105 protein-coding genes and 3 pseudogenes (2 of these 108 only partly in view) are annotated in these 111691 nt (G+C 63.8%); 33 read left to right on the top strand and 75 right to left on the bottom strand.

Annotated elements, in window-relative coordinates:
• From glgX to CRO75_RS11810, 8 genes are all read right to left on the bottom strand, one after another.
• Positions 1-969: the 5' end (the start) of a glycogen debranching protein GlgX gene (gene glgX / locus CRO75_RS11850; RefSeq protein ID WP_097135457.1), read on the bottom strand. Its footprint begins 1200 nt before the window's first position; the window shows 969 of its 2169 coding nt (coding positions 1-969); it begins with the start codon at positions 967-969; its stop codon lies off the left edge, out of view.
• A gap of 113 nt (positions 970-1082) precedes the next feature.
• Positions 1083-1439, bottom strand: coding sequence for a DUF2934 domain-containing protein (locus tag CRO75_RS11845; protein WP_097135454.1), 357 nt, complete (start codon positions 1437-1439; stop codon positions 1083-1085).
• Between the two features lie 21 nt (positions 1440-1460).
• Positions 1461-4253: a malto-oligosyltrehalose synthase gene (locus tag CRO75_RS11840; protein WP_097135452.1), complete on the bottom strand. Its 2793-nt coding sequence runs from the start codon at positions 4251-4253 to the stop codon at positions 1461-1463.
• The gene (gene malQ / locus CRO75_RS11835; protein ID WP_097135450.1) at positions 4250-6343 is read right to left on the bottom strand and encodes a 4-alpha-glucanotransferase; all 2094 of its coding nucleotides are present in this window, start codon (positions 6341-6343) and stop codon (positions 4250-4252) included. Before malQ ends, CRO75_RS11840 begins: the two co-directional genes overlap by 4 nt.
• A complete protein-coding gene (treZ, locus tag CRO75_RS11830; protein ID WP_097135448.1) occupies positions 6340-8136 on the bottom strand; it encodes a malto-oligosyltrehalose trehalohydrolase in 1797 nt (598 codons plus the stop codon). The genes malQ and treZ overlap by 4 nt, the downstream gene beginning before the upstream one ends.
• 13 nt (positions 8137-8149) lie before the next feature.
• Positions 8150-9718 (bottom strand): glycogen synthase GlgA, encoded by a 1569-nt coding sequence (gene glgA / locus CRO75_RS11825; RefSeq protein WP_085530958.1) that lies wholly within the window; start codon positions 9716-9718, stop codon positions 8150-8152.
• A 486-nt stretch (positions 9719-10204) separates the two neighbouring features.
• A complete protein-coding gene (locus CRO75_RS11820; RefSeq protein ID WP_097135447.1) occupies positions 10205-11158 on the bottom strand; it encodes a D-2-hydroxyacid dehydrogenase family protein in 954 nt (317 codons plus the stop codon).
• A gap of 419 nt (positions 11159-11577) precedes the next feature.
• Positions 11578-12783, bottom strand: a complete 1206-nt coding sequence (locus CRO75_RS11810; RefSeq protein WP_097135443.1) for a hypothetical protein — start codon at positions 12781-12783, stop codon at positions 11578-11580.
• A gap of 35 nt (positions 12784-12818) precedes the next feature.
• On the opposite strand from CRO75_RS11810, the gene CRO75_RS11805 reads away from it, so the two are divergent.
• Positions 12819-13031, top strand: coding sequence for a hypothetical protein (locus CRO75_RS11805; protein WP_097135441.1), 213 nt, complete (start codon positions 12819-12821; stop codon positions 13029-13031).
• 100 nt (positions 13032-13131) lie between these two features.
• Here CRO75_RS11805 and CRO75_RS11800 read toward each other — a convergent pair whose 3' ends face one another.
• The 10 genes and pseudogenes from CRO75_RS11800 to CRO75_RS11755 all read right to left on the bottom strand — a co-directional run bounded on the left by CRO75_RS11800 (position 13132) and on the right by CRO75_RS11755 (position 21120).
• Complete coding sequence (locus CRO75_RS11800) at positions 13132-13470, bottom strand: hypothetical protein (protein ID WP_097135439.1); 339 nt, start codon at positions 13468-13470, stop codon at positions 13132-13134.
• Positions 13471-13594: 124 nt separating this feature from the next.
• Positions 13595-13843: a bacteriocin immunity protein gene (locus CRO75_RS11795; protein WP_097135437.1), complete on the bottom strand. Its 249-nt coding sequence runs from the start codon at positions 13841-13843 to the stop codon at positions 13595-13597.
• Positions 13840-15153: an S-type pyocin domain-containing protein gene (locus CRO75_RS11790; protein WP_097135434.1), complete on the bottom strand. Its 1314-nt coding sequence runs from the start codon at positions 15151-15153 to the stop codon at positions 13840-13842. Before CRO75_RS11790 ends, CRO75_RS11795 begins: the two co-directional genes overlap by 4 nt.
• Positions 15154-15345: 192 nt before the next feature.
• Positions 15346-15783 (bottom strand): YqaA family protein, encoded by a 438-nt coding sequence (locus tag CRO75_RS11785; RefSeq protein WP_097135432.1) that lies wholly within the window; start codon positions 15781-15783, stop codon positions 15346-15348.
• On the bottom strand, positions 15780-16229 hold the full coding sequence (locus CRO75_RS11780; RefSeq protein WP_009043709.1) for a DUF411 domain-containing protein: 450 nt from the start codon (positions 16227-16229) through the stop codon (positions 15780-15782). The genes CRO75_RS11785 and CRO75_RS11780 overlap by 4 nt, the downstream gene beginning before the upstream one ends.
• A gap of 200 nt (positions 16230-16429) precedes the next feature.
• The gene (gene copD / locus CRO75_RS11775) at positions 16430-17344 is read right to left on the bottom strand and encodes a copper homeostasis membrane protein CopD (protein WP_097135430.1); all 915 of its coding nucleotides are present in this window, start codon (positions 17342-17344) and stop codon (positions 16430-16432) included.
• A 3-nt stretch (positions 17345-17347) separates the two neighbouring features.
• Positions 17348-17731, bottom strand: a complete 384-nt coding sequence (gene copC / locus CRO75_RS11770) for a copper homeostasis periplasmic binding protein CopC (RefSeq protein ID WP_097135429.1) — start codon at positions 17729-17731, stop codon at positions 17348-17350.
• Between the two features lie 57 nt (positions 17732-17788).
• Complete coding sequence (locus CRO75_RS11765) at positions 17789-18718, bottom strand: copper resistance protein B (protein ID WP_097135427.1); 930 nt, start codon at positions 18716-18718, stop codon at positions 17789-17791.
• The gene (locus CRO75_RS11760; protein WP_097135425.1) at positions 18715-20541 is read right to left on the bottom strand and encodes a copper resistance system multicopper oxidase; all 1827 of its coding nucleotides are present in this window, start codon (positions 20539-20541) and stop codon (positions 18715-18717) included. The genes CRO75_RS11765 and CRO75_RS11760 overlap by 4 nt, the downstream gene beginning before the upstream one ends.
• A gap of 122 nt (positions 20542-20663) precedes the next feature.
• Positions 20664-21120 (bottom strand): annotated as a pseudogene (locus CRO75_RS11755) (SRPBCC family protein).
• Positions 21121-21649: 529 nt separating this feature from the next.
• On the opposite strand from CRO75_RS11755, the gene CRO75_RS11750 reads away from it, so the two are divergent.
• Positions 21650-22180, top strand: a complete 531-nt coding sequence (locus tag CRO75_RS11750; protein ID WP_009043715.1) for a hypothetical protein — start codon at positions 21650-21652, stop codon at positions 22178-22180.
• A gap of 61 nt (positions 22181-22241) precedes the next feature.
• Here CRO75_RS11750 and CRO75_RS11745 read toward each other — a convergent pair whose 3' ends face one another.
• On the bottom strand, positions 22242-23237 hold the full coding sequence (locus CRO75_RS11745; RefSeq protein ID WP_097135424.1) for an aldo/keto reductase: 996 nt from the start codon (positions 23235-23237) through the stop codon (positions 22242-22244).
• Positions 23238-23356: 119 nt separating this feature from the next.
• On the opposite strand from CRO75_RS11745, the gene CRO75_RS11740 reads away from it, so the two are divergent.
• Positions 23357-24274, top strand: a complete 918-nt coding sequence (locus CRO75_RS11740; protein WP_097135421.1) for a LysR family transcriptional regulator — start codon at positions 23357-23359, stop codon at positions 24272-24274.
• A gap of 92 nt (positions 24275-24366) precedes the next feature.
• Here CRO75_RS11740 and CRO75_RS33525 read toward each other — a convergent pair whose 3' ends face one another.
• Positions 24367-24498 (bottom strand): hypothetical protein, encoded by a 132-nt coding sequence (locus tag CRO75_RS33525; protein WP_007928589.1) that lies wholly within the window; start codon positions 24496-24498, stop codon positions 24367-24369.
• 196 nt (positions 24499-24694) lie between these two features.
• Between CRO75_RS33525 and CRO75_RS11735 the strand changes: the two genes are divergently transcribed.
• Complete coding sequence (locus CRO75_RS11735) at positions 24695-24883, top strand: hypothetical protein (protein WP_007928588.1); 189 nt, start codon at positions 24695-24697, stop codon at positions 24881-24883.
• Positions 24884-24902: 19 nt separating this feature from the next.
• On the opposite strand, the gene CRO75_RS11730 is transcribed toward CRO75_RS11735, so the two are convergent.
• On the bottom strand, positions 24903-25283 hold the full coding sequence (locus CRO75_RS11730; protein ID WP_097135419.1) for a fe2+ zn2+ uptake regulation protein: 381 nt from the start codon (positions 25281-25283) through the stop codon (positions 24903-24905).
• Between the two features lie 307 nt (positions 25284-25590).
• On the opposite strand from CRO75_RS11730, the gene CRO75_RS11725 reads away from it, so the two are divergent.
• Complete coding sequence (locus tag CRO75_RS11725; protein ID WP_097135417.1) at positions 25591-27939, top strand: acylase; 2349 nt, start codon at positions 25591-25593, stop codon at positions 27937-27939.
• Positions 27940-27991: 52 nt separating this feature from the next.
• On the opposite strand, the gene CRO75_RS11720 is transcribed toward CRO75_RS11725, so the two are convergent.
• Positions 27992-28993 carry a FecR family protein gene (locus CRO75_RS11720; protein WP_097135415.1) on the bottom strand — a complete coding sequence of 334 codons (1002 nt, stop codon included), beginning with the start codon at positions 28991-28993 and terminating at the stop codon, positions 27992-27994.
• A 390-nt stretch (positions 28994-29383) separates the two neighbouring features.
• On the opposite strand from CRO75_RS11720, the gene CRO75_RS11715 reads away from it, so the two are divergent.
• On the top strand, positions 29384-30421 hold the full coding sequence (locus CRO75_RS11715; protein ID WP_097135414.1) for an Ldh family oxidoreductase: 1038 nt from the start codon (positions 29384-29386) through the stop codon (positions 30419-30421).
• 96 nt (positions 30422-30517) lie between these two features.
• On the opposite strand, the gene CRO75_RS11710 is transcribed toward CRO75_RS11715, so the two are convergent.
• Positions 30518-30838 carry a DUF883 family protein gene (locus CRO75_RS11710; RefSeq protein ID WP_009043722.1) on the bottom strand — a complete coding sequence of 107 codons (321 nt, stop codon included), beginning with the start codon at positions 30836-30838 and terminating at the stop codon, positions 30518-30520.
• Between the two features lie 155 nt (positions 30839-30993).
• Between CRO75_RS11710 and CRO75_RS11705 the strand changes: the two genes are divergently transcribed.
• Positions 30994-31248, top strand: coding sequence for a hypothetical protein (locus tag CRO75_RS11705; protein ID WP_007928582.1), 255 nt, complete (start codon positions 30994-30996; stop codon positions 31246-31248).
• On the opposite strand, the gene CRO75_RS11700 is transcribed toward CRO75_RS11705, so the two are convergent.
• Positions 31220-32155 carry a LysR family transcriptional regulator gene (locus CRO75_RS11700; protein WP_097135413.1) on the bottom strand — a complete coding sequence of 312 codons (936 nt, stop codon included), beginning with the start codon at positions 32153-32155 and terminating at the stop codon, positions 31220-31222. The genes CRO75_RS11705 and CRO75_RS11700 overlap by 29 nt on opposite strands.
• A gap of 85 nt (positions 32156-32240) precedes the next feature.
• Between CRO75_RS11700 and CRO75_RS11695 the strand changes: the two genes are divergently transcribed.
• Positions 32241-33161, top strand: coding sequence for a carbon-nitrogen hydrolase family protein (locus tag CRO75_RS11695; protein ID WP_009043724.1), 921 nt, complete (start codon positions 32241-32243; stop codon positions 33159-33161).
• Here CRO75_RS11695 and CRO75_RS11690 read toward each other — a convergent pair.
• Together CRO75_RS11690 and CRO75_RS11685 are read right to left on the bottom strand one after the other, a co-directional pair.
• Positions 33154-33699, bottom strand: a complete 546-nt coding sequence (locus CRO75_RS11690) for a GNAT family N-acetyltransferase (protein WP_097135411.1) — start codon at positions 33697-33699, stop codon at positions 33154-33156. The genes CRO75_RS11695 and CRO75_RS11690 overlap by 8 nt on opposite strands.
• A gap of 41 nt (positions 33700-33740) precedes the next feature.
• Positions 33741-34637, bottom strand: a complete 897-nt coding sequence (locus tag CRO75_RS11685) for a LysR family transcriptional regulator (protein WP_097135409.1) — start codon at positions 34635-34637, stop codon at positions 33741-33743.
• Positions 34638-34750: 113 nt separating this feature from the next.
• Between CRO75_RS11685 and CRO75_RS11680 the strand changes: the two genes are divergently transcribed.
• The gene (locus CRO75_RS11680; RefSeq protein WP_097135407.1) at positions 34751-36274 is read left to right on the top strand and encodes an MFS transporter; all 1524 of its coding nucleotides are present in this window, start codon (positions 34751-34753) and stop codon (positions 36272-36274) included.
• A gap of 6 nt (positions 36275-36280) precedes the next feature.
• Here CRO75_RS11680 and CRO75_RS11675 read toward each other — a convergent pair whose 3' ends face one another.
• Both CRO75_RS11675 and CRO75_RS11670 read right to left on the bottom strand, forming a co-directional pair.
• The gene (locus CRO75_RS11675; RefSeq protein WP_097135405.1) at positions 36281-37534 is read right to left on the bottom strand and encodes a ferredoxin reductase family protein; all 1254 of its coding nucleotides are present in this window, start codon (positions 37532-37534) and stop codon (positions 36281-36283) included.
• 140 nt (positions 37535-37674) lie between these two features.
• Positions 37675-38562, bottom strand: a complete 888-nt coding sequence (locus tag CRO75_RS11670; protein WP_097135403.1) for a LysR family transcriptional regulator — start codon at positions 38560-38562, stop codon at positions 37675-37677.
• A gap of 225 nt (positions 38563-38787) precedes the next feature.
• Here CRO75_RS11670 and glsB point away from each other — a divergent pair, with 225 nt between their 5' ends.
• The gene (gene glsB, locus CRO75_RS11665; protein WP_007928538.1) at positions 38788-39696 is read left to right on the top strand and encodes a glutaminase B; all 909 of its coding nucleotides are present in this window, start codon (positions 38788-38790) and stop codon (positions 39694-39696) included.
• 373 nt (positions 39697-40069) lie between these two features.
• Here the strand turns inward: glsB and CRO75_RS11660 are convergent, their stop codons facing one another.
• Positions 40070-40543: an LEA type 2 family protein gene (locus CRO75_RS11660; RefSeq protein ID WP_097135401.1), complete on the bottom strand. Its 474-nt coding sequence runs from the start codon at positions 40541-40543 to the stop codon at positions 40070-40072.
• Positions 40544-40772: 229 nt separating this feature from the next.
• Positions 40773-42212, bottom strand: a complete 1440-nt coding sequence (locus CRO75_RS11655; protein ID WP_009043732.1) for a nucleobase:cation symporter-2 family protein — start codon at positions 42210-42212, stop codon at positions 40773-40775.
• A gap of 290 nt (positions 42213-42502) precedes the next feature.
• Between CRO75_RS11655 and CRO75_RS11650 the strand changes: the two genes are divergently transcribed.
• From CRO75_RS11650 to chrA, 6 genes are all read left to right on the top strand, one after another.
• The gene (locus CRO75_RS11650) at positions 42503-43219 is read left to right on the top strand and encodes a YafY family protein (RefSeq protein WP_062825795.1); all 717 of its coding nucleotides are present in this window, start codon (positions 42503-42505) and stop codon (positions 43217-43219) included.
• A 54-nt stretch (positions 43220-43273) separates the two neighbouring features.
• Positions 43274-43615, top strand: a complete 342-nt coding sequence (locus CRO75_RS11645; RefSeq protein WP_009043734.1) for a nuclear transport factor 2 family protein — start codon at positions 43274-43276, stop codon at positions 43613-43615.
• Between the two features lie 243 nt (positions 43616-43858).
• Entirely contained in the window at positions 43859-44971 is a 1113-nt protein-coding gene (gene zapE, locus CRO75_RS11640) for a cell division protein ZapE (protein WP_097135399.1), read from the top strand.
• A 32-nt stretch (positions 44972-45003) separates the two neighbouring features.
• On the top strand, positions 45004-45609 hold the full coding sequence (locus tag CRO75_RS11635; RefSeq protein ID WP_097135397.1) for a DinB family protein: 606 nt from the start codon (positions 45004-45006) through the stop codon (positions 45607-45609).
• Positions 45610-45703: 94 nt separating this feature from the next.
• On the top strand, positions 45704-46195 hold the full coding sequence (locus tag CRO75_RS11630) for a GNAT family N-acetyltransferase (protein ID WP_009043737.1): 492 nt from the start codon (positions 45704-45706) through the stop codon (positions 46193-46195).
• 21 nt (positions 46196-46216) lie between these two features.
• Complete coding sequence (gene chrA / locus CRO75_RS11625; protein ID WP_097135394.1) at positions 46217-47419, top strand: chromate efflux transporter; 1203 nt, start codon at positions 46217-46219, stop codon at positions 47417-47419.
• Between the two features lie 11 nt (positions 47420-47430).
• Here chrA and CRO75_RS11620 read toward each other — a convergent pair whose 3' ends face one another.
• The 6 genes from CRO75_RS11620 to CRO75_RS32995 form a co-directional block, all read right to left on the bottom strand.
• Positions 47431-48849, bottom strand: coding sequence for a heavy metal sensor histidine kinase (locus CRO75_RS11620; protein ID WP_097135391.1), 1419 nt, complete (start codon positions 48847-48849; stop codon positions 47431-47433).
• Positions 48846-49520, bottom strand: coding sequence for a heavy metal response regulator transcription factor (locus tag CRO75_RS11615; RefSeq protein WP_097135389.1), 675 nt, complete (start codon positions 49518-49520; stop codon positions 48846-48848). Before CRO75_RS11615 ends, CRO75_RS11620 begins: the two co-directional genes overlap by 4 nt.
• Before the next feature lie 489 nt (positions 49521-50009).
• Positions 50010-50231 carry a hypothetical protein gene (locus tag CRO75_RS11610; protein WP_097135387.1) on the bottom strand — a complete coding sequence of 74 codons (222 nt, stop codon included), beginning with the start codon at positions 50229-50231 and terminating at the stop codon, positions 50010-50012.
• A gap of 185 nt (positions 50232-50416) precedes the next feature.
• The gene (locus CRO75_RS11605) at positions 50417-52663 is read right to left on the bottom strand and encodes a TonB-dependent siderophore receptor (RefSeq protein WP_097135385.1); all 2247 of its coding nucleotides are present in this window, start codon (positions 52661-52663) and stop codon (positions 50417-50419) included.
• A gap of 232 nt (positions 52664-52895) precedes the next feature.
• On the bottom strand, positions 52896-54638 hold the full coding sequence (locus tag CRO75_RS11600) for a phosphoethanolamine transferase CptA (RefSeq protein ID WP_097135384.1): 1743 nt from the start codon (positions 54636-54638) through the stop codon (positions 52896-52898).
• Positions 54639-54922: 284 nt separating this feature from the next.
• Positions 54923-55096 carry a DUF6026 family protein gene (locus tag CRO75_RS32995; protein WP_007922719.1) on the bottom strand — a complete coding sequence of 58 codons (174 nt, stop codon included), beginning with the start codon at positions 55094-55096 and terminating at the stop codon, positions 54923-54925.
• Between the two features lie 244 nt (positions 55097-55340).
• Between CRO75_RS32995 and gnd the strand changes: the two genes are divergently transcribed.
• The 3 genes from gnd to CRO75_RS11585 are packed head-to-tail and all read left to right on the top strand — an operon-like array spanning position 55341 to position 58689.
• On the top strand, positions 55341-56354 hold the full coding sequence (gnd, locus tag CRO75_RS11595; RefSeq protein WP_225970778.1) for a phosphogluconate dehydrogenase (NAD(+)-dependent, decarboxylating): 1014 nt from the start codon (positions 55341-55343) through the stop codon (positions 56352-56354).
• The gene (gene zwf, locus CRO75_RS11590) at positions 56351-57871 is read left to right on the top strand and encodes a glucose-6-phosphate dehydrogenase (RefSeq protein ID WP_097135382.1); all 1521 of its coding nucleotides are present in this window, start codon (positions 56351-56353) and stop codon (positions 57869-57871) included. Before gnd ends, zwf begins: the two co-directional genes overlap by 4 nt.
• Positions 57868-58689, top strand: a complete 822-nt coding sequence (locus CRO75_RS11585) for an HAD family hydrolase (RefSeq protein WP_097135380.1) — start codon at positions 57868-57870, stop codon at positions 58687-58689. The genes zwf and CRO75_RS11585 overlap by 4 nt, the downstream gene beginning before the upstream one ends.
• Positions 58690-58815: 126 nt before the next feature.
• Here CRO75_RS11585 and nhaB read toward each other — a convergent pair whose 3' ends face one another.
• The 16 genes from nhaB to paaF form a co-directional block, all read right to left on the bottom strand.
• Positions 58816-60318 (bottom strand): sodium/proton antiporter NhaB, encoded by a 1503-nt coding sequence (gene nhaB / locus CRO75_RS11580; RefSeq protein WP_097135379.1) that lies wholly within the window; start codon positions 60316-60318, stop codon positions 58816-58818.
• A 212-nt stretch (positions 60319-60530) separates the two neighbouring features.
• The gene (gene paaZ, locus CRO75_RS11575; RefSeq protein WP_097135377.1) at positions 60531-62585 is read right to left on the bottom strand and encodes a phenylacetic acid degradation bifunctional protein PaaZ; all 2055 of its coding nucleotides are present in this window, start codon (positions 62583-62585) and stop codon (positions 60531-60533) included.
• Between the two features lie 58 nt (positions 62586-62643).
• Positions 62644-63897, bottom strand: a complete 1254-nt coding sequence (locus CRO75_RS11570; protein ID WP_097135375.1) for an OprD family porin — start codon at positions 63895-63897, stop codon at positions 62644-62646.
• Positions 63898-63930: 33 nt separating this feature from the next.
• A complete protein-coding gene (locus tag CRO75_RS11565; RefSeq protein WP_097135373.1) occupies positions 63931-65577 on the bottom strand; it encodes a cation acetate symporter in 1647 nt (548 codons plus the stop codon).
• Positions 65574-65882: a DUF485 domain-containing protein gene (locus CRO75_RS11560; protein ID WP_009048869.1), complete on the bottom strand. Its 309-nt coding sequence runs from the start codon at positions 65880-65882 to the stop codon at positions 65574-65576. Before CRO75_RS11560 ends, CRO75_RS11565 begins: the two co-directional genes overlap by 4 nt.
• Before the next feature lie 172 nt (positions 65883-66054).
• Positions 66055-67131 (bottom strand): 1,2-phenylacetyl-CoA epoxidase subunit PaaE, encoded by a 1077-nt coding sequence (gene paaE / locus CRO75_RS11555; protein WP_097135371.1) that lies wholly within the window; start codon positions 67129-67131, stop codon positions 66055-66057.
• 24 nt (positions 67132-67155) lie between these two features.
• Positions 67156-67689, bottom strand: a complete 534-nt coding sequence (gene paaD, locus CRO75_RS11550; RefSeq protein WP_097135369.1) for a 1,2-phenylacetyl-CoA epoxidase subunit PaaD — start codon at positions 67687-67689, stop codon at positions 67156-67158.
• Positions 67676-68437, bottom strand: coding sequence for a 1,2-phenylacetyl-CoA epoxidase subunit PaaC (gene paaC, locus CRO75_RS11545; protein ID WP_097135367.1), 762 nt, complete (start codon positions 68435-68437; stop codon positions 67676-67678). The genes paaD and paaC overlap by 14 nt, the downstream gene beginning before the upstream one ends.
• A gap of 8 nt (positions 68438-68445) precedes the next feature.
• Positions 68446-68727, bottom strand: a complete 282-nt coding sequence (paaB, locus tag CRO75_RS11540) for a 1,2-phenylacetyl-CoA epoxidase subunit PaaB (RefSeq protein ID WP_007926505.1) — start codon at positions 68725-68727, stop codon at positions 68446-68448.
• Positions 68728-68790: 63 nt separating this feature from the next.
• Entirely contained in the window at positions 68791-69780 is a 990-nt protein-coding gene (gene paaA, locus CRO75_RS11535) for a 1,2-phenylacetyl-CoA epoxidase subunit PaaA (protein WP_007926503.1), read from the bottom strand.
• Between the two features lie 177 nt (positions 69781-69957).
• Positions 69958-71280, bottom strand: coding sequence for a phenylacetate--CoA ligase PaaK (gene paaK, locus CRO75_RS11530; RefSeq protein WP_097135365.1), 1323 nt, complete (start codon positions 71278-71280; stop codon positions 69958-69960).
• A 102-nt stretch (positions 71281-71382) separates the two neighbouring features.
• Complete coding sequence (gene pcaF, locus CRO75_RS11525; RefSeq protein ID WP_097135363.1) at positions 71383-72588, bottom strand: 3-oxoadipyl-CoA thiolase; 1206 nt, start codon at positions 72586-72588, stop codon at positions 71383-71385.
• A complete protein-coding gene (gene paaI / locus CRO75_RS11520) occupies positions 72581-73030 on the bottom strand; it encodes a hydroxyphenylacetyl-CoA thioesterase PaaI (RefSeq protein ID WP_023964863.1) in 450 nt (149 codons plus the stop codon). The genes pcaF and paaI overlap by 8 nt, the downstream gene beginning before the upstream one ends.
• Positions 73023-74540: a 3-hydroxyacyl-CoA dehydrogenase PaaH gene (gene paaH / locus CRO75_RS11515; RefSeq protein ID WP_097135361.1), complete on the bottom strand. Its 1518-nt coding sequence runs from the start codon at positions 74538-74540 to the stop codon at positions 73023-73025. The genes paaI and paaH overlap by 8 nt, the downstream gene beginning before the upstream one ends.
• Before the next feature lie 2 nt (positions 74541-74542).
• Positions 74543-75334 carry a 2-(1,2-epoxy-1,2-dihydrophenyl)acetyl-CoA isomerase PaaG gene (paaG, locus tag CRO75_RS11510; RefSeq protein WP_028682380.1) on the bottom strand — a complete coding sequence of 264 codons (792 nt, stop codon included), beginning with the start codon at positions 75332-75334 and terminating at the stop codon, positions 74543-74545.
• Between the two features lie 51 nt (positions 75335-75385).
• Positions 75386-76159 (bottom strand): 2,3-dehydroadipyl-CoA hydratase PaaF, encoded by a 774-nt coding sequence (gene paaF, locus CRO75_RS11505; protein WP_097135359.1) that lies wholly within the window; start codon positions 76157-76159, stop codon positions 75386-75388.
• 358 nt (positions 76160-76517) lie between these two features.
• Between paaF and paaY the strand changes: the two genes are divergently transcribed.
• Positions 76518-77114 carry a phenylacetic acid degradation protein PaaY gene (gene paaY / locus CRO75_RS11500; RefSeq protein WP_009043761.1) on the top strand — a complete coding sequence of 199 codons (597 nt, stop codon included), beginning with the start codon at positions 76518-76520 and terminating at the stop codon, positions 77112-77114.
• Between the two features lie 87 nt (positions 77115-77201).
• Positions 77202-78125 (top strand): phenylacetic acid degradation operon negative regulatory protein PaaX, encoded by a 924-nt coding sequence (gene paaX, locus CRO75_RS11495; protein ID WP_009043762.1) that lies wholly within the window; start codon positions 77202-77204, stop codon positions 78123-78125.
• A 273-nt stretch (positions 78126-78398) separates the two neighbouring features.
• Here the strand turns inward: paaX and CRO75_RS11490 are convergent, their stop codons facing one another.
• Entirely contained in the window at positions 78399-78665 is a 267-nt protein-coding gene (locus CRO75_RS11490) for a hypothetical protein (RefSeq protein WP_009043763.1), read from the bottom strand.
• Positions 78666-79016: 351 nt separating this feature from the next.
• Here CRO75_RS11490 and CRO75_RS11485 point away from each other — a divergent pair, with 351 nt between their 5' ends.
• The gene (locus CRO75_RS11485; protein ID WP_097135357.1) at positions 79017-80342 is read left to right on the top strand and encodes a sigma-54 dependent transcriptional regulator; all 1326 of its coding nucleotides are present in this window, start codon (positions 79017-79019) and stop codon (positions 80340-80342) included.
• Between the two features lie 61 nt (positions 80343-80403).
• Here CRO75_RS11485 and CRO75_RS11480 read toward each other — a convergent pair whose 3' ends face one another.
• From CRO75_RS11480 to CRO75_RS11440, 9 genes are all read right to left on the bottom strand, one after another.
• The gene (locus CRO75_RS11480) at positions 80404-81693 is read right to left on the bottom strand and encodes a transporter (protein ID WP_097135356.1); all 1290 of its coding nucleotides are present in this window, start codon (positions 81691-81693) and stop codon (positions 80404-80406) included.
• A 45-nt stretch (positions 81694-81738) separates the two neighbouring features.
• Entirely contained in the window at positions 81739-82485 is a 747-nt protein-coding gene (locus CRO75_RS11475) for a hypothetical protein (protein WP_177409742.1), read from the bottom strand.
• 43 nt (positions 82486-82528) lie between these two features.
• A complete protein-coding gene (locus CRO75_RS11470; protein ID WP_097135353.1) occupies positions 82529-83209 on the bottom strand; it encodes a C39 family peptidase in 681 nt (226 codons plus the stop codon).
• A gap of 63 nt (positions 83210-83272) precedes the next feature.
• On the bottom strand, positions 83273-84301 hold the full coding sequence (locus CRO75_RS11465) for a heme utilization protein (RefSeq protein ID WP_097135351.1): 1029 nt from the start codon (positions 84299-84301) through the stop codon (positions 83273-83275).
• A gap of 62 nt (positions 84302-84363) precedes the next feature.
• Positions 84364-84942: an adhesin gene (locus tag CRO75_RS11460; protein WP_097135349.1), complete on the bottom strand. Its 579-nt coding sequence runs from the start codon at positions 84940-84942 to the stop codon at positions 84364-84366.
• Position 84943: 1 nt separating this feature from the next.
• Positions 84944-85405, bottom strand: a complete 462-nt coding sequence (locus tag CRO75_RS11455) for a hypothetical protein (protein WP_097135347.1) — start codon at positions 85403-85405, stop codon at positions 84944-84946.
• A 351-nt stretch (positions 85406-85756) separates the two neighbouring features.
• Positions 85757-86281 (bottom strand): AAA family ATPase, encoded by a 525-nt coding sequence (locus tag CRO75_RS11450; RefSeq protein WP_097135345.1) that lies wholly within the window; start codon positions 86279-86281, stop codon positions 85757-85759.
• The gene (gene pnuC / locus CRO75_RS11445; protein WP_009043772.1) at positions 86278-86844 is read right to left on the bottom strand and encodes a nicotinamide riboside transporter PnuC; all 567 of its coding nucleotides are present in this window, start codon (positions 86842-86844) and stop codon (positions 86278-86280) included. The genes CRO75_RS11450 and pnuC overlap by 4 nt, the downstream gene beginning before the upstream one ends.
• A 108-nt stretch (positions 86845-86952) precedes the next feature.
• Positions 86953-88587: a methyl-accepting chemotaxis protein gene (locus CRO75_RS11440; RefSeq protein ID WP_097135343.1), complete on the bottom strand. Its 1635-nt coding sequence runs from the start codon at positions 88585-88587 to the stop codon at positions 86953-86955.
• 284 nt (positions 88588-88871) lie between these two features.
• Between CRO75_RS11440 and CRO75_RS11435 the strand changes: the two genes are divergently transcribed.
• Entirely contained in the window at positions 88872-89702 is an 831-nt protein-coding gene (locus CRO75_RS11435) for an undecaprenyl-diphosphate phosphatase (RefSeq protein WP_097135512.1), read from the top strand.
• Positions 89702-90127, top strand: coding sequence for a DUF1294 domain-containing protein (locus tag CRO75_RS11430; RefSeq protein WP_009048895.1), 426 nt, complete (start codon positions 89702-89704; stop codon positions 90125-90127). Before CRO75_RS11435 ends, CRO75_RS11430 begins: the two co-directional genes overlap by 1 nt.
• A gap of 154 nt (positions 90128-90281) precedes the next feature.
• Here CRO75_RS11430 and CRO75_RS11425 read toward each other — a convergent pair whose 3' ends face one another.
• Together CRO75_RS11425 and CRO75_RS11420 are read right to left on the bottom strand one after the other, a co-directional pair.
• Positions 90282-90626, bottom strand: a complete 345-nt coding sequence (locus tag CRO75_RS11425; protein ID WP_062825815.1) for an MmcQ/YjbR family DNA-binding protein — start codon at positions 90624-90626, stop codon at positions 90282-90284.
• A gap of 23 nt (positions 90627-90649) precedes the next feature.
• The gene (locus CRO75_RS11420; protein ID WP_097135342.1) at positions 90650-91558 is read right to left on the bottom strand and encodes a LysR substrate-binding domain-containing protein; all 909 of its coding nucleotides are present in this window, start codon (positions 91556-91558) and stop codon (positions 90650-90652) included.
• Between the two features lie 129 nt (positions 91559-91687).
• On the opposite strand from CRO75_RS11420, the gene CRO75_RS11415 reads away from it, so the two are divergent.
• The gene (locus CRO75_RS11415; protein ID WP_053261073.1) at positions 91688-92299 is read left to right on the top strand and encodes an FMN-dependent NADH-azoreductase; all 612 of its coding nucleotides are present in this window, start codon (positions 91688-91690) and stop codon (positions 92297-92299) included.
• Positions 92300-92540: 241 nt separating this feature from the next.
• Complete coding sequence (locus CRO75_RS11410) at positions 92541-93578, top strand: hypothetical protein (RefSeq protein ID WP_007926435.1); 1038 nt, start codon at positions 92541-92543, stop codon at positions 93576-93578.
• A 1-nt stretch (position 93579) separates the two neighbouring features.
• On the opposite strand, the gene CRO75_RS11405 is transcribed toward CRO75_RS11410, so the two are convergent.
• The 3 genes and pseudogenes from CRO75_RS11405 to CRO75_RS33200 form a co-directional block, all read right to left on the bottom strand.
• Positions 93580-94767 (bottom strand): MFS transporter, encoded by a 1188-nt coding sequence (locus tag CRO75_RS11405; protein ID WP_097135340.1) that lies wholly within the window; start codon positions 94765-94767, stop codon positions 93580-93582.
• A 203-nt stretch (positions 94768-94970) separates the two neighbouring features.
• Positions 94971-96557, bottom strand: a complete 1587-nt coding sequence (locus CRO75_RS11400; protein WP_009043780.1) for an ABC-F family ATPase — start codon at positions 96555-96557, stop codon at positions 94971-94973.
• A gap of 5 nt (positions 96558-96562) precedes the next feature.
• A pseudogene (locus CRO75_RS33200) lies at positions 96563-96779 on the bottom strand (integrase); the annotation flags it as partial.
• A gap of 312 nt (positions 96780-97091) precedes the next feature.
• Between CRO75_RS33200 and lpxO the strand changes: the two are divergent.
• Positions 97092-97991 (top strand): lipid A hydroxylase LpxO, encoded by a 900-nt coding sequence (gene lpxO / locus CRO75_RS11390; RefSeq protein WP_097135338.1) that lies wholly within the window; start codon positions 97092-97094, stop codon positions 97989-97991.
• 74 nt (positions 97992-98065) lie between these two features.
• On the opposite strand, the gene ligD is transcribed toward lpxO, so the two are convergent.
• Together ligD and CRO75_RS11380 are read right to left on the bottom strand one after the other, a co-directional pair.
• Entirely contained in the window at positions 98066-100597 is a 2532-nt protein-coding gene (gene ligD / locus CRO75_RS11385) for a DNA ligase D (RefSeq protein ID WP_097135336.1), read from the bottom strand.
• Positions 100598-100629: 32 nt separating this feature from the next.
• A complete protein-coding gene (locus CRO75_RS11380; RefSeq protein ID WP_097135334.1) occupies positions 100630-101493 on the bottom strand; it encodes a Ku protein in 864 nt (287 codons plus the stop codon).
• A 216-nt stretch (positions 101494-101709) separates the two neighbouring features.
• Here CRO75_RS11380 and CRO75_RS11375 point away from each other — a divergent pair, with 216 nt between their 5' ends.
• Both CRO75_RS11375 and CRO75_RS11370 read left to right on the top strand, forming a co-directional pair.
• The gene (locus CRO75_RS11375; protein ID WP_085530915.1) at positions 101710-102075 is read left to right on the top strand and encodes a hypothetical protein; all 366 of its coding nucleotides are present in this window, start codon (positions 101710-101712) and stop codon (positions 102073-102075) included.
• A 67-nt stretch (positions 102076-102142) separates the two neighbouring features.
• Positions 102143-103294, top strand: coding sequence for a PQQ-dependent sugar dehydrogenase (locus tag CRO75_RS11370; RefSeq protein ID WP_097135332.1), 1152 nt, complete (start codon positions 102143-102145; stop codon positions 103292-103294).
• 17 nt (positions 103295-103311) lie between these two features.
• On the opposite strand, the gene rimI is transcribed toward CRO75_RS11370, so the two are convergent.
• A complete protein-coding gene (rimI, locus tag CRO75_RS11365) occupies positions 103312-104418 on the bottom strand; it encodes a ribosomal protein S18-alanine N-acetyltransferase (RefSeq protein ID WP_097135330.1) in 1107 nt (368 codons plus the stop codon).
• 176 nt (positions 104419-104594) lie between these two features.
• On the opposite strand from rimI, the gene CRO75_RS11360 reads away from it, so the two are divergent.
• Both CRO75_RS11360 and CRO75_RS11355 read left to right on the top strand, forming a co-directional pair.
• Positions 104595-106097: a RimK family protein gene (locus tag CRO75_RS11360; protein WP_177409741.1), complete on the top strand. Its 1503-nt coding sequence runs from the start codon at positions 104595-104597 to the stop codon at positions 106095-106097.
• 7 nt (positions 106098-106104) lie between these two features.
• Positions 106105-107046 carry a magnesium transporter CorA family protein gene (locus tag CRO75_RS11355; protein ID WP_097135326.1) on the top strand — a complete coding sequence of 314 codons (942 nt, stop codon included), beginning with the start codon at positions 106105-106107 and terminating at the stop codon, positions 107044-107046.
• 4 nt (positions 107047-107050) lie between these two features.
• On the opposite strand, the gene map is transcribed toward CRO75_RS11355, so the two are convergent.
• Together map and CRO75_RS11345 are read right to left on the bottom strand one after the other, a co-directional pair.
• Complete coding sequence (gene map / locus CRO75_RS11350; protein ID WP_053261081.1) at positions 107051-107815, bottom strand: type I methionyl aminopeptidase; 765 nt, start codon at positions 107813-107815, stop codon at positions 107051-107053.
• The gene (locus CRO75_RS11345; RefSeq protein ID WP_007926402.1) at positions 107812-108015 is read right to left on the bottom strand and encodes a ParD-like family protein; all 204 of its coding nucleotides are present in this window, start codon (positions 108013-108015) and stop codon (positions 107812-107814) included. The genes map and CRO75_RS11345 overlap by 4 nt, the downstream gene beginning before the upstream one ends.
• Before the next feature lie 267 nt (positions 108016-108282).
• Here CRO75_RS11345 and ilvA point away from each other — a divergent pair.
• A pseudogene (gene ilvA, locus CRO75_RS11340) lies at positions 108283-109290 on the top strand (threonine ammonia-lyase, biosynthetic); the annotation flags it as partial.
• Positions 109291-109489: 199 nt separating this feature from the next.
• Here ilvA and eco read toward each other — a convergent pair.
• Positions 109490-109972, bottom strand: a complete 483-nt coding sequence (gene eco, locus CRO75_RS11335) for a serine protease inhibitor ecotin (RefSeq protein ID WP_009043791.1) — start codon at positions 109970-109972, stop codon at positions 109490-109492.
• Between the two features lie 472 nt (positions 109973-110444).
• On the opposite strand from eco, the gene CRO75_RS11330 reads away from it, so the two are divergent.
• A complete protein-coding gene (locus tag CRO75_RS11330) occupies positions 110445-110714 on the top strand; it encodes a DUF1652 domain-containing protein (protein WP_053261084.1) in 270 nt (89 codons plus the stop codon).
• A gap of 147 nt (positions 110715-110861) precedes the next feature.
• Here the strand turns inward: CRO75_RS11330 and CRO75_RS11325 are convergent, their stop codons facing one another.
• Both CRO75_RS11325 and CRO75_RS11320 read right to left on the bottom strand, forming a co-directional pair.
• Positions 110862-111122, bottom strand: a complete 261-nt coding sequence (locus tag CRO75_RS11325; protein WP_097135322.1) for a DUF2790 domain-containing protein — start codon at positions 111120-111122, stop codon at positions 110862-110864.
• A 284-nt stretch (positions 111123-111406) separates the two neighbouring features.
• A protein-coding gene (locus CRO75_RS11320; protein WP_239990573.1) for a DUF2235 domain-containing protein crosses the window boundary here: on the bottom strand, positions 111407-111691 show its 3' end. Its footprint extends 1368 nt past the window's final position; 285 of the gene's 1653 nt are visible here — the last part of the coding sequence; its start codon lies off the right edge, out of view; it ends in the stop codon at positions 111407-111409.

Below are 111691 nucleotides of genomic sequence, written 5' to 3'. Positions count from 1 at the left end.
GATATAGAAGCGTTTGTCGTCGGGCCTCAGGCGGTAGTAGGAGGCGTTGTCGATGCCGCGCATGGACAGGGTCGGGCCTTGTTCGTTGCCCTCGGCGGTGTGGTTGTAGACCACGTCGAGTATCACTTCGAGCCCGGCTTCGTGCAGGTGCGCCACCATCTCCTTGAATTCGGCGATCTTGCCGCTGGCCAGATAGCGCGGGTCGGGGGCGAAGAAGGCGATGCTGTTGTAGCCCCAATAATTGGTCATGCCCTTGTGCAACAGGTGCTGGTCGTTGACGAAGGCATGGATCGGCAACAGCTCCACCGACGACACCCCAAGCTTGCGAATGTGCTCCAACACGTCGTCGACCATCAGCCCGGCGAAGGTGCCGCGCACCGCCTCCGGCACCGAGGGATGACGCATGGTGAAGCCGCGCACGTGAGTCTCATAAATGATCGTTTTATCCCAGGGCACGCTGACCCGATGATCGTGGCCCCAAGTGTGGGCCGGGTCGATCACTTTGCATTTGGGCACGAAGGGCGCGCTGTCGCGCTCGTCGAAACTGAGGTCGGCGTCGGGGTGCCCGATGGTGTAGCCGAACAGCGCCTCGGACCATTTCAGCTGGCCCACCAGTTGCTTGGCATACGGGTCGATCAACAGTTTGTTGGGGTTGAAGCGATGACCGTTGGCCGGGTCGTAGGGGCCATGCACCCGATAGCCGTAGATCAGCCCGGGGTGGGCGTCGGGCAAGTAGCCGTGGAAGATCTCGTCGGTGTATTCCGGCAGTTCGATGCGCTCCAGCTCGACTTCGCCCGTGGCATCGAACAGGCACAGCTCGACCTTGGTGGCATTGGCCGAGAACAGGGCGAAGTTGACCCCCAGGCCGTCCCAGGTCGCGCCGAGCGGGAAGGGCAGGCCTTCGCGGATGCGCGAGGGCTCGGTGGCTTGCGGGGTTTTCGGCGTGGCGGCTGCTTTGGCGGTGGTCATGGGTGCTCCTGCGAATCAGATGGGCGAATGGGCTCCCTGTGGCGCTCGGGTGCGCCACGCACATGGGCAAGGTCGGCAGTGGAGGGTGGCGCGAACGCCTCGCGGCAGAGGCGTCAGCTGGCCGCTGGCTTGCGCGGTGCCCGCGGCTTTTTCGCCGCGCTGCTTTTGCTCCCGGGTGGCAATCCTTTTTCTGCGGGAGGCCGCTTTTCTCCAGGAGGCACCCTTTCTCCAGGAGGTACCAGGGGTGCTGCCGCCGCGGGTTTGGCGACGGCCTTGGGCTTTGCCGCGGGCTTGCCAGGCTTGGCGCTGGCGGCACGGGTCGCCCTGGGCGGCTTGCTCGGGGCCAGGGCCTCGGCTTCGGCCAGCTTGCGGGCCATTTCCCAATGCCGGTGTTCCTGGCCGTCGGGCCGGCCTTCCGATTCCCAGATTTGGTAGGCGAACTCACGAATGCGTTTGTCGTCGGTACTCATCGCAATGCTCCTGAACTGAACTCAAGTTTGGATGAAGAGGTTGACCGGGAAATCCCGCAATGCGCTGCTGATCATCAGATCCTTGTGGGGTGTGACTGCCCCCGTGGAAAAAAGTCCCTTCAGGTTTTGTCCTGGCGCGGCGAATGGCAGATGCACACGCGTATCGCCCCAATCCGGCGCGTCGACCCGGGGTTGCGCGCCGCTTTCCAGCAGCCCGGCGACCAGCCTGGGCACGATCACCACGGCGCGCTGGCCCTGGTGTTCGCGCATGAAGGCCAGCACCTTGTCGGCGTGTCGGCCCTGTACCGGCAGCGGCTGGTAAGTGCCCCGGCGAAACAGCTGCGGGTATTCGCCCCGGCGCGCCAGCGTGGCGGCGATCAGGGCCTGCTTGATGCGCCCGTCGCGCCAGTGGGCCAACAGTTCCATGGTTTCGCCGCAAGGGTCCAGAGCCTGCTGTCGGGCGGCGAAATCCACCGGGCGACGGTTGTCCGGGTCCACCAGGCTGAAGTCCCAGAACTCGTTGCCCTGATACAGGTCCGGCACGCCGGGCACGGTCATGCGCAGCAAGGATTGAGCCAGGCCGTTGAGGGCGCCAGCGGGCGCGATGACCTGGACGGCTGTGCCTATGGCGCTGCGCAACGGCAGGCCCTCGGGGCTGAGCAACAGGCGCTCGATGAAGTCGTGCACGGCACTTTCATAGGCCTCGTTGGCCGCCGCCCAGCTGCTGTGCAGCTTGGCTTCGCGCAGGGCTTTTTCCTGCCATTGCCAGAGGCGCTGCGCATAGTCTTGCAGGCCCTGGCGGTCGTCGCTGTGCAGTTCCAGTGGCCAGCTGCCGAGCAGGGCCTGATAGAGGATCAGTTCGTCGCCGGCAGCGGGCGCCTGGGGATCGCTGCGCAGGGCCTGGGCCAGGCCGCGCCAATGTTCCACCTGTTCGACGTACCAGGGGCTGAGTTCGCTGAGCACCGCCAGGCGCGCGCGGGCATCTTCGCCGCGCTTGTGGTCGTGGGTGGCGCTGGCCAGCAGGTTGTCGGGGAAAGCCTCCAGGCGTTCGCGGCAGGCGGCGTGGAAGTCTTCCACCGGAGCGCAGAACTGCTCGGTGGAAAAGCCGACGTCGTTGCGTGACAGCAGCACCGCCGAGCGATAGAGCGCGGTGTCTTCCACCGCCTTGGCCGCCGCCGGCGAGGTCAGTTGCTGGAAGCGCACGCAGGCATGCTTGAGCACCTTGCGCGGGCGCCCCGGTGGCAGCTGGCGCCAGCCGCGGCCGCCAAGCCACTGTTGCAGGTAGGCCAGCACCGGCCAGTCGGCTTCGCCCAGGGTGTCGCGGGCGCCTTGCAGGGCCTGCTGGAAAAACCCCTCGTCCGCCGCCGAGCGCCCGCAGGCGCCGATGTAGGTGCGGTACACCGGGAAGTGCACGATCAGTTCCTGCAAGGCACGGCGGATGGCGCCGAGGGTCAGGTCGCGGCTCATCACGTCGTTGCGCGCCACTTGCAGCAGGGCCTGGGCCACGCTTTCGAAGTCGCTGGCCAGCGAGCCGTTGAGCAATTGCTGGCGCGCCAGCCGGGCCTCTTCGAGAAAGGCCGCCGGGCGTTCGCTGTGCCGGCTCCAGAGTTCGGCCAGGGGGGCGGCGCCTTGCGGGTCGTGTTGCAGCAGCGACAGCTGGTTCATGAATTCATAGCCGGTGCTGCCGTCCACGCCCCAGTCGCGGCGCAGGGTTTCGCCAGCGCCGAGGATCTTCTCGACGTAGATCGGCAAGTGCTGGCCGGGGCGCAGGGCGTCGACCCGGCGCCGCAGTTTGCGGCAGTAGCCGCGGGGATCGGCCAGGCCGTCGATATGGTCGATGCGCAGCCCGTCCACCAGGCCGGCGGCGATCAACTGGAAGATTTTGCCGTGGGTGGCCTCGAACACCGCCGGGCGCTCGACCCGTAGCCCACCCAGTTCGTTGATGTCGAAGAAGCGCCGCCAGTTGATGTCGTCCGCCGCGGTGCGCCAGCTGGCCAGGCGGTAGCTCTGCTGCTCCAGCAGGGCGTGCAGGCGGGCGAAACCCTGCGGCTGGCGTGAATCGTAGCGCGCCAGGTGCTGCTCGATGGCCGCGCGGACCTGCGGTTCATGGGCGGCTTCCTGCAGTTGCTGTTGCAAGGGCCCGGCCTGGGTGTGGGCGTCGGGCTGGTAGCGCAGGGTGCTGAAGGCATCGGCCAGTGGCTTGAGGCGTTCGGCCGGCGCGGCGTCGGTCTCGCCCTGGAGCCGCAGCAGTTCGCCATAGTCGCTGGGGCAGATCGGGAAATGATGCTGGTAATGCTCGACATGAAACTCGCCCCGTTCGGCATCGAAGCACAGCCTCAGCGCGCCTTCCTGCAGGGCTACGCCGTAGTCGCTGCCGAGGAACGGCAGCAGCAACTGGCCTTCCATCAAGGGGTCGGGGGAGTGCCACTGGATATCGAAAAATTCGCCGTAGGGGCTCAGGCGCCCCCAGCGCAGCAGGTCCTGCCACCAGGGATTGTCCGCGCCGCCGACCGCCATGTGGTTGGAGACGATATCCAGCAGCAGGCCCATGTCGTGCTGGCGCAGGCTGCGGACCAGGCGCTCCAGGGCGGCCTCGCCACCCAGCTCGGGGTTGACCCGGGTCGGGTCGACCACGTCGTAGCCGTGCATCGAGCCGGCGCGGGCGCACAGCAGCGGCGACGCGTACAGGTGGCTGATGCCCAGGCGGGCGAAGTAGGGCACTAGCGGCACCGCGTCGTCGAGAGTGAAGCCGCGATGAAACTGCAGGCGCAGGGTCGCCCGCATGGGCGGGCTGTGGTGCGTGGAATCCTTCATCGGTCGCGCTCGTGGGCCTGTTGCCGGGCGCAGGCCAGCAGCTCCAGGCGGCGCGCGGCGTCCGGGTCGTCGAGCAAGGCTGCGCTGCTGCCGGCCAGGCGCCGACGCCAGTTGGGATGGCTGTCGAGGGTGCCGGGCAGGTTGGCCTGTTCGTCGATGCCCAGGGCGTCCTCCAGGGGCAGCAGCACCAGCGGTGCACGGGTATGGCCGAGGAAACGCACGCTGGCGTCCAGTACCTGGTCGGCTTCGTGGGTGGCTATGTGGGGAGCTTCGCGAAAGTTCTGCGGGTCGCGACTCAGGGCGTGGCGCAGGCCTTCACGTTCGCGCTGGCGATGTTCGCGCCAATGGGTTTCGCCGCTTTCGTCCACCAGGCCCAGGCGTGCGCTCCAGTCGATGTCGCGGCCTTGCCACCAGCCGTTGAGGGTCGGCAGGTCATGGGTGCTGGTGGTGGCCAGGGCGTTGTCCGGCCAGTCGAGGATCGGCCGGAAATGCGTGCCGTGCTCCTGCTCGAACAGCAGCACGCGCATGCCGAGCATGGCCCGCGCACTGAGTTTTTCCCGCAGGCCGTCGGGCACCGTGCCGAGGTCCTCGCCGAGGACGATCGCCTGGTGCCGGTGTGATTCCAGGGTCAGCAGGCGCAGCAGGTCGTCCACCGGGTAATACAGGTAGGCGCCGTCGCAGGGCGGGGCGCCGAGGGGGATCACCCACAGCCGCTGCAAACCCATCACATGGTCGATGCGCAGGCCGCCGGCATGGGCGAAGTTGGCCCGGAGCATTTCGATGAAAGCGTGGAAGCCGTTGCGCACCAGGCCTTCCGGGGAAAAGGCGGAGATGCCCCAACCCTGGCCCTGGCGATTGAGAATGTCCGGCGGCGCGCCGACGGTCAGCGCCGCCAGCAGTTCGTCCTGGCGGCTCCAGGCCTGGCTGCCGCCGCCGTCGGCGCCCACCGCCAGGTCGGCGATCAGGCCGATGCCCATGCCGCTGCTGCGGGCGGTGGCCTGCACGCGCTCCAGGCAACGGGCGATCAGCCATTGGCAGAAGGCATAAAAGCCGATATCGGCGGCGTGCTCCTCGGCGAACTGCGCCAGCGCCGGGCTGCGTGGGGTGCGCCAGGCGTCGGGCCATTCGCGCCAGTCGAGGCTTTCGCCACGGGCCGCGCGCTGGGCCTGGATGGCTTCGAAGCGGCAATGGTTTTCCAGGGCCTCGCCGCTGGCATGGCGGAAGCTGGCGAAGTCCTGGTGCAGCGGATGCTCGCCCTGGCAGAAGCCGTCATAAAGCGCGCGCAGGACTTTCTGCCGGGCCTGGGCCGCCACCGGCCAGTCGACCATCGGCTGTTGTTCCAGCTGTTGCAGTTGCGGCCCGAGGCCGCTGGCATCGATCGCGCTGCGCCAGGCCCGCTCGCCGAGAATGGTCCCGGGCGCGGCGTACAGGCTGTTGAGAAACAGCCGGCTGGACGGCGAATAGGGGCTGTAGCGGTCGGTGTCGCTGCTGAACATGGCGTGCAGCGGGCTGATGGCCACGGCCTCGGCGCCCCGTTCGCCAGCGACCCGGACCAGGTCTTCCAGCGCTTGGGTGTCGCCAAAACCACCGTCGCCGCTGCGGCGCAGGGAATACAGCTGCACGCTCAGGCCCCAGGCGCGGGGCGTGGCCTGGTCCACGGCGTCGGCGACGCTGTAGCAGCGCTCGGGCGCCACGGCCAGGGTGAAGTGCTGGCCGGCGATGCTCACCTCCTGGTAACCCACCGGCACCAGGCCCGGCAGCATGGAGTTGGCGTCCAGCCTGAGGTTGAGCACGCCGCCGTCTTCGAGGTGGATTTCGCAGGGCGTGTCCGGGGCGAAGTAATGCCCCAGGTCCAGGCCCAGGCCGGCGTCGGCGGTCAGCAGCGGCGGCAGTTGCCGGCTCTGCTGCACCTGTAGCAGCTGGCGCAGGCTGGCTTCGATCTGCCGGTCGTTGTCGGCCGGATGGCCGAGGCTGGCCAGCACGGCTCGCAATACCCGTGGCTCGACCCGTTGCGGGCGGCCGTTGGCGTCGATCCAGTCGACGGCCAGGCCGGCCCGGCTGGCGAGGATTTCCAGTTGCGCGTCGCTCATGGGTGTTCTCCGTCAAGGTCTGGCGTGGGGGCGACTGTGCCGAGGCTGACCAGCGCGCTATAGGGGGCGAGAGTGCCTTGGCGCAACCTCTCGAACGCCTGGGCCGGGTATTCGAACAGGCGCTGCGCCGCGCTTGGCGGCTGTTGCTCGACATTGTGCGGGCTCAGGTTGAGGTCGATGCGCAGTTCCTGGCCATTGCCCAGGCGCCAGCGGGCACAGAGCGCGCCTTCGGCCAGCACCTCGGCGCCCAGGGCTTCGGCGCCGGGCAGGTAGGGCACGATGTGCTCGCGGCGCAGTTGCAACAGTTGGCGATACAGCGCCAGGGTCTGCTCGCCCTGGGCCGGGTCCGCCTGCGGCCTCGACGCGAGGAAGGTGTCCGGCGCGTTCGGGTCGGGAATCTGCTCGCGTTTATGCGGATCGGCGAAGGCGCTGAAGGCGGCGAATTCGTCGCGCCGGCCTTCGCGCACCGCGTCCGCCAGTTCGCCGTGGTGGCTGGTGAAAAACAGGAAGGGCTGCGGCGCCGCCAGTTCGTCGCCCATGAACAGCAGCGGGATCATCGGCGACAGCAGCAACAGCACCGTGGCCGCCTGCAATGCCTGTGGCTCGGCCAGGCGCACCAGGCGCTCGCCGAAGGCGCGGTTGCCGATCTGGTCGTGGTTCTGCAAAAACAGCACGAAGGCGCTGGGCGGCAAATGGCTGCTGGGTTCGCCGCGAGGGGTGCCGTGGCGGGTGACGTGGCCCTGATAGACGAACCCCTGGCTCAGGCAGCGCGCCAGTTTCTCGGTGGGGCGCTCGGCGAAGTCGGCGTAGTAGGCGTCGGTCTCCCCGGTGAGCAGCACATGCAGGGCGTTGTGGCCATCGTCGTTCCACTGCGCGTCGAAGTGCTGCTCCAGCAGGCTGGCCTGGTTGTACTCGTTTTCCACGGTCAGCCAGACGTGCCGCGCCGGGTCGATCCGGCGGCGCACCCGATGTGCCAGCTCATGCAGGAAGTCCGGGTCGTCGATGGCATGCACGGCGTCCAGGCGCAGGCCGTCGAAGCGGTACTCCAGCAGCCACATCAGGGCATTGTCGATAAAGAAGTCGCGCACGGGCTGGCGGCGAAAGTCGATGGCCGCGCCCCAGGGCGTGTGCCGGTCTTCCCTGAAGAAGGCCTTGGCGTAGTGGTGCAGGTAATTGCCGTCGGGGCCGAAGTGGTTGTAGACCACGTCGAGTATCACCGCCATGCCCAGGCCGTGGGCGCTGTCGATGAGGTGCCTGAGGTCGTCGGGCGAACCGTAGGAGGCTTCCGGCGCATAAGGCAGGACGCCGTCGTAGCCCCAATTGCGATCGCCGGGAAACTCCGCCAGGGGCATCAGCTCGATGGCGGTGATGCCCAGCTCGGCCAGGCGCGGCAGGTGTTTTTCCACTGCGCGGTAACCGCCGAGCACGCCCACATGCAGCTCGTAGATCACCGCTTCGTGCCACGGCCGGCCTTGCCAGTGCGGGTGCCGCCAGCGATAGGCCCGGGGATCGACCACCAGGCTGGGGCCGTCGATGTCGCCGTCCTGGGCCCGGGATGCCGGGTCGGGGACGCGCAGGTCATCGTTGATCTTAAAGCGGTAGCGGGTGCCGGGCGGGCACTGGCCGATGACCATGAACCAGCCGTTGGCCTGGGGCTGCATGGGCAGCGACACGCCGTCTTCGAGTTCGACGCTGACGTGCTGTGCGTCCGGCGCCCAGAGGGCAAAGCGGGTGCGCTCGGTATCGAGCGCAGTAGCGCCGTGGGGCCAGGTTTCCAGAGTCCTTGACGGCATCCAGGGTGCCCTCTCAGGGTTTGGCCGATTTTCCCAAGGCCTTGGCCACCAGCTGTTCATAGAGTTCGGCGTAGGGTTCCACCGCCTTGCACCAGTTGAAGGGCGCGGCCATGGCCCGGCAGCGCATGGCGTTGAGCAACTGCGGATAGGCGAACACCTTGAAGGCGCGGCCCAGGGCCTCTTGGTAGCTGGCCACGGTGGATTCGTCGAACAGAAAACCGGTGACGCCGTTCTCGATGGTGTCGGCCAGGCCGCCGGTATTGCGCGCCACCGGCAGCGAACCGAAGCGCTGGGCGTACATCTGGCTCAGGCCACAGGGCTCGTAGCGCGAAGGCATCAGCAGGAAGTCGCTACCGGCGAACATGCGCCGGGCGTCGGTTTCGTTGAAACCGATGTTCACCCCGATGCGCCCGGGGAAACGCGCGGCCAGGGCGCGCATGGCCTGTTCTTCCTCCGGCTCGCCGCGGCCGATGATGGCGATCTGGCCGCCGGACTTGACGATGTACTCGGCCACGCCTTCGGTAAGGTCCAGGCCTTTCTGGTAGACCAGGCGCGAGACCACCGCGAACAGCGGGCCGCTGCTGGGGTCGAGGCCGAACATCCGCCGCACATGGGCGGCATTGGCGGCCTTGCCTTGCCAGTCGCCGATGGCGAAGGGGGTGGACAGGTGCGGGTCGGTGGCGGCGTCCCAGCTTTCGTCGATGCCGTTGGGGATGCCGCTGAGCTGGCCTTGCTGGGTCTTGCTGGCGAGGAAACCGTCAAGCCCGCAGCCGAAGGCCGGGGTGGTGATTTCCTGGGCATAGGTGGCGCTGACGGTGGTGATGTGGCTGGCGTAGGCCATGCCGGCCTTGAGGAACGACAGCTTGCCGTAGAACTCCATGCCTTCTTGTTGCAGGGCATGTTCGGGGATGCCCAGCTCCGGGCAGGAAGCCAGGCTGACCACGCCCTGGTACGCCAGGTTATGGATGGTGAACAGGGTCGGCGTGCGTTGCCCGCGCCAGTGCATATAGGCCGGCGCCAGCCCGGCGGGCCAGTCATGGGCGTGCACCAGGTCCGGGCACCAGTGGATCTGCGCCAGGTTGGCGGCGATGTCGGCGGCGGCCAGGCCCAGGCGGGCGAAGCGGATATGGTTGTCCGGCCAGTCGCGGCCGTTGTTGGCGCCGTAGGGCGAGCCTTCGCGCTCATAGAGCTCAGGGCAGATCAGCACATAGATCACCAGGCCGTCGGGCATGTCCATGCGCCCGATCTTGCAGGCTGGCAGGGCCGCGTGGCCGCCCAGCTCGCCAATGATATGAATCGGGTTTTCGCTGTGCATCACCTGCCGGTAGCCGGGGATCAGCAGGCGTACATCGTGCAAGTGCGCCATGGCGCGGGGCAGGGCGGCCGAGACGTCGCCCAGGCCGCCGGTCTTGACCAGGTCGGCGATTTCCGAAGTGACGAACAGGACCTTCTTGCGATTGGGGTTGTGGCGGATCAAGGGCAGTGACGTCTTGCCACCAGGGGCGAGAATCGATGTGGAGACCGTTTCACCGGCCAGCGGCAGAGGATGCTTTCCCTGGGTTTGCAATACGGCACTGGTCATCTGTTTCTCCCGTTTTATTGATCTGTTCCTGGCATCTGCCGGCGGTGTCAAAAGGCCAATCCGCTGGCCGGGCACAAAAACGTTGCGCATGCGAAAGCCGAACGCAGCCTCATGCGTCGACGCAAAGAGGGTGAAGGGGCCGTTGCAAGGATTGCACCAGTCGCGAAGGCCCTACCTTTAACCTGACCCAAGGCGTGAGCCAAAAGTTTCGACTTTATTTCCCTGGGAGTGACTGTCCGGTCACTTTTCGAATTCCAGTCTAGGACAGAAGTTAGAGCGCGGGCGTGACGATTAGGTTTTCTCGGGGCGAAGGTTGCGCTGCCCCGGAATAAAGCCGACGAAAGGCAGTCTCGCGCACCGGCCGGGGGCGAGGCCTTTTCGCCTTGGCGCGAAAACGGTGAGAGGCTGCAAGGGAGCGGTGCGGGGCGAATGCGCCGGCGCTCGATGATGGTGCAGGGCAGTGCTGGCGCAATGCCCTGGCGTGGTTCAGCCCAACTGGCGGATCGGCTGGCCGGCGGCCCAGGCCTGGATGTCTTCGATCATCTGGGCGAAGAACTGCCGGTAGTTCTGTTGGCTGACATAACCGACATGGGGCGTGGCCAGCACGTTGGGCAGGCGGCGAAACGGATGATCGAGGGGCAGCGGCTCCTGCTCGAACACATCCAGCGCCGCGCCGGCCAGGCGCCCGCGTTCGAGGGCGCTGATCAGCGCCGCTTCATCGACGATCGGCCCGCGGGCGGTGTTGACCAGCAGCGCCGAGGGCTTCATCCAGGCCAGCGCCTGGGCGTCCACCAGGCCGCGGCTGCGTTCGCTGAGCACCAGATGCACCGAGAGCACGTCGGCCTGTTCGAACAGCTGCTGCTTGTTCACGTAGGTCACGCCGGCCGCCGCGGCCCGTTCGGCGGTGAGGTTCTCGCTCCAGGCGATCACCCGCATGCCGAACACCTGGCCGAACTGCGCCACCCGCTGGCCGATGCTGCCCAGGCCGAGAATGCCCAGGGTCTTGCCGTGCAGGTCGCCGCCCAGTCCCTGTTGCCAGAGGCCGGCGCGCAGCGCGCTGGCTTCGCTGAGCAGGTTGCGGGTCTGGGCCATGATCAGCGCCCAGGTCAGCTCCGGCGCCGCGTGCTTGTAACTGTCGGTGCCGCACACCTGGATGCCCAGGCGGGTCGCGGCGGCCAGGTCGATGGCGGCATTGCGCATGCCGCCGGTTAGCAGCAGCTTGAGCCGCGGCAGGCTGCGCAGCAGGGCCGCGTCGAAACGGCTGCGCTCGCGCATCACGCAGATCACCTCGAACGGCGCCAGGCGCTCGCTCATGGCGGCGATGTCGCTGGGGTAGTCATGGATAAAGCTGACCTGGCCGATGCCCGCCAGCACCGACCAGTCGACGACGTCACGGGCGACGTCCTGCCAATCATCGATTACCGCGATCTGCACACTCATGAAGGCTCCGGGGAAAACGCATCAATGTACCCAAGACCATTAGTTATATCCGATTCTCAACAGGTAAACAGCTCAAGGGCAGCAGCTTAGAGCGTCAACAGTCTATGGTTCAGCCGTGGCTAGACGCAGACCTTAAGTACGAGTATTCAGACTTGATCTTCAAAGAATTGGGCGTGTCTGATTATAAACAGGAGCGAGGCTACCTCAAGAGAGTATCTACCAAAGGTTAAGGGGAGAGCGGATGAAGTCTGGAAGCACAATGCTCTTATGTAAAGACAGCAGCCAAGCAGAAGAGCTAAAATGTGATGGCTGAATTCTCTGGCAGGTACCATCCCTTCTGTGTTCAACTCGGACGATAATATCGAGTCAATAGCGACTTCTCCCATAGGGTAGTGAAGGGGGAATAGTCATGGGATGGTTCATTTGCTCGGTTGAGTTTCGGCTTTCAGAAATTCACTTTCAAAGAACATAAAGCCTTCTGTAGCTCTTGGAGAAAAAAGTACGCCTAAACGGTTCAATTTTTCGTTGTACCCAAGATCACGCACGCTCATGATGATTTCGATCTGCTCTCTGAACTTGGGTTCTAGCAGTGAAATCAAGTATGCAATAAAATCTTTGACCCTTGAGTGGTTTGATTCAATGTGCTCAAGCTTGACGCTCTCAATTCTTGTGCCAAGTGTGTTTTGCCACATGTCGCCGTACTCGTACATTATCGGCACTTTGCCGTAGAAGTACACCTCACCTGTCTTCAGTTTGTTGATATTAAAATTTCCATGCAGCAAATCATTTCTATCATTCATCAGTTGATAGAAATTTCGGCATGCAATGTGTGAATGGTCGACAGGCTGTTCAAAGCCTTGGCAGTTGGCATGTAGAAGTTGAAGGTGATTCGAAATTGTGTCCGAAACAAATTCTCTATACTTCGTCTCATCGTTTCTTAGTTCTTTCGTAGATAGTGTGAATATTAAGAGGTGGATAAAGGTTTCGGCCAGAACAGGAAGCATGCAACGCAATCCAAAAGCAAGTCCTGTGCCAAATGTGTACTTTTCTGCCATTGCAGAAAATCTCTGTTGGTAGGTTTGCATTTCCTCATGTGAGGTAGGGGTGTGCACTTTATCATCAGCAGGCGACAGGTTCAGTTCTCTCAATTTCTTGATTTGGATTTCAATGGTTGACTCTATGCTCTCAAAAGGGTTTACAAACTCAATCCACTTTTCAAGCTGAGTACGAATGGCCGTCATTCGCTTCCCGTAGTTCCTAAGGTCGCCTTTGATTTGTGCTATCAAGTTTGATTTGGTTATCTCCGGCCGCTCGAAGTTTCCTAGAAATTGAACCTCGGTGCGGTAGTTATGACCTTGAATCATGACCATTCCGTCATCATTCACTAAGGTCCACTCCCAGTGTATAAGATTGTCAGAGGAGTCATTCCTTAAGAAATTCATGAAGCCATTAGGAGGGCCGTACTTGGCATAGAGATAGCAATATATATCTACGGGTCTAATTTCATTTTTGAGTATCCAGCCCTTGAAACCTTTGGGTTGGCGCTTCTCAATCAAGATATTGGCTAATAGTTTAGGGTGAATTGCTTCTAATCTGAGGAAGTAATTCTGATCTTCATTGTCCATCATGATTTCCTTGTTGCTGTGATAGTTAAATTATCTTGGATCATGAGATTAGTGCTGGTGAAGTGCTAGCTGTTGATATTCTTGAAAAGATAACCCTTCAATTGGCTAGGAAGGAGGCTAAAGATCAGAGTGTTGAGCTGTCAGATGTAAAGGTGAAGACGCAGTATCTAACCATAACTGAGGGTGAAGCCTTCCTAAAGAAGTATGGGCCATCGGCATTCATCATTACTGGTAAGATACTCGAGTAATAGCAGCCAGCAAGACAGTCCATTACAAGCGTAGGCGCCAGTCTACCAATCCCGCCTCACCTGCAAGGTGATCCCTAGAGGGGCCAGTGCAGGTCGTACATTAGACGCAGGAAAATTGGATATACCAGTAGTTGGACTGTGCCCAATAGGTGCCACTCCCCGAAGTGAAGGCTGTCCCGCCTTCAGGGTTACTCCCTTCGCTCTCAATCCTATATCTTCCCTTACAGGCTGCATGCATCTGCTTGTAAGCATCTTCACGACGCATTTTGCGAACGGTGTCCGCACCATCATTGAGGTACTTGATCACTCCTAATCGTGTCCCTTCATTAACTGGTGCATACGCTGCCCCTGAGTCAGGCGAGGAAACCATCTGAGCGCCAGTGCAGCCGGCGATGCCCGCCAACATGATTCCGCCTAACATCATTTTCAACTCAGGCATCTGACATAACTCCTTTTGTCTAGGGACGAGAGCGAATCAACCGGTCAGTAACATCACGCTGCTCAATGAAAACGCGGGAGATGTGGCGTAGAGGTCGATTTCAGTGTGCATGCAGAGCTCTGAGTCAGTTCTTGAAGCCCGGCATTCCGTTATCTGCCCGCCATTTCTTAACCGTCTGGGTAATGCCCGCCGCTGAGTCATCCGCCCCGTCTTCCGGGTAGAAGATCAGATCGGAACCGGCAGGGTGCTCACTGACTTCTTCAAAGAGGTACACCAGTTCGTCCACTTCCGGTTCGGTGCCATCGTGGTCAATGATGCGCTGTAGCAGGGCTACGAATTCGCTTTCTGTGTACTCGCTGAATGCGCTTTTCATGATTTTTGCCGGTCTTCCTTGTGAATTTCAGCATGGCGTTTTGGAGTCGCAACGGAGAGGTTATCAACATCATAGACGGCGCCGCCATGTTGAATGTGTTCTATGTGGTGAAGCTCATAGCGACCATTCTTGCCATTGCGTTCCGCTTTGGGCACGAAAGGCGAATTACCCTTCGCTAACCAGCCTTGGTTGGTGGGTTTGAATTGAGCGAGTAGCTCAGGATCGTTACCTACGGCAGTCCAGAGGGCGGCCCTGAAATCATCGAAGCTTTTAAACTTTTGTCCGCGTAGCTGATCGGCAATCTGCGACGGTATCGGTGCACCGAGTCCTGCCCCAGCTCCGGCTAACCAGATGCCTGTCACGTCCTGCCCTTGTCCTGTGACAGTACCGGGCTTCTTGCGGACATTTATCACGATGTATAGCGGCTGGACTCCAGAGCCAATCGGGAAGACCAAAATGAAGTCTTTATACTCGGGCGGGTAGATCGGGTTGACGATGATGTTGTCCGCTCGCTCAGTGGGCGGATAAATCCAGATTTGTGGAGTCTGTGGTGCAGCTTCTAACGGCGGGATACCTGACGTGCTGGAGGGGTCAACAGCTGGCGTCCAGATCAGGGTCACCCCGTCTCCGAAGTCAGCCACCTGTTGCTGACCCTGAGCAACAAACTCGACTACAGGAATCATCTCCCAATCGGTGCGCTTCTCGGTGTTGTATCCGTAACCTTTCAGCGTACCGTCGGCCTGCTGTTCTACATGCAACCGGACACGTGTGCGGCCTACCTTGAGTACCTTGAGCTGTTCGGGTGTGTACAGACTGCTATCGCCCAAGCTCGATGGCCAGAGCAGTGCAACCATGCCCGCCAATGCACCAGTAACAACACTCGCCCCAGTGCCAACCCCTGTAGCAGCTCCAGCAGTAGCAACCGTTCCAGCAGTACATAGACCGCCACAGGACGCTCCGGCAGAGGCAAGAGCCTTTCCACCAAGCGCAAGTGTTCCTAGTGACGCCGGTATGCTTCCGCTGATCTTGCCGAGCTTGATATTCCCCGAAGCATCGGTTTCACGGCCACCCAACAAGGCGAATTCGCCGAACTCTTTGATGGCATCGGTGGGGATGACACGAGTTGCGTAATTGATAACCCCGTCAGGGAGCTTGCAGGGTTTGGTAAAGGTGCATCCGACAGTGTTGGGCTTTTCTTCTGCTTTTGGCGGTAGGTCTGGATATTCTGCCCAGCGTTGGGCGCCGATATCGACAGGTTCAACGCCCTTATTGCGATAACCCTTCGGGCCATTGGAGACGTAGCCGCTCATCCGTGTTCGCTTCCGCATTGTCCATAAAAAGCCTCCATGAGGAGACGAGTAATTTGCAGTTGGCTTCGGGACGTTACTGATAGAGGCGGTTTGTGATCTATAGGGAAAACCTGAAATAAGCAGAGGCCATCGCCAGGGCGAAACGTTCCCTTCGTGGTCATGCTTATGAGCCTGGAGGCGTGCCCCGTCAGCTCAACCGAACCAGCCGAGGGTCATCCAGGCCAGCACGCCATAGCGCGCACCCTTGGCCAGGGTGACGATCAGCAGGAAGCGTTTGAGCGGTTCGCCCATGATTCCGGCCACCAGGGTCAGCGGGTCGCCGATGATCGGCAGCCAGCTCAGCAGCAGGGACCAATGGCCGTAGCGCTGGTAATGGTTGCGGGCCCGTTGCAGATGGCGTGGGCCGACGGGGAACCAGCGGCGGTCCTTGTAGTGTTCCAGGCGCTGGCCCAGCCACCAGTTCACCAGGGACCCCAGGACATTGCCGAGGGTGGCCACGGCCAGCAGCAGCCAGACCGGGTGCTGGCCGTTGAGCAGCAGCCCCACCAGCACGGCCTCGGATTGCAGCGGCAGCAGGGTGGCGGCGCCGAAGGCCGCCAGGAACAGGCCGAGGCAGGCGGTGAAGATCAATGGGCCGGGTAGTCCGCGACCACCACGTCCTTGCCGTCCCTGGTCAGGCCGATGACCTGGTAGGCGTCGGCGGGCATGCCGTCCATTTCCATGCCGGGCGAGCCCATGGGCATGCCGGGGGCGGCGACGCCGAGCAGGTCATCGCGCTTGCTCAGGGCCAGCACCTGGTCCGCCGGTACATGGCCTTCGACGAATTTGCCGTTGATCACCGCGGTGTGGCAGGACGCCAGGCGCGGGGCCACGCCCAGGCGCTGCTTGACTTCGCTCATGTTGCTTTCGACGTGGTCGTTGACCTTGAAGCCGTTGGCTTGCAGGTGCTCGATCCATTTCTTGCAGCAACCGCAGTTGGCGTCGCGGTGCACATCGATCGGGATCAGGTCGGCGGCCTGGGCCAGGGAGCCGACGAGCAGGGCAGACAGGGCTGCCAGGCGCAGAGTGTTGTGCATAGGAAGTCTCTTGATCATCAGGGCGCCTCGGGGGCGCGGTGTTGGGCCGACAGGGTGGTGTATTTTGCTACTTTTCTCGAGCGCGGCGCTTGTGTTTCAACGTTATACCAAGTGCTGGCCATTCGGGTTGTCTGGTCCTGCGCGTTATCGTTCATCGCGGGCAAGCCTCGTTCCTACAGAAGCATGCCCGCGATAGGCGTTCATTCGGGAGCCGGGCTCAGGATGCCGAGCATGGCCACCAGGCCGACAATCAGCAGGGCCGCCGCCAGTTCCAGGAGCATGCTGCGACGCAAGGCAGGCAGGGCCGCTGCGGGTGAGCCATGGTGCAGCGCCAGTTCCAGCTGCGGGACCAGATGGAAGCGGTTCAACGCGGCGAACACCAGCATGCTGGCGAACACCGCCACCTTCAGGCTGAGGAGCAGGCCATAGGTGCTGGCGCTCAACGTTGCCGGGTCCGGGCCGACGATCAGCAGGTAGTTGAGCACGCCGCTGATGGTCAGGACGATCACGATCAGCGTGCCCAGGCTGGCAAACCCCTTCAGGGCATCGAGCAGGTGGCCTGCATGCGGTTCGTCTTCGCAGGCGTCACGACGCAGCAGCAGGGCGAAAGCCGCCAGTGCTCCCAACCAGGCGCCGGCACCCAGCAAATGCAGGATGTCGCTGCCCAGGTGCAGGTAATGCCGGCCACCTTCGCTCATCGCCCCGTGGCCGCCCCAGGCCAGGCTGGCCAGGGCTGCCGCCGTGCACAGAATCAGGCTGTAGAGGGTGAACCTCGGCCAGCCACCGCTGAACAGAAGCAGCACGCCCGCCAGCAGCAACGCCGCCAGGCGCAGCAGCCAGCTTTGGCCGACAGCGGTTTCCAGCATGAGCGCAGACAGCAGCGCCGGGTCCAGTTCGGCCAGGCTTGTCGCGCCACTCATCGACAGCGCCAGCTGCAGCAGCGCGGCGCCCGACAGCAGCGCGCCCAGCACCAGGGCGGTCGCCAGGGACCGGCGAAAACGCCATTGGCTCTGCGCGCCACGCAGCCCGTAAAGGCTGAACAGCGCCAGGCCGAACAGCAGCGTCAGGTCGAGGTACAGGGCAAAACGCAGGGCGACGTTGATGAGTTCGCCCATGGCTCAGTTGACTTCGAAGGTCAGGTTGCCGGTGATCGGATGGGTGTCGGCGGACACCGCCCGCCACTCGACTTTGTAGCTGCCCTTCGATAGCGGGGTGGTGGGGCTGATGATCATGCTTTTCGGATCGCTGCCGCCGGCCACGCTGGCCTTGACCGGCATCGGTGCGTGGCTCATCCCGGGCATGCCGGTCATCAGCAGCCGAGCCCCGGAAAACTTGGTGGTGAGGGGTTCCGAGAATTGCAGTTCGATCTTCGCCGGTGCCGCGCCCTTGGCGCCTTCGGCTGGGGTCGAGGCCAGCAGCTTGGGGTGCGCCTGGGCGACGCCGGCGAGGGTCAGGCCGGCACCGAAAGTGACGGCGATGGCGAGATGCTTGAGGTAGGACATGCAAGGCTCCAGGCGGCATTGGCCGCGTGATGTTTTTAGTTATCTATTGAAGGGAAGTCAGAACCACAGGCGCACACCGAGCACCAGGCGGGCTTCGCTGTTGTCTTCGCCTTCTTCTCGGGCGTAGTCCGCGGTCTTGCCGTAGCTGCGGCTCCAGGTCACGCCGACGTAGGGCGCGAACTGGCGGTGCAGCTCATAGCGCAGGCGCAGGCCGGCCTCCAGCGAGGAGAGCCCCGAGCCGATGCCCCGTTGCGGGTCGTTCTTGCCGTACAGGCTGACCTCCGCGTTGGGTTGCAGGATCAGGCGGTTGGTCAGCAGGATGTCGTATTCGGCCTGGAATTCCAGGGCGCTCTGGCCGCCTTCGCCGAGGTAGGCGGTGGCCTGGCTTTCGAAGTTGTACAGGGCCATGCCTTGCAGCCCGAGGGCGGCCCAGGTCTGCGGCGCGCCGGGCTTGAAGTCCTGGCGCACGCCACTGACCACATCCCACCAGGGGCCGATGGCATGGCCCCAGAGCGCTTCGACCTGGGCGTTTTCGGTCCGGCCGTTAGTGCGCTCGCCCTCGCTGCGCAGCCACAGCCGGTCGATGTCACCGCCGATCCAGCCGTTCATTTCCCAGGCCAGGGCACTGCCGTCATCGGCGTCCTGGTATTCCAGGCGATCGACCAGCCACAGCGAGTTGATGGCCTTGTCGTGCACGCCGTGGCCGGCCACCGGCGGGAAGGCGGCGCGGCGGTCGGCATCGGTGAGTACCGGGATCGGCGTGCGGCTTTGGCTGGGCGCCGCGGGTTCCATGGTCTGCAGCGGTTCGCCGTCCATGCCGGTCATCTGGCTGTGGTCCATGCCCGGCATCGGGTTGCCTTGCATGGAGGAGGCCGGCATGGACGAATGGTCCATGCTGGAGTGATCCATGCTTTCGGCGGCCTGCAGGGTGGCGGTGCCGAGGCCGAGCAGGGTGGCGAACAGGCTCAAGGCATTTTTCGGCATCATGCGGCGCTCCCGGCTTCGTCCACGCGTACTTCGCGAAACATGCCCATCTCCATGTGGAACAGCAGGTGGCAGTGATAGGCCCAGCGTCCCAGGGCATCGGCGGTCACTCGGTAGCTGCGCTTGCTGCCCGGTGGCATGTCGATCGTGTGCTTGCGCACCAGGAAGCGCCCCTGTTCGTCTTCCAGGTCGCTCCACATGCCGTGCAGGTGGATGGGGTGGGTCATCATGGTGTCGTTGACCAGGGTGATGCGTACCCGCTCGCCATAGGTCAGGCGCAGGGGCTCAGCGTCGCTGAACTTGATGCCGTCGAACGACCAGGCGAATTTCTCCATGTGCCCGGTCAGGTGCAGCTCGAGGGTGCGGCTCGGTTCGCGCCCGTCGGGGTCTTCGAAGGTGCTGCGCAGGTCGGCGTAGGTCAGTACCCGACGCCCGTTATTGCGCAGGCCGATGCCCGGGTCGGCGAGTTTCGGCGTCGGGCTCATGGTCTGCATGTCCACCAGCGGGTTGCCGTCTTCCGAGGCCGGGTGGCTTTGCATGGCGCCACCCATGGCGCCGTGGTCCATGCCCGACATGCCGGCCATGCCGCTGTGGTCCATGCCGGTCATGTTGCTGGAATCCATCCCCTGCATCTGGCTGTGGTCCATGCCCTGCATCTGGCCATGATCCATGCCGGGCATGGCACCCATGCCAGCCATGCTGCCATGGTCCATGCCCATGTCGGCCATGCTGATCAGCGGCCGCGGGTCGAGCGGCGGCACGGGCGCACTCAGCCCCGGGCGCTGGCTCAGGGTGCCGCGGGCGTAGCCGCTGCGGTCCATGGCCTGGGCGAACAGGGTGTAGGCTTCCTGCGAACCGGGCTCGACCAGCACGTCGTAGGTTTCCGCCACGGCGATGCGCAGTTCATCGACGCTGACCGGCTGCACATACTGGCCGTCGGCGGCGACCACGGTCATCTTCAGGCCGGGAATGCGCAGGTCGAAGTAGCTCATGGCCGAGCCGTTGATCAGGCGCAGGCGCAGCTTCTCGCCCGGTTTGAACAACCCGGTCCAGTTGCCGCCGGGGCTCTGGCCGTTGATCAGGTAGGTGTAGGTATAGCCGCTGACGTCCGCCAGGTCGGTGGGGGTCATTTTCATCTGCGCCCACATTTTGCGATCGGCGAGGGTGGCCGCCCAGCCGTCGCGGCTGACGTCCTCGATAAAGTCACCGACCGTGCGCTTGTGGAAGTTGTAGTAGCCGGGCTGCTTTTTCAGGATGTGCATCAGGCGCTCGGGCGCCTCGTCGCTCCAGTCGCTGAGCATCACCACGTAGTCGCGGTCGTACTGGAAGGGTTCCGGCTCGCGGGCCTCGATCACCAGTGGCCCGTAGACTCCGGCCTGTTCCTGCAAGCCCGAGTGGCTGTGGTACCAGTAGGTGCCGTTCTGCCGGACCTTGAAGCGGTATTCGTAGAGGCCGCCGGGGGCGATGCCGTGGAAGCTCAGGCCCGGCACGCCGTCCATGTTGGCCGGCAGGATCAGGCCGTGCCAGTGGATCGAGGTGTCCTCCTTGAGGCGGTTGCGCACCCGGATGGTCACGGTGTCGCCCTCGCGCCAGCGCAGCAGCGGGCCGGGCAGGCCGCCGTTGATGGTCATCGCGGTGCGCGACGTGCCGCTGTAGTTGACCTGGGATTCACCGATGAACAGGTCGAACTGCTGGCCGCTGAGGGCGGGCAGCTGACCGTCCTCGCTGCGTGCCCAGAGCGGCTGTTGCCATAGCCCGGTGCCGGCCAGTACGCCACCGGCGGCCAGGCCCTTGATAAAACTGCGTCGTGTGGGTTTCACATGCATGCCCCAAGGCTCCCTCGATCCTGCTGGTCAGGTATGAGGCGACCTTAAGCGGCGCGGCCTGTCAGAAAACTGAGGTGAAGATTACAGATTTGTCAGCCAGCGCCGCGCCACCCGTTGCCGGATCAGTGGGCGATCTTTTCCAGGTTGCGCTTGAGGTTGGCCATGGCCAGTTGGGACAAGTGCTCGATACGCGGGCGCAGGCTGAGCAGGTTGAGGTCGGAGCAGTAGTGCAGGGTGCGCTTGAACAGGGGTTCCGTCCCCGTATTTGCACAACTGATAGTGGATCGAGCCGTCTGCTGGCGCAGAGCTGAAGACGATCTTGAACTCCTTGGGAAATACCGCGACCAGTACCCGGCAGCTCATGTGGATCTGCAGGCCGAGCAGATCGATGGTTTTGCTGAAGCGATGCCCCGCCGGCAACGAGCCAGCCAGGCCGGTGTCGGCGCGCAGGGAAGCGGGATGCCACTCGTGCCAGCGATCCGGCTGAGTCACGTAGTAGTAGACGGTATCGATCGGCGCGTCGATGTAGAGCTCATGGAAGATGAGCTCGTCCAAAAGGTGCTGCTGACGTTGTTCCATGATGCACCTCCTTGCAGTAGGAGCATCAAATATAGTTGCCTGCGCGCCTGCCATGGAGGCGCGTAAATCGACCATTCAGCGGGCTTCGAGGTGGCTCATCAAGAGGGTGATGCACGGCTTTTCTCGTTGTAAGGGGAGGGCACCATGCACAGTTGGGGCGTCGCGCGGCAATGTCGTGGAAGATCCCCGCAAGATAGCGTCATAAATGCTTGGAAGATCATCTGATCGCAACTAACCATTCGGTACATTAATAGCTGTAAGTTGTCGCTTAGTTGTCACGGGTTGGATTGTTAAACAATTGTTTCAGCTAGAAAAACCGTGGCTTCCAGGCATTTGTATCGGAAATGTACAAAAATTGTAAAAAGCCGAAATATTTGTTGGAGAGGTGCTTTGGCGCGCCGATACTCACGGGCATCGTTTTCCCTCAATCAGGCTTTTCAGACGCTTATTAGTTGAATTTGCGCAACCCTCTAGTTGGCTGTGCAAGTGGATATAAGGCCATGGAAAAGCCCGTACACAGGAGTCTTTTATGACAATTGGATATGTCGGCGGCTGGACCAGCAAAGCCGGTCTGCTGGTGCAGGACACTGGCACCCGCGGCAAGCCGGTCAGCCAGAGCGTCAAGGTCAAGCAGATGCTCGCCCTGGTCGGCCAGAACCCGCTGGCGCTGAACGTGTTCAAGATGGACGAAATGAAGCTGCACAAGCAGATCAAGGGTTTCGATCCGGAGAATGTCAGCGCCAAGCAGCTGGGCAACATGAGCACCTTCCTCAAGCAGAAGGGGCTGATCAGCGACGTGACGGCGATGACCCTGCTCAACGCCGGCGACAAGTTCGACCGCTTCGGCGTGCAGGCCGACCCGGATGCCAAGTTCAATGCCCTGGAGTACTTCGCGATCCAGCTGGACAACATCCAGACCAACAACCTCAAGGGCAACAAGTACGCCAGCTACCTGATCCCCGAGTACAAGAAAGCCATCTACGTGCTGCAGAACCTGCAAAGCTACGGCAAGGGCAACGGCACCACGGTGACCGACAAGAATCACTCCGCCAAGGCGTGAGGCGACAAACAAAGGCCCTCGACCGATCAACCGGTCGAGGGCCTTTTTTGTGGCGGGCTGTTTACCGGTCGAGCAAGGCCATCACCGCTTGCGGGTAACGCTCGCCGGCGGTGGCGTCGGGGCTGAAGATCCGTTCCAGGGTCCGCAGTTCGTCGGCGCCGAGGCGGACCTGCAGCGCGGCGACATTCTCCTCCAGGTACTTGCGTTGCTTGGTGCCCGGGATCGGGATCAGGTAATCGCCCTGCGCCAGCACCCAGGCCAGGGCCAGTTGCCCGGCGGTGATGCCCTTGGCCGCCGCGAGTTGCTTGACCTGTTCCACCAGCAGCAGGTTCCTGGTGAAGTTCTCACCCTGGAAGCGCGGGCTGAAACGCCGGTAGTCGTCGGCGGCGAAATCCTCCGGGCTCTTCAGGGCGCCAGTGAGAAAACCTCGCCCCAGCGGGCTGTAGGGCACAAAGGCGATGCCCAGGCGTTGGCAGGCCGCCAGGCAGCCGTTGTCTTCCTGGTCGCGGCTCCACAACGAATATTCGCTTTGCAGGGCGCTGATCGGATGCACCTTGTGGGCCCGCTCCAGCGTTGCCGCCGAGGCTTCGCTGAGCCCCAGGTAGCGGACCTTGCCGGCCCGCACCAGCTCGGCCATGGCGCCGACGGTTTCCTCAATGGCCACGTCCGGGTCGATGCGATGCTGGTAATACAGGTCCAGGGTGTCCACGCCCAGGCGCTGCAAGGTGCCGTCGATCGCCTGGCGAATGTAGTCGGGGCGGCCGTTCACTCCGCGCGCCGCCGGGTCGCCGGGGTTGCGGACGATGCCGAACTTGCTGGCCAGGAATACCTGGTCGCGTTTGCCGCGGATCGCCTGGCCGATCAGGATTTCGTTGCTGTGGGGACCGTACATGTCGGCGGTGTCCAGCAGGTTGATCCCCAGTTCCAGGGCGCGATGCAAGGTGGCGGTGGCTTCCCGGGTATCGGTGCCGGTGGTATAGAAATCGGTCATGCCCATGCAGCCAAGGCCGATGGCTGACACTTGCGGTCCGTTCTTGCCCAATTGACGGGTTTGCATAGGAAAAGCTCCAGTGGATGGGGTGGCGGCCATTGTTCTTCTCGACAAAAACAAGATAAACCGGCTAAAAGCGCTATCACTATTCGTGATTTCTAAATAATCCGTGACAGGCCAAGCCAATGGACCGTTTTAATGCCATGCGTGTGTTCACCCGAATCGTCGACCTCGGCGGTTTCGCCAAGGCCGCCGACAGCCTGCAGATGCCCCGGGCCTCGGTGACGGTGCTGATCAAACAGCTGGAGGCGCATCTGGGCGTGCAGTTGCTGTTGCGCACCACCCGCCAGGTCACGCCGACCCTGGACGGCGCCGCCTATTACCAGCGCTGCGTGCGGCTGCTGGCGGACCTTGAGGAAACCGAGGCGGTGTTTTCCGTGGCGCGCCACAACCCGCGTGGCACCTTGCGCATCGACATGCCGGCGGGGATCGGGCGGCTGGTGGTGATCCCGGCGTTGCCGGCGTTCTCCGAGCGCTACCCGTTGATCGACCTGGAAATCGGCCTCAACGACCGGCCGGTGGACCTGATCCGCGAAGGGGTGGACTGCGTATTGCGCGGCGGCCTGTGCCTCGACGACTCGCTGGTGGCCCGGCCGTTGCTGGCGCTGGAGCAGGTGACGTGCGCCAGCCCCGCCTACCTGCGCCAGCGCGGTGTGCCGCAGAGCCTGGACGACCTGGCCGGGCATCAGATGATCGAGTATTTCTCCAGCGTCAGCGGCAAGCGTTATGGCCTGGAGTTCGAGGTGCAGGGCCAGGTGCTGTTGCCTGAGTTGCCCAAGCAGGTGTCGGTCAACAGCGCCGATGGCTACCTGGCCGCCTGCGAGGCCGGCTATGGGTTGGTGCAGACGCCTTACTATCACGTCGCCCAGCAGCTGGCCGAAGGTCGCCTGAGCGAAGTGCTCCGGCACATCCCGCCACCCAGGCTGCCGTTGAGCGCGCTGTACCCGCCTCACCGGCACCTGTCGACGCGGGTCCGGGTGTTCGTCGACTGGCTGGTGGAGCTGTTCGCCCAACCGGGGATTCACAACACCCGGCTGGTGTAGCTCGACAGTAAAGACAGACGCCCGCGGCGAGGCGGGCGTCGGGCAATTTCGTGGTGGGTTACAAGGGGGGAAATACAGGCGGACTGGATGACTTAGCGGTGGTAGTAGTAGCCGGGGCCGCCATCGTAATGGCGGTGATGCCAGCCGTCGTGAGGGAAGATGATGCAGCCGGACAGGGCCAGCATCGCCAGCAGGGGAATCAGCCGGGTGATTCGACGGAACATTGCGCAGTCCTCAAAGGGCTCTCGGGTTAAAACCGCCGCGATGCAGCGAAAACTCTTCGGCGGCTGTAACATGAGACCCCGTTCGCCCGCGTCCATCCCCGATTCTCGGTAGGCGTTTGGCATCTGTTTCGATACAGAGTCGATACATTTACACGCGGCATTTTCAGGCCGCACCTTACAGGTTCAGGAACCCGCAATGACCCAGAAGCAACGCTTGATCTATTCGATTGTGATTTCCCTGGTGGTACTGGGAATCATGCTTGGCCTTTCTTACCTGCAGAACGCCGGAATGATCACCGAGAAAATGTTCCAGTACATCGCCATTGGCGTGGCGGTGACCGTGGTCGTGATCAATGGCGTGATGCGGCGCAAGGTCAAGCCTTGAGAGACACCCCCCGGCGGCCTCAGTCGCGGCCGTCGAGTATGGCTTCAGCCTGTTGATGCAGGCTGAAGCTCTTGTCCGCATTGAGGGTGATCACGCCTTCGCTGCACAGCCGCTTCAACACCTCGCGCACGCTGAGGAACGACAGCGGGATATCCAGCTCCAGCAAATGACTGTGAATGCCTCGCACCCCCAGGGCGCGCTGGCTTTCGGCTGCCTGCAGCAAGGCATCGATGACTTTCAGGCGAATCAGGCTGGTGCGCAGGCCGAAGCTCTTGAGCAGGTGCCTGATGCGTTCGTTGCGGTTGCGCTCGGCTTGCTTGCCGAAGACACCGGCGCCGGCGTTCAGGGAGGACGCGGGTGATGCGGTGCGGCCATCCGTTGGCAGTTGCGGGTCGTACATGCAAAAACTCCTTTTCAGAGCCTGATCAGGAAAATGACGGGTGCTCTCACATAACTAGACGAACGAGCCGCGCAAATCATGAGGAATCAGTTGTAGAAAATTTGTGAGGGCTTTGTCGTCGCCAGGTTGGCCGGGCGATCGGCGCCTGGCGCGAGGGCGTTAAATTTTCCGTGGCGGTTTCGTCTGTAAGGGCAGGCGGGCTTTGGCTGATGCCGGGCGGTGCCGTCCTTTCCAGGCTGGAATCCGTGTCCTTGTGCCGCATCTCGCGCCAGCTCGGGTTCTGCGTTTTTTTCGATCAGGAGTCGGCGTGATTATTTCCAGGCAGTTGCCCAGGTTTTGCCTTGCGGGTTTGTTTCTCGGGTTGAGCCTTGCGGCTCAGGGACGCGAGGTCCAGGGCGGCGAGGCAAGCGCCGATATTCGCCGCACCGGTTTTGGCGTCCCGCATATTCGCGCCGCCGACGAGCGCGGGCTGGGTTACGGCATCGGCTATGCCTATGCCCAGGACAACTTGTGCTTGCTGGCCAACGAAGTGCTGACGGTCAATGGCGAGCGTTCGAAGTATTTCGGCCCGCAGCGGCAGACCGTCGAGCAACGGGAAACCCTCACCAGCGATTTGTTCTTCAACTGGCTGAACACGCCCCAGGCGGTGTTCGGCTTCTGGCAGGCGCAGACGCCGCAGGTGCGGCAACTGATCGAAGGGTATGTCGCCGGCTATAACCGCTCCCTGGCCGAGCGCCGGGCCCAGGGCCTGCCCGAGCAGTGCCAGGGTGACTGGGTACGGCCGTTGACCGCCCTGGACCTGGTCAAGCTGACTCGCCGGCTGTTGGTGGAGGGCGGCGTCGGCCAGTTCGCCGAAGCCCTGGTGGGCGCGACCCCGCCATCCGCCACGGCGCAACTGAAGCCATCGGTCCAGGCCTTCGCCCAGGCGGATGCCCGCGGCCAGCGGTTCGCCCTGGACCGCGGCAGCAACGCGGTGGCCGTGGGGCGCGAGCGCTCGCTCAATGGTCGCGGCATGTTGCTGGCCAACCCGCATTTTCCATGGGTGGGCGGCATGCGCTTCTACCAGATGCACCTGACCATTCCCGGCAAGCTGGACGTCATGGGCGCGGCGCTGCCCGGCTTGCCGATGATCAATATCGGCTTCAGCCAGCACCTGGCCTGGACCCACACGGTGGACACCTCCAAGCATTTCACCCTGTACCGCCTGCAACTGGACCCCAAGGACTCGACCCGCTACCTGCTCGACGGCAAGTCCCTGCCGCTGGAGAAACAAACGGTCAGCGTCAAGGTGCAGGGCGAGGACGGCCAGCTCACGACTGTCAGCCACAGTGTCTACAGCTCGCAATTCGGCCCGCTGGTGCAGTGGCCCGGCAAGCTGGACTGGGACAACCGTTTCGCCTACAGCCTGCGCGATGCCAACCTGGAAAACGACCGGGTGCTGCAACAGTGGTACGCGATGAACCAGGCCCGCAGCCTCAAGGAGTTGCAGGCGTCGGTGCATCAACTGCAGGGCATTCCCTGGGTCAATACCCTGGCGGTGGATGACCAGGGCCAGACGCTGTACATGAATCAATCAGTGGTGCCCAACGTCAGCGCGGAAAAACTCGCCCACTGCAGCGACCCGCGAATCGGCACCCAGCTGATCATTCTCGACGGTTCCCGCGCGGCCTGTGCCTGGGACATCGACCCGGCGGCCGCGCAAAAGGGCATCTACCCGGCCAGCCAGTTGCCGCAACTGTTGCGCAGCGATTACGTGCAGAACTCCAACGACTCGGCGTGGATGGTCAATCCGGCCGCGCCGTTGCAAGGCTTCTCGCCGCTGATCAGCCAGCAGGACCTGCCGCTGGGGCAGCGCGCGCGTTTTGCCCTGAATCGCCTGATCGGCACGGGCAAGGGCGAGCCGCTGAGCGCCGCCGACCTCAAACACATGGTGATGGACGACCAGGTGTACCAGGCCGGGCAGGTGATGCCGGACCTGCTGCAGTTCTGTGCCGGCGACCTGGGCAGCGATGCCCAGGCCCTGGCGCCGTTGTGTGCCAGCCTCAAGGCCTGGGACCGCAGCGCCAACCTGCAAAGCGGGTTGGGCCTGGTGCATTTCCAGAACGTCATGGAACAGCTGGAGGCGGTCGACGACCGCTGGCGCGTGGCCTTCGACGCGCGGGACCCGCAGCACACGCCGCGCGGCCTGGCGATCGACCGGCCGCCGGTGGCCAAGGCGCTGCGCGCGGCGATGCTGGCCTCGGTGCAACAGGTGGCCGAGTCGGGCCTGAAGGCCGACAGCCGTTGGGGCGATATCCAGGTGGTCAGCAGCGGCGGCCGGCAGACGCCGATTCATGGCGGCCCGGCCAGCCTGGGCGTGTACAACGCGATCCAGAGCATCCCCGCGGCCGACGGCAAGCGGGAGGTGGTCAGCGGTACCAGTTACCTGCAAGTGGTGACCTTCGACGAGCAGGGCCCGCATGCCCAGGGCCTGCTGGCGTTTTCCCTGTCCAGCGACCCGGCGTCGCCGCACTCGCGGGACCAGACCGAGGCGTTCTCGAAGAAGCAGTGGAGTGTGTTGCCGTTCACCGAGCAGCAGATCCAGGCGGACCCGCAGTATCGGTTGCAAGTGATTCACGAGGTGGACGATCGGTTGCGCAAGGTCGCGACCCAGTAAGCGTGTTCAATCTGCCGTCAAGCGCAGGCCGCACCCGCGAGGGTAGCGGCCTTCAGCTTTTTGGCGCGGTGCCTGGCAGCGAGTTGATGACCGGATTGCCGTCCTGGTTGCGGGTCAGGTACACCGGCAACACCTTGGGCAGCGTGGTCACCAGGCTCTTGACCGCGGTGACGTCGTAGATGCCGCCGACCCGAATGTTGCCCGTGGCGCTGTCGGCCAGCATCACCGGCTTGCTGAGGTAGCGGTTGATCAGCGGCAGCGCCTCGCCGAGCGCCAGGTTGTCCAGCACCAACTTGCCCTGGCGCCAGGCCAGTGAACTGTCGTTGGCAGCGGTCTGGCTGATCAGTGGCTGGTAATCGCCCTGGCGATAACGTGCCTGCATGCCCGGATCGAGAGGCAAGCCTGCGTCGGGGTGGCTGTTGTCGCTGTTCACCAGCACCGAACCTTCGAGCAGGGTGACCCGCACCTGATCCTCGTACATCCAGACATTGAACTCGGTACCGGTGACCCGCACCTGGCCGCTGGCCGCCTTGACCACGAACGGATGGGCGCTGTCGTGGCTGACCTTGAAGAAGGCTTCGCCTTTTTTCAGGGTGACCCGGCGCTGGTCCTTGTAGTTGCTGTAGGTCAGCTCGGTGCCCAGGTTGAGTTCGACCTGGCTGCCGTCGGCCAGGGTTACCTGGCGCATGCTGCCGTCGGCCTGGAAATGTTCGTAGGAGGAGGGCAGCCAGCCCAGGTTCCAGCCGCTGTAGGCGGCCAGGGGCAAGGCCAGGGCGCTGATCGCCGCGGCCATGCCGTAGGCGCGCCAGGGTTTGCGCGGCGCCGGCAAGGGCAGGACGGTGGTGGCTTGAGGGCGTGGCAGATGGTCGGCGACTTCCCAGATTTCCTGCATCGCTTCGTATTCGAAGGCATGCAGCGGGTGGGCATCGCGCCATTGCTCGAAGGCCTGGCGTTCGGCGGCCGTACAGTCCGCGGCATGCAGACGCATGCACCACTGCGCGGCGGCATCGGTGATGGCGTCGTATTCGGCTTCTGTGAGGTGCTGTTCGCTCATTGGCTCTTCCTGGTTTCGCGCATTCTACCCTTCGCAGCCAGGCTTGTAGAACCGCCGTCATGGCTAATGCATATCAAAGTGCGGGTTATTTTTGGAGCAAAGCCTCTGAAGCACAGGACTTTTGTCAGCAGTATCCACAGCGGGAGTGAAAAAATGATCAAGAATACCCTGGCCGCTGTCATCGCCACTGCCACCTTGCCGAGCTCCGGCGCGCGATCCTCGGCTGACGGCGTGTCGGTGGCGGCTCTGTCTCTTCCTGGCATCGCCTGTGCAAGGCCATGGCCGAGGTTGACAGGGCGCGCGCAAAGCGTTGTTTAATCGTCGGGCGCACCCACCTGGGTGCCTTCTCATGCGCTGTAGCCCATTCCAATAATTAATCCGGAGCTCCAGATGTCTGTATCGCCCCCGGTTGTTGCAACACCGCAGGAACACCTGTCGCTCGAAGCACTGGTGAAATTGCTGGAAACGATCTTCCTGCGCCATGGCACCAGCGCCGAAGTGGCGCGCAGCCTCGCGCAGAACTGTGCCGCTGCCGAGCGCGACGGCGCCCACAGCCATGGCGTGTTCCGTATTCCCGGTTATGTGTCGACTCTCGACAGCGGCTGGGTCAATGGCAAGGCTGTGCCGGTGGTCGAAGACGTGGCCCCGGCCTTTGTCCGGGTCGATGCCGGCAACGGTTTCGCCCAACCGGCGCTGGCGGCGGCGCGGGCGTTGCTGGTGGAGAAAGCGCGCAACGCCGGGATCGCCATTCTGGCCATCCGCAATTCCCATCACTTCGCCGCGCTGTGGCCGGACGTCGAGCCGTTCGCCGAGGAAGGGCTGGTCGCCCTGAGCGTGGTCAACAGCATGACCTGTGTGGTGCCCCACGGCGCCGATCGGCCGTTGTTCGGCACCAACCCGATTGCCTTTGCCGCGCCCCAGGCCGGGGGCGACCCCATTGTCTTCGACCTGGCCACCAGCGCCATTGCCCATGGCGACGTGCAGATCGCCGCGCGCAAGGGCGAACGCCTGCCACCGGGCATGGGCGTGGACGGCCTCGGCCAGCCCACCGACGATCCGAAAGCCATTCTCGAAGGCGGCGCGCTGCTGCCGTTCGGCGGGCACAAGGGTTCGGCGCTGTCGATGATGGTCGAACTGCTGGCGGCGGCGCTGACCGGTGGAAATTTCTCGTTCGAGTTCGACTGGTCCAACCACCCGGGCGCGAAGACGCCCTGGACCGGCCAGTTGCTGATCGTCATCGATCCGAGCAAGGGCGCCGGGCAGAATTTCGCCGAGCGCAGCCAGGAGCTGATTCGCCAGATGCATGGCGTGGGGCTCAAGCGCCTGCCGGGGGATCGCCGGCATCGCCAGCGGGAAAAGTCCCGGCAACAGGGGATTGCCCTGGACGCCGGAGAGCTCAAGCAGTTGCGGGAGCTGGCGGGGCTTTAAAACGCGCGTTCAACACGCAAGGACCAGGCAAGCATGCTGCAAGCCTGGTCCTTTTTTTAGCGGTCGCGGGTGGCGCTGGTCGTTACAGAAAACCGGTTACGAACGACGCCCCAGCAACAGGCCCACCACCAGGCCGACGCCGGCGGAGATGGCCACGGTCTGCCACGGATGGCCGCCGATGTACTGCTCGGTAGCGTCCACCACCGGCTTGCTGCGCTCACGCACGCTGGACACCGAGTCCAGTGCCTGCTTGAGCTTCAACCCGACCTGTTGACGCAGGTTCTCGCCTTCCTCACCCACCAGCGATGCGCTGCTTTTCAGGAGCTTTTCCGATTCCTCGATCAACGCTTGAAGCTCGCTGAATTCCTGGTCCTTGATTTGTTCGTCAGCCGCTTGCGCAGCAGTTTTACGAGCCATTGAGTTACTCCTTGCGGGTCAGTGATGCGATGAACAATGGAGTCGCGGGGCCGGCGAAAAGTTGCAGATATTTTCTCCACCGGCTCCATGCCGGCGGGAAAACCCCAGCCGTCACAGTGTAAGATGTCGGCTATTTTACGCAGCAGGAAATTCCCATGAGCTTCAATCTGGCCAACAAGACTCTCGCCGAGCGTGCAGAGATCGAAGATGAAAAGTCCCGTCTGTTCGAGCTGTGGCAGAGCAACCTGGGCAAGGCCAAGGGCGAAGCCGCACGGTTGTTCGGCGAGCGCGGCAAGCGCAAGGGCAAATGGGCCGAATGGGTGCGTGCCGAGCTCGACGGCATGTCGCCGCCGGAATACGCCAACATGGTGCGCAGTGAAGTCAATCGCCTGATGGCGGCGAACAAGTAAGCTCGAAGCTGGCGACTATCGCCTCGCGCACTTTCAGCACCACCGGATCGATCTGCGCGCTGGTGCGCCAGCCCAGCTCGATGGGGTAGCGCGGCAGGTCCAGCGGGCAGGGCAGCAGCGCCAGCCCGGTCAGTTCGGCGATGCTCCGCGCGGCGTGGGCCGGAATGGTCGCCACCGCCTGGCTGCCCTTGAGCAGATGGGGCAGCGCGGCGAAATGCGTGGTCGAGGCGCAGACCTGGCGACTCAGCCCCAGGGCCGCCAGGCCCTCGTCGGTAATCCCGATAAAGCCTTGCGACGACACCAGCACATGCTCGCGGGCGACGAATTCGTCGAGGTCGATGGCCTGCTGTCCCGGGCCCATGCTCGCCGGGTCCGCCAGGCACAGATAACTGCCTTCCCCCAATACCTGACGGCTGAGCATGCGTTCGGCGAAACCGCCGGCGCTGATGGCCAGGTCGATGCTGCGCTGCAACAGCGCTTCACCGACGATCTGGCTGTGGCTCTGGCGAAAGATCAGCCGCAGCTTCGGCGCCCGCCGGGCGACTTCCTCGATCAGGCGCCGGCCGTAGGCAATCTCGAAATCGTCCGACAGCCCGATCGCCACCGAGCGACCCTGATAATGGCTGGCATGGGGATCGACCATGGCCAGGCTCTGCCGGCATTTGTTCAGGGCCTCGCTGACCACCGGCTTGAGCTGGTTGGCCCGCAGGGTCGGCGCCAGGCCGCGCCCGGTGCGCACGAACAACTGATCGCCGTACAGCTCGCGCAGGCGCCGCAGCGCCGCGCTCATGGCCGACTGGGTGACGCCCAGGCGCAAGGCGGCGCGGCTGGCGCTGGATTCGTCATGCAGGGCTTCGAAGGCCTTGAGCAGGTTGAGATCGACCTGGGCGATATTCATCTGGTTCATATCATTCAGTATCAGGAGGGGCTTTCTGCATGATCGGCGAGGGCCGGACAATGGGCAACACTTCATCGCCACAGGAGTTTCCCCGATGTCCAAGTCCGTTGTCGCCGCGTTGCAGATCGGCTCCCTGCCAGGGGGCAAGGCCGATACCCTGGAGCAGATCCTGTCCTTTGAGGCCGCCATCATCGAGGCCGGCGCGCAGCTGGTGGTGATGCCCGAAGCTTTGCTCGGCGGCTACCCCAAGGGCGAGGGCTTCGGCACCCAGCTCGGCTATCGCCTGCCGGAAGGCCGTGAAGCCTTTGCCCGTTATTTCGCCAATGCGATCGATGTGCCGGGCGCGGAGACCGAGGCCCTGGCCGGCCTGGCGGCGCGCACCGGGGCCAACCTGGTGCTGGGGGTGATCGAGCGCGCTGGCAGCACCCTGTATTGCACAGCGCTGTATTTCGATCCGCAGCACGGCCTGGTGGGCAAGCACCGCAAGCTGATGCCCACTGGCACCGAGCGACTGATCTGGGGCAAGGGCGACGGTTCGACCCTGCCGGTATTCGACACCCAGGTCGGCCGGGTCGGCGCGGTGATCTGCTGGGAAAACATGATGCCGCTGCTGCGCACCGCGATGTACGCCAAGGGCGTGCAGGTCTGGTGCGCGCCGACCGTGGACGAGCGCGAGATGTGGCAGGTCAGCATGCGCCACATCGCCCATGAAGGCCGCTGCTTCGTGGTCAGCGCCTGCCAGGTGCAGGCGTCACCCCAGGCACTGGGGCTGGAGATCGCCAACTGGCCGGCCGAGCGCCCGCTGATTGCCGGCGGCAGCGTGATTGTCGGGCCGATGGGCGAGGTCCTGGCGGGGCCGCTGGTGGGACGCGCCGGCCTGCTGACGGCGCAGATCGATACTGACGAGCTGGTGCGGGCCCGCTACGACTACGACGTGGTCGGCCACTATGCCCGTCCGGATGTGTTCGAGCTGACGGTGGACGAGCGGGCCAAGGCCGGGGTGCGTTTCATTTGAGACGACGCCACTCTTCGCGGGTGATTTCCCAGATATCACGGGGCAATCGCCCGCAGACGAAGTCGTCTTCGTCGCTGCGGATCAGGCGCATGCCGGCGCGTTCGGAAATCCGCCGCGAGGCCAGGTTCGGCGCGGCCTTGGGCACCCGCATGACCTCACGCCCCAGCACCTCGAACCAGTACTCGGTGACCGCCGCGCTGGCCTCGCTCATATAGCCCTGGCCCTGCCACGCCGGAGCCAGCCAGAAGCCGCGGTTGTTGTCGGTCTGGTCCATCAGGCTGACATTGCCGATCAATTGTTCCGGTGCGCTTTTCAGGCGGATCGACCAGTGCCATTCCTCACCGCGCTCGATGGCCGGCAGCGCCAGATCGCGCAGATACGTCAGGGCACCATCGGCAGGATAGGGCCAGGGCACCCGCGCGTTGAGATATTGCACCACTTGCCAGTGCGCAAACTGCTGCTGGACGGCCTCGGCATCGGCCAGTTCCAGCGGACGCAGGATCAGGCGTTCGGTGTACAGGGTGGGTATCGGTTGCATGCTTGCGGCACATTCCTTGTGATTGGCCTTATAAGGGCGTTTCAGCGTCCGCCCAGCACCAGGCGTTCGCTGAGAAAGTCGACGAACACTCGCAGTTTCGGCAGCAGATGTCGACTGCCGGGCCAGAGTACCGAGAACTTGCCGCTGTCGATCTGATAGTCGTCCAGCACCGACACCAGCGAGCCGTCGGCCAGGGCGTCACGCACCACGAAGTCCGGAACGAAGGCGATGCCCAGGCCCTGGGTGGCGGCGTGGATCAGTGATTCCAGGTTGTTGCTGGTCAGGGCGCTGCGCAGCAGCAGCGGTGGGGCGTCGGCGGGCAGGCGCAGTTTCCATTCCTGCAATTGCACAGTGCCGGGAAACTTGTAGCGCAGGCAGGCATGTCGCTCCAGGTCCCGGGGGCACTCGGGCAGGCCATGGCGGGCGAAGTAGTGGGGGGCACTGACCAGCACGAAACGGAACGGCCCCAGGGTGCGCGATTTGAGCTGGGAGTCCGCCAGCTCGCCGCTGCGGATCACCGCGTCGACGCCTTCGGCGATCACGTCGATCAGCCGGTCGTTGAAGTCCAGGTCCAGTTCGATCTCCGGGTAGCGTTCGGCGAACTCCGGCAGGATTGGCAGCAGCATGCGATAGCCGATGGCGGGCAGGCTGACCCGCAGCTTGCCGCGGGGCTTGTCGCTGATACGCGCCAGCTCGGCTTCGGCGTCTTCCACCTCGCCGACGATGCGCTGGCAGCGCTCGAAGAACAGCGTGCCTTCGTCGGTCAGGCTGATGCGCCGGGTGCTGCGATTGAGCAGGCGCACGCCGAGCCGTTCTTCCAGGCGCGCCAGGCTTTTGCCCACCGCCGAAGCGGAGATGCCCAGGCGCTCCGCCGCGCCGACAAAACTACCGGCCTGCACCGTGCGCACAAAGGCCAGCATGCCACTGAGGTTGTCCATGGGGATCTCGATTAGAGCGTTAATATCCGTAAAGAACGGACTTTAGCCCTGTTTGTGGGCGATTGCGGCGAATCTACCATTGATCGCACCCTAACGTTCCCCCTGAGGTACCGATGAATTCGCCAACCGATGTGCCTGCTGCCTTAGATCACACTGTCGCCGGCGGTTCTTCCTACGCCGTGCTGGCCGCGGTGTGCCTGGCGGCGCTGATCCTGCCGCTGACCTTCGTCGGCGTGGCCGTGGCGACCCCGGCCATCGGCCGCGAGCTGGGCGGCGGCCCCCTGGCCCTGAGCTGGATCACCAATGCCTTCATGCTGAGTTTCGGCAGCGCGCTGATGGCTGCCGGCACCCTGGCCGACGAGTACGGGCGCAAGCGCGTGTTCAGCCTCGGTGTCGGCCTGTTCGCCCTGACCTCGCTGGCCCTGGCTTTTGCGCCTTCGGTGCTGTGGCTCGACCTGTTGCGGGCGGTGCAGGGGCTGGCCGGTGCGGCGGCGCTGGCGGGCGGCTCGGCTGCATTGGCCCAGGCGTTCGAGGGCCCGGCGCGGACTCGCGCCTTCAGCCTGCTGGGCACTACCTTCGGCGTCGGCCTGGCATTCGGGCCGATCCTCGCCGGGGTGCTGATCGAAGCCTACGGCTGGCGCTCGATCTTCGTCTCCGGGACCTTGATCGGCGGCCTGTCGCTGCTGTTCGGCGTGCCGCGCATGCCTGAGTCCCGCGACCCGGACGCGGCGGGGGTCGACTGGCCCGGCACCTTGAGTTTCACCGCGGCGCTGGTGGCGCTGACCTGGGGCATTTTGCAGGCGCCGCAAAGCGGCTGGGGCAGCCCGCTGGTCTGGGGTCTGCTGCTGGTGGCGCTGTTGGCGTTGCTGCTGTTTATCGTGATGGAGCTGCGGGTCAAGCGGCCGATGCTCGACCTGTCGCTGTTTCGTTACCCGCGCTTTGTCGGCGTGCAGCTGCTGCCGATCGCCACCTGCTATTGCTTCGTGGTGTTGCTGATCCTGCTGCCGATCCGCTTTATCGGCGTGGAAGGCTACAGCGAGATCGATGCCGGCTTGATGATGATCGCCCTGTCCGCGCCGATGGTGGTGGTGCCGTTGCTGGCCGCGTGGCTGACCCGCTGGTTCGGTGCCGGGACTCTGTCCAGCGTCGGCCTGGTGATTGCCGCGCTCGGGCTCTATCTGCTCAGCCGGATCGCCCCGGGGCAGGCACCGGCGGCCAATGTCTTGCCCATGCTGTTGATCGGCTTCGGTGCCGGTTTGCCCTGGGGCTTGATGGACGGACTGTCGGTCAGTGTGGTGCCCAAGGAACGGGCGGGGATGGCCACCGGCATCTTCAGCACCACCCGGGTGGCGGGCGAGGGCATTGCCCTGGCCCTGGTGGTGGCCCTGCTGGCCGGCTTGCTGCAACTGTCCATGGCCGCGGCGCTGCCGGAACATCCGCAGCTGTCGCTGGCCGCGCAGCAACTGGCCAGCGGCAACCTGCAGGCCAGCGCGGCCTTGTTGCCCGAGCTGGGCCGGGAGCTGCTGCTCGGGCTCTATGCCAAGGCCTTTACCTGGCTGCTGTATGCGCTGATCGCCATCACCCTGGTCGCGGCGCTGGTGGTGCGGCTGATGCTGCATGAGCCGCGCCGGACTTGAGGGCGTTCAACGAAACTCGAAGAACTCGTAGTGCAGGTTGCGCTCGGGAATCGCGTATTCGCGCATCAATGCCTTGACCCGCGCGAGCAAACCCTTGGGCCCGCAGAAACTGATCTGGATCTGTTGCGGATCGGTTTCGCTGGCCAGCCGTTGCAGGGTTTCGCCCAGGCGGTCGGCGCCGTCGGTGTGGCCGATGAAAGCCACCCCGCGCTGCTCGGCCAGGCCCTGCAGGGTTTCGAGGCTGGGGAAGGCCCGTGACGGGTTGCAGCAGTACACCAGGGTCGCCTGGTCGAAGCGCCCGGCGGCTGCATCCTGCAGCCACGAGATAAAGGGTGAGATGCCCACGCCACCGCCGATCCAGATTTCCCGGCCGGCATCGAGCCGGCGCTTGAAGCGGCCATAGGGCGCGTAGAGGTCGGCGAGCATGCCGACCTTGACCTGCTGGCGCAGCTTCTGGGTGTAGTCGCCCAGGGCGCGGATCACGAACTCGATGCGCCCGTCGCTGGCGTGGGCGCTGGCGATGGTGAAGGGGTGCGGTTCGCGCAGGCCTTTTTCACGCATGGCGAGAAAGGCGAACTGCCCGGCCTTGAAGGCGAAACCGCGGTGCAGCGGAGTCAGTTCCAGGTGCAGGGAGTTTTTCTCCAGGGTCACCGCGCTGACCCGGTATTCGCCGGCCTTGGCCAGCAACGGATAGAGCAGCAACTTGTACAGGGCGCCAAGCAGGCCCAGGCCGCAGAGCGCGGTGAGCCAGATACCCGAGGGGTTATCCAGGGCAATCGGCGACTTGAAGCTCAGCCAGTGCAGGATGACGATCACGAACAGCGGCCCGGACAGCTTGTGCCACCAGCGCCACTGGCCGTAGGGAATGTTGCGGTTCAGCGCCAGCAGCACGATCAGGCCGAGGGCGACGTAGCTCAGTTGGCGCACCATGCGCGTCCAGTACTTGGACAGCTCGATGATCGGCACGCTTTGCCAGAGATCCAGGTTGGCCTTGAACACCAGGTGATAGCTGGCGAAAACCAGCGCCCAGATGCCCAGCCACTTGTGGCTTTCATAGACCCGGTCGAGGCCGCCGAACAGCCGCTCGACCCAGCGCCAGCGGCTGGCCAGCAGGCAGGACAGGGCCATATAGGCCAGCGCCGTGGCGCCGAGGACCAGGCTCAGGGTAGCGGAGGTCAGCCAGGTATCGCTGGGGATTTCCAGCAGCACGGTGAGGGTGGTGATCAGCAGGACGCCGACCACCGAGTACCAGGTTCTCAAGGGGGACACCTCCAGAAAGATGGCGCCAGTGTCGGCGCATAGGATGGGTCGCGGGCTGCGGGCGGGTCAGGGCGCAGCCAGGTGAGGGCGCATTTTACTGGCGAAGCGGCAGTCCTGAGCTGATCTGCATCAGCGCCTGCTCAGTGCGGGTCGGGCAAGGGGTTTTCCACCAGCCAGGCCTGGGCGAAATCCAGGTAGGCGCGGACGATGTTCGAGGGCGGGCGCTGGTTCGGATACAGCAGGTGCAGCTGTTGTTCCGGCATCGGCAGGCGCGGCAGCAGGGCTTGCAGGCGACCGTCGCGCACGGCTTCGGCGGCGAGAAAGGCCGGCAGCTCGGTAACCACCTTGGCGGTCAGCGCCAGCTGGCGCAGGTGCAGGTAATCGTTGGCGGCGAACAGCGGGTCGGGGCTGTAGGACTGGTCGCCCAGTTGCCATTGTTCCCGAGCATCGGCCTGGCGCGACCAGACGGCACAGGGGAATCCGCGAAGGTCGGCGGGGGTTTGCGGGGTGCCGAGGCGCTCCAGCAGCAGCGGGCTGGCGACCAGCATATGCCGGTAGCTGCCGAGCAGGCGCGCCGGGCGCTCCTCGTCGAACAGCGGCCCGGCGCGCAAGGCGACGTCGATGCCGTCTTGCGCCAGGTCGCTTTCCCGCTCACTGGTATAGACCGCGACCTGGACCTCGGGATGGCGCCGCTGGAACTCGGCCAGCAGCTTCCACCAGCTCTCGAATGCCGCCGGCACCGACACACTCAGGCGGCCCTGCAAGTGCATTCGATCATTTCTGACAGCCTGTTCGCCCTCGGCCAGGGCTTCGATACCGCGGCTGGCGTGTTCATAGAGCTGGCTGCCGGCGGCGGTCAGCCGAGTGCCGCGGGTGGAGCGTTCCAGCAGTTGCACGTTGAGGCTGCGTTCCAGTTCACGAATGCCCCGGCGGATGGTGGCCAGCGGTAGTTGCAGCAGGTTGGCGGCGGACGAAATGCTGCCGCATTGGACCACGCTGACAAACATCCTGGCGGCGTTGAGATCCATGAGCGCTCCCTGTCGAATGTAGTGGAAAGCCTATCAGCTGCGGCTCTGCCCGATCAAAAATGCGCGGTCCGCGGGCGATTTTCATCGGCGGTTTTTCTCCCGCAGGGTGGGTGTTGGGAGGGGGTGTGCCAGGGATGGCCACGACAACTGTGTTCTCGACCCGGCGGCGTGCGTCTAGCAGCGGTAGCTTCGCGGCGGTGCGAGGCACGAAGTGCGAGTCTGAACATGCAAGCGTTGTTGAACGAGATCCTCGACGAGGTCCGTCCCTTGATTGGCCAGGGCAAAGTGGCCAGCTACATTCCGGCGCTGGCCGACGTGCCGGCCAACCAGCTGGGGATTGCCGTGTATGGCAACGATGGCCAGGTGTTCAGCGCCGGCGATGCCGATACGCCGTTCTCGGTGCAGAGCATTTCCAAGGTGTTCAGCCTGGTGCAGGCCATCGGCCATTCCGGCGAGGCGATCTGGCAGCGCCTGGGGCATGAGCCTTCCGGACAGCCTTTCAATTCCCTGGTGCAGCTGGAGTTCGAGCGTGGCCGTCCGCGCAACCCGTTCATCAACGCCGGGGCGCTGGTGATCTGCGATATCAACCAGTCGCGTTTCGCCGCGCCGGCGCTGTCCATGCGCGATTTCGTGCGGCGCCTGTCCGGCAACATGCAGGTGCTGGTGGACGGCCGCGTCGCCGATTCGGAGTACCAGCACCGCGCGCGCAATGCGGCGATGGCCTACCTGATGCAGTCCTTCGGCAACTTCCACAACGACGTCGAGGCGGTGCTGCGCAGCTACTTCAGCCACTGCGCGCTGCGCATGAGTTGCGTCGATCTGGCGCGGGCCTTCTGCTTCCTGGCCAACGACGGCTTCTGCAAGCACAGCGGCGAGCAGATCCTCACGGCGCGCCAGACCCAGCAGGTCAACTCGATCATGGCCACCAGCGGCCTGTACGACGAAGCCGGCAATTTCGCCTACCGCGTCGGCCTGCCGGGCAAGAGCGGCGTGGGCGGCGGCATCGTCGCGGTGGTGCCGGGGCAATTCACGGTGTGCGTGTGGTCGCCGGAATTGAACGCGGCGGGCAATTCCCTGGTGGGCATGGCAGCGTTGGAATTGCTGAGCCAGCGCATCGGTTGGTCGGTGTTCTAGGGGTGGCGGGACAAGGGCGGCCGGTTGCGGGTGCTGCGCACCCGATCGCAGGCTGCGCCAGCGGCTACAGGGGCGCGGTGTCTGTGTAGCCGCTGCCGAGCTTGCGAGGCTGCGCTCGGTTTGGGCGGCATTGCGACGTAGCGACCGCAAAGCCTGAGTCCGCGGTCTGTCTGGATAAACGCGTTGGCAGGCTTGGCGACGGCTGCGCCGCCGATCGCAGGCTGCGCCAGCGGCTACAGGGCTGCGGTGTCTGTGTAGCCGCTGCCGAGCCTGCGAGGCTGCGCTCGGTTTGGGCGGCATTCCGACACAGCAACCGCAAAGCCTGAGTCCGCGATTTGCCTGGATAAGCTATTTGCGAGCGCTACGCGTGCGATTACCAGGTGAAGTTGGCGGTCTTGGGCAGGCTCAGCTGGCCTTTTTCGACGAAACGCATCGTGCCGAACGGGCCGCCGGCGAGCTTGCCGCGCAGCACGTAGGGCAGGTCGTCGAGGCTTTGCGTCTGGCTCAGGCCCAGGGTCTGGCGCAGCACGGCGAAGGCCGAGACGCTGACCGGCACCACCAGCACGCCTTCGGAGAAACGCCCGATGCTGCCGCTCTGGTTGCTGACCCCGGAGGCCAGCGGCCGGCCGTTGACCTCCAGGTCCAGGGCCACGCCGTTGTAGTTGATCGCGGTTTCGTTGGGGTTTTGCAGGCGCAGCTTGACCGCGAAGCGCACTTCCAGGTCCTGGCTGGGCAGGGGTTCGATACCGACCACATTGATGTGCAACTGATCGCGCTGGGGAAACAGGGCGCAGGCGCTCAGGCTGAGCAACAGCAAGGAAAGGGTGAGGCCGAGGAATCTGCGCATTGGAAGCTCTCTGCAAGAAAGGAGGCAGTAGCGAATCTAACGCGACCAGGCCGCCGCCACAAACGTGGGATGTTTGGGGCTCCCTCTTCTGTAGGCGCCAGGCTTGCCGGCGATAAGGCCGGCAGGCCTGGCAATGTGCTTGAGGCCGGGCGTCTGATGGTGTCGCTACCGACGCCATCGCGAGCAATCGAGCGTCGACCGGCTGCTCCTACAGGAGGGACACGGTCGCTCAGGCGTTGGCCTTGGCGCTCACATCCGGGTCCTGCATGACCTTGAGGGTCGCCGCTTCCGGGTCGAACTCGTCTTCTTCCAGCTCGATGAACTCTTCCGGCAGGAAGATGTTCAGCAGGATCGCGCACATCGCGCCCACGGTGATCGGCGATTCGAAGATGTTGTGCAACGCCTTGGGCAGTTCGCGCAGGACTTCCGGTACCGCCGCCACGCCCAGGCCCATGCCCAGGGAGATCGCCACGATCAGCACGTTGCGTCGATGCAGCCCGGCCTCGGCGAGGATCTTGATCCCGGCCACGGCCACGGTGCCGAACATGATCAGGGTCGCGCCGCCCAGCACCGGCTTGGGCATCAGTTGCAGCACCGCGCCGATCACCGGGAACAGCCCCAGCAGCACCAGCAGGCCGGCGATGAAGTACGCCACGTAGCGGCTGGCCACGCCGGTCAGCTGAATCACCCCGTTGTTCTGGGCGAAGGTGACCATTGGCAGGCTATTGAACACCGCCGCCACCATCGAGTTGAAACCGTCGGCCAGCAGCCCGGACTTGATGCGCTTGATGTACAGCGGGCCCTTGACCGGCTGCTGGGAAATCATCGAGTTGGCGGTCAGGTCGCCGGCCGCTTCCAGGGGCGAGATCAGGAAGATCACCGCCAGCGGAATGAAGGCGATCAGGTCGAAGGAGAAACCGTACTTGAACGGCACCGGCACGCTGACCATCGGCACGTCCGGCATCGCCGCCATATCGACCCGGCCCAGCAGCCAGGCGACCACGAAGCCCAGGGTCAGGCCGATGACGATCGAGCCCAGGCGCAGCATCGGGTGACTGAAGCGGTTGAGCACGACAATGGTCAGCAGCACCAGGGCGGCCAGGCCCAGGTTGCTGGCGGCGCCCAGGTCCGGCGCGCCGAAGCCGCCGGCCATGTCGGTGACCGCCACCTTGATCAGCGACAGGCCCATCAGGGTGATGATGGTGCCGGTCACCACCGGGGTGATCAGCTTGCGCAGCTTGCCGATGAACTGGCTGAGGAACATCTCGATAAAGGCCGCGCAGAAGCAGATGCCGAAGATGGTCGAGAGGATGTCCTCATTGCTACCGCCACGGCCCTTGACCATCAGGCCGGCGCTGAGCAGCACGCTGATAAAGGAAAAGCTGGTGCCCTGCACGCACAGCAGCCCGGAGCCGATTGGTCCCAGGCGCCGGGCCTGGACGAAGGTACCCAGGCCCGAGACGAACAGCGCCATGCTGATCAGGTAGGGCGTTTCGTTCTGCAAGCCCAGCACGCCGCCGAAGATCAGGGTCGGGGAAATGATGCCGACAAAACTCGCCAGTACATGTTGCAGCGCGGCGAAGATCGCCGCGCTGAAATGCGGGCGGTCCTCCAGGCCATAGATCAGGTCGGACTTGTAGCGCGGCGTGGAGCGATCAGGTGCGGTCATGGGAAAAAGCCTGCCAATGACGTGTCGATAGGGCATGAAACACGTGGAGAAAAGGGGCGCGACGCGGGCTGTCGGAGGACGTAAGGCAAAATCTGCGGACCCGGTCAGAAAAATGGAGGCGCAGGATGCCAGAAAGGTGCCCGGGCCAGAAGGGCCAGCCGCACAATCCCCCAGACACACCGGTCCCTGTAGCCGCAGCCTGCGGCAGCGGCTACGGGGTTTACTACTGACAGATCCTGACAGGGGGCTCTGCTAAGCTGCGCCGATCTTTCCCTGTCGAGCCTGATGCCGTGTCGCGTACCACGCGTTTGTTGACTCTGTTGCAGGTGCTGCGCGGCAAGCGCTGCCCGGTGACCGCCGCGGCGCTGGCGGCGGAGCTTGCGGTGTCCGAGCGCACCCTGTACCGCGACATCGCCGAGCTGACGGCGCTGGGCGCGCCGATCCATGGCGAGGCCGGGATTGGCTATGTGCTGCGCAGCGGCCTGTTCCTGCCGCCGCTGATGCTCAACGCCGACGAGACCGAGGCCATCGTCCTTGGCCTGCGCTATGTCGACCAGCGTGGCGACGAAGTCCTCGGCAAGGCCGCCGCCGATGCCCTGGCAAAGATCGCCGCAGTGCTGGCGCCGGCGGCCCAGGAAGCCTTGCACAACCCAACCGTGCTGCCCGGCCCGCCGGCGTATCGCTACCCGGAAAACGTGGTGCCACTGAACGTGTTTCGCCAGGCGATCCGCGAGCAGGCCAAGCTGCACATCGATTACGCCGATGTGAACAAGACACCGAGCCAGCGCCTGATCTGGCCGCTGGCCCTGGGCTTTATGAACGAGGCGCGGGTGATCGTCGCCTGGTGTGAGCTGCGCGATGATTTCCGCACCTTTCGCACCGACCGCATCGCCGCCGCGAGCGAGCAGGGCCAGCGTTATCCGGGACGGCGCAGCGACCTGTTGCGCACCTGGCGCCAGCGCATGCAACTGGACGATGCCGGGCGTTTCACTCCTGACAAGAATTGACGCGACGGCGTTTTAGCATGGCTCCAGCAACGATAAACAAGGAGCCGCAGCACCATGTCCAGCACAGCCACTTCTCTCGCACCGGCCATCGCCGCCTACCTCGCGGCCACCAATGGTCGGGACAGTTCGGCGGTCGCCAGTTTCTTCGCCGAAGACGCCCAGGTGTTCGATGAGGGCCAGCACCAGGCCGGCACCCGGGCCATCGCCCAATGGATGGAAGACACCGCCCGCCGTTACCAGCCCCGGCTCGAGGTGCTCAAGGTCCAGCAGCGCACTGGCAAGGTGCTGGTGGACAACCTGATCTCCGGCAGCTTTCCCGGCAGCCCGTTGGAACTGCGCTACGTATTCCGGCTCGACGAGCAGGGCAAGATCGCCCGGCTGGATATCTCGTTGTAGCCGTCGCGCCCGCGCTCGCTGTAGCCGCTGGCGCAGCCTGCGATCGGCAACGCAGTTGCCGCAAAACCTGGGCACGCGGTGTATCAGGTAGAACGCGCGGCCCGGATTACGGCAACGGGGTTGCCGATCGCAGCCTCGCGCTGCTCGGCAGCGGCTACACAGGCGCCGTGTTTCCTGTAGCCGCAGCGGTGGCAAGATGAGGCATGGCATACTGCGCGGCCCCTTTGCGGATGCGTGGACCCCATGCCTTTCGATTCCCCCCTCAGCGCCTATCAGTACGCCCTTCAGGAGCGCGGTTTTGTCGCCGACGAGGCCCAGGAGCGGGCGATGCTGGCCCTGCAGCAGTGCCATGTCGCCCTGCATGAAGGGCGACGCTCGATCACCGGGGTCTATCTGTGGGGCCCCGTGGGGCGGGGCAAGACCTGGCTGATGGACCAGTTCTATCAAAGCCTCGAGGTGCCGGCGCGGCGTCAGCACTTCCACCATTTCATGGGCTGGGTCCATCAGCGCTCGTTCCAGCTGACCGGCACCGCCGACCCGCTGCAGGCCCTGGCCCGCGAGCTGAGCGAAGAGGTGCGGGTGCTGTGTTTCGACGAACTGTTCGTCAACGACATCGGCGACGCGATCATTCTCGGGCGCCTGTTCCAGGTGATGTTCGAGCAGGGCGTGGTGATGGTCTGCACCTCCAACCAGCCGCCGCGACAGCTGTATGCCGACGGCTTCAACCGCGAGCGTTTCCTGCCGGCGATCGCCGCGATCGAGGCGCATATGCAGGTGGTAGCGGTGGACGGCGCCCAGGACCATCGCCTGCACCCGGGGGCGGCCACCCAGCGTTATTGGGTCACCCCGGCCGGCCAGCCCAGCGCCCTGGGCCCGGCGTTCGAACAACTGGCGGCGGGGCAGGCGGTGTCCAGCGCGGTATTGTCGGTGGGCTATCGCGAGGTCCGGGTGATCAAGGCCAGCGAGCGGGTGCTCTGGTGCCGTTTCGCCGACCTGTGCGAGCAGCCGTTCGCCGCCATGGATTTCATGGCCCTGTGCGACCGCTTCAGCGCGATCCTGCTCAGCGACGTACCCGAGCTCAGCGCGCAACAGCGCCCGGGGCGGATTGCCCGGGGCACCGAGGACGGCGCCGAGCGGGTGGTGGCGGGCGATCGCGAGCTGCCGCAGCTGTCGGTGCACGATGACAGCGTGCGGCGTTTCATCGCCCTGGTGGACGAGTGCTACGACCGCAAGGTGCCGCTCTACCTCGAAGCGCGGGTGCCGATGGAGGCGTTGTACACCGAGGGCTACCTGGAGTTTCCATTCCGCCGTACCCTCAGTCGTCTGAAGGAGATGCAGCTGCAGCGTTTCGGCTGAGCACGCCTGATCATTACAAGGGAGAACTGACCGTGAACCAGCCCCTGTCCCATCATCTGCTGACCATGGCTTACCAGAACGCCTGGGCCAATCACCGCCTGGGCAAGGCCTGGGAAATACTCACTCCGAGCGAGCTGGCAGCGCCGCGGGTGAGCTTCTTCCCCAGGCTGAAAGCCACCCTCAACCACATCCTTACCTGCGACTGGTTCTACGTCGACGCGCTGGAGCGGGAGCTGCGCGGCGAGCTGCCACGGCCTGACTGTTATGTGTTTTTCGATGACGAAGAACCTTTCGACCAGGCCGCCGACCTGCGGCGCGAGCAGGCGCTGGTGGACCGCCGGCTGATCGCCTACTGCGAACAGCAACGGGACGTGGACCTTGCGCGCATCGTCACCATTGCCCGGGAGAAACCGCAGCGCGATACCCGGCTGCGCATGCTCTCGCACCTGTTCGAGCACCAGTTGCATCACCGTGGCCAGGTGCACGCCATGCTCAGCGGCACCCGGGTGGCGCCGCCGCAGCTGGACGAGTTCTTCTGCGCGGGCGAGGCGGCCCTGCGCGCCGAGGACTTTGCCGAGCTGGGCTGGAGCGAAGCACAGATCTGGGGCGCGGAGGTGGTCGAGGAAAAAGAACGGTAGCGCTTGACGCGCTAGCCGTTCGTTTGGTCATGTGCCGATGTTTACAATCGCTCTCCCGGGGACCCGCCCGGATCAATAACTGTTGAGGACAAACATGGACGTTGCAGACGTATTGGTACTCCAGGCCAGCTACACCAACCCGGTACACGCCGAGGCGATCGCCCTGGTGCTCAACCACTATGCCCAGGACCCGATGGGCGGCGGCCAGCCATTGGACGCCGATCTGTTGCGGCAATTGCCCGGCGAACTGGCCAAGCGCCCCCACGCGTTCAGTGTGCTGGCCTTTGTCGGTGGCGAACCGGCCGGCCTGGTGAATTGCTTCGAGGGCTTTTCCACCTTTGCCGGCCGGCCGCTGGTCAATGTGCACGATGTGTCGGTGATCGATAAATTCCGCGGCCTGGGCCTGAGCCAGAAGATGCTGCACAAGGTCGAGGAGATCGCCCGCCAGCGCGGCTGCTGCAAGATCACCCTGGAAGTGCTGGAGGGCAACGCGGTGGCCCAGGCGTCCTACCGCAAGTTCGGCTTCGACGACGCCAGGCTCGACCCGAGCCATGGCCGGATGCTGTTCTGGAACAAAACCCTGTAAGCCCCTGGAGCCCGCCGCCCGATGAACTCATCTCCCCTGGATGCCCCCGTGACCCGCCGTGACAGTGCCTGGACGGTGTTCCTGGTGTTCCTGCGGCTGGGCCTGAGTTCCTTCGGCGGGCCGGTGGCGCACCTGGGGTATTTCCGCACCGAATTCGTCCAGCGCCGCGCCTGGCTGAGCGAGGCGGCCTATGCCGAACTGATCGCCCTGTGCCAGTTCCTCCCGGGGCCGGCCAGCAGCCAGGTGGGCTTTGCCCTGGGCTGGTCGCGGGCGGGGCTGGCCGGCGCGCTGGGCGCCTGGCTGGGCTTTACCTTGCCTTCGGCGCTGATCCTGATTGCCCTGGCCATGGGCCTGAGCGGTAGCGGCACAGGGTTGCCCGGCGGGCTGGTGCATGGCCTGAAGATCGTCGCGGTGGCGGTGGTGGCCCAGGCCCTGTGGGGCATGGCCCGAGCCTTGTGCCGCGGGCCGCTGCGCATGCTGATCACGCTTGTCTCGGTGATCAGTGTGCTGCTCTGGCCGACCACCCTTGGCCAGGTCTGCGTGATGTTGCTGGCAGGGGTGGTCGGCGCGGGCCTGCTCCAGCCGACTTTCGACAACCGCGAGGACGGGCTGGCGATCGCGGTCGGCAAGCGCACGGGCTATCTGGCCCTGGTGCTCTTTGCCCTGTTACTGGCGGGCTTGCCACTGCTGGCCGGGCTCTGGCCCAGCCTGTCGCTGCTGCTGGCCGATGGTTTTTATCGCGCCGGTGCCCTGGTGTTCGGCGGCGGCCATGTGGTGCTGCCGTTGCTGCAGAGCGAGGTGGTCGCACCGGGCCTGCTGAGCAACGATCTGTTTCTCGCCGGTTATGCCGCCGCCCAGGCGGTGCCGGGGCCTTTGTTCTCTTTTTCGGCTTTTCTCGGCGCGGCCATCGACGGCTGGCGCGGCGCGCTGCTGTGCCTGACGATGATTTTCCTGCCGGCCATGCTGCTGATCGTTGGCGTCCTGCCGTTCTGGCAGAACCTGCGCCACCTGGGCCGGGTCCAGGCCGCGCTGGCCGGCGTCAATGCGGCGGTGGTCGGCCTGTTGGCGGCGGCGCTGTACGACCCGCTATGGACCAGCAGCATCCTCAAGCCGCTGGACCTGGGGTTGGCCCTGCTGGCCCTGGCCGCGCTGATGCGCTGGAAGCTGCCGCCCTGGCTGGTGGTGCTCGCCGGTGGCGCCGTCGGCCTGCTGCTGGAGGCCTGAGGCCAGCGTCGTCAGGTGCGCGGCGGGTGATTGAGCCGGGCAAACACCAGGCGGAACAGGGTGAAGCTGCCCGGCACGCTGCTGACCTCGGTCCGGCCCTGATGCAGGTTCATGATCGAGCGCACGATCGCCAAGCCCAATCCCGTACCGCCTTCGGCGCGCGAGCGGCTGCTGTCGACCCGATAGAAACGCTCGAACAAATGCGCCAGGTGCTGCTCCGGGATACCGGCGCCGGGGTTGCCCACCGACAGCGACACACTCGATTCATGCTCCTCCACCAGGATCGAAATACTCGACGCCCGCGGGCTGTGGCGGATGGCATTGGACAGCAGGTTGGAGATCGCCCGCTGGATCATCAGGCGGTCGCCGTACACCAGGCCATCGCCGGACAGGCTGATGCCCAGGTGTTTTTCCTCGGCGCTCAGGGCGAACAGTTCCATGACCCGCCGCGCTTCATCGCCCAGGGATATTGCTTCGAACGCCACCTGGGAGGCCGGGTGGCTGACCTGGGCGAGGAACAGCATGTCGCTGACGATCCGGGTCAGGCGTTCCAGCTCTTCGGTGCTCGACTCCAGCACCGCCTTGTACTCGTGGGGCGGGCGCTCCCGGGACAGGGTGACCTGGGCCTTGCCCATCAGGTTGGTGATGGGCGAGCGCAGCTCGTGGGCCAGGTCGTCGGAGAATTGCGAGAGCTGCTGCACGCCGCCGTCGAGCCGGTGCAGCATGAAATTGATGCTGTGGGCCAGCTCGGCCAGCTCCCTTGGCAGGTTGTCCGGCGACAGCCGGTGGGTCAGGTCCTGGGTGGTGACCTTGGCGGCCACCCGGCTGAATTGCTGCAACGGCGCCAGGCCACGCTGCACCACCCACCAGGCGCCGATGCCGATCAGCATCAGCAGCAGGGGCAGGGCGATCACCGTGGAGCGCAGGTAGGCGCTGAGCAGCGCCTGGTCGTTGGCCCGGTCCAGGGACAGCACCACCCGCACCTGTTCGCCATTGCGCAGGCTGACCAGGCTGGAGGTGCTGAGCAGCCGGTTGCCGGCGCTGTCGAGCCAGTCGAGGAATACCGGGCTTTCCGGCCGGGTCAGGGCTTCGGGCAGCGGGCCCAGGTTGCGGTTGCCGATGTTCAGCAGCGCTTCGGCCTGGGGATCGGCGGCGAAAATGCTCAGGTGCAGGTTGTCGTGGCCCATCACCAGGTCCAGCAGCGAATGCGGGCGGGCGGCGATATCGCCGGTCTTCAGGTCGCTGGTCAGGGTGTGGCGGATCTGTTCGAGTTTGCTGTCCAGGCTTTCCCGCGCCAGGCTGCCCAATTCGTGGCTGAGGGCCAGGTAGGCCAGGGTCGCGAGCAGCAGCACCAGGCCGGCACCCATCAGGCTGACGGTCAGGCCCAGGCGCATGGACAGGCTGCTGGCGGTGCGTTGCGCGGCTTTCATTGGCGCACTTCCAGGACATAACCGACGCCACGGATGGTGTGGATCAACTTGATCTCGCTGGCATCGTCGACCTTCGCCCGCAGGCGGCTGATGGAGACCTCCACCACATTGGTGTCGCAGTCGAAGTTCATGTCCCAGACCAGGGAGATGATCTGGGTACGGGTCAGCACCTCGCCCGATTGGCGCATCAGCACCTGCAACAGGGTGAACTCCTTGGTGGTCAGGTCGATGCGCCGCGAGCCGCGATAGGCCCGGTGCCGGCGTGGGTCGAGCTCCAGGTCGGCGACCCGCAGGGTGTCGCTCGCCGGCAGGTTCTCGCTGCGCCGCAGCAGGGTGCGCACCCGCGCCAGCAGCTCGGGAAACTCGAACGGCTTGACCAGGTAATCGTCGGCCCCCAGGTCCAGCCCCTTGACCTTGTCGGCCAGGCGCCCGCGCGCCGAGAGCATCATCACCCGGGCGTTGCTGTCCTTGCGCATGTCTTCCAGCACCTGCCAGCCGTCCTTTTCCGGCAGATTGACGTCCAGAATCACCAGTTCGTAGTTTTGCTGTTCGATCAGGTAAAGCCCGTCGACACCGGTGGCGGCGCGGTCGACTACATAACCGCTTTCGGTCAGGCCCTGATGCAGATAATCGGCAGTTTTACGCTCGTCTTCGACAACCAGAATGCGCATGGAAAAGTGACCTCTTGATCATTAATACGATTTCAATGGCGCTGGATATGAAGTTGTTGTTGGACCAGCCATAAAACCCGCGAAGTTGCGGCTGATAAATAGCCTCAGCCGTTTGGGTCGGGGGAATGCTCAAGCCTGAAGTGGCTTTAGGGTCAAGATTTAAAGTGCCTGATATCAATGGCTTGTGCCTGTTTTCGACAGCCGGTTAGCTGGCTGGTCCAACAGTCAGCCAAATGAAGTGATTCAAACCGGTCATGTGTTATTTACTGTTTCAATATATGTCGAAGTTTGCTGGAAACTTATATTAATACAGCGGGCAATGACGGTTGCTTAGATGGCGTAATTGTCATTTTGACGTCAGAAAGTTGATAGCCCATGGTCATGTCGCTGATATCGAAGGCAATAAAAAAGGCGCCCGTGAAAGGGCGCCGGAAGATCCTCTCTGGCAAGGGAGCATGATCGCCAGAGAGGAGTAGAGCTCGGGGTGTTTCAGGTGTCCGGTTGCGCGCTGGCGCGGGTCGGGTCCTCGGCGGGTGCCTGGGGTTTTTTTCCGTTCTCGGAGGACGCCTGTTCGTTATCGGTGCGGGGTATCTGCTGGCTGATGGGGAAGTTGTCCCAGTAGTGTTTCATGCGTTCAGCGCCGCCTTCGGCGAACGCTGCACCCGAGCTGGCAATCATCAGACCGGCGAGCAGGAGTGTGGAGGCTTTCATATGCGGTGTCCCATTGACGGTGATCGGTATCCGTTGCGTCCCTGTCACGAAGCAGTGAGGGAAGTCTGGCGTGATCTTATTAACTAGGGGTTAACAGGACGCTGAAGGCGGGATGACAATGCTGTCATCCCGAATGAGAGGCGCTGACGGTCTACAGATATGAGCCGTGTAGGAAGAAGGGCGGGTTACAGCTTCCAGTCCAGGCTCAGGGTCAGGGTGCGCGGTTCGCCCCAGTAGACACCGTTATAGAAGCCGACCCGTTCGTAGTACTTCTTGTCGAACAGGTTGGTGACGTTGAGCGAGGCCGACAGGTGCGGGTCGAACTCGTAGCGCGACATCAGCCCGGCCACGCTGTAGGCCTGCTGATGGATGCGGGTGTTTTCGGTGACGATACGCCCGTTGCCGTCGCGCCCCACCGGCCGCCGGCTGCTGCCGTAGATCTCGCTTTGCCAGTTCAGGCTGCCGCCGACGGTCAGCGCCCGCCACTGGCCCGGCAGGCGATAGGCCGTCGACAGGCGCAGCATGTTCATCGGTTCGCCGCCGTTGGCGCGCTGCTTTTCACCGTCCAGGGCGTGGGTGTAGGTGTAGCCGGCGGTGAGGTTCCAGCCCATGAGGATTTCGCCCGAGACCTCGGCCTCGAACCCTTGCACCTTGCCGCCTTTGCCGCCCGACTTGTAGAACTCCTCGCCGGTGACCGGGTCCGGCGGCACCGAGCTGTCCAGTTCGGCGACGTTGTCCTGCTTGCTCCAGAACACCGCGGTGGCCAGGTTCAGGCGCTCCTCCAGCAGGCTGCCCTTGAGCCCCAGCTCGTAGTTACTGCCGATTATCGGCTCAAGGTATTTGCGGCTGGCGTCGCGCTCGGTCTGGGGCTTGAAGATGTCGGTGTAGCTGACATACACCGTGTATTGCGGGGTGAGGTCGTACAGCAGGCCGGCGTAGGGCGTCCACATGTCGTTGTGCTGCTGGCGGGTGTCCTCGAGGCTGGTCAACTGGTTGTTGGCGTCGTAGCTGCGGGAGCGGCTATGGGCGCTCCAACTGCCGTAACGGCTGCCGAGCACCGCATGCAGGTCGTCGCTCAGGCTCAGGCGGGTGGCCAGGTAGCCGGCCTTTTGCCGGGTGCTGTCGCCGGAACCGGGCAGGTTGGTCACGGTGTCGGGAAACTTGGCGATGCCGCCCATGTATTTCCAATCGGCGATGCTGGTGTAGCCCGGCGGCGTCGGGCCGTCGACGGTGTGTGGCGACGACTCGCGGCGCTCGGCCTCGCCGTAGCCCAGCATCAGTTCATGTTCGCGGCCCATCAGGTTGTAGGGACCGGCCAGGTTGAAGTCGTACACGCGCATTTTCTGCGTGCCGATCATATGGCTGGTCCAGGCGGTCATGCCCGAGCGGTCGGCCTCCGGAAAACCGGCGCCGCCGTAATAGACCTTGCCGTCGCTGTCGCTGTCGCGGTGGGTGTAGGCGGCTTTCAGGTGCCAGTCGTGGCCCAGGCGCTGATCGAGGGTGGCGAAGGCGGTCTTGTCCCTGAGCGGCCAGGAGCTCCAGTGCGCCGCCATGTTGGTGGAGCGCGGCAGGTTGGCCTTGCCGCCCGCGGCGTTCCAGTAGGGCACGGTGCCCCAGGAGGTGCCCTGGACCTGTTTGTCCTGATAGTCGTAGCCCACCGCCAGGGTGGTGCTGTCGCTCAGGTCGGCCTCGAGAATGCCGTAGCCGACTTCCCGCTGCAGCTGGTAGTGGTCGCGAAACCACTGGCTGTCGCGATAGGCCAGCACCGTGCGCCCGCGCAGGCGACCGTCGAACCCCAGGGGGCCGCCGACGTCGACGTAGCTGTAGTCGTTGTCGTAGCTGCCGCCGCTGACACCGGCCTTGGCCGCCCACTCGTGGGTCGGCCGCTTGCGCACCATGTTGACGGTGGCCGAAGGGTCGCCGGCGCCGGTGGTCAGGCCGGTGGCGCCGCGGACCACCTCGATGCGGTCGTAGATGATGGTGTCCGCATCGGACTTCATGCGGTTGAAGGTATTGAGCATGCCATCGATCTGGAAGTTGTTGATGGAGTAGCCGCGGGAGGAATAGCTCACCCGGTCGGAGTCCAGGTGCTGGACCACCACCCCGGTGGTTTGCCCCAGCACCTCGGACAAGGTGTCGAGTTTGAAATCGTCCATCTGCTGGCGGGTCACCACCGACACCGATTGCGGGGTTTCCTTGATCGACAGGTTCAGGCGCGTGGCGGTGCTCATGCTGCCGGTGGTGTAGGACCCGGTATTTTCCGTGGTGGCGCCCAGGCCCTGGGCGGTAACGCTGGTGGCATCGAGCTCCAGGGTCCTGGCGCCGCGGTCGGGGTCCCGGGCGGGTTCGCTTTCGGCCAGCAGCTCGGGGCTCAGAACCGCGCCGCACAGGCCGAATGTCAAAGTCATGGAACGGGTGAATGGCGCGAGCATCGCTGCCGTCTCCTTGTCGTCGAGGGAAAAAATCCGTTTGCACTGAGACGAAAAGGCGGAAGGGTATTTAGCTTAAACGAGAATAATTATTATCTTCTGGATGCAAAAATGCCCCATGAAGGGGCATTGAGGGCCGGTATTACGGGGCTGCGTGAGCCCCGTAGGAAAAGGCTTATTCTGGCATCGCTTATTTCTGCACAACTTATTTTTGTACGACTTATTTCTGCACGACTTATTTCTGTACTACCGCGGTGGGTGGCGGTGCCTTGGGCTTCATCAGGCTGAAGTCGATCAGGGCTTTCTCGTTGCGTTCATAAGGGTTGCCGATCAGCAGCGGGCGCGGCTTGAAGCTGTCGCTGACCAGGCTCTTGCTGCGGTCCAGTTCGTCGGAACTCAGCCCGGCCATGTCGGCCCAGGTATGGATCAGGTGCGAGCTGCTGTAGGGGCGGCCGAGGTCGCCGGCGAAGTTCCAGTCATGGTCCTGCTTCCACTTCGGCGAAGCCCAGGCGATGAACGGAATGGTGTACATCGGCGCGGTCGGCTTGCCTTCGTTGCGGCCCAGGGTGTTGTGGCCGGCGGAATCGAACACGTCTTCGCCGTGGTCCGACAGGTACAGCAGGAAGCCGTTGGGGTCGGTCTTGGCGTAGTCCTTGATCAGGCTCGAAACCACGAAGTCGTTGTACAGCACGGCATTGTCGTAGCTGTTGTAGGTCGGCACCTGGTCGTCACGCACGCCGGCCGGCACGCCAGTGCGGTCGGTGAACTTGTCGTAGCTCGGCGGGTAGCGGTACTGGTAGCTCATGTGGGTGCCCAGCAAGTGGACCACGATGAACTTGCGCGGCGCGCCGTCGGCCAGGGCCTTGGAGAACGGCTCCAGCACGTCGCCGTCGTACTGGCGGGCGTTCTGGTTGCGGTTGTTGTTCAGGTAGACCTGCTCGTCCGCCTGCTCGGAGAAGGTGGTGAGCATGGTGTTGCGCTTGGTCATGGTCTGCTGGTTGGTGATCCAGTAGGTCTTGTAGCCGGCCTGCTTCATCACGCTGACCAGGGACGGGGTCTTGAGGTACAGGTCGGGGTTTTCTTCGTCGGCGAAGGTCAGCACCTGCTGCAAGGCTTCGATGGTGTAGGGGCGCGGGGTGATGACGTTGTCGAAGATCGCCAGCTGGTCCTTGAGCTTGTCCAGCTCCGGCGTGGTCTGGCGCGGGTAGCCGTAGAGGCTCATGCGTTGGCGGTTGGTCGACTCGCCGATCACCAGGACCAGGGTCGAAGGCTGGTTGGCCATGCTGTCCTTGAGGTTGTGCAGCGGCGGGATCTTGCTCACGTTGTCGAGCATGCCCTGCATGTTTTCCAGCTGCTCGCGGTAGCGCCGGTAGGCCACCACCATCTGCCACGGCACCGCGGGCTCGATGCGCGTCTCGAATTTCTCCAGGCCGCCGGCGAAGCTGCCGGTGCGCGCGGTCTGCTTGATCAGCGGGTAGCCGATGACGGCGATCAGGATGGCCATGGCCGCCACCAGCGCGCGACCGCGCGGCAGGTAGACCGGGCGCAGGCGGGTCCAGAGGAAGAGGGCGAAGGCGGTATGGGCGAGGAACGCCAGCACCATCCACCAGGCGAAGTACTGGGTCAGGTACTCACCGGCTTCGGAGGGGTTCGACTCGAACATGATGAAGATGACGCTCTGGGAGAACTCCTGCTGGTAAATGAAGAAGTAACCCAGGCTGGCCATGGAACAGGCCCAGAGCACGATGCCGATGACGGCGGCCATCGCTCGGGTGCGGGCCGGGAACAGCAGCATCGGCGCCAGCCAGATCGCGCTCATGATGAAGGCCTGGCGGAAACCGGCGAACCCAGAGGTGTCGGTCAGTTGGATCAGTAACTGGGTGATGCCGGAGAAGTACCAGAAGAACAGGAAGAGCCAGGCCAGGCCCGCCCAGTCAAACCCCTTCGCGGACGTCTTGTCGCGTTTAAACACTGCCATCGAGCGCTCCAGCTGCATTGAACATGACATTCGCCGGAAAGCTTCGACCACCTCGGCGAACGCGCGCCGCACCCGTGGGGGCGGCAATATTGCGCCGGAGTATCCATAAGCAGGTGTGAAAACTTTGTGAGTTGGTACCTGCGTGTCAGATAATGCCGTCGCCAGGAGGCGGGCAGGGTAAAAAGCGACGGGCAAAAAGAAGCCGGCGATCCATCGAGGACTCGGCCGGCTTCATTAATAACCTGTTGCAAGGACCGGCCACGGCGGGCGGGTTCCTCGGATTCTCAGGCGTGTAGCTGGGTGACGGCAGCCACCTGACCCTGGTTCTGCAATGCCAGGCGCAGTTGCGCCAGCTCTTGCTTCAACTGGTCGCGCTCGTTCTTCAGTTCGCGCAACTCGTCACGACGGATAGTGACGTAGAGGGTTTGTGCAGGTCGTGCCGGTAGTACTGTGCCCATTGCTCACCTCGCAAATGGCGTGCATCAACTGTGGTCCGGCCGCTCGAATTCCGGGGCCTGAAACACTATCGGCGGCAATTTTGATTTCTTTTGCCGGCAAAGGGAACTTTTTTATTTTCAGTGGTCGTTGTGCCTTCGAAGCGATTCGCGTCGTTATCCACTCACCGCTTGGGAAACACTGCTTTGGAAACTTAGTCCGGATGCTCTGGACTAACCCTCACGAGCCTCGTTGGGCTATAACCTTTTGACACAATTTAGTAGTAAGGAGCATCAGCACATGCAACTGGGGATTATCGGACTGGGCCGCATGGGCGGAAACATTGCGCGGCGCCTGATGCTCAATGGGCATGAAACCGTGGTCTATGACCGTAACAGCGCTTTTGTCAGCACCCTGAGTGGCGAAGGCGCCAAGGGCGTCGCCGACCTGCCGGCCCTGGTCGCCGGCCTGGAAAAGCCGCGCGCGGTCTGGGTCATGCTGCCGGCTGGCGCGCCCACCGAAGACACCATCGAAACCCTCAGCCAGTTGCTCGAACCGGGCGACGTGATCATCGATGGCGGCAACACCTACTATAAGGACGACATCCGTCGCGCCCAGGCGCTGGCAGAAAAAGGCCTGAACTACATCGACGTCGGCACCTCCGGCGGCGTCTGGGGCCTGGAGCGCGGCTACTGCATGATGATCGGCGGCGACGCCGAGGTGGTGCGCCGCCTGGACCCGTTGTTCGATGCGCTGGCACCGGGCATGGGCGACATCCCGCGGACCAAGGACCGGGTGGCTGAAGACGATCGCGCCGAGCGCGGTTACATCCACGCCGGCCCTGCCGGTGCCGGGCACTTCGTCAAGATGATCCACAACGGCATCGAGTACGGCATGATGCAGGCCTTCGCCGAAGGCTTCGACATCCTCAAGACCAAAGCCTCGCCAAGCCTGCCGCAAGACCAGCGCTTCGACCTCAATGTCGCCGATATCGCCGAAGTCTGGCGCCGTGGCAGCGTGGTCTCGTCCTGGTTGCTGGACCTGACCGCCGACGCCCTGGCCACCGATCCGCAACTCGACGGTTTCTCCGGCGAAGTGGCCGACAGCGGCGAAGGTCGCTGGACCATCGAAGCCGCCATCGAGCAGGCGGTGCCGGTCCCGGTGCTGTCGAGCTCGCTGTTCGCTCGTTTCCGCTCCCGCCAGCAGAGCACCTATGGCGACAAGATGCTGTCGGCCATGCGCTTCGGTTTCGGCGGCCACGTGGAGACTCCGAAAAAATGACCTCCTCGCGAAAGAAGTCCAAGGCTCAACCCGCTCCACCCACCACACTGTTTCTGTTCGGCGCCCATGGCGACCTGGTCAAGCGCCTGCTGATGCCGGCGCTGTACAACCTCAACCGTGACGGCTTGCTGGATGAGGGGTTGAAGATTGTCGGCGTCGATCACAACGCGATCAGCGATGTGGATTTCGCCAAGAAGCTCGAAGACTTCATTCGCACCGAGGCTGCCGGCAAGGTCGGCAACGGCGCGCAAGCGCTGGACCCGGCGCTCTGGGCCAAGCTGGCCAATGGCATCAGCTATGTCCAGGGCGACTTCCTGGACGACAGCACCTACGACGCGCTGGCGGCGAAAATCGCCGCCAGCGGCACCGGCAATGCGGTGTTCTACCTGGCCACCGCACCGCGCTTCTTCAGTGAAGTGGTGCAGCGCCTGGGTGCGTCGGGGTTGCTGGTCGAAGGGGACAACGCGTTTCGCCGGGTGGTGGTGGAGAAGCCGTTCGGCTCCGACCTGCACACCGCGCAAGCGCTGAACGAATGCCTGCTCAAGGTGATGAGCGAGAAGCAGATCTACCGGATCGACCATTACCTGGGCAAGGAGACGGTGCAGAACATTCTGGTCAGCCGTTTCTCCAACAGCCTGTTCGAGGCTTTCTGGAACAACCATTACATCGACCACGTGCAGATCACCGCGGCGGAAACCGTCGGGGTGGAAACCCGTGGCAGCTTTTATGAAAACACCGGCGCCCTGCGCGACATGGTGCCCAATCACCTGTTCCAGCTGCTGGCGATGGTCGCCATGGAACCGCCGGCGGCCTTCGGCGCCGACGCGGTGCGCGGCGAAAAGGCCAAGGTGGTGGGGGCGATTCGTCCCTGGAGCACCGAAGATGCGCTGGCCAACTCGGTGCGTGGCCAGTACGTGGCGGGCAAGGCGGGCGGCAAGCCGGTGGCCGGCTACCGCGAAGAGGCCAACGTGGCCCCGGACAGCAACACCGAAACCTACGTCGCCCTCAAGGTGATGATCGACAACTGGCGCTGGGTCGGCGTGCCGTTCTACCTGCGCACCGGCAAGCGCATGAGCGTGCGCGACACCGAGATCGCCATCTGCTTCAAGCCTGCGCCGTACGCGCAGTTCCGCGATACCGAGGTCGACCACTTGCAGCCGACCTATCTGCGCATCCAGATCCAGCCCAATGAAGGCATGTGGTTCGACCTGCTGGCGAAAAAGCCCGGGCCGACCCTGGAGATGGCCAATATCGAGCTGGGGTTCGCCTACAAGAACTTCTTCGAGATGCAGCCTTCCACCGGCTACGAGACGCTGATCTACGATTGCCTGACCGGCGACCAGACCCTGTTCCAGCGCGCCGACAACATCGAAAACGGCTGGCGCGCGGTGCAGCCGTTCCTCGATGCCTGGAAGGAAAAGGCCAAGGTGCATATCTACCGGGCCGGTGAAGACGGGCCGGCGGCCGGCGACGAGTTGCTGACCCGCGACGGTCGTGAATGGCACAGCCTCGGATGAGGGGAGAGGGGCAGCATCCCATCCAGTTCCTGCTCAGCGACATGGACGGCACCTTGCTGCTGCCCGATCACAGCCTGAGCCAGCGCACCATTGCCGCGGTGCGCGCGCTGCGCGAAGCCGGGGTGTTCTTCAGCCTCGCCACCGGGCGGCCGCCGCGGGCCATGTTGCAGCAGATCGAAGCCCTGGGCGTCGACCTGCCGACCGCGGCGTTCAATGGCGGCACCCTCGTCAATCCCGATGGCAGTTTCCTGGTGCGTCACCATGTGCCGGTAGCGGTCGCCAACACTGTCCTGGCGCTGCTGTCGCCGCAGCCGGAAGTGGAGATCTGGGTGTTTGCCGACGGTGAATGGCTGCTGCGCAATCCCCACGGGCCAATGGTGCCGCGCGAGCAGCATGGCCTGGGTTATCCGCCGGTGGTGGTGGAGAGCTTCGAGGACTACCTGCCGCGCATCGACAAGATAGTCGCCGCCAGTGCCGACACTGAACTGTTGGTGGAGCTGGAGGCGCGTTTGCTGGAGCAGGTCGGTGGGCAGGCGCAGGTCTCCCGTTCGCAGCCGGTGTACCTGGATGTGACGGCGCTGCAGGCCAACAAGGGGCAGGCGCTGGTTACCCTGGCGGAGTTTCTCGGGGTGCCGCTTGCGCGCACCGCGGCGCTGGGGGATGGCGGCAATGACCCGGCGATGTTCCAGCAGGCCGGGTTGTCGATTGCCATGGGCCAGGCCGAAGCGGCGGTGAAACGCCAGGCCGACCTGGTGACGGGCAGCAATGTCGCCGATGGCGCCGCCGAGGCGATCGAACGATTCATCCTGCCGCGCTAATGCAAAACCTGTAGCCGCTGCCGCAGGCTCGGGCCGCGTTCGGACGATAAGGCCGAAGGCCTTCAGCGATCTGGAGACCGCCGCGACCCTGCGGGTCGATCGCAGCCTACAGCAGCGGCTACATCCTTACAGCCAGTAACTCACCGCATACCAGCCCAGCACCCCCATCACCACGGTGTAGGGCAACGCCATCCACACCATGCGTCCATACGACAGGCGCACCAGCGGCGCGATCGCCGAGGTCAGCAGGAACAGGAACGCCGCCTGGCCGTTGGGCGTGGCCACGCTCGGCAGGTTGGTGCCGGTGTTGATCGCCACCGCCAGGGTTTCGAAGTGTTCGCGGCTCATCAGTCCGGAAGCGAAGGCCTGTTTCACTTCGGTGATGTAGATGGTGGCGACGAACACGTTATCGCTGATGGCCGACAACAGCCCGTTGGCGATAAACAGCATGCCCGGCTGCTGGCTCGCCGGCAGCGCCAGCACCCACTGGATCAGCGGGGTGAACAGCTGCTGGTCGTGAATCACCGCCACCACCGCGAAAAACACCACCAGCAGGGCGGTGAACGGCATCGCATCCTTGAACGCGCTGCCCAGGCGGTGCTCGTCGGTGATGCCGGTGAACGCGGTAATCAGCACGATCACCATCAGGCCGATCAGGCCGACCTCGGCGATGTGCAGGGCCAGCGCGGCAATCAGGATCAGCGCCGCCACACCCTGTACCAGCAGCGCCGCGCGTTGCCGGTCGGTGCGTTCGGCGTTGTCTTCGGCGGCGTAGTTGGCCAGCACCGCGCGCACGTTGTCCGGCAGCAGGGTGCCGTAGCCGAACCAGCGCAGTTTCTCCAGCAGCACGCAGGTCACCAGCCCGGCCACCAGCACCGGCAGGGACACCGGGGCGACCTTGAGGAAGAAGTCGGCGAAGTGCCAACCCATTTCGTGGCCGATCAGCAGGTTCTGCGGCTCGCCCACCAGGGTGCAGACACCACCCAGGGCGGTGCCCACCGCGCCATGCATCAGCAGGCTGCGCAGGAAGGCGCGGAATTGTTCGAGGTCCTGGTGATGCAGTTGCGGCAAGTGCTGGTCGTCGTTGAATTCGCTGTCCTGGCGCGGGTCGTTGCCGGACGCCACCCGGTGATACACCGAATAGAAGCCCACCGCGGCGCTGATGATCACCGCGGTTACCGTCAGGGCATCGAGAAACGCCGAGAGGAAGGCCGAAAGAAAGCAGAACAGCAGGCCCAGCAGCGCCTTGGAGCGCACCCCCAGCAACAGCCGGGAGAACAGGAACAGCAGCAGCTCCTTCATGAAATAGATGCCGGCCACCATGAACATCAGCAGCAGGATTACCGGGAAGTTGTGCACCAGTTCGTCGTACAGCGCCTGGGGCGTGGTCATGCCCAGCGCCACGGCTTCCAGCACCAGCAGGCCGCCGGGCATCAACGGGTAGCACTTGAGGGCCATGGCCAGGGCGAAGATGAACTCGGCCACCAGCATCCAGCCGGCCGCCACCGGGCCGAGCGTGAACAGCAGCAAGGGGTTGAGCAGCAGGAAGGCAAGGATGCTGGCTTTGTACCAGCGCGGTGAATGGCCGAGAAAGTTGTGGGCGAAAGCCTGGGCCAGTGAACCGGACATTGGCTGCTCCTTGTATTGAAGAAGCGCGCAACTTGCCGCAAGCACCGGTGAAGATCAAGAAACTCTGAAATCTTTTGCCACAAATACTGACCCGGGCTTTTGTAGGAGCCAGCTTGCTGGCGATGAGGCCCTTCGATGTCGTTCTGCAGGCCGTCATCGCGAGCAAGCTCGCTCCTACAAGTTTGAGGTGTGTCGGCGATCTGGGCGCGCGGTCAGTCCTCGCGTTTGACCACCAGGGTCAGGATGTCGTAGCTGGCCACCAGCTCGCCCAGCTGGTTGCTGACCTCCACGTCCCAGGCCACCACGCCCTGGGGGATGCCTTGCGGGCTTTGCTTGCCCTGGTCGATCTTGCGTTTGCAGGTGAGGCGCGCCTGGATGGTGTCGCCGATGCCCACCGGGTTGATGAAGCGCAGGGTGTCCAGGCCATAGTTGGCCAATACCGGGCCCGGCGCCGGGGAGACGAACAGCCCGGCCGCCGCCGACAGTACGAAGTAACCGTGGGCGATGCGCTTGCCGAACTGCGACTCCTTGGCCGCGATCTCGTCGAAGTGCATATAGAAGTGGTCGCCGGACAGGCAGCCGAAGTTCACCAAGTCGGCCTCGGTCACCGTGCGCCTGTGGGTCAGCAGCGACTCGCCGATCTGCAGGTCCTGGAAGAACCGGCGGAATGGATGCACCTCGGTCTCGATGACCTTGGCGCCGCGCACGTATTCGCCGGTGACCGCCGCCAGCATGCTCGGCGAGCCTTGCACTGCCGCCCGTTGCAGGTAGTGCTTCACTGCGCGCAGGCCACCGAGTTCTTCACCGCCGCCGGCGCGACCCGGGCCGCCGTGCTTGAGTTGCGGCAGCGGCGAGCCATGGCCGGTGGATTCGGCGGCGGATTCGCGGTCCAGCACCAACAAGCGCCCGTGCCAGGCCGCGGCCACCGGGATGGCCTTGGCGGCGATTTTTGGGTCGCGGGTCACCAGGCTGGCCACCAGGCTGCCTTTGCCTCGCGCGGCCAGGGCCAGGGCTTCGTCGAGGTCGTCATAGGCCATCAGCGTGCTGACCGGGCCGAAGGCCTCGATATCGTGGGCGCCGCCTTCGGCATGCGGGTCGCGGGCCTGCAGCAGGGTCGGGGCGAAGAACGCGCCCTGGCGGGTGTTTGCCCCGCGCGGCTCGAAGCCGTCGCGGGCGCCGAACAACAGGTCGCTGCTGTGCAACAGGCTCTCCAGGCGTTCGGCCACGTCCCGCTGCTGGTCGTGGGAGGCCAGCGCGCCCATGCGCACGCCTTCCACCGCCGGGTCGCCGACCACCACCCTGGCCAGCCTGTCGCGCAGGCGGCTGGCAACCGCGTCGATATGCCTGGCCGGCACGATGGCGCGGCGAATGGCGGTGCATTTCTGCCCGGCCTTGGTGGTCATTTCCCGGGCCACTTCCTTGATGAACAGCTCGAACTCTTCGTCGTCCGGGCTCACGTCCGGGGCGAGGATCGCGCAGTTCAGCGAGTCGGCCTCGGCATTGAACGGCACCGAATTGCGAATCAGCTGTGGGTTGGCGCGCAGCCTGGCCGCGGTATCGGCCGAGCCGGTGAAGGTCAGTACGTCCTGGCCTTGCAGGCGATCGAGCAGGTCGCCGGTGCCGCCAATTACCAGTTGCAGGCTGCCGGCGGGCAGCAGCCCCGATTCATCCATCAGGCGCACCACGGCTTCGGTCAGGTAGCTGGTGGCGGTGGCTGGCTTGACGATGCACGGCATGCCGGCGAGGAAGCTCGGAGCGAACTTTTCCAGCATGCCCCAGATCGGGAAGTTGAAGGCGTTGATATGCACCGCCAGGCCACCGCGGGGCACCAGGATATGGGTGCCGGCGAAGCTGCCGAGCTTGCTCAACGGCAGCGCCGGGCCTTCGTGGACGATATTGCCCGAGGGCAGCTCCCGCGAACCCAGGCTGGCATAGGTGAACAGGGTGCTGTTGCCGCCCTCGATGTCGATCCAGCTGTCGGCGCGGGTGGCGCCGCTGTGGTGGGAGATGGCGTACAGCTGTTCCTTGCGTTCGCTCAGGTACAGCGCCAGCGCCTTGAGCCGCTGGGCGCGCTGCTGGAAGTCCAGGGCCATGAGGGAGGCGATGCCCTGGCGCCGGCCATGGTCGAGCGCCTCGGCGAAATCCAGGCGCTCTTCGTGGGTGCGGGCCAGTTCGTGGCCGTCGATGGCGCTGCGCAGCACCTGGGCGCCGTGTTGGCCGATCCAGCGGCCGGCGATGAAGCTTTGCAGGGTAGGGGCGTGAGGCATCACGATTCCTCCGGATGATGAATGAGGCCGGTGCGGCCAGCGACCGCGCCGGCGGGGTTTACCAAAGAGCCAGGGTGTAGCCGAGGATCAGGCGGTTCTCGTCGAGGTCGGTGGTCAGGCCGTTGCCCGAACGAAAGGTCACGTTGCGCCAGCGGATGCTCAGGTCCTTCAGCGGTCCGCTCTGGATCACGTAGGTGATGTCGGTGTCGCGTTCGCTCTCGCGGCCGTTGTCGATGTTGCCCGCCTTGACGTGGCGGCCGTCGGTGTAGCGGGTCATGAAGGTCAGGCCGGGCAGGCCCATGGCGGCGAAGTCGTAGTCGTAGCGCAGCTGCCAGGAGTCTTCCTCGGCGCGGGTGTAGGTGTTGTAGGTCACCAGGTTGACCACGTAGGGATCGCCGCCGTTGAGGAAGGGGAAGGCACTGTCGCCGGACAGCTGCTGCCAGGTGGCGCTGATTTTGTGCGCGCCCTTGATCAGACTGAACATACTGTTGAAGTTGCGGTTGTCGATCCGCCCGGCGCGCTCGGCGCCGTCGCCACGGCTGTCGAAGTAGCGCAGGTCGCTGCGCAGGCTGAAGCCGCCGCCCAGAGGCTGGGTATGCAGCAGGCCGAGGTAGTGCTGGCGATAGATCTCTTCGAGCTTGCCGTAGTAGTAGCTGAGGCTCAGTTGCGGGCTGAAGGCGTAGCTGGCGCCGGCGAAGTCGAAATGATCGCTGCGGGCGGCGCCATAACCGATATCGTCGTTGCTCGAGGAATCCCGCAGGTTGGCTTCGGTCAGGCGCCCGGCATTTACCGTCAGGCCGCTGATTTCCTGGCTGGTCAGCAGGCCGCCCTGGAAGGTCGAGCCCAGCAGGCGGGTGTCGTTGTAAGTCGCCACGGGCAGCAGCGGTTGCAGGGTGCCGATCTTCAAGACGCTTTTCGACAGGCGCAGCTTGCCGGTCAGGCCCAGCTCGCTGAATTCGTCCGCAGGTGTGTGGCTGTTGGGGCCGAACGGCAGCAGGCCGGTGCCGCGGCGATCCGCGCTGGAGTCGAGCTTGAGCCCGAGCTCGCCAAGGGCATCCAGGCCGAACCCCAGGGTGCCCTCGGTGTAGCCGGACTCGATCCGCGCGGTGAAGCCCTGGGCCCATTCCTCGGCCTTGGACTGCGCGGCATTGGCCTGGCGAAAGTCACGGTTGATGTAGTGGTTGCGCATTTCGATCCGTGCCTTGCTGTCGCCGATGAAGTCGGCTTGTACGCTGCAGGTGAACAGGCCCAGGCCCAGCGAGGCCATGGCCGGCAGCAGGTGTTTCGGTGAGGCGATGGAAACGGGGTTCATTGTTGTTATTCCCTGTCATCGATCGGAACGGGTTCAGTGTTTGCTGGCGCCGGAAGCGCCAATGCCGGTCATCGAGCGGATGAACTGCGCGAGGTAGCGGCCACGCTCCAGTTCGGCCCGCGCCGAGGTGTCGGTCACCGAGAACAGCCAGGCGCTGAAGAACGCCAGGCTCATGGAGAACAGCGCCGGGTTGGAATAAGGGAACAGCGCCCGTTCGTGATGCAGCACGTTGACCCAGACCGCCGGGCTCAGCACCAGCAGCACGATCGCCGACACCAGCCCGGCCAGGCTGCCGGTCACGGCGCCGCGGGTGGTCAGGCCTTTCCAGAACATCGAAAGGAACAGCACCGGGAAATTCACCGAGGCGGCAATGGCTAGCACCAGCCCGGAGAGGAAGGCGATGTTTTGCGACTCGAACAGCAGGCCGAGGACGATCGCCAGCACGCCGATGCACAGGGTGGCGATGCGCGACACGCGCATTTCCTGCTGCTCGCTGGCCTGGCCCTTGCGCAGCACGCAGGCGTACAGGTCGTGGGACACCGCCGAGGCGCCGGACAGCGCCAGGCCGGCGACCACCGCGAGGATGGTGGCGAAGGCCACCGCCGAGATGAAGCCGAGGAACAGGTTGCCGCCCACTGCCTGGGCCAAGTGCACGGCGATCATGTTGCCGCCGCCGATGATCGCGCCGCTGGCGTCGCGGAACGAAGGATCGGTGCCGACCATGACGATCGCGCCGAAGCCGACCACGATCAGCAGCAGGTAGAAGTAGCCGATGAAACCGGTGGCGTAGAACACGCTCTTGCGCGCTTCCTTGGCGTCGCTGACGGTAAAGAAGCGCATCAGGATATGCGGCAGGCCGGCGGTGCCGAACATCATGCCCAGGCCCAGGGAAATGGCGTCGATAGGGTTCGAGAGCAGCCCGCCCGGGGCCATGATCGCGCTGCCCTTGGCGTGCACGGCGCTGGCCCCGGCGAACATCGCCTCGGTGCTGAAGCCGAAATGCCGGAGCACCATGAACGCCATGAAGCTGGTGCCGAACAACAGCATCACCGCCTTGATGATCTGCACCCAGGTGGTGGCGAGCATGCCGCCGAAGGTCACGTAGAACACCATCAGCACCCCGACCAGCATCACCGCGTAGAGGTAGCTGATGCCGAACAGCAACTCGATCAGCTTGCCGGCGCCGACCATCTGCGCCACCAGGTACATCAGGGCCACGGTCAGGGTGCCGAAGGCCGAGGTCAGGCGCACCGGGGTCTGTTCCAGGCGGTAGGACACCACGTCGGCGAAGGTGTACTTGCCCAGGTTGCGCAGGCGTTCGGCGATCAGGAACAGGATGATCGGCCAGCCGGCGAGCACGCCCAGGGCGTACAGCAGGCCGTCGTAGCCGTTGAGGAACATCATCGCCGAGATGCCCAGGAAGGACGCCGCGGAGATCATGTCGCCGGCGATCGCCAGGCCGTTCTGCAAGCCGCTCATGCCGCCGCCAGCGGTATAGAAGTCGCTGGCCGAGCGGGTGCGCAGGGCGGCCCAGCGGGTGACGCCGAGGGTGAACAGGACAAACACCAGGAACATGCCGATGGCGTTCCAGTTCAAGGGGCGCGCGCTGCCTTCGGCGGCCAGCGCCAGGTCGGTGGCGAACAGGCACGGCAGGGCGAACAATGCCAGCAAGCGCTTCATTGGGCGCACTCCTGCTTGAGCTTTTCGTTCAGCGGGTCGATCACGTTATTGGCGCGATAGACGTAAAAGCCGGTGAGGGCGAAGGCCAGCAGCACGATCGCCACGCCCACCAGCATGCCCACCGTGGTCACCCCGCCACTGAGCGAGCGCCCCAGGGTGCTGGGGGAAAACGCCACCAGCAGCACGAAGCCGTAGTAGATCACCAGCATGGCCAGGGTCAGGGACCAGTAGAGGTTCTGTTTGCGCCGCACCAGCTGGACGAAGTCGGGGTGCTGGCGGATCTGTTCGATGTCTTGCGGGGTCATGGGAGCGCTCTCTTGATGTTGTTTTTGTTTTGCTTGAAACGCGGTGAGTTTTTTCTGTAGCCGCTGCCGGAGGCTGCGATAAGGCCGAAGGCCTTCAGCGATCTCAAGTCCGTGCGCCCGCTTCGTCGGAGCGCCGCCCAAGTCGATCGCCGCCTGCGGCAGCGGCCACAGGTCAGAGCTGGTCGAAGTCCAACACCACCTTGTCGCTGACCGGGAACGACTGGCACGACAGGACGTACCCGGCCGCCACTTCGTAGTCCTCGAGGGCGTGGTTGCTGTCCATCTCCACTTCGCCTTCGATCACCTTGCACTTGCAGGTGGAGCACACCCCGGCGCGGCACGAATAGGGCAACTCGGCGCCCTGGGCATTGCCGGCATCGAGGATGCTCTGGCTGTTGCGCGGCAGGTCGAAGGCCAGGGCGCGACCGTCGCTGATCACGGTGATCTGGCTGACCGCCGCATCGAGCTGCCGGGCCGCTTCGCGCGCCTCGCGCTTGTGCGGGCTGCCCGCGGCGGCGAACAGCTCGAAGTGAATGCGCTCGGCGGCCATGCCGTGGGCTTTCAGGCTGTCGCGCACGGTTTCGGTCAGCGCCTGCGGGCCGCAGATGAAGGCGGCGTCCAGGGCCTTGACGTCGAGCCAGCGGGAGAACAGCCGGGCGCATTTGTCGGCGTCGATCCGGCCGTTATAGAGGTCGACGTCCTGCTGTTCGCGGCTGAACACGAAGATCAGGTTCAGGCGTTGCAGGTAGCGGCTCTTCAGGTCTTCCAGCTGTTCGCGAAACAGGGCGGCGGAGCTTGCGCGGTTGCCGTACAGCAGGGTGACGCGGCTGTGGGGCTCGGTTTCCAGGGTGCTCTTGATGATCGACAGGATCGGCGTGATGCCGCTGCCGGCCGCCACCGCCAGGTACTGGCCATGGCGCGCGGGATCGAGCTGGACATGGAAGTGCCCGGCGGGCGGCATCACGTCCAGGCAGTGCCCGGGCTTGAGCCGGTCATTGGCGAACGCCGAAAAACGCCCGCCGGCCACGCGCTTCACGGCAATGCGCAGCTCGCCGTCGTTGACCCCGGCGCAGATCGAATAGGAACGGCGCACTTCCTCGCCATCCAGCTGGGTGCGCATCACCAGGTGCTGGCCCTGGGTGAAATGAAAGCTGTCCTGCAGGTGCTGCGGAATCTCGAAGGCGATGGACACCGCGTCGCGGGTTTCGCTGCGCACATCCTTGATGGTCAGGCTGTGGAATTTGCTCATGGTTGTTCTCCCACTGACACGGCGTCAGATGCACTTGAAATAGTCGAACGGCTCCAGGCAGTCCCGGCAGCGATACAGCGCCTTGCAGGCGGTCGAGCCGAACTCGCTGAGTTGTTCGGTGTGGCTGCTGCCACATTGTGGGCAGCAGATGGCAGCGCTTTCGCCCAGCAGGCTGCGCTTGCTGCTACTGCCCACGGGCGGGGCGATGCCGTAGGCCCGCAGCCGTTCGCGGCCGCTGGTAGTGATCCAGTCGGTGCTCCAGGCCGGGGTCAGCCGGCGTTGCAGTCGGGGCTCGGAAAACCCGCCAAGTTCCAGGGCCGCGCGTATATCACCCTCGATCACCTCGGTGGCCGGGCAGCCGGAGTAGGTCGGAGTGACCACCACCTGCAGGTGGCCGTCGTGCCAGTCGAGGTCGCGGACGATGCCCAGCTCCACCACGCTGACCACCGGCACCTCCGGGTCCATGACCGCGCCGAGGATGTTCCAGGCCGCCTCCAGGTCGCCCGGTTGCAGGGCACGGGCGCCACGGTCGCTGGAAATCAGCTCACCAGGTCGCATCGGGGTACGCTCGTGGCAGCGCCTGCATTTCCGCCAGCAGAATGCCCAGGTGTTCGCTGTGCAGGCCGCGGCGGGCATCCAGGTAGAAATGGCTGGGGGCCGCTGGCAGGGGCAGGGTGGCGCTGGCGAAGATCCGCGCCACCGTGGCCTGCCAGGCGCTGGCGACCTGCGCGGGGTCGGCGATGATGCCGGCGCCGTGCAGGTGGTTTTCGCTGTCGTCGCCGCTGATCAGTTCGAGGGTGAAGCGCCAGAGCAGGGGGATCGCCTCCAGCATGCGCTGGTGGCTGTGCTCGGTGCCGTCGCCCAGGCGCTCGACCCATTCGCTGGAGCGGCGCAGGTGATAGGTGACTTCCTTCACTGCCTTGGCGGCGATCCCGGCGATGCGTTCGTCGCGGGACTGGGCCAGGCCCTTGAGCACTTCCAGGTGCCAGGCGTCGTAGAGAAACTGCTTGAGCAGGGTCACGGCGAAATCGCCGTTGGGCTGCTCCACCAGCAGCAGGTTGCGATAGGCCCGCTCGTCGCGGCGGAACGCCAGGTGGTCGGCGTCGCGGCCGTCATCCAGCAGTTCGGCGGCGTAGTCCAGCCAGTTGCGGGCCTGGCCCACCAGGTCGAGGCCGACGTTCATCAGCGCCAGTTCTTCTTCCAGGGCCGGTGCGCGGCCGCACCATTGGCACAGGCGCTGGCCCTGGACCAGGGCGCTGTCGCCCAGGCGCAGCAGGTACTGGATCAATTCGCTTCGCGTGTTCATGGTCGACCTCACATGTGCCCGACTTCGGCCGGCAGCTCATAGAAGCTGGCGTGGCGATAGACCTTGTCGTCCGCCGGGTCGAACAGCGGGTCCTTTTCATCCGGGGACGAGGCGACGATCAGCGCCGAGGGCACCACCCACAAGCTCACGCCTTCGCTGCGGCGGGTGTAGAGCTCGCGGGCGTTCTCGATGGCCATGGCGCTGTCGGCGGCATGCACGCTGCCGACGTGCTTGTGGTTGAGCCCGTGCTTGCTGCGCACGAAGACTTCGAAGAGGGTCCATTCGGACATATCGGTGACTCCACATCAGGGGGCTGAATTCATGTAGCCGCAGCCTTCGGCAGCGGCTACGGGTCAGGCGGCGTTTTTATTGGTTTTCTTGCGAGCGTGGGCGACCGCGGCTTCGCGGACCCAGGCGCCATCCTCGATGGCCTTGCGCCGGGTGGCGACGCGTTCCTGGTTGCACGGGCCGTTGCCCTTGAGCACCTCGTAGAATTCGTCCCACTGGATCTCGCCGAAGTCGTAGTGGCCGCGTTCGGCGTTCCACCTAAGGTCCGGGTCCGGGCAGGTGCAGCCGAGCAGCTCCAGCTGCGGGATGGTCTGGTCGATGAAGCGCTGGCGCAGTTCGTCGTTGCTCTGGCGCTTGATCTTCCAGGCCATGGACTGCGCGCTGTTGGGCGAGTGTTCGTCGCTGGGGCCGAACATCATCAGCGCCGGCCACCACAGGCGGTTGATGGCGTCCTGGACCATGTCCTTCTGCGCCTGGTTGCCCTCGCGCATCATGGTCAGGAGGATTTCGTAGCCCTGGCGCTGGTGGAAGCTCTCTTCCTTGCAGATGCGCACCATGGCCCGGGAGTAGGGGCCGTAGGAGGTGCGCTGCAGCACCACCTGGTTGACGATCGCCGCGCCGTCCACCAGCCAGCCCACCGCGCCCATGTCGGCCCAGTTCAGCGTCGGGTAGTTGAAGATGCTCGAGTATTTGGCGCGGCCGCTGTGCAGCTTGGCGATTTCCTCGTCGCGGTCGGCGCCCAGGGTTTCCATCGCGCTGTACAGGTACAGGCCGTGGCCGGCTTCGTCCTGGATCTTGGCCATCAGTTGCAGCTTGCGCTTGAGGGTCGGGGCGCGGGTCACCCAGTTGCCTTCGGGCAGCATGCCGACGATTTCCGAATGGGCGTGCTGGGAAATCTGCCGGATCAGGGTTTGCCGATAGGCATCCGGCATCCAGTTCTTGGCTTCGATCTTGATTTCCGAATCGATTTTGTCCTGGAAGGCGCGTTCCTGTTCGGACATCTCCGAACGGGGCTTGATGCTTTTGACTCCGGTCTCTACCAGCTGTGCGTACATGGTGCGTCTCCTGCCGTGAAGGATTGCCTGGGCATGGAGAACTTTATATGTGATACAAAAACAAATATCAAACACAAAATAACGTGTCGAATATGGTTTTGTATCGCTTTGCTCGTTGAAGGCTTTCCTTCGGGCAAAAAAAGCCCCGCCGAAGCGGGGCTTTAAGCTTGGAATGGCTTATTTCTGCCGGTTATCCATCACGTGGCTGGCCTTGCCCTCGGAGCGCTTGAGGGAAAAGGCCGGGCGCAAAACGATACGCGAGCTGATGCCGATGTAGGTCTTGATGTGCCGGCTCAATTCGTCGCAAATGGCTTTCTGCTGCTTGTCGCCCAGCTGTCGATGCTCGTTCTTGAGCTCCACATGCACCTCGACGCTGTCGAGGTTGCCGTTGCGGTACAGGTGGATCTCGTAGCATTCGCAGAGTTGCCGGACCTTGAGCACCTGCTCCTCGATCTGTGTGGGGAACACGTTGACCCCGCGAATGATCAGCATGTCGTCGCTGCGCCCGGTGATCTTGTCGATACGCCGCATGGGCCGCGCGGTGCCGGGCAGCAGGCGGGTCAGGTCGCGGGTGCGGTAGCGGATCATCGGCAGGGCTTCCTTGCTCAGCGAAGTGAACACCAGCTCGCCCATCTGGCCGTCCGGCAACACCTGGCCGGTCACCGGGTCGATGATCTCGGGGTAGAAGTGGTCCTCCCAGAGGGTCGGCCCGTCCTTGGTCTCGGCGCATTCCATGGCCACGCCGGGGCCCATGATTTCCGAGAGCCCGTAGATATCCAGCGCGGTGATGCCCAGGCGCTGTTCGATGGCGCTGCGCAGTTCGGCGGTCCAGGGTTCGGCGCCGAAGATCCCCAGGCGCAGGGCGAGCTTTTGCGGATCGATGCCCTGGCGCTCGATCTCGTCGGCGATGTTGAGCATGTAGGAGGGCGTGACCATGATGATGTCCGGCTGGAAGTCCTTGATCAGTTGCACCTGTTTTTCGGTCTGGCCACCGGACATCGGAATCACCGTGCAGCCCAGGCGCTCGGCGCCGTAGTGCGCCCCCAGGCCTCCGGTGAACAGGCCGTAGCCGTAGGACACATGGACCTTGTCGCCACGCCGGCCGCCGGCGGCGCGAATCGAGCGCGCGACCACCCTGGCCCAGGTGTCAATGTCGTTCTGGGTGTAGCCGACCACCGTCGGCTTGCCAGTGGTACCGCTGGAGGCGTGCAGACGCACCACGTCCTCGATCGGCACGGCGAACATGCCGTAGGGATAGTTGTCGCGCAGGTCGGACTTGCTGGTGAACGGGAACTGCGCCAGGTCCTCCAGGCTGCGCACATCGTCGGGGTGCACGCCCAGCGCGTCGAAGCGCTGACGGTACAGCGGCACATTCCGGTAGGCGTGGTTCAGGCTCCAGCGCAGGCGTTCCAGCTGATGCTGGCGCAACTGGTCGACGCTGGCGGTCTCCAGCGGGTCCAGCAGGGGATCAAGCACGGCTTTGGCAATTGGCATGTTCATGGCTTCACTCGAATTATTGTTGTGTCGAGCCGCCGGCGGGCGGCTCCTGAGTGCCTGCGCCAAGGATACCCGTGGGGGCTCCGGGCGCGGGTGTATCCGGTCTTAAAGTCGTTCGATGATCAGCGCGATGCCTTGGCCCACGCCGATGCACATGGTGCACAAGGCGTAGCGACCCTGGCGCTGCTCCAGCTCGTGCAGCGCGGTGGTCACCAGGCGCGCGCCGCTCATGCCCAGGGGATGGCCCGGGGCGATGGCGCCGCCGTTGGGGTTGACCCGCTCGTCGTCGTCCGCCAGGCCCAGCTCGCGCAGCACCGCCAGGCCCTGGGCGGCGAACGCCTCGTTGAGCTCGATCACGTCCATGTCCGCCAGGCTCAGCCGGGCCAGTTCCAGCACCTTGCGCGTGGCTGGCACCGGGCCGATGCCCATGATCCGTGGCTCGACCCCGGCGGTGGCCATGGCGACCACCCGACCACGAGCCTTGAGGTCGTAGCGTTGCGCGGTTACCGCGTCGGCCAGCAACAGGGCGCAGGCGCCGTCGTTGACCCCCGAGGCGTTGCCCGCGGTGACGCTGCCGCCCTGGCGGAACGGCGTGCCGAGCTTCTGCAGCTGTTCGAGGGTGGTGTCGCCCCTCGGGTGTTCGTCCTGCTCGACCAGGGTCGGCGGGCCTTTGCGTTGGGGAATGGGCACCGCGACTATTTCCCTGGCCAGGCGTCCGCTGGCTTGCGCCGCCGCGGCCCGCTGCTGGCTGCGCAGGGCGAAGGCGTCCTGGTCGGCGCGGGAAATGCCGAATTGCGCGGCGACGTTTTCCGCGGTTTCCGGCATCGAGTCGATGCCGAAGCCTTGTTCCATCAGCGGGTTGACGAAGCGCCAGCCGATGGTGCTGTCGAACAGCTCGGCCTGGCGCGAAAACGCGGTCTGCGCCTTGCCCATCACCAGCGGCGCGCGGGACATCGATTCGACGCCGCCGGCCAGCACCAGCCCGGCCTCGCCACAGCGCAGGGCGCGGGCGGCGGTGCCGATGGCGTCCAGGCCGGAGCCGCACAAGCGGTTGAGTGTGGTACCGGGGACCTCCACCGGCAGCCCGGCGAGCAGCGCCGACATGCGTGCCACGTTGCGGTTGTCTTCGCCGGCCTGGTTGGCGCAGCCGTAGATCACGTCGTCGACCCGACTCCAGTCGACCCCGGGGTTGCGCTGCATCAGGGCGCGCAACGGCACCGCGCCCAGGTCGTCGGCGCGCACGCTGCTCAGGGCGCCGCCGTAACGGCCGATGGGGGTGCGGACCGCATCGATGATCAGGGCGTCATTCATTGGGGTTCTCCTGCGCCAGCACCGGGCCGCGCACTTTGTAGGATTTGCCGTGGAACAGGGCGATCAGCACGCCATGCTGGTTTTCGATCCGCACGTCGTAGTTGCCGGTGCGGCCGCTGCGGCTTTGCTCGATGCAATCGGCGGTCAGGGTATCGCCCAGGCGGGCCGGGGCGATGTAGTCGATGCTGCAGCCGATGGCCACCGTGGCTTCGTCGTAGGTATTGCAGGCCAGGGCGAAGGCCGAGTCCGCCAGGGTGAACAGCAAGCCGCCGTGGCAAGTGCCGTGGCCTTGCAGCATGTCTTCGCGCACGCTCATGCCCAGCCGGGCGGCGCCGGGCGCCACCGACAGCAGGCGCATGCCTAGCGCCTGGCTGGCGTTGTCGCGTTTGAACAGGCTCTGGGCGCAGGCGCTGGCCAGGCTCATGGCAGGGTGATCAAGCATGCAGCGTCCTCCCTTCGGCAACCCGGCGGCGCAACAGCAGGGACGGTCGATAACGTTCCTCGCCGTAGGCGGCCTGCAGGTTTTGCAGGACCTCGAGCACCCATGGCAGGCCCAGGCGGTCGGCCCAGGCCAGGGGGCCTTCGGGGTAATTGACCCCGGCGCGCATCGCCAGGTCGATGTCCACCGCCGAGGCCACGCCTTGCAGCAAGGCGTCGGCGGCTTCGTTGGCGAGCATCGCCACGGTGCGCAGGACCAGCAGCCCCGGGGTGTCGCTGAGCTGGCTGACCTTGAACCCGACGCGTTGCAACAGTGTCACCGCCTGGTCGCGGGCCAGTGGGCTGGTGGTGATGGAGCAACTGATGGCCAGGCGACCAGCGCTGGCATAGTCATGGGCCAGGTCCAGCAGGATCAGGTTGTTCAAGCCTTGGTCGCGGGCGCGCTGGCTGGCCAGGCGCCCGTCGCTGACCGCCAGTACCGCGTCGCCGACCCGCAACAGCCCAGGGCCATCACGCTCGACCAGGCGCACGCCGGACTCGCGCAGGCGTTGCAGCAAACCTTGGGCAATCCCCAGGTCGCCCTCGACTACGCAGTGCTCGATGGGCTGATCGCTGTGCAGCTCGACAGGGGCCGGGCGCTCGGCGCCCTCGGCGTAGGTATAGAAACCCTGGCCGGTCTTGCGTCCGAAGCGCCCGGCATCCACCAGTTCCTGCTGAATCAGCGAGGGCTGAAAGCGCATGTCGCCGTAATAGGCCTCGAAGACCGAGCGGGTCACCGCGTAGTTGACGTCGTGCCCGATCAGGTCCGTCAGTTCGAAGGCGCCCATGGCAAAACCACCGGCCTCGCGCAGCAGGGCGTCGAGGGTGGCGCAGTCGCCGGCGCCTTCCTGCAGCAGGCGCAGGCTTTCGGCGTAGAACGGCCGGGCCACGCGGTTGACGATAAAGCCTGGGGTGGAGCGGGTGTGCACCGGCTGCTTGCCCCAGTTCGTGGCCGTGTCGTACAGGCACTGCGCCAGTTGCCGGTCGCTGGCCAGGCCCGAAACGACCTCGACCAGCGGCATGACCGGCGCCGGGTTGAAAAAGTGCAGGCCGAGCAAGCGTTCGGGGCGCCTCAGGCCGGCGGCGATGCGGGTGATCGACAGCGAAGAGGTGTTGCTGGCGAGGAGGCAGCTGTCGCGGCACAGGCTTTCCAGCTGGTGAAACAGCTCACGCTTGGCCTCGAGGTTCTCGGCGATGGCTTCGACGATCAGCTCGCTGTCGGCCAGTTGCTCGATGGCTTCGGCGGCCTGCAACCGGGCCATGGTTGCTCTGTGCGCCTGGGCATCGAGTTTGCCGTTGGCTACGCGCCTGGCGAGTTGCCGGTCGATGCCGGCGATGGCTTGCGCGGCGGCGCCCGGGCGGTTGTCCAGCAGCCAGACCGGGTGGCCGGCCTGGGCCGCGACCTGGGCGATGCCGGCGCCCATCGCGCCGGCGCCGATCACCGCGACACGGGCCTGGGGTGTCAGTGCGTTCATGTTCAACGTCCCTTGAAGGTCGGTGTGCGTTTGTCCATGAAGGCGCTCACTCCTTCGCGGTAGTCCTCGCTGCGTCCGGCCAGGCGTTGCAGGTCTTTTTCCAGTTCCAGCTGTTCGTCGAAGCTGTTGTTCAGGCTGGCGTTGAGGCTGCGCTTGATCAGCGCCAGGCCGTAGGTGGGCTGGGTGGCCAGGTGGCGCGCAAGCTTGAGGGCTTCGTCACGCAACTCGGCATCTTCGACGCAGCGATAGATCAGGCCCCATTGCTCGGCCTGTTCGGCCGTCAGGCGATTGCCCAGCAGGGCCAGGGCCTTGGCCCGCGCCATGCCGACCAGGCGCGGCAGGGTCCAGGTGCCGCCGGAGTCGGGGATCAGGCCGATCTTGCAGAACGCCTGGATAAAACTCGCCGAACGACCGGCCAGCACCAGGTCGCAGGCGAGGGGAATATTGGCCCCGGCCCCGGCGGCCACGCCGTTCACCGCGCAGATCACCGGCAGCGGCAGGTCGCGCAACTGGCGGATCAGCGGGTTGTAGAAACGTTCGATGGATTCGCCCAGGTCCGGCACCTCCGCGCCGGGGGCGACATTGCGGTCGCTCAGGTCCTGGCCGGCACAGAAGCCACGGCCTTCGCCGGTCAACAGCAGCACCCGGGCCTCGGGATTGGCGCGCACCTGCTTGAGTGCTTCGCGGACCTCGCCATGCATCTGCGCATTGAAGCTGTTGAGCTGTTCGGGGCGGTTCAGGCTGAGGAGGGCGACGCCTGCCTCGACGGAAAACAGGATGTGTTCGAAGTTCATGGTTCTGGCGCTCTCTGACAGGTCGTGTGAGTCGTTGGCCGCTACGGCGGCCTAGTGGCCGGTGAAGCGGGGCCGGCGTTTTTCCTGGAAGGCGCGGATGCCTTCTTCGCGGTCGCGAGTGCCGGCCAGCACCGTGAAGGCATGGCGCTCGAAGCGCAGGCCGCTGGCGAGGTCGGTGTCCAGCGCCTTGAGCAGCGCCTCCTTGGCCAGGCGCAGGGCCAGCGGCGCCTTGCCGGCGATCAGCCGCGCCAGCTGCAGGGCGCGCTCGACCGTGAATTCCGGTTGGGTGACCTCGCTGACCAGGCCGGCGCGCAAGGCATGGCGGGCATCGATCGACTCGCCGCCGAGGACCATCTGCATGGCCAGGGATTTGCCGACCGCCCGCAGCAGGCGCTGGGTGCCGCCGGCGCCGGGCATGATCCCGAGGTTGATTTCCGGCTGGCCAAAACGCGCGTCCTCGCCGGCGATCAGGATGTCGGCGTGCATGGCCAGCTCGCAGCCGCCGCCGAGGGCAAAGCCGTTGACCGCGGCGATCAGCGGTTTGCTGAAGGCGGTGATCTGCTGCCAGGAAGCCTGGCGCGGGTCATTGAGGATGCCGGTGAGGTCGCGCTCGGCCATTTCATTGATGTCGGCACCGGCGGCGAATGCCTTGCGGCTGCCGGTCAGCACCACGACCCGGGTCTCGCTGTCGGCCTGGGCGGCGTCCAGGGCGGCTGCCAGTTCGCCGAGCAATTCGCTGGTCAGGGCATTCAGGGCGGCGGGGCGTTGCAGGGTAATCAGTCGAACGCCGCCATCGAGGCTTTCGACAGCAAGGGTTTGAGGCATGGCGGATGCCCTCACGGTGCACGCTCGGCGCAGGGCCGGGTCATTGTTGGATCGGCTGGGGAGCCGGTTTTCGCCGAGTATATCGCCAATACGATACATAAATGCAATGTAAAAATGTAATTAGTGTGTCTTTAAATTTGAGCTTTTAATCGGTTGCTCCAGGACGGAGAGGGTCGATCAAATCGTGATTTTCTAGATTTTACTAGGGCTTATGGCCTTTGCCTGGCGGCTTTCGCTGAGCAGAGACGCGATACTGTTTTTCCGCTTTTTCGTTTAAGCTTGATGTGATACAAAATAAATACTGATCGGCATCACTTTGCGCACTATGTCGACTTGCCACCTAGCCAAGGAGTACCTCATGACCTGCTACAGCCTCGACGGCCTGACCCCGGTGGTCCATCCCAGTGCTTATGTTCATCCGTCCGCCGTGCTGATCGGCGACGTGATAGTCGGTGCCCACTGCTACATCGGCCCGCTGGCCAGCCTGCGCGGCGATTTCGGACGGATCGTGCTGGAGGAGGGGGCCAACCTGCAGGACACCTGTGTGATGCACGGCTTTCCCGAGAGCGACACGGTGGTCGAGCGCAACGGCCATATCGGCCATGGCGCGGTGCTGCACGGCTGCCGGATCGGCGCCGATGCGCTGGTGGGGATGAACGCGGTGGTGATGGACAACGCCCGGATCGCGCCACGCTGCTTCGTGTCCGCGGCGGCCTTCGTCAAGGCTGGCTTCGAGTGTGCGGAGCAGTCGCTGGTCATGGGCGCCCCGGCCAGTGTCAAACGCCGCCTCAGCGATGAAGAGCTGCACTGGAAGCAGGCCGGCACCCGTGAATATCAACAGCTGGCCAGGCGCTGCCTGGAGCAGATGCAGGTCTGTGAGCCGCTCGCGGAACCCGAAGCCAATCGCCCGCGCATCACCGACAGTGGCCTGCGTCCGAAAAATGCCGGCCAGTGAACAACCAGGGCACAGTGGGTCGCGCGCTCCAGGCCACTCCAAGCCGGTGAAACCCGGTATATTTCTTCCTTTTTGTCCGGTACGCCCATGTCGTCCCTAGCACCGTTGAATCATCTTGTGACCCGTTTCCAGGAGCAGACGCCGATTCGCGCCAGCTCCCTGATCATTACCCTGTACGGCGATGCCATCGAACCCCACGGCGGTACGGTATGGCTGGGCAGCCTGATCCAGTTGCTCGAACCCATCGGCATCAACGAACGACTGATCCGCACCTCGATCTTTCGCCTGACCAAGGAAGGCTGGCTGACCGCCGAGAAGGTCGGGCGTCGCAGCTATTACAGCCTGACCGGTACCGGCCGCCGGCGTTTCGACAAGGCCTTCAAGCGGGTCTACAACGCCAGCGTGCCAGCCTGGGATGGTTCCTGGTGCCTGGTGATGCTGTCGCAGCTTGGCCAGGACAAGCGCAAGCAGGTGCGCGAAGAGCTGGAATGGCAAGGTTTTGGCGCGATTTCGCCGGTGCTGCTGGCCTGTCCGCGCAGCGATCGGGCGGACATCAATGCGACCCTGGTGGACCTTGGCGCCCAGGAAGACACCATAGTGTTCGAGACCACCGCCCAGGATGTGCTGGCCTCCAAGGCGCTGCGCCTGCAGGTGCGCGAAAGCTGGAACATCGATGAGCTGGCGGCTCACTACAGCGAGTTCATCCAGCTGTTCCGGCCGTTGTGGCAAGCGCTGCGCGAGCAGGAGCAACTGCAGCCGGCCGATTGTTTCCTGGCGCGCCTGCTGCTGATCCACGAGTACCGCAAACTGCTGCTGCGCGATCCGCAACTGCCGGACGAGCTGCTCCCTGGTGACTGGGAAGGCCGGGCGGCGCGCCAGCTCTGTCGCAACATCTATCGCCTGATTTACGCCAAGGCCGAGGAATGGCTCAACGACGCGCTGGAAAACGCCGATGGCCCGCTGCCCGACGTGGGCGAAAGTTTCTATCGGCGGTTTGGCGGTTTGAAATAAGGCGTTTCAAGATGCAGCCCTCGTTCAGGAACACTCGAGTATCGGGGGCGCCTGGCGAGGGATGTGCGGCAGATACTAAAGCGCCATGTCAGGCGCGGACTAAGGCGGTAATAAAGAGTTTTTAACGAGTGTCTGGAGACTCGCCTTGAAACAGGCGGGAGAGAGGCAAGTCAGGCCGCGAAAGTTGAACTTTCTGCAAACTGGCTAAAGTGCTGGCATATCAACTGCGACAAAATAACGCAGATCACCCGAAGGTGATCTGCGTCCGTGTTCTTACTCTGGCATGACCCAGGATTGCAGTGTGTAACCTTCCTGGCTCAGTTCGGCGCGGGCCTGTTTCAGCAGGTCTTCCAGTTGCGCCGGGTCGGAGTAGGCGCTGCTTGGAATCTGTTTGCGGCCAATACGGGTATTGGTGCGGTCGATGACGGTCAGGCTCAGTTCGCCGTTACCGTCTTGTGGGGCCCAGGCGACGCATTGGAATGGCTGGAATGCGCGGTCGGCGATCAAAAGTGCTTCGTTGATACGGAGCGGGGCGTTCATGGGGTCTTCTCTCTATGTGCCCAATCAAATGATGTGCCGTCGGTTGGGCTTACCGTTCGGCTGGTTACTTGTACTGATGTCTCGAACCAGGGATCAGGTCACATAGAAAGACCAGAATTTACAACTTTTGTTCACAGCCGCGGTTCAGAGCCTTCTTTTGAAAGCTGAATGAAAGATTGGCGCAGGCAATTAAACCGGGCTTTTGGATCCATCTAAGGGTTAGTCCAAATGGTGATTGACGCTATAAACAATCGATACAAGACCCCGTCAAGTAATTGCTAATGTTACAGCCAGGTTTGCCAAACTACTGTTTCTAATAACTTTTCCTCTTTTTGGCGCCAAGGAACAGTCATGCTTGAAGCGACCGCCTTACGCCGCCTTTTAGTGGTTGACCCGTGCGACGATTGCCATCGTCTGCTGCCTGGATTACGCACGGTGGGCTGGGATGTCGACAGTTGTGACCTGGAATCGGCCGTCGATCGCGGCTGTGACGTCGGCCTGCTGCGTTTGCAGGCTTTTCACCTGGATCGACCGGAAGCGGTCAAGGAGCTGATCAGCCGCAGCGGCACCGAGTGGATCGCGGTGCTCAGCCCGGACGTGCTGCGCCTGCAGAAGGTCGGCGATTTCGTTTGCGAGTGGTTTTTCGATTTCCACACCCTGCCGTTCGATGTCTCGCGGGTCCAGGTGACCCTCGGACGCGCTTTCGGCATGGCCCGCCTGCGTGGCCAGGGGTACATTCATGTCGCTCAGCCCGAGCATGAGTTGCTGGGCGACAGCCGACCGATCCGCGACTTGCGCAAACTCTTGAGCAAGCTGGCGCCCACCGAGTCGCCGGTGCTGATTCGCGGCGAAAGCGGTACGGGCAAGGAACTGGTGGCCAGGACCCTGCACCGCCAGTCGCAGCGCCACAGCAAGCCCTTCGTGGCGATCAACTGCGGGGCGATCCCCGAGCACCTGATTCAGTCCGAACTGTTCGGCCATGAAAAGGGCGCGTTCACCGGCGCCCATCAACGCAAGGTCGGGCGTATCGAGGCGGCCCATGGCGGCACCCTGTTTCTCGACGAAATCGGCGACCTGCCGCTGGAACTGCAGGCCAATCTGTTGCGCTTTTTGCAGGAAAAACACATTGAACGGGTGGGTGGCAGCCAGCCGATCCCGGTGGATGTACGGGTGCTGGCGGCGACTCACGTCGACCTCGAGGCGGCGATCGACAAGGGGCGCTTTCGCGAAGACCTGTATTACCGCCTGAATGTGTTGCAGGTGGTCACCGCGCCATTGCGCGAACGGCATGGCGATATCGGCATGCTGGCCAGCCATTTTTCCCACTTCTATAGCCAGGAAACCGGGCGCCGGCCGCGCAGTTTCAGCGAAGACGCGCTGGTGGCCATGGGCAAGCACGACTGGCCGGGCAATGTCCGCGAGCTGGCCAACCGGGTGCGACGCGGTCTGGTACTGGCCGAGGGCCGGCAGATCGAGGCCCGGGACCTGGGCCTGCTCAGCCCGCAGGCGAACATTGCGCCCATGGGCACGCTGGAGGACTACAAGCATCGGGCCGAGCGCCAGGCCCTGTGCGATGTCTTGAGTCGGCACAGCGACAACCTGAGTGTCGCGGCCAGGGTGCTGGGCGTATCGCGCCCGACTTTCTACCGGTTGCTGCACAAGCATCAGATCCGCTAGGGCGGTGCGACGAAAAGGCCCGCGGCGAGGTGATCGCCGCGGGCCTTTTTTTGCCTGTGGTTTAGAAGTAGTAGGGGAATTTCAGGCTGAAGGTGAAGTCCGGCGCATCGTCGGTCAGGCCGATGGACAGGTTGGGCACTATGGTCAGGTTGTCGGTGGCCGCCACGGTCATGCCGACGTTGAAGTAGCCGGCGTTGGCATCGCTGGACACCACGGACTGCCAGTCGCCGCCGTCTTCCTTGAGCTTGCTCTTGCGCTGGATCAGGTCCGAGAAGGAGAACGACATACTCATCTTCTCGTTCAGGGCGAAGGCGACGCCCATGCCGATCTGGAAGCTGTCGCCGAGCTTGACCTTGCCCGGGGTCTTCTGGTTGACCGTGGAGCTGATGTCGTCGAAGGACTCTTCCAGGTTGTGGGTGTAGGAGAGGGTGCCGAACAGCACCGCCGGGTCGAAGGTCTTGACCAGCGAGATACCGGGGGTGATCGACCAGACGCCGTTACCGGTCGGCAGGTCATCCGGGACGAACAGGTTGGTGTTGTCCTGGACCTGGCGCAGCTTGATGCCGAACGGCTCTTCGCCGGTCGGCGCCTTGACGCGCAAGGTCAACACCGCGTCCGGGGTATTGACCGATTCGTCGAGGAATTTGTAGGCGATGCCGAAGTTCACGTCGCCGAGGGTCGGGTCCTTGGACACGGTCTTTTCGCTGGTGACGCCCGCCGCGCCGTTCTGCGCGCCGCCGGACTGGTAGGTCGATTCGCGGTAGACCACCGGCACGTTGACGTCGAACTGCCAACGGTTGTCCAGGTTGTAGCGGGCCGTGAGGTCGAGGGTCCAGTTGTCGGCCTTGATCCGGTCCAGGTTGATGTTGCCGAGGAAGATCGAGTCCAGCGCCAGGAAGCCGTTGAGAATCAGCTGCCGGGTGTCATAACGGGAGTAGGTCAGGCCGGTCTCGACACTGAACTTGCCGCCGCCGAAGAAGCCGCTGGCTTCGTCGTACAGGTTGGAGACACTCTGCGCCGGTTGCGAATCATCCTTGAGCGATTCCCCGTAAGAGCTGCCGCCGGCCAGGGTCGGCTTGGTAACGCCCCCCGCCACCTGTTGGTTGCCGCGCATATCCGCTGGCGACTTGGCCAGGCGTTTCGGGGGTGGCGCCGCCGGTTGCTCCTCGACCTGGCGTACCCGTTGTTCCAATACCGCCAATGCTTTCTGCTGCACTTCGTAACGTTGTTTAAGCTCCAATAGTTCTTGCTTCAGGGCCTCTACGTTGGCATCCGGTGCCGCCTGCAGCTGGGCCGCTGGGAAGAGGGTGCTAAAACAAACAACAGCACGCAGCGAAACTGATCGATACATGAATAAGCCATCCCTTTGAGCCTAATGATCGAGAATCAGCGTAGTTCAATATCCCAGGTTGCGAAGACCTTTGAGCTGGGTGAGGTTGCAGTCCAAAGCGCCGGTGCTCACCCCGTTATTGTTGAGCACGACGTTCAGTTGGGTCAGGTTGCTGACCAGGTTGCTGTCGCCCAGCAGGCGGGTGTTCTGCAGCAAGCCGCCCTGGGCCACTTGTTGCAGGGCTGAGCCCTGGTTGTTGCTGGCCTGGATGGCCATCTGGATGCCGCCACCGGTGGCGGACACGGCCACGCTGCCCGCGGCGTTGCTGCCGCTGATGGTTTGCCCGCTCATCAACAGCTGGCCTTGCGCCGGCACCAACGCCGGGGCATGGCTGGCTTCCTTGACGTCGATGGCGACGTTGTTATAGGCGCTGTTGCCGTCGCCCGCCGCGCGTACACTCTGGGTCACCCCTTGGGTGGTGGCCAGGCCCGCGCCGCCGATCACGTTGCCCGAGCCCTGGGTCGGCGTCGAGCCGTTGCCGACTTCCTTGATCGTGGAGACATAGAATTCCGGCTTGATCGTCGATTGCTGGATCTGCATGGAAGTCGTGGCGCCGATCAGATCGCCCGAGGCATTGCGCCAGGTGCTGCTCATGACAATGCCGAAGCTGATGATCCGCCCCGGCATGACGTAGCGACCGCGGAGCTCGGAGAGTTCCTGGTCCTTGATTTCTATAGGCTTGAACCCTGCGTTGGCGTACGCAGGAAAACTTGTGACCAGGCAGGCAGCGGCCAGCCAGTAAGCGCTTTTCATCTGCTGCTCCCGGAGCATCCTGCCCCTTTATCATTATTGCGACCTAGAAGAAGTCGCTCTGAATGAAGCCGAATTCCATCAGTTCTGCATCTTTGACCGGGTTGAAGGTATCCAGTTTGTTCTTCGCGGTCAGCGGGTTGGGCGGGTCGCGCAAGGCGTTGGCCTTGTCGTAGCCGGGGCCGACGATGGCGAAGACGATACCGTTCCAGCCTTTGACAAAGTCTTCGTGGGAGTAGCGTTTATGGCCGAGGACAGGGTCGCCGATATAGACCCAGTCTTTCTGCGCCCGCTGCATGACCACGAAGTGCTTGTAACCACGAATGTCCATCAGTACCACCACCGGAATGGTCACCGCCTCGAGTTTTTCAGGAGGTATCCGGTAGCCCCGGGCGCGCATGCCGATGCTTTCCAGGTAGCGCTTCATGTCCAGCATGGAGAAACCCTGGGTACGCACCAGGTCCTGGTCAGCAGTGGCCAGCATGCCTTTGATGACGTGCTCCTCATCGACGTCGAGCCAGTAAGCCTGGCGCAGTACCGTCGCCAGTGCGGCGGCGCCGCAGCTGAAGTCGGTTTTCTGCTCGACCAGGTCGGCGAATTTGCGCTCCCGCACGCTCTGCACCTGCTTGTACACCAGGTTTCCGCCAGGCAGCGCGGCCACTGGCATCTGGGCGGCCTGAGCCAGGCCGGTCAGACAAAGCAAAAGGGAGAAGGTCGCCATTCGCATGATCGATACGCCTTGTGGGACTGTGGAAAAGCCCCGTTTCCGGGGCTTTCGTCACTCTCGTGATTACAGGCAGGCTCTGCAGCCGGCAGCGATGGACAGCGAGTTGCTTTGTTGGTTGCCGACACCCGCCGAGACGTTGGCACCGCCGTTGCCGGAGAAGCCGTTCATCGAGCCGGTCATCGACGCGTTGTTGATCACAGGGTTTTTCCAACCGTCTTTGGTCAGCACTTGCTTGGTCCAGACGCCGGAAAGTTCGATCGTGCCTTGTTCCTTGAAGGTGAACTTCTGATCGTCGTTATCGTGGCCACCACTGCGATCGCCGTAGCCATGATGACCACCGCCATGGTGATCGTCGTCGCCTTCGATCTTGCCGTAGCCAGTGCCTTTGTAGGTGCCCTTGGCGGAGAAAGTGCCTTCAAGAGTGTCCTTTTTGTAGGTACGCACACCCTTGTTGTCCACGTCCAGGCCAGTAGTGGTCTGGTCGGCCGAAGCCGATGCGCTGGCTACGCGTCCACCGGATACGGCGATTGCCAGGTTGTTTTTCTGCTGGTTGAAGTTGCCGGCAGTGACGTTGATGCCGATGTTGCCGGAGCCGCCGTTGCCTGCATTGTCGAGTGTTGCGTTGTTTTGCGTGGACCAGTTTTTCACATAGTTGTCGGTGTTGGTCTGGGTCGCGCTGGAGGTGGCTACCGCGCTGCCGAAGATGAAGCTTTCATCGGCGGTGGCCAGGGCGACGGCGTTGTCTTGTTGGTTGCCGTCGCCGGCAGCCACGTTGGCGCCCATGTTGCCGTTGGAGTTGTTCATCGAGTCGCTGGCGTCGGCGTTGTTGTTGGTGCCGCGGTTGGTGACGCTGTTGCCGGAGCTGTACTGCTCATCGACCACGGAAGCATTGGCGCCGGCGGTGATTTGCAGCAGGGTGTTGAGGTCTGGACCGCGTGGGTTGTGACCGCCATGACCACCGTGGTGACCATTGTGACCGCCATGGCCACCGTGACCGCCGTGATTGTCGTCATTACCACCTGCCTGTGCAGCCATTGCCATCACTGCGGCAAGTGCAAAAACCAGTGGCTTGAGAGCCATTGTAGGTTTCATGGTGTTTCTCCGTGCTTATTAGTTGGTTAAGTGTTGGTACTTTCCAATCGCACTGCTGCGGGTCAGTCAGCGACCCGTATGCTCAGGGTGTTAGCCATTCGGTTCCCCACCCCGGCACTCTGGTTCACCTGAATCACTCCCCGGCTGCCGGTGAAGGCCTGGTCGCTGGTAACGACCTGGCGGCTGCCTTTGGAAGCGTCAGTTGCTCCCGAGCCTGGTAACAGCGCCACGTTCTGTTGGGACAGGACGCTGTCGTCGATGCTTTGCGGCTGGGCACTGATGCTCACCCGCATTGCGTTGACCATCTGGTTGTTGGCGCCGGCTCCCTGATTCACGCCCAGGACGCCGTTGCCGTTGCTGAAAGCGTTGCCGCCGATGCTGCTGCTGGCGTCGATCGCGCTGCTGGCCGGTGTGCCGAGCTTCTGCCGGACCACGGTGGTGGCCTGGGCGTCGGTGCCGATGGCAATGGCGCGTGTGTTGGTCTGTTGCTGCTGGTCGCCGGCGGCCTGGTTGACGTTGAAGTTGCCGTTGTAGCGGGCGCCGGAGTTGTGAAGGGTGGCGGTGTCCACCGCCTGGATGCCTGGGGCGGCCATCACCGAAGCGCAGCCGAACAGGGCTAGCCATACGAGGGTACGAGTCATCTCATTGGCCTCCGGCCAGTCTGCCCAAAGGAGCCAGGCCAGAATTCAGGGAGCGGTTGATGGTGCCGGAGATGGCGCCACCGCTGCCGCCGCCGTGGCCGGCGCTCATGCCGGTCAGGCCATTGGGGTTGGTGACGGTGTTCAGCCCCTGCAGGTTGACGCCGTTGGGCATGACGCTGCCGCTGATCGTGGAGCCGCTGCTGACCCCGGCAAAATCGCCGTCGCTCAATTCGGTGTTGCTGGTCATCTGTTTGACCCGGGCCGATGGGTTGGCATTGACGGTGGTCGGGTAGGGGTCAGGATGCAGCGGAGGGCGGCCGACGGTATGAGGTTGCACGTCGCGGTCGAGAATAATCCTGCCGTCCCTGATGTCGCCGGCAGCCTGGACCGGGAGGCTGAGCAGCGAGCCGATGGCACAGCCGATCAGCAGGAGGCGGGTCAGAGCTGAATTGAGGTTCTCCACGGTAGCATTCCCTTCTTCTTTCGCTGGCCCTAGTCAGCGTTACGAGGGAGAGAGCAGAAGCCGTGCCGCTTTTCGATTGTTTCAAAAATTCAACAGGTTACGAATAACCAGGCGTGTTGCCGGGGCAGGGGTGTTTCAACGATGAGACTCGTGTCGCCTTCGACAGCCCGGTATGGCCGTGGCGAGGCTCTGGATCGGGGGCTCGCGGCGGGTTGTATCAGCGCTTTAACAGGTGGATGAAGGACAACAAGAAGCCCTTTGATTTGGCCGTTCTGCACAGCGGCGGGTGTTTCAGGGATGGACGTTTTTCTCGCCAACAGAGGAAAAAACGCGGACAGGAAAGGGATTCGCCTAACCCTGAAGTAAACGCTCGACCCGCTCGAATGCCTGTTGTCGACGGGCTTCCCAGTCGCCGCGAATCACTTCGAAGGGCTGCTGGTGTTGCACCAGCCAATCACCGGTGGCCTTGAAGAAAGCCAGGCGCTCGCTCAGTTGGGGTTGGCAGCGCTGGCCGTCGTTGCTCCAGCCGACATCTTCCGGCGAGAGGAGCAGGTGCAGATCATAGCGGCGAGCCAGCAGCTCGGGCTCCAGCCAGTCCGGGCAGGCGCCGAACAGGGTCTGGCTCCAGAGCATGTTGCTCAGCAGGTGCGTGTCGAGAATCAGCAGCGGCGGCTGTTGCGCCCGGGCCTGGTCCTCCCAGGCCAGCTGGCCGCGGGCGATCTCCGGGATATCCGCCAGGCAGGTGTCGCGTCGCTGCTGCTCGATGAAATGGCGGACGTATTCACCCACCTGGATGCCACCGAAGCGCGCCTGCAAGTGGCCGCTGAGCCAGCTTTTGCCGCTGGACTCGGGGCCGGTCAACACCAGGACCTTCATGCCGGGCGCAACGCCGGGTCGGCCCGCCAGGCGCGCCAGCCCTGCACGGCCAGCAGGGTGAACAGCCCGTACAGGGCCGCCGTCAGGTACAGGTCCTTGTAGATGAACAGGCCGACAAAAATCACGTCGACGGCAATCCACAGCGGCCAGCATTGCACGCGCTTCTGCGCCATCCACCATTGCGCCACCAGGCTGAAGCCGGTCAGCGCGGCGTCCAGCCAGGGTTGCGCGGCATCGGTCCAATGGGCCATGGCAGCCCCCAGCAGCAGGCTGCCGATGGCCCCGAGGCTCAGGCCGAACAGCATCGAGCGGGGTGCCAGCAGGCTGACCGGACGCCCCTGATGGCTGGCGCCACCGCGGGTCCACTGCCACCAGCCATAGAGTTGCAGGGCGGCGTAGACCACTTGCAGCAGCATGTCCGAATACAGCTTCACCTCGAAGAAGATCCAGCTGTACAGCAGCACCATGACCAGGCCGATCGGCCAGCACCAGGGGTTCTGCCTGACTGTCAGCCAGACGGCGATCACGCCGAGTGCGGCGGCGAACAGTTCAAGCCCGGACATGAAAACTACCTGGAAGCGGAGGAGGGTGCGGATTGTAACCAGAAGCGGCCTTGCATGTTAGTGAAGGCCGGCAACCGTGGCGGGGCGAAAACCCCGCCACGGCCAGCTTCAGACCCGGAACTGGCGCAACAGGCCGTTGAGCTGCTCGCTCAGTTCCTTGAGGTGCAGGCTGGCGGCACTGGATTGCTCGGCCGCCAGGGCGGTGCTGTGGGACAGGCCGGCGGCCTGGGTCACGTTCTGGTTGATGTCTTCGACCACATGGGCCTGTTGCAACGTGGCGCTGGCAATCGAGGCGTTCAACCCGTTGAGGTTGCGCAGGGCCTGGCCGATGGCGTTCAGGCTTTCACCGGCCAGCCCGGCCTGCTCGATGGTCTGTTGCGAAGCCCGGCTGCTGTCGCCGATAACTTTCACCGCGGCTTCCGAGTGCCCCTGCAGGCGTTCGATCATCGACTGAATCTCGGCGGTGGACTTCTGCGTCCGCTGGGCCAGCAGGCGCACCTCATCGGCCACCACGGCGAACCCACGGCCCTGCTCGCCGGCACGCGCGGCTTCGATCGCCGCGTTGAGCGCCAGCAGGTTGGTCTGCTCGGCGATCGAGTGGATCACCTCCAGCACGCTGCCGATCTGGGTGCTTTCCTGGGCCAGGGTGCGAATCACTTCCACGGCCTGGTCGATGGTGCCCGAGAGCCGATCGATCTGTTGCAGGCTGCCGTCGATATTGACCTGGCCCTGCTGGGCCTGGGCTTCGGCGTCGCGCATCTCGCTGGCGGCATGTTCGGCGTTCTTCGCCACGTCCTGTACGCCGTAGGTCACTTCGTTGATGGCGGTGGCCACCAGTTCCATCTGCTGCGACTGCTGCTGGCTGCGTTCCTGGGCCTGGCTGGCATTGTTGCCCAGGTCGGTGGAAGACTGCGCCAGGGCCGAGGCCGACACCTGCAACTGGCTGACAACGAGACGCAGCTTGGCGGTGAAGCCGTTGAAGTGCCGGGCCAGTTCGGTGACTTCGTCCTGGCCGTGGGTGTCGAGGGTGCGGGTCAGGTCGCTTTCGCCGCTGGCGATATTGGCCATGGCGTGCACGGTTTCCTGCAGCGGGCGGACGATGCTGCGGGCGATCAGCAACACCAGCAGGGCCATGAGCAGGGCAATGGCGATGCCGACGACCGACGCCTTCACCACCTGGCTGCGGAACTCGGCCTGCACGTCATCGATGTACACCCCCGAACCGATGATCCAGCCCCAGGGCTGGAACAGCTGGACATAGGAGGTCTTCTGCACCGGCTCGCTGGCGCCCGGTTTCGGCCAGCGATAATTGACCATGCCGGCGCCCTTGGCCTTGGCGATGGCCACCATTTCGTTGAACACGGCAAAGCCGTCCGGGTCGCGAATGGCCGCGAGGTTCTGGCCGTCGAGCTTGGGGTTGGTCGGGTGCATGACCATGACCGGGGTCAGGTCGTTGATCCAGAAGTAGTCGTTCTGGTCGTAGCGCAGGTTGCGTATGGCGCTCAGCGCCTGCTTCTGCGCCGTCGGGCGATCGAGGCTACCGGCGCTTTCCAGGCCCTGGAAATAGGCCAGCACGCCGTTGGCGGTCTGCACCACGTGCTGGGTCTTCTGCGCCTTGGCCTGGTACAGGTCGTCGCGGATCTGCTTGAGCATCAGCATGCCCAGGGTCATCAGCATCAGTACCGCCACAATCAGGATCAGCCACAGCCGGCGGCTGATCGACATTCTGCGTAAGCTGTTCATGAATCTGTCACTCCCGATTGTTGTTCTTGTAATAGAAACATCCCGTACATCCGTCATGCGCTCCTTGCAGTCCGGTCCCGCTGATTCTCTCAACGCGACAGCGTTTATCGCGTCTGTCTGCTAGGATTTCGGCCTCATCGCGAAAAACCTGAATCCGGCTGATTTTTCACGGAATTTTCAGGGGCGATGATGATCCTATTGCGGCTGCGAATCCGCGACGCACGCGTCAGTGAACATTGAAGAAAAACTATGAGGCATGCCACGGCATGACCTTCGGGGGATTGATGGAGCTTTGGACCGCCGTACAGGCATTGATTTTAGGGATTGTGGAAGGGCTGACGGAGTTTTTGCCCATCAGCAGCACGGGCCACCAGATTATCGTTGCCGACTTGCTCAACTTCGGTGGCGAGCGCGCCATGGCTTTCAACATCATCATTCAGTTGGGGGCCATTCTCGCGGTGGTCTGGGAGTTTCGCCGCAAGATCCTCGACGTGGTGACCGGCCTGCCGACCCAGCGCAACGCCCAGCGTTTCACCATCAACCTGCTGATCGCCTTCCTGCCGGCCGTGGTGCTGGGGGTGATTTTCGCCGATCTGATCCATAAGTACCTGTTCAACCCGATCACCGTCGCCACGGCGCTGGTGGTGGGGGGCGTGGTCATGCTCTGGGCTGAACGCCGGCAGCATGAAATACATGCCAACACGGTGGACGAGATCAGCTGGAAAGATGCCTTGAAGGTCGGTTTCGCCCAGTGCCTGGCGATGATTCCAGGCACCTCGCGCTCGGGCTCCACCATCATTGGCGGCCTGTTGTTCGGCCTGTCGCGCAAGACCGCCACTGAGTTCTCGTTCTTCCTGGCGATGCCGACCATGGTCGGTGCCGCGGTCTACTCGGGCTACAAGTACCGCAATCTGTTCCAGCCGGACGACCTGCCGGTGTTCGCCATCGGCTTCATCACTTCGTTCATCTTCGCGATGATCGCGGTCAGGGGCCTGCTCAAGTTCATCGCCAACCACAGCTACGCGGCGTTTGCCTGGTACCGCATTGCCTTCGGCCTGGTGATCCTCGCCACCTGGCAGTTCGGTTGGGTCGACTGGACCGCGGTCCATTCCTGATGAACGCACGCAATCAGAACCGCCCCGGCGAAGCCGCCGGGGCTCGGATCCAGCAGCCACGGCTCAAGGCGGTGGTTTTCCTGCTGCTCTGTGCCTTACCGCTGTGCGGTTCGCTGCTACTGGGCGTGAAGGGGATTTCCTGGGTGCCGCTGGCGGCCTACGGCGCGGTCAGCGTGCTGACGTTCTTCCTCTACTGGAGCGACAAGCGCAAGGCCCGCAGCGACAGCTGGCGGACCCCGGAAAACGTCCTGCACGCCGTGGAACTGGCCGGTGGCTGGCCAGGTGCCTTGCTGGCGCAGCAGGCGTTTCGCCACAAGACCCGCAAGCTGTCCTATCAACTGGTGTTCTGGCTGATCGTGCTGCTGCACCAGGTGTTCTGGATCGACCGGCTGTTTCTCGAAGGCAGCCTGTTCTCGCTGTTCTAGGTTCTTTACGAAAAGTCGGCGAGCGAAGGTCATGCAAGGCAAAAACAGGCGAGGAAGCGGAGTTTAGGGGCCTAAATGAGCATTCCGATCGGACTCGCGCACGAGCCTGTTTTTAACGCAGCATGACCGAGCGCAGCCACTTGTCGTACAGAACCTAGAGTAACAACCCGACCTGGACCCGCTTGGGCAGCTTGCTCACCACCAACTGGTGCGAACGCTGCAGCAAGTCCCGCAGTTCGCCGGCGCCCAGCGGGTAGGGCGTCTGCATGATGATCCAGTGCGCCCGGGCCAGGTACGGCGCCGGGCCGATGCCGGGACGGTCGACATGGCCGAGGAACAGCTCCTTGTCCACCTTGAACGCCAGTGACTCGCCCCGCAGGTTCTGCAGGGCGAACATCTTGTTGCCGGCCACGGAAAATACCCGCACGCCGCCCCATTTGTAGTCTTCGCGCGCGCCTGGCAAGTCCAGGCAGAATTGCGCCACATCCGCTTCAGTCATGGTTTTTTCCTTTTGTCGCGCTGTCACAGTGTGCGGTCTCCACAGCCTTTGAACGCTTCGCTGACATGCTCGATCCACGCCCTGACCGCTGGCAATACACCGCGCCGGTGAGGGTAGACCGCCTGCAGCCAGCCGCCGGGCAACGACCATTGCGGCAGCAGTTGCACCAGTTGCCCGGTCTGCAGTTCTTCCTCGCAATACATCATCGGCAGGATGGTACAGCCAAGGCCGGCGAGGGCGCAGGAGCGACGCACCAGAAAATCGTCGATGCCCAGGCGCGCCTCCAGGACCAGGTCGCATTTCTCGCCCTGGGCGTCGAGCATGCGCAAATGCACCATGCGGTCGGCCTCCAGGGCTCCCAGCACCGGCACCTTGTGCAGGTCTTCGGGGCTGTGAACTGGCCATTCCCGGGCGAACGCCGGGCTGGCGACCATCACGGTCTGCGCCTGGCGCAGACGCCGGGTCACCAGCAAGGGGTCTTCGTCGCCATGCTCGCGAACCCGCAGCGCCACGTCGATGCCTTCGGCGACCACGTCGACCCGGCGGTTGAGCAACTGCATCTCCAGCTGGACCTGGGGATATTGCTCGAGGAACGAGCTGATGACGCTCGGCAACATATGATGGGCCAGGCCCACCGGGCAGGACACCCGCAGGCGCCCGCGAGGTTCGCTGGACATGCTGGCCACGGCCTCGTCGGCCATTTCCGCTTCCAGCAGCATGGCCTGGCAGTGACGCAAATAACGTTCGCCGACCGCGGTCAGCTTCAATTGGCGGGTGGTGCGTTGCAGCAACCGGGTGTGCAGGCGTTCTTCCAGTTCGGCGATACGCCGCGACAAACGGGATTTGGGCACCCCCAGTAAACGCCCGGCGGCGGCGAAGCCACCGGCTTCCACCACCTTGGCAAAGTAATAAAGATCGTTTAGGTCTTGCATATCCTGACTCGACTGTCCTGCTGATGGGACAAGCTATCGCATTTGTGCCGACTAATCAGCTATTGGTTTCATCTGTAGGATTGTCCTCAATTGATCGCCCGGTGGCGATCCTCACTTGGAGAATCCCAGATGAAACTGTTGCATATCGATTCGAGCATCCTTGGTGACAACTCGGCTTCCCGTCAGTTGAGCGAAAGCGTGGTCAAGGCCTGGAAAAACGCCGATGCCAGCGTTGAAGTGACCTACCGCGACCTGGCCGCCGATGCCATCAGCCACTTCAGCTCCGCCACCCTGGTGGCCGCCGGCACCCCGGCCGAAGTGCGCAACGCTGCCCAGCAGCACGAAGCCGAACTGAGCGCTTCGACCCTCGCCGAATTCCAGGCCGCCGACGCGGTAGTGATCGCTGCGCCTATGTACAACTTCACCATCCCGACCCAACTCAAGGCCTGGATCGACCGCATCGCTGTCGCCGGCCAGACCTTCCGTTACACCGAAGCCGGCCCTGAAGGTCTGTGCGGTGGCAAGAAAGTCGTGGTGGTCTCCACCGCGGGCGGCCTGCACGCCGGTCAGGCCACTGGCGTGGCGCACGAGGATTACCTGAAAGTGCTGTTCGGCTTCCTCGGCATCACCGACATCGAATTCGTTCGCGCCCACGGCCTGGCTTATGGCGACGAAGTCCGCAACAAGGCCCTGAGCGACGCCCAGGCGCACATCAGCGAGCAACTTTTCGCTGCCGCGTAAGGCTTGTGTAAAAGTCGCTTACGCCCCAGGCAAGGCCCTTTAAACTCTGTATTCTGTTGCCCTCCAGGCAGCGGAATACGGAGTTTTTCGTGTTCGCGTTTTTTATTCTGGCGCGGGTTATGCAGCGGGTTATGCAGAGAGTGGGTCATACGTTGGTTTGACCCGGCCCCGATAACCTCAGGTATCAGGCCAGCGAAACAGTGAACCGGCGTTTTCATCAGGTAGGGAAGGTGGTGCATCCATGATGCGTCTTTGGGCAATGTCACTGATCTGCCTGCTCGGCGGCCCGATTATCGTGCACGCCGCGCCCGCGCCCCATCCGCACTGGAGCGTGGGCTTCCACGAGATGAGTTTTCTCGACCCGCTGGACCAGCAGCCGATGCGCGCCATTGCCTTCTATCCCTCCACCGGCATCGAACACAGCAGCAAGGTCGAGGGTTATCAGATCGCCGCCTCCCGGGATTCGAAGGTCGCCATCGGCCGTTTTCCGCTGTTGATGCTGTCCCACGGCAATACCGGCACGCCGCTGGCCCTGCACGACCTGGCCACCTCGCTGGCGCGCAAGGGCTTCGTGGTGGTGGCGGTGATTCATCCGGGCGACAACTACAAGGATCACAGCCGGCTGGGGACCCTGAGCAATCTCTATGGCCGGCCGATCCAGATTTCCGAAGCCATCACCGCGACCCTGGCCGACCCGATGCTGTCGCCTTTCGTCAACGCCGGGCAGGTCGGGGTCATCGGTTACTCGGCCGGCGGCGAAACCGCGTTGATCCTGTCCGGAGCGACCCCCGACCTGGACCGCCTGCGCCGCTACTGCCAGGAGCGCCCTGACGATCACGATGCCTGCAATACCCAGGGCGAGCTGATCGTCGATCGCGACGACCTGCAACCGGTCGCCGACCCGCGGGTCCATGCCTTGCTGCTGATGGCGCCGCTGAGCCTCAAGTTCGGGCGCCAGACCCTGTCCGGCGTGCATGTGCCGGTGCTGCTGTACAGCGGCGACGTCGACAAGCTGGTGGCCCTGGACAAGAATGCCGCGGCGTTGGCCCGCAAGCTGCCGGTCGCGCCGGACTTCAGGCTGTTGGCCGGGGCCGGGCACTTCGTGTTCATGGCGCCGTGCACCGAGGAGCAGTTGCTGAGCATGCCGGCCTTGTGCACTGACGCCGACGGCGTCGACCGCGAGGACATCCACCGCAATCTGATCGCCGAGGCCGGCCGCTTCTTTGCCCAGGCCCTGGGCAAGCCGAGCCGGGCCGGGATGCAGACCGCGGATCAGTGACTCAGGCGTCGGCCCGGCGCTTGAGCAGCAGGGTCAGGCCCAGGGCGCCGAGCGACAGCAGCGCCGCGCAGAAGAAAATCCACGAATAGCCCAGGTTCAACGCCACCGCGCCCATCAAGGGCCCGGCAATCGCCAGCGCCAGGTCGAAAAACACCGCGTAGGCGCTCAGGCCGGCGCCGCGGCTGGTGCTGGGCACCTGCTTGATCGCTTCCACCCCCAGTGCCGGGTACACCAGTGACAGGCCGAAGCCGGCGAGCCCGGCGCCGATCATGGCGAACGCCGTCGATGGCGCCAGCCACAGCAGGATCAGGCCCAGGGTCTCGATGCTCATGCAGGCGATGGCTGCGCGATAGCCGCCAAACCGGCTGATGCTGGAGATGAACAGCAGGCGCGAGAGGATGAAGCACACGCCAAATACCGTCAGGCAATAGGCCGCGCCGGTCCAGCCGCGGCTGAGGTAGAACAGGGTAATAAAGGTGGTCAGGGTGCCGTAGCCGATGGACGCCAGGCTCAGGCCGGCGCCGTACGGCGCGATACGGCCGAACACCGCGCGAAACGACAGGCGCTCGCCACGGATCACCGGCACCGATGGCTTGTTGCGGATCAGCAGCAGGGCCAGGGCCGCCAGCAGCGACAGGGCCAGCCCCAGGCTTTCGAAACCGTAGTCGGCGACCATCACCACCCCCAGTGGCGCGCCGATGGCAATCGCGCCATAGGAGGCGATGCCGTTCCAGGAAATCGAGCGCGCGGTGTGCTCGGCGCCGACCTGGCCCATGCACCAGCTGATGGTGCCCACGCCGATCAGGCCCTGGGCCATCCCCAGCAGCAAACGTCCCAGCAACAGGACGCCCAGGCTGACCAGCGGCAATGTTTGCAGGAGGGTGGACGCCAGGGTCAGCAGCCCGCTGAGGAAAATCCCCGCCAGGCCGTAGACGATCGCCCGTTTGGTGCCGATGTTGTCCGACAGGCGCCCGGCCATGGGCCGGCTGAGGAGGGTGGCCAGGTACTGCGAGCCGATCGTCAGCCCGGCCACCACCGCGCTGAAGCCCAGCTCGCCGTGGACGTAACCCGGCAGCACCGCGATCGGCAGGCCGATGCAGAGAAACGCGATAAAGGTATAGAAGACGATAGCGACGATCTGCAGGGTGATCGCCATGGAGCTGGGCACGGGCTGTTGTTGCGCAGACATGAGGGCTCGTTCGCGGGCGGGCGGTTGGAGAACCGCATCATGGCGCGGGCCGGAAATAAAAGGAAGCAGGCTAACGATTTCTTTATGGCCGGGTATTTGCGGTGCCAGGGACCAGCTCAGCGCAAGTCGCTGCTTTTATATAAGGCATAAAAAAGCCCCGTCACCAGGACGGGGCTTGCAGACTGGCAACCAGCGGGCGTTCCTTAGAACACCACGCCCTGGCTGCGCAGGTAGTCGTCGTAGGTGCCGCTGAAGTCGGTCACGCCGTTCGGGCTCAGCTCGATGATGCGAGTGGCCAGGGACGACACGAACTCACGGTCGTGGCTGACGAAGATCAGCGTGCCCGGGTAGTTTTCCAGGGCCAGGTTCAGCGCCTCGATGGATTCCATGTCCAGGTGGTTGGTCGGTTCGTCCATCACCAGTACGTTGGGCTTTTGCAGGATCAGCTTGCCGAACAGCATGCGACCTTGCTCGCCACCGGAGATGACCTTGACCGACTTGAGGATCTCGTCGTTGGAAAACAGCATGCGGCCCAGGGTGCCACGGATGATTTGCTCGCCCTGGGTCCACTGGCCCATCCAGTCGAACAGGCTGACGTCGTCTTCGAAGTCATGGGCGTGGTCCTGGGCGTAGTAGCCCAGCTCCGCGCTTTCGGTCCACTTCACCGAACCGGCGTCCGGGGTCAGCTCGCCCATCAGGGTGCGCAGCAGGGTGGTCTTGCCGATGCCGTTCGGGCCGATGATCGCCACGCGCTCGCCGGCTTCGACGGTGAAGCTGAAGTTCTTGAACAGGGTCTTGCCGTCGAAGCCCTTGGACATCTGCTCGATGGTCACGGCCTGGCGGTGCAGCTTCTTGGTCTGTTCGAAGCGGATGAACGGGCTGACGCGGCTCGATGGCTTGACCTCGGCCAGCTGGATCTTGTCGATCTGCTTGGCGCGGGAGGTGGCCTGCTTGGCTTTCGAGGCGTTGGCCGAGAAGCGGCTGACGAAGGTCTGCAGCTCGGCGATCTGGGCTTTCTTCTTGGCGTTGTCCGACAGCAGTTGCTCGCGGGACTGGGTCGCCGCGGTCATGTACTCGTCGTAGTTGCCCGGGAACAGGCGCAGCTCGCCGTAGTCCAGGTCGGCCATGTGGGTGCAGACGCTGTTGAGGAAGTGACGGTCGTGGGAAATGATGATCATGGTGCTGTTACGCGCCGTCAGAATCGTTTCCAGCCAGCGGATGGTGTTGATATCCAGGTGGTTGGTCGGTTCGTCGAGCAGCAGCACTTCCGGATCGGAGAACAGCGCCTGGGCCAGCAAGACCCGCAGCTTCCAGCCCGGAGCCACTTCGGTCATCGGGCCGAAATGCTGTTCCAGGGGAATGCCCAGGCCCAGCAGCAGTTCACCGGCGCGGGATTCGGCGGTGTAGCCGTCCATCTCGGCGAAGTCGGTTTCCAGCTCGGCCACGGCCATGCCGTCTTCTTCGCTCATTTCCGGCAGCGAGTAGATGCGATCGCGCTCGGCCTTGACCTTCCACAGCTCTTCGTGACCCATGATCACGGTGTCGATCACGGTGAATTCTTCGTAGGCGAACTGGTCCTGGCGCAATTTACCCAGGCGAACGTTCGGCTCCAGCATGACCTGGCCGCCGGACGGCTCGAGGTCGCCGCCGAGGATTTTCATGAAAGTCGACTTGCCGCAACCGTTGGCGCCGATCAGGCCATAGCGGTTGCCGCCGTTGAACTTGACCGAAACGTTCTCGAATAGCGGCTTGGCGCCGAACTGCATCGTGATGTTAGCTGTGGAGATCAATTACTTTACCTATCAAGGGGTTGCGAGCATCGTGTGGGCTCTTGGGCCATTCCCGGGGCATTCTGGAGCTTTTCCATTTCGCCAGGGTCGAGCCAGGGTCGAGCCAGCGAGCATAAGTAGACAGCAACATCTGGACGCTATGGCCAAGTTGCTGGGCAATAAAGGTGGGAGGTCATGTTGGAATTTGGCGCGCATTGTCGCATATGTGCGCCGGCAGTTGTATGACAGTGACCCACGGATTTTTCATCCAGGCCGATAAGCGTCAGGCGTTGTAAAAAACACCGCGGCGGATTTGTCCCGGGCAATGCGACTTAGGTCGTGCCACGGCGGACGGACACATTTTCACAAATCGGAGTTAACCTTTGGTTACAAACTGTGGCTAAAATGCTGACCAGTTGCCACATGCCATCATTGGCATGGGCTCAAGGACGTGCCTTCAGGACCTCTTATCGCTTTCGGACGCTGCATATGACCCCGGCCCAGGTGGCCCACGTGGGGGCGCAGTATGTTCTCTTCTGACATGTGACGATTTCCGTGAAACTCATCATTGCCGCTGTTTACGTTTTATCCATCGCGTATGTGCACCTGCGTGGTCGCGTGCGCCATAAACTGGGCCGCCAGCTGAGTGATCACTCGACCTTCCTGGCGCCCATCAACTGCTTCCTTTATCTGTTCTCGAAGATCCCTAACCGCCCGTTTCTCGATCCGGCCGACTTTCCCGATCTGAGCCCGTTGCAGGCCCACTGGGAAGAAATCCGCGCCGAGGGCCAGAGCCTGCTCAGGGCCGGGGAGATCAAGCGTTCGGAGCAGTACGACGACGTCGGCTTCAACTCGTTCTTCAAGAGCGGCTGGAAGCGCTTCTACCTCAAGTGGTACGGCGACAGCCATCCTTCGGCGATGAAGCTGTGCCCGCGGACCACCGAACTGGTGCAAAGCATCGGCTCGATCAAGGCGGCGATGTTCGCCGAACTGCCGCCGGGCTCGAAGCTGGTGCGCCACCGCGACCCTTATGCCGGTTCCTACCGTTACCACCTGGGCCTGGAAACGCCCAACAGCGCCGGTTGCTACATCAATGTCGACGGTGAGCGCTATCACTGGCGCGACGGCGAAGCGGTGATGTTCGACGAGACCTACATCCACTACGCGGAAAACACCACCGAGCAGAACCGCATCATCCTGTTCTGTGATGTCGAGCGGCCGATGAAGTACCGCTGGGCCGCCGCCTTCAACCGCTGGTTCAGCCGCACCGTGATGGCCGCCGCCGGTTCGCCCAACGATGCCGGCGACCGCACCGGGGGCCTGAACCGCGCCTTCACCAGGCTGTACAAGATCCGCCTGCGCGGTAAAGAGCTGAAAAAGCGCAACCGCAAGCTTTATTACCTGGAAAAGTGGGCGATCTTCGCTGCGCTGTTGCTGCTGTTCATCTTCATCTGATTCGCCCCTGATCGCGGGCAAGCCTCGCTCCTGCATGGGTTCTGCAGGAACGAGGCTTGCCCGCAATCATTTCCTCAAGGCTTGTCCGCCCCCAATTGCTGCCACATCTTCGCGGTGATCCGCTGCCGATGGGCGTAGCCGTGCCATGGATCCTCGGTCAAGGCCTCCAGGCGCTGACTCAGGTTCGCCACATTCCACTGCTGGGCATGCCGGACATCGCCCAGCTCATCCCGCGCGATCGGCACCGAGACCGGCAGCCCGGGGCGGGCCCGTACCGAATAGGCGGCCACGGTGCTGGCGCCGCGGGTGTTGCGCAGGTAATCGACGAAGATTTTGCCGACCCGGTTTTTCGGGCCCATGATCGCGGTAATGCGCTCCGGTAACTGCTGCGCCATGAATTGCGCGATGGCCTTGGCGAAACCCTTGACCGTGTCCCAGTCGGCCTTGCGCGCCAGCGGCACGATCAGGTGCATGCCTTTGCCACCGCTGGTTTTCAGGAAAACCTGCAAACCCAGTTCATCGAGCACCGAAAGGGTCAGTTGGGTGGCCTCCAGCATGCTTTTCCAGGGCAGGGCCGGGTCCGGGTCGAGGTCGAGCACGAACAGGTCCGGGGTTTCGATCTGGTCGTGGGTCGCGCCCCAGGTGTGCAGCTCGAGGGTGCCCATCTGCACCGTGCCGATCAGCGCCGCAGTGCTGTCGATTTCCATCAGGCGCGCGTGGCCGGGGTCCAGCGCCGGGTCGAGGTGGCGGATATGGGGGATGGCCAGGTGCTCGGCATGTTTCTGGAAAAACTGCTCGCCTTCCACCCCTTCAGGGGCCCGCAGCAACGACACCGGCCGGTCGCGCAGGTGCGGCAGGATCTGCTCGTCGATGCTGGCGTAGAACTGCGCCAGTTGCAGTTTGGTGGTGCCAGACTGCTTGTCGATGACCCGTTCAGGGTGGGTGATCCTGACCCCGGCGACGCTGTGGGCGGCCGACTTATCCGAACGGGCGGGCGTGCTCTGGCTGCGGGTCTCGACGGCCTTGGAGGTCTGCGGCCGTTCGCGGACGATTTCCCTGGCCGGCTTATCGCTGCGCAGGGCGATGAACGCCGCCTGGCGCACCACCTGCTCGCGGGTCCACTCGGCAAACTCGGCTTCGGCCACCAGTTGCGGCTCGATCCAGTGCACGCCGCGGGCCTGGGCCGAGGTCAAAGGCTTGGCCAGGGGCGATGAATCCCGTTCAAGTTCCTGCATCCGCTCATGCAGCTGCTTCAAGGTCTTCTGGTCGAAACCGGTGCCGACCCGGCCGGCGTACACCAGCCCGCTCGCGTCGTTGACCCCCAGCAGCAGGGCGCCAAAGCCGCTGCGCGAACCTTGCGGCTTGGTATAGCCGACCACCACGAACTCCTGGCGCAGCCGGCATTTGAGCTTGATCCAGTCGGCGCTGCGGCGCGACACATAGGGGCTGCCGGCCCGCTTGCCGATCACCCCCTCGAGGGACAGGGCGCAGGCGCTTTCGAGGACGTCCTGGTGGTGGGCGGCAAAGGCTTCGGAAAAGCGCAGGACCTTGCTCGATTTGCGCCCGAGCGCCTGCTTGAGCGCCTGACGGCGTTCCTCTACCGGCGTTTCGCGCAAGTCCTCGCCCTGCAGAAAAGGCGCATCGAACAGGTAATAGATGATGTCCACGCTGCGGCCGATATCGAAGGCGTTCTGCAGCGCCTGGAAGTCCGGCAGGCCTTCGTCGTTGAGCACTACCATTTCGCCGTCCAGCCAGCTGTCCTTGAGTTTCAGGGCGGCCAGGGCCTTGGCTTGCTGGGGCAGGCGGCTGGTCCAGTCGTGGCCGTTGCGGGTCAGCAGGCGCACCTCGTCGTCCTGGATTCGCGCCAGGATCCGGTAGCCGTCGAACTTGATCTCGTAGCGCCAGTCGCCGCTGGGCGCCTTGTCCACCAGGGTTGCCAGCTGCGGCGCCAGGCTTTGCGGCAGGACCACGGCTTTTTCCCCCGATGGTTTCTTCGCGGCTTTTTTTGCGGCCTGGGGTTTGGCGCTGGCGGCTGTGCTGTCGCCCACCGTGGCACCGCTGAGCACGCTTCTGGGCAGGGCCTGGACCACGTCGTACTCGTCGCTCGGTCGCGCCTGGGCATCCTGCTCCTTGATCAGCAGCCACTGTTCCTTGTCGCCGCTGCCGCGCATATGGGTGCGCACCAGGGTCCAGTCGCCGCCAAGCTTCTCGCCGATCAGGGTGAACTTGAGCTTGCCCGCCCGATAGCTGGCGGCGGGGTCGTCATGGGGTTGCCAGACGCCATGGTCCCAGACGATCACGTCGCCGGCGCCGTATTGCCCGGCGGGGATGCTGCCTTCGAAATTGCCATAGCTCAGCGGGTGGTCTTCGACATGCACCGCCAGGCGTTTTTGCCTGGGGTCCAGGCTCGGACCCTTGGGCACCGCCCAGCTTTTCAGGCTGCCGCCCAGTTCCAGGCGAAAGTCGTAATGCAGGTTGCGCGCATCGTGCTTCTGGATCACGAAACGCAGGGCCGAGGCGGACTTGGCGGAGGGTTTGTCCGCCGCCGGCTCCGAGGTGATCGCGAAGTTGCGCTTGCGCTGGTATTCACTCAGGGATTTGGCCATGACCCACTACCTCGTATGGCGAGCCGCGTGGTTCAGGCGCGGGAGCTCTTCGTGGTTTTCCTGGTCTTGCCGGGTTTGTCCGGGCTGGCTGGCGCCTTGCTCCTGGATCTGCTTCCCAGGCTGCGCTTGAGCATCTCGGTCAGGTCGATGACATCGGCGCTCTTGCGTTGCTCTTCGCCAGCGGCGCTTTCCACGTCCTCGATCTTGCCGGCCTGGGCCTTTTTCTCTACCAGGGCCATGATCTTGTCGGTGAAGCTGTCGCGGTATTCCTCCGGCTGCCAATCGGTGCTCATGTCCGCCACCAGGCGCCTGGCCATGTCCCGTTCGCCCTTGGCCAGGTCCGGGTGAGTCACCTCCGGCCCCAGGGCCAGTTCGTCGAGGCTGCGCACCTCGGCCGGCCAGCGCAGCATCACCAGCACCAACGCCGACTCCAGCGGCATCAGCGCCGCCAGATGCTGGCGGGTGTGCAGCACCACCAGGGCCAGGGCGACTTTCGAGGTGCTCTGCAGGGTTTCGCGAAGCAGCGCATAGACCTTGCCGCCACGTTTGTCCGGAGCCAGGAAGTAGGGGGTGTCGATGTTCTGCAGCGGGATCTGCTGGCTGTCGACGAAGGCGAAGATGTCGATGGTCTGGGTCGACAGCGGGTGGGCCGAGCGGATTTCGTCCTCGCTGAGCAGCACATAGCGGCCTTTTTCGTAGGCCACGCCCTTGACGATATGTTCCTTGGTGACTTCCTTGCCGGTGACTTTGTTGACCCGCTTGTAACCCACCGGGTCCATGGTGCGCTGGTCCAGCCAGTCGAAGTCCACGCCCTGGGAGGAGGTCGCCGAGACCAGCGCCACCGGAATGTGAACCAGACCGAAACTGATCGCGCCTTTCCAGATTGCCCGTGCCATGAGCCTGTCCCCGTATTGACTGTGGAATCGCCATGCAGCGACTGGTTTTCAGGTGACCCGTGGTGCGGCGCGAAAGTTTCCCCGGGGTGCCGGCCTGCATAGGGCAAGCCGATAACTCGTGTTACATGTCTGGCGGATTATTTAATTAACAAGGCCGAACGCGCGACGTAGCCTGGACTCGAATGCGATAACTCGTCGCCATCCAAGAGGGTCGCCATGAACAATCTGCTTCGCGCTCTTGTCGCTTTTGCACTAATGAGCGGGGCCAGCGCCGTGGCGTTCGCCGCGCCTCAGGCGGCGCATCCGGACAGCAGCCCAACGTCCGCCATGCTGTTGGCGCAGAACCTGCCCGGCAGTAACAACAACCCCTACAACAGCCCGATACGCCGGGCCAACCCCAACAGCATGCAGGGCACCCAGCCCAGCACCCCGGCTGTCCGTGGGGTTAATCCAGTACCTGTGCAACGCCCTCCGACCCTGGAGAACGGCGGTATCGGCAACGGTTACCCGCGCACCATCACCCAGCCACGGATCATCGATCCGACACCTGTGACCCCACCGCGTAACCAACAGCAGCGATAAACGCTGACCGTCCGAGGCCGATGCCGGCCCCGGGCGGAACCCTTTTTATCGACAGAAGGAATTGTGCATGTTGCGTAAAACCCTCTTGGCAACCGTCTGTGCCAGCCTTGTTCTGAGCAGTGCGCTACCGGTCGCGGCCGCCCCCAGCCAACCGTTGCAGAGCGAGCTGGGCCCCCTCAGCGTGACCCCGCTGGTCGAAGGCCTGGACCACCCCTGGGCCCTGGCGTTCCTGCCGGACCGCCAGGGCATCCTGGTGACCGAGCGGCCGGGCAACCTGCGGCTGGTCGGCGCCGACGGTAAGCTCTCGGCGCCCCTGGACGGCGTGCCGCAGGTCTGGGCCAAGGGCCAGGGTGGCTTGCTGGATGTGGTGCTGTCGCCGGACTTCAAGCAGGACCGCCTGGTCTACCTGTCCTACGCCGAAGGTGGTGGCGAGGGCGGCACGGCGGGGACGGCGGTGGGGCGCGGACGGCTGTCCGAGGACCTGAAGACGCTCAAGGATTTCCAGGTGATTTTCCGCCAGGCGCCCAAGCTCTCCACCGGCAACCATTTCGGTTCGCGCCTGGTGTTCGACCGCGACGGCTACCTGTTTATCACCCTGGGGGAAAACAACGAGCGCCCGACTGCCCAGGACCTGGACAAGTTGCAAGGCAAGATCGTGCGCCTGTATCCGGATGGCCGGATCCCGCAGGACAACCCCTTTGTCGGCCAGCCGGGCGTGCGCCCGGAGATCTGGTCCTACGGCCACCGCAACCCCCAGGGCGCGGCGCTCAACCCCTGGAGCGGCACCCTGTGGGATAACGAGCACGGGCCCAAGGGCGGCGACGAAATCAACCTGATCGAGCGTGGCAAGAACTACGGCTGGCCCCTGGCGACCCACGGCATCAACTATTCCGGTGCGCCGATTCCTGAAGCCGAGGGCAAGACTGCCCCAGGCACCGTGGGCCCGCGGCATGTCTGGGAGAAATCCCCCGGCATCAGCGGCATGGCCTTCTACGACGGCGACCGCTTCAAGGCCTGGCAACACAACCTGTTCATCGGCGCCCTGGCGTCCCAGGAGCTGATCCGCCTGCAATTCGACGGCGACAAGGTGGGCCACGAGGAGCGCCTGCTGGGTGAGCTCAAGGAGCGCATCCGCGACGTGCGCCAGGGGCCGGACGGTTATCTGTATGTGCTGACCGACGAGGACAAGGGCAGGTTGTACAAGGTTGGCCTGGAATAACCCAGTCCCCCTTGCTCCTACAGAGGCACTGCGGCCGGGTAGAGGATCACCGCCGCCTGCAGCTTGCCACTGCCGAAACGGCACATCTTGGCGAACTCGCCGTGGCTCACCGGCAGGTGCTGGCAATCCATCGGCTGGCGGTGCTGGCTGTGGTCGACATCGGGATCGTGCAAGTAGACGAAGTCTTCGTCGCAGTCGGTGACCATCACCCAATGCGGGGCCTTGGAGCGGGTCAGGCGGTAGCTGCTGATCAGCACCAGGGGCTGGCCGCCGTCGGCCAGCAGCTTCGGCAGGTCCAGCGGGCCGCCCAGCACCTGCAAGACGTCGCTGCTATCCAGCTGGGCGCAGAACTCCTCATGCACCAGGCGCATGACGTCTTTTTTATGCTCGTCGCGCACCCCGCCGAGAAACAGCGGCCCCCGGGTATTGACCTGCAGCCTGACCCTGAAGCCCCGGCGCCACGCGGCCAGCGCTAGCCCCTGGGGGCTGCAGCCGCCGTGGCCGGAGGTCATGAACACGGTGGTCGCCTCGCGCCACAGCTGCAGTTCTTCGCGGCGCTCCAGGGCGCGCCCGGGTTGCAGCGCGGCCATGGCCATCAGCAGGCAGGCCGGGCCGCAAGTGAAGTCGGTGGTCTGCTGGTAATAGGGCACGCGGATGGTGCGGGTCTCGCGATGCTGCAGGATGCGCTTTTCCAGGCGCAGGGCATCGGCGTGGTCCTTGTAGTAGTCGTGCAGCACGGCGAAGCGCCGGTAGCCGCTGCGTTCGTACAGGGCGATGGCCGTCGGGTTGTCGCTGCGCACCTCAAGCCGCAGGTAGGCGCAGTCATGCTCCCGCGCGCGGGCTTCGATCCGCTCCAGCAGGCGCTTGCCCAGGCCCAACCCGCGGGCCTCGACCGCGATGGCGATCGAGTACAGGCGGGCCAGGGACGTACCGCGATGGAACAGCACCAGGGCATAACCCAGCAGCTGTTGCGCCTGCTCGGCGACGATCAGGCACGCATGGGCGCGGCTGATCATCCACTGGAAGCTGCGCACCGTCAGGCGATCGGTGGTGAAACACTGCTGTTCCAGTCGCACTAAAGCAGGCAAGTCCTCAGGTGTGGCAATGCGAAAGACAAGATCCATATAACCGCCGTAAAAGTTGCGTAACGAAACGAGACTTTCGAAAAAGTTCGTGCTTAATAGAAAAGGTCTTGTTCTTAAGCGGATCAAACATTATGTCAGCGGTACAAGGTCATTGGCGTGGAGTATCCGAGCAAAGTCTGCCGGCGACAATAACTCCGGTTAATTATTTTTCAGCGATGAGTGAAACTTCCAGTCAGTTGCTGATTATTGTCGAGCGCAAGGAAGATTGGGCCTCCTATTTTCCCAGCGAAGACATCCTCAGCGCTCAGGAGTACCTGGAACAGACCCGTGAAACCCAGCCCGGCAAGCGGGTCCAGGTGATCAACCTGTGTCGCAGCTACAAGTACCTGGGCCACGGTTACTACTGCTCGCTGCTGGCCGAGGCGCGGGAGCACAAGGTGATTCCCTCGGTGCGCACCATCAGCGAGCTGACCCGTAAATCGCTCTACGGCCTGGCCCTGGACGACCTGGATAAAACCCTGGAAAAGGCCCTGAGCAATCATCTTTACAGCGATACCGAAGGTTTTACCCTGACCCTGTACTTCGGCAAGACTCATATCGAACCGTTACAGGAGTTGGCGCGACAGTTATTCGAAGTCTTTCCTTGTCCGATATTGCTGGTGGACTTCAAACGAACTAACGGTTGGCATATCGAAGGCGTGAAGTCCGGTGCCTTACATAAGTTGCGCGAAGACCAGGAAGATCAATTCGCCCATTCCCTGGACAGTTTCAGTCGCAAGATCTGGCGCATGCCGCGCTCGAAAAGATTGGCCCGCTATGACCTGGCGATCCTGCATGACCCGCAGGAAGCCTTGCCACCTTCCAACGCCCGGGCGCTGGAGAATTTTGTCCGGGTCGGCAAGGGCCTGGGCATCGACGTCGAACTGATCGAGAAGAAGGATTACTCGCGTATCGCCGAGTACGACGCCTTGCTGATCCGCGAGACCACCAGCGTCGACAACCACACCTACCGTTTCGCCAAGAAGGCCGAAAGCGAGGGCCTGGTGGTGATGGACGACCCGGCCTCGATCCTGCGCTGCACCAACAAGGTCTACCTGACCGACCTGCTGAAAAGCCACCAGCTGGGCATGCCCGCCACCGAGATTCTCTACAAGGAACGACCGGAAGACTTCGAGCGGGTCGGCGAGCGTTTGGGTTTCCCCTTGGTGCTGAAGATTCCCGACGGCTGTTTCTCCCGCGGGGTGATCAAGGTCGAGAGCCAGCAGGCGCTGCTGGAGGCCACCGCCGAGCTGTTCGAGCATTCGGTGTTGCTGCTGGCCCAGGAGTTTTTCTACACCGAGTACGACTGGCGCATCGGCGTGCTCAACCGCAAGCCGATCTTCGCCTGCCAGTACTTCATGTCCAAGGGCCATTGGCAGATCTACAACCACAAGGCCAAGGGCCAGGACATCAACGGCGAATGCCGCACCCTGGCGGTCCACGAGGCGCCGCGGGCGGTGGTGGAACTGGCGGTGAAGACCGCCAACCTGATCGGCGACGGCCTGTACGGCGTGGACCTCAAGCAGTCCGGCGACAAGGTGGTGGTGATCGAAGTCAACGACAACCCCAACCTGGACGCCGGCATCGAAGATGCCTACCTGCGCGACGACCTGTATTCCCTGGTGCTCGAGGAGTTCGTCCGCCGCCTGGAGCTCAAGCGCCGCGGGCAGGCCTGGTGAACGGCCGATGATCAAGAGCTACCAGTTGAGCCAGGGCCGCCTGCTGCCGGTGGAGCGCCTGGACGCCGAAGTGATGCTGTTCAGCAATCCGGACCCCGCCGAGCGCGATCTGCTGCGCACCGGCTTCAAGCTCGACGAACACGCCCTGGCCTCGGCGCTGGACCCGGACGAGGTGTCGCGCATCGAGTTTCACCCGGACAACCTGTTCCTGATCTGGAAACGCCCGGAGAACTACTCCGGCGGCGGCAGCCTGTCGTTCGAGGTGTCGTCTTGCGGCCTGCTGTTTTCCCCGCAACGCCTGCTGGTGATCGCCCACGACGACAGCCAGCTCAGCGGCCTGGGCGCGCGGCAGGCCCTGAATAGCCCCCTGGATGTGTTGCTGGACCTGCTGTCGACCAACATCCATCACTACCTGGGGCACCTCAAGGTGATCAAGATGGTCGCCCGCGAGTTGCAGCAGCAGTTCAACGACTCGATGGAAAACCGCCACCTGATCCAGATGTTCAACCTCAGCGAAAGCCTGATCTATTACATCAACGCCATTCACAGCAACGGCGCGGTGCTGACCCGGCTGCGCAACCACGCCGAGAAGGCGCACTTCAGCGCCGAGGCCGTCGGCCTGATCGACGACCTGATCATCGAGAACAACCAGTGCTACAAGCAGGCGGAGATCTATTCGACGGTGTTTTCCGGGCTGATCGACGCGCGCGGCAACCTGATGAACAACAACATGAACAGCCTGTTGCGCAAACTGACCCTGATCAACGTGGTGTTCCTGCCGCTGAACCTGATCGCCAGCATCGGTGGCATGTCCGAATTCAGCATGATGACCGCCGGCACCCCGTGGTGGATTGCCTACCCGCTGTTCCTCGTGGCGATGCTGCTGGGGGCAGGGGGGATGGTGCTCGGGCTCAGGCGCCTGGCCGGTGGCAACGGCAAGTGCGCCTGAGGTTTCAGGCCGGTTGCAGGGTCAGTACCTCAAAGCCGTCGCGGGTCACTGCTACTGTGTGTTCCCACTGCGCCGACAGGCCGTTGTCGCGGGTGACCACGGTCCAGCCGTCTTTCAGGTCGCGCACCCGGGCGCTGCCCTGGTTGATCATCGGCTCGATGGTGAACACCATGCCTTCGCGCAGCTCCAGGCCGGTGCCGGGGCGACCGAAATGCAGGACCTGCGGTTCTTCGTGCATCTGCCGGCCGATGCCATGGCCGCAGTACTCGCGCACCACGCTGTAGCCCCGGGTTTCGGCGTGTTTCTGGATGGCATGGCCGATATCGCCCAGGCGCGCGCCGGGGCGGACCACCTTGATGCCTTCCCACATCGCCTCGAAGGTGGTGCTCACCAGGCGCTGGGCCTTGGGGCTGACGTTGCCAATCAGGTACATCTTGCTGGAGTCGGCGATAAAGCCGTTCTTTTCCAGGGTGATGTCGATGTTGATGATGTCACCGTCCTTGAGGATGGCCTTCTCATGGGGCATGCCATGGCACACCACCTCGTTGATCGAGGTGTTGATCGAGTAGGGGTAATTGTACTGGCCCTTGCTGGCCGGACGGGCGCCCAGGTCGTGGCGGATAAAGCGCTCCACCGCCGTGTCCAGCTCCATGGTGGAAAGGCCGGGCGCGACCAGGTCGTCGAGAAAGCTGAATACCGTCGCCAGCAGGCGCCCGGATTCACGCATCAGCGCCAGTTGTTGCGGGGTCTTGATCAGGGCCTGGGTCATGCGCTGCGCCCCCGGATCAGGTCGCTTTTGTTCAGCAGCAGTTTGTTGATCAGGTCGTTGTAGGCCAGGTGCGGATTGAGCTCGGCCAGCAGGCCGATCTTGATCCAGAATTCGGCCTGGGCGTTGATGGAGCGATCCATGGCGTCGCTGGCGACGCGGATCTGTTCATGCAGTTGATCTGAAATCTTGACGATGCCCACGGGGTTTCTGTCCTGGTAAATATACGAATCATATACGTTTCGTATATTTTCCGGCAAATGGCAGATAGCTCGACCTGTCATTGGCCATTGACTCACCAGCAAGCCGCCGGTTAATTTCCTGGCCATGACTTTTTCCGCATTGCGTTCCCAGCCAAGCATTATTACCGCCATTCCTGATTGGCGGGTCTGACACTGCACCCAACCCGCCCTAGAGGCGGGTTTTTTCTTTCTGTCTCCGGGGCTCTCGACACCGCCAGGAGACACCCCATGAACCATCCCGCCGAGCCGCACACCCCGCTGGACCTGCTGGAGCACTACGTGAAGAAGATTCTCGCGGCGCCGGTCTACGACCTGGCGGTGCGCACGCCGTTGCAGCCGGCGCCGGCCCTGTCGGCGGCGCTGGGCAATCAGGTGCTGCTCAAGCGCGAGGACCTGCAACCGACCTTTTCCTTCAAGATCCGCGGCGCCTACAACAAGTTGGTGCAACTCAGCGACGAGCAAAAGCGCCGCGGGGTGATCACTGCCTCCGCCGGCAATCACGCTCAGGGCGTGGCGCTGGCGGCGCGGGAGCTGGGGATCAAGGCGACCATCGTCATGCCTTCCACCACGCCGCAGCTGAAAGTGCAGGGCGTCATCAGCCGTGGCGCCGAGGCGGTGCTGCAGGGCGAGAGCTTTCCCTTCGCCCTGGCCCATGCCCTGCAATTGGCCGAGGGCAGCGGCCAGACCTTCGTCTCGCCCTTCGACGACCCGGACGTGATCGCCGGGCAGGGCACGGTGGGCATGGAGATCCTGCGCCAGCATCCCGGGCGCCTGGACGCGATCTTCGTCCCGGTGGGCGGTGGCGGATTGATCGCCGGTATCGCCGCCTATGTGAAATACCTGCGGCCCGAGGTGCGCATCGTCGGCGTCGAGTCCGAGCACTCCAACTGTCTGCAGCAGGCGTTGCGGGTTGGGGAAAGGGTGCTGTTGCCCAGCGTCGGCACCTTCGCCGACGGCGTTGCCGTGGCGCAGGTCGGCGCCCATTGTTTCGAGTTGTGCCGGGTGCTGGTCGATGAGGTGATCACGGTCAGCAACGACGAACTCTGCTGCGCGATGAAGGACATCTACGACGACACCCGCTCCATCACCGAGCCGTCGGGAGCACTGGCGGTGGCCGGGATCAAGCAGTACGTGGCCCGCAGCGGGGCACAGGGCGAAACCCTGGTGGCCATCGACTCCGGGGCCAACATCAACTTCGATCGCCTGGGGCAGGTGGCCGAGCGCGCGGCCTTGGGCGCGGTGGCGCTGGTGTAAGAACGGAGCAGGGCCTCTTGTAGCCGCTGGCGCAGCCTGCGCACGAGCGCGAAGCGCTCGCCAGCCGAACCACTGATGCACCGCATTGCCTGGCCTGGCGGCCACTGCATCGGAGTGCCGCCCAAACCGATCGCAGCCTGCGGCAGCGGCTCCATCACCTGCGATGTAGCCGCTGCGAAGGTTATTCCGCGCGGGCCTTCTCGACCTTGTCCGCGGCGGACCACAGGCGGTAGCGCACTTCGACGTCCTTGGGGGCGTAGATCACGATTGGCAGCTTGCTGTTGTAGCGCAGCACGAAGCCTTCGCCGACCACCGGCACGAACGCCTGCTTGCTGCTGCCCTCGGGGCAGGCCATCAAGGTGCTCATCGGCCCACTGACCTTGTCCAGGCGGTAGTAGGGGTAACCCCAGCCTTCCAGGTTCTTCTCTTCCAGGGTGCCGCCCAGGCGCTGACGGTTGCAGTCGACGGTCAGGGTCTTGCCGGCCAGGACCTCGACCTTGAAGTCCTCTTCCTTGGCCTGCTTGGGCAGATGGATCACCTGGCGCACAAAACCTTCTTCAGCCTTGGGGTAGGGCGCCACGTCTTCGAGTTTGGCCGCATGGCTCAGGGTGGAAATACCGCTCAACAGCACAGCGATGGCGGTGGAAACAGGAAAAAAGCGCATAAGGCCTCCTTGCAGGTTGATCGACGGCTCTCCCAATGGAGGGAGCCGTTGCTTGAAACGCCGGGCAGTTTGACTGGGGAACGCCCGGTCATGCAAACCGTGGCTCACTTCGCCGCGGCAGTTAACATGACGTTTTCCTTCAATACCCAGGGATAAGTCGATGATTTATAACGCATGACAACAAGCGAGAGGACGGTATGCTGGTGTTCCATCCCCTATCGGCGAGAGGCCAGCATCGGGCTCGCAGGAAGTTCCTCCAGCGGACGAAAATCCCAGGACCGAGGGTGAAAAAAAGCCTCACTGCTCAGAGCAAAATAGAATTTAGTGGATGCGCAAATACGGCCTAGTCTAATTAATGGCTTTCTCTTCCAGGGAGGTTTAGTCACGCCATACGCCGTATTTCGGGGGTGGAATCCCGAGACGATATTCTTGCCATCATTGAATGGCCACTGCACCAACGGAGAGATCTGCCATGTTCTTATCTGCCTTGGAACTGCGCAATATCATTGAATGCAGCTTCCTGCCCAAACGCTGCGAGTGCACCCTGAGCCCCGACCTGCACATGACCGTGAAAGTCTATGGCGACCATGAAACCGACCGCGTGGACCTAGTGGTCACCGGTATCGATGCGGCGAGCCTCAACGGCTGCCGGGAAATCAACGATTTGATCGCCGAGTTGCGCTACGACCTGGCGAACCATCCGGGAAGCCAGCCCATCGCCCTCAAGTCCAGGGTTCATTGATCGGCGGCTTTGCCAATGCCGGCGTTGCCTGCCTGGCCTGGATAAATCCCGGGCCAGGCGCAAACTCGACCCTCACCGCGAATAAAATTCCTGCCTGAATCTCACAAAGCTGCCTGCAACCTTGCACGCGGTAGAGCAGGGCAGTCCTCAGTTCTGATAACTGCAAGCATCCGACAGCTTGCGGTAACTGATGGCTTCCAGCTTGCCCGCCTTGTCGATAAAGGTCATGTCCGCGGTGACCACCTTGCACTCCGGCGTCGCGGGCTCGGTCATCGACACCACCTTGGCCACCTTCAGCGGCATGCCATAGTGATAAGGCACCGGCTGCACCTGGGCCGTGTCCGCCTGAGCCACACCCACGACCCCGGCAAACGCCAGGGCCCCGATCAGCAAAATACGCATGTTCATGAGGATTTCTCCGATAAGCCCGACACAAACCACCATCGAGCACGCCGCGGAGGGCGGCAGAGGATTCTGCGCTGCGCGGTCGCGTACAGTTTTGGGCGGTGGGATTAATCGGAGATTAAGTAGGGGGCTAATGATTTGTGCGGGAGGGAAGCTGCCCGACGAGATGTGCTGTGCGCAGAAACGCCTATTCGATGTCAGTGGGGGCTTGAAGGCAGGGGGGACACAAGCCCCTGCCTTGCAGGTCGTCAACGCCTGGCCCGACTCCGGGCAGGCATTGAATGCACTTATTTCTTGTCTTTCTCCTTTTCTTCCTCTTCTTTCTCCAGCAGATCGATCCCGCGGATATCGAAGTAGCATTGTCCGCTCACCGACTTGGCTGAGCGCTGAGCCAGGGACTGGACCAACTGGTCATGAATGAAGTGGCCGAACAACAGGCTCACTTCCTCCGGCAATGGCGACAGTTGCTCCTTGAACCATTCCTCCTCCAACAGCACCTGCCACACCCGCATCTGCTGCGGTGTGCCGGCGGCCCTGTAGCCATCCCGCGTGCGGCCGCTGCGCATGCTGCG

It is taken from the genome of Pseudomonas sp. LAMO17WK12:I10 (assembly GCF_900215185.1).
Lineage (GTDB): Bacteria > Pseudomonadota > Gammaproteobacteria > Pseudomonadales > Pseudomonadaceae > Aquipseudomonas > Aquipseudomonas chlororaphis.
The sequence above is the reverse complement of the archived record's forward strand: the minus strand, read 5'-3'. Positions and strand labels throughout refer to the sequence as shown.

What these genes read in the sequence shown, in the direction of transcription:
- CRO75_RS11845 (WP_097135454.1), bottom strand. Translation starts at nt 1,439, where the DNA reads ATGAGTACCGACGACAAACGCATTCGTGAGTTCGCCTACCAAATCTGG.
- CRO75_RS11840 (WP_097135452.1), bottom strand. Translation starts at nt 4,253, where the DNA reads ATGAAGGATTCCACGCACCACAGCCCGCCCATGCGGGCGACCCTGCGC.
- malQ (WP_097135450.1), bottom strand. Translation starts at nt 6,343, where the DNA reads ATGAGCGACGCGCAACTGGAAATCCTCGCCAGCCGGGCCGGCCTGGCC.
- treZ (WP_097135448.1), bottom strand. Translation starts at nt 8,136, where the DNA reads ATGCCGTCAAGGACTCTGGAAACCTGGCCCCACGGCGCTACTGCGCTC.
- glgA (WP_085530958.1), bottom strand. Translation starts at nt 9,718, where the DNA reads ATGACCAGTGCCGTATTGCAAACCCAGGGAAAGCATCCTCTGCCGCTG.
- CRO75_RS11820 (WP_097135447.1), bottom strand. Translation starts at nt 11,158, where the DNA reads ATGAGTGTGCAGATCGCGGTAATCGATGATTGGCAGGACGTCGCCCGT.
- CRO75_RS11810 (WP_097135443.1), bottom strand. Translation starts at nt 12,783, where the DNA reads ATGGACAATGAAGATCAGAATTACTTCCTCAGATTAGAAGCAATTCAC.
- CRO75_RS11800 (WP_097135439.1), bottom strand. Translation starts at nt 13,470, where the DNA reads ATGCCTGAGTTGAAAATGATGTTAGGCGGAATCATGTTGGCGGGCATC.
- CRO75_RS11795 (WP_097135437.1), bottom strand. Translation starts at nt 13,843, where the DNA reads ATGAAAAGCGCATTCAGCGAGTACACAGAAAGCGAATTCGTAGCCCTG.
- CRO75_RS11790 (WP_097135434.1), bottom strand. Translation starts at nt 15,153, where the DNA reads ATGAGCGGCTACGTCTCCAATGGCCCGAAGGGTTATCGCAATAAGGGC.
- CRO75_RS11780 (WP_009043709.1), bottom strand. Translation starts at nt 16,229, where the DNA reads ATGCACAACACTCTGCGCCTGGCAGCCCTGTCTGCCCTGCTCGTCGGC.
- copD (WP_097135430.1), bottom strand. Translation starts at nt 17,344, where the DNA reads ATGGGCGAACTCATCAACGTCGCCCTGCGTTTTGCCCTGTACCTCGAC.
- copC (WP_097135429.1), bottom strand. Translation starts at nt 17,731, where the DNA reads ATGTCCTACCTCAAGCATCTCGCCATCGCCGTCACTTTCGGTGCCGGC.
- CRO75_RS11765 (WP_097135427.1), bottom strand. Translation starts at nt 18,718, where the DNA reads ATGATGCCGAAAAATGCCTTGAGCCTGTTCGCCACCCTGCTCGGCCTC.
- CRO75_RS11760 (WP_097135425.1), bottom strand. Translation starts at nt 20,541, where the DNA reads ATGCATGTGAAACCCACACGACGCAGTTTTATCAAGGGCCTGGCCGCC.
- CRO75_RS11750 (WP_009043715.1), top strand. Translation starts at nt 21,650, where the DNA reads ATGACAATTGGATATGTCGGCGGCTGGACCAGCAAAGCCGGTCTGCTG.
- CRO75_RS11745 (WP_097135424.1), bottom strand. Translation starts at nt 23,237, where the DNA reads ATGCAAACCCGTCAATTGGGCAAGAACGGACCGCAAGTGTCAGCCATC.
- CRO75_RS11740 (WP_097135421.1), top strand. Translation starts at nt 23,357, where the DNA reads ATGGACCGTTTTAATGCCATGCGTGTGTTCACCCGAATCGTCGACCTC.
- CRO75_RS33525 (WP_007928589.1), bottom strand. Translation starts at nt 24,498, where the DNA reads ATGTTCCGTCGAATCACCCGGCTGATTCCCCTGCTGGCGATGCTGGCC.
- CRO75_RS11735 (WP_007928588.1), top strand. Translation starts at nt 24,695, where the DNA reads ATGACCCAGAAGCAACGCTTGATCTATTCGATTGTGATTTCCCTGGTG.
- CRO75_RS11730 (WP_097135419.1), bottom strand. Translation starts at nt 25,283, where the DNA reads ATGTACGACCCGCAACTGCCAACGGATGGCCGCACCGCATCACCCGCG.
- CRO75_RS11720 (WP_097135415.1), bottom strand. Translation starts at nt 28,993, where the DNA reads ATGAGCGAACAGCACCTCACAGAAGCCGAATACGACGCCATCACCGAT.
- CRO75_RS11715 (WP_097135414.1), top strand. Translation starts at nt 29,384, where the DNA reads ATGTCTGTATCGCCCCCGGTTGTTGCAACACCGCAGGAACACCTGTCG.
- CRO75_RS11710 (WP_009043722.1), bottom strand. Translation starts at nt 30,838, where the DNA reads ATGGCTCGTAAAACTGCTGCGCAAGCGGCTGACGAACAAATCAAGGAC.
- CRO75_RS11705 (WP_007928582.1), top strand. Translation starts at nt 30,994, where the DNA reads ATGAGCTTCAATCTGGCCAACAAGACTCTCGCCGAGCGTGCAGAGATC.
- CRO75_RS11700 (WP_097135413.1), bottom strand. Translation starts at nt 32,155, where the DNA reads ATGAACCAGATGAATATCGCCCAGGTCGATCTCAACCTGCTCAAGGCC.
- CRO75_RS11695 (WP_009043724.1), top strand. Translation starts at nt 32,241, where the DNA reads ATGTCCAAGTCCGTTGTCGCCGCGTTGCAGATCGGCTCCCTGCCAGGG.
- CRO75_RS11690 (WP_097135411.1), bottom strand. Translation starts at nt 33,699, where the DNA reads ATGCAACCGATACCCACCCTGTACACCGAACGCCTGATCCTGCGTCCG.
- CRO75_RS11685 (WP_097135409.1), bottom strand. Translation starts at nt 34,637, where the DNA reads ATGGACAACCTCAGTGGCATGCTGGCCTTTGTGCGCACGGTGCAGGCC.
- CRO75_RS11680 (WP_097135407.1), top strand. Translation starts at nt 34,751, where the DNA reads ATGAATTCGCCAACCGATGTGCCTGCTGCCTTAGATCACACTGTCGCC.
- CRO75_RS11670 (WP_097135403.1), bottom strand. Translation starts at nt 38,562, where the DNA reads ATGGATCTCAACGCCGCCAGGATGTTTGTCAGCGTGGTCCAATGCGGC.
- glsB (WP_007928538.1), top strand. Translation starts at nt 38,788, where the DNA reads ATGCAAGCGTTGTTGAACGAGATCCTCGACGAGGTCCGTCCCTTGATT.
- CRO75_RS11660 (WP_097135401.1), bottom strand. Translation starts at nt 40,543, where the DNA reads ATGCGCAGATTCCTCGGCCTCACCCTTTCCTTGCTGTTGCTCAGCCTG.
- CRO75_RS11655 (WP_009043732.1), bottom strand. Translation starts at nt 42,212, where the DNA reads ATGACCGCACCTGATCGCTCCACGCCGCGCTACAAGTCCGACCTGATC.
- CRO75_RS11645 (WP_009043734.1), top strand. Translation starts at nt 43,274, where the DNA reads ATGTCCAGCACAGCCACTTCTCTCGCACCGGCCATCGCCGCCTACCTC.
- zapE (WP_097135399.1), top strand. Translation starts at nt 43,859, where the DNA reads ATGCCTTTCGATTCCCCCCTCAGCGCCTATCAGTACGCCCTTCAGGAG.
- CRO75_RS11630 (WP_009043737.1), top strand. Translation starts at nt 45,704, where the DNA reads ATGGACGTTGCAGACGTATTGGTACTCCAGGCCAGCTACACCAACCCG.
- chrA (WP_097135394.1), top strand. Translation starts at nt 46,217, where the DNA reads ATGAACTCATCTCCCCTGGATGCCCCCGTGACCCGCCGTGACAGTGCC.
- CRO75_RS11620 (WP_097135391.1), bottom strand. Translation starts at nt 48,849, where the DNA reads ATGAAAGCCGCGCAACGCACCGCCAGCAGCCTGTCCATGCGCCTGGGC.
- CRO75_RS11615 (WP_097135389.1), bottom strand. Translation starts at nt 49,520, where the DNA reads ATGCGCATTCTGGTTGTCGAAGACGAGCGTAAAACTGCCGATTATCTG.
- CRO75_RS11610 (WP_097135387.1), bottom strand. Translation starts at nt 50,231, where the DNA reads ATGAAAGCCTCCACACTCCTGCTCGCCGGTCTGATGATTGCCAGCTCG.
- CRO75_RS11605 (WP_097135385.1), bottom strand. Translation starts at nt 52,663, where the DNA reads ATGCTCGCGCCATTCACCCGTTCCATGACTTTGACATTCGGCCTGTGC.
- CRO75_RS11600 (WP_097135384.1), bottom strand. Translation starts at nt 54,638, where the DNA reads ATGGCAGTGTTTAAACGCGACAAGACGTCCGCGAAGGGGTTTGACTGG.
- CRO75_RS32995 (WP_007922719.1), bottom strand. Translation starts at nt 55,096, where the DNA reads ATGGGCACAGTACTACCGGCACGACCTGCACAAACCCTCTACGTCACT.
- zwf (WP_097135382.1), top strand. Translation starts at nt 56,351, where the DNA reads ATGACCTCCTCGCGAAAGAAGTCCAAGGCTCAACCCGCTCCACCCACC.
- CRO75_RS11585 (WP_097135380.1), top strand. Translation starts at nt 57,868, where the DNA reads ATGAGGGGAGAGGGGCAGCATCCCATCCAGTTCCTGCTCAGCGACATG.
- nhaB (WP_097135379.1), bottom strand. Translation starts at nt 60,318, where the DNA reads ATGTCCGGTTCACTGGCCCAGGCTTTCGCCCACAACTTTCTCGGCCAT.
- paaZ (WP_097135377.1), bottom strand. Translation starts at nt 62,585, where the DNA reads ATGCCTCACGCCCCTACCCTGCAAAGCTTCATCGCCGGCCGCTGGATC.
- CRO75_RS11570 (WP_097135375.1), bottom strand. Translation starts at nt 63,897, where the DNA reads ATGAACCCCGTTTCCATCGCCTCACCGAAACACCTGCTGCCGGCCATG.
- CRO75_RS11565 (WP_097135373.1), bottom strand. Translation starts at nt 65,577, where the DNA reads ATGAAGCGCTTGCTGGCATTGTTCGCCCTGCCGTGCCTGTTCGCCACC.
- CRO75_RS11560 (WP_009048869.1), bottom strand. Translation starts at nt 65,882, where the DNA reads ATGACCCCGCAAGACATCGAACAGATCCGCCAGCACCCCGACTTCGTC.
- paaE (WP_097135371.1), bottom strand. Translation starts at nt 67,131, where the DNA reads ATGAGCAAATTCCACAGCCTGACCATCAAGGATGTGCGCAGCGAAACC.
- paaD (WP_097135369.1), bottom strand. Translation starts at nt 67,689, where the DNA reads ATGCGACCTGGTGAGCTGATTTCCAGCGACCGTGGCGCCCGTGCCCTG.
- paaC (WP_097135367.1), bottom strand. Translation starts at nt 68,437, where the DNA reads ATGAACACGCGAAGCGAATTGATCCAGTACCTGCTGCGCCTGGGCGAC.
- paaB (WP_007926505.1), bottom strand. Translation starts at nt 68,727, where the DNA reads ATGTCCGAATGGACCCTCTTCGAAGTCTTCGTGCGCAGCAAGCACGGG.
- paaA (WP_007926503.1), bottom strand. Translation starts at nt 69,780, where the DNA reads ATGTACGCACAGCTGGTAGAGACCGGAGTCAAAAGCATCAAGCCCCGT.
- paaK (WP_097135365.1), bottom strand. Translation starts at nt 71,280, where the DNA reads ATGAACATGCCAATTGCCAAAGCCGTGCTTGATCCCCTGCTGGACCCG.
- pcaF (WP_097135363.1), bottom strand. Translation starts at nt 72,588, where the DNA reads ATGAATGACGCCCTGATCATCGATGCGGTCCGCACCCCCATCGGCCGT.
- paaI (WP_023964863.1), bottom strand. Translation starts at nt 73,030, where the DNA reads ATGCTTGATCACCCTGCCATGAGCCTGGCCAGCGCCTGCGCCCAGAGC.
- paaH (WP_097135361.1), bottom strand. Translation starts at nt 74,540, where the DNA reads ATGAACGCACTGACACCCCAGGCCCGTGTCGCGGTGATCGGCGCCGGC.
- paaG (WP_028682380.1), bottom strand. Translation starts at nt 75,334, where the DNA reads ATGAACTTCGAACACATCCTGTTTTCCGTCGAGGCAGGCGTCGCCCTC.
- paaF (WP_097135359.1), bottom strand. Translation starts at nt 76,159, where the DNA reads ATGCCTCAAACCCTTGCTGTCGAAAGCCTCGATGGCGGCGTTCGACTG.
- paaY (WP_009043761.1), top strand. Translation starts at nt 76,518, where the DNA reads ATGACCTGCTACAGCCTCGACGGCCTGACCCCGGTGGTCCATCCCAGT.
- paaX (WP_009043762.1), top strand. Translation starts at nt 77,202, where the DNA reads ATGTCGTCCCTAGCACCGTTGAATCATCTTGTGACCCGTTTCCAGGAG.
- CRO75_RS11490 (WP_009043763.1), bottom strand. Translation starts at nt 78,665, where the DNA reads ATGAACGCCCCGCTCCGTATCAACGAAGCACTTTTGATCGCCGACCGC.
- CRO75_RS11485 (WP_097135357.1), top strand. Translation starts at nt 79,017, where the DNA reads ATGCTTGAAGCGACCGCCTTACGCCGCCTTTTAGTGGTTGACCCGTGC.
- CRO75_RS11480 (WP_097135356.1), bottom strand. Translation starts at nt 81,693, where the DNA reads ATGTATCGATCAGTTTCGCTGCGTGCTGTTGTTTGTTTTAGCACCCTC.
- CRO75_RS11475 (WP_177409742.1), bottom strand. Translation starts at nt 82,485, where the DNA reads ATGAAAAGCGCTTACTGGCTGGCCGCTGCCTGCCTGGTCACAAGTTTT.
- CRO75_RS11470 (WP_097135353.1), bottom strand. Translation starts at nt 83,209, where the DNA reads ATGCGAATGGCGACCTTCTCCCTTTTGCTTTGTCTGACCGGCCTGGCT.
- CRO75_RS11465 (WP_097135351.1), bottom strand. Translation starts at nt 84,301, where the DNA reads ATGAAACCTACAATGGCTCTCAAGCCACTGGTTTTTGCACTTGCCGCA.
- CRO75_RS11460 (WP_097135349.1), bottom strand. Translation starts at nt 84,942, where the DNA reads ATGACTCGTACCCTCGTATGGCTAGCCCTGTTCGGCTGCGCTTCGGTG.
- CRO75_RS11450 (WP_097135345.1), bottom strand. Translation starts at nt 86,281, where the DNA reads ATGAAGGTCCTGGTGTTGACCGGCCCCGAGTCCAGCGGCAAAAGCTGG.
- pnuC (WP_009043772.1), bottom strand. Translation starts at nt 86,844, where the DNA reads ATGTCCGGGCTTGAACTGTTCGCCGCCGCACTCGGCGTGATCGCCGTC.
- CRO75_RS11440 (WP_097135343.1), bottom strand. Translation starts at nt 88,587, where the DNA reads ATGAACAGCTTACGCAGAATGTCGATCAGCCGCCGGCTGTGGCTGATC.
- CRO75_RS11435 (WP_097135512.1), top strand. Translation starts at nt 88,872, where the DNA reads ATGGAGCTTTGGACCGCCGTACAGGCATTGATTTTAGGGATTGTGGAA.
- CRO75_RS11430 (WP_009048895.1), top strand. Translation starts at nt 89,702, where the DNA reads ATGAACGCACGCAATCAGAACCGCCCCGGCGAAGCCGCCGGGGCTCGG.
- CRO75_RS11425 (WP_062825815.1), bottom strand. Translation starts at nt 90,626, where the DNA reads ATGACTGAAGCGGATGTGGCGCAATTCTGCCTGGACTTGCCAGGCGCG.
- CRO75_RS11420 (WP_097135342.1), bottom strand. Translation starts at nt 91,558, where the DNA reads ATGCAAGACCTAAACGATCTTTATTACTTTGCCAAGGTGGTGGAAGCC.
- CRO75_RS11415 (WP_053261073.1), top strand. Translation starts at nt 91,688, where the DNA reads ATGAAACTGTTGCATATCGATTCGAGCATCCTTGGTGACAACTCGGCT.
- CRO75_RS11410 (WP_007926435.1), top strand. Translation starts at nt 92,541, where the DNA reads ATGATGCGTCTTTGGGCAATGTCACTGATCTGCCTGCTCGGCGGCCCG.
- CRO75_RS11405 (WP_097135340.1), bottom strand. Translation starts at nt 94,767, where the DNA reads ATGTCTGCGCAACAACAGCCCGTGCCCAGCTCCATGGCGATCACCCTG.
- ligD (WP_097135336.1), bottom strand. Translation starts at nt 100,597, where the DNA reads ATGGCCAAATCCCTGAGTGAATACCAGCGCAAGCGCAACTTCGCGATC.
- CRO75_RS11380 (WP_097135334.1), bottom strand. Translation starts at nt 101,493, where the DNA reads ATGGCACGGGCAATCTGGAAAGGCGCGATCAGTTTCGGTCTGGTTCAC.
- CRO75_RS11375 (WP_085530915.1), top strand. Translation starts at nt 101,710, where the DNA reads ATGAACAATCTGCTTCGCGCTCTTGTCGCTTTTGCACTAATGAGCGGG.
- CRO75_RS11370 (WP_097135332.1), top strand. Translation starts at nt 102,143, where the DNA reads ATGTTGCGTAAAACCCTCTTGGCAACCGTCTGTGCCAGCCTTGTTCTG.
- rimI (WP_097135330.1), bottom strand. Translation starts at nt 104,418, where the DNA reads ATGGATCTTGTCTTTCGCATTGCCACACCTGAGGACTTGCCTGCTTTA.
- CRO75_RS11360 (WP_177409741.1), top strand. Translation starts at nt 104,595, where the DNA reads ATGAGTGAAACTTCCAGTCAGTTGCTGATTATTGTCGAGCGCAAGGAA.
- CRO75_RS11355 (WP_097135326.1), top strand. Translation starts at nt 106,105, where the DNA reads ATGATCAAGAGCTACCAGTTGAGCCAGGGCCGCCTGCTGCCGGTGGAG.
- map (WP_053261081.1), bottom strand. Translation starts at nt 107,815, where the DNA reads ATGACCCAGGCCCTGATCAAGACCCCGCAACAACTGGCGCTGATGCGT.
- eco (WP_009043791.1), bottom strand. Translation starts at nt 109,972, where the DNA reads ATGCGCTTTTTTCCTGTTTCCACCGCCATCGCTGTGCTGTTGAGCGGT.
- CRO75_RS11330 (WP_053261084.1), top strand. Translation starts at nt 110,445, where the DNA reads ATGTTCTTATCTGCCTTGGAACTGCGCAATATCATTGAATGCAGCTTC.
- CRO75_RS11325 (WP_097135322.1), bottom strand. Translation starts at nt 111,122, where the DNA reads ATGAACATGCGTATTTTGCTGATCGGGGCCCTGGCGTTTGCCGGGGTC.